Below are 115,343 nucleotides of genomic sequence, written 5' to 3' on the forward strand. Positions count from 1 at the left end.
CGACCCCTCCGCGCTGCTGGCCGACCGCACCTGGGAGCAGTCCCAGTGGCTGACGACCGCGACGGGCAGCTACAACAACTGGTTTCCCGCGGTGGCCGACTATCGCTTCACTCCCGTACTGGACCTTTCGTATCTGGCCCACGCGCTGTACATGGCGAAGCGTGAATTCGAGGCCCGGGAGGTCTTCACGGCCATGGGGCCCTATGCGTCCCGAATGCCCTGGAGCGTATTCGGAGCACCCGAGGAGCAGTTGACGAGAGCGAGACGCTCGTGCGGTCTCCCCATTCCCAGTGCGGCCTGATTTCTCGTTCCATCGCGTCATCCCTCTCAACTCTCTCACCCCCCTATGGGAAAGGTTGCGTGCGACTGTGTCCGAGCGTTCGTCACTCACTCGCTCGAAAACCCGGCACGATACGGATTCCGTCACCCTCGATGATGACGCCACCCTGCATGCCATGGGCTATCCGCGGAAACTCACCCGCAGATTCCGGGCATTTGACAACTTCGCCATCTCGTTCACCATCATCAACATCATCTCCGGGATCTTCTCGGCATTCGGCTTCGGCATGGGCGCGGGCGGACCGCGGATCCTCGTCTTCGGCTGGATCGGTGTGTCCGTGATGGTGCTCTTCGTCGGCGCCGCGATGGGCGAGATCGCCTCCGCCTACCCGACCAGCGGTGCGCTGTACTTCTCCGCGGGCAAGCTCGCCAAGCGGCACCGCGGCGCGTGGTCCTGGTACACCGGGTGGCTGAACTTCGTCGGTCAGGTGGGCGGAACGGCCGCCACCGGGTATGCGGCGGCCACCTTCATCCAGGCGTTCATAGTCATGCAGTGGCCCGACTACGAGGTCACTGCGCAGAGTACCGTCGTCATTACTGCTGTGATCCTGCTCTTCCAGGCGCTCGCCAATACCTACACGGTGCAACTCGTCGCCGCGCTGAACCGGATCTCGGTGTGGTGGCTGCTGATCGGCATGGTCGTGATCGTCGTGGCACTGACCGTGAAACCGACGCACCATCAGCCGGCTTCCTTTGTCACGCATTTCGCGAACAACACCGGTTTCAGCAATGGCATGTACGCCGCGATGCTGGGCCTGCTCGTGACCAGTTGGACCTTCACCGGCTTCGACGGCAGTTTCCACATGTCCGAGGAGACCGTGAAGGCGACGGTCAACACGCCCAAGGGCATTATGCGCGCGATCACCTGCTCCGCGGGCGCCGGCCTGATCCTCATGCTCGCCCTGGTCTACGCGATCCGCGACTACGAAGCCGAAGCGGGATCGGCGGCGCCGCCCGTACAGATCCTCATCGACGCGCTGGGCATGGGCACGGCGAAGCTCTTGCTGCTGATCGTGATCGGCGCCATGCTCTTCTGCGGGCTCGCCAACATGACCAGCAACACCCGTCAGATCTTCGCCTTCTCGCGCGACGGGGCGATGCCCGGCTCGCGGTGGTGGCACTCGGTCTCCCCGCGCACCCGTACGCCTGTCAACGCGGTGTGGCTCGCCGCCGCCTGCTCCCTGCTGCTGATCATTCCGGCCTGGTGGTCCCACACGGCCTTCACCGCGATCGTGAGCGTCAATGTCGTGGGGCTCTACCTCGCCTACGGAGTGCCGATCTTCCTGCGGCTGCGGCTGGACGACTTCGAGCCGGGCCCCTGGAACCTGGGCCGCTACGGCAAGCTGGTCGGGGTGGTCGCGGTGACCTGGATCGTCTTCAGCAGCGTGCTGTTCATGCTCCCCCAGGTCTCGCCGATCACCGCAACGACGTTCAACTACGCGCCGATCGCTCTGGGAGTGGTGCTGCTCATCGCCACGGTGTGGTGGTTCGCCACCGCACGCCGCCGCTTCCAGGGGCCGGTCAGCTACGGCAGCCCCGACGAGGTGGCGGCCATGGACCTGATCTGACCGGCGCAGTGACCACCGGGCGGCCGCTCGCGGCGGTCGCACCCACCACCTGAAGGGACCACAGCAGGTATGAACCCCCTCGGCGAAGCCCCCCGCTCGTCCTCCGCCGGAGAGCACACGGCCGGGAACCGCTCCGACCGCGTGGACGGACTCACCGTCACCGCGGCCTCGTCGGAGCAATGGCACCAGGTGGCGGAGTGGGCCGCCGAGGAGGGGTGGAACCCCGGAAACGGCGACGTTGCCTGTTTCCACCCCACCGACCCCGCGGGCTTCTTCGTCGGCCGCCTCGGCGACCGCACGGTTTCGGCCGTGTCCATCGTCAACTACTCCGAGGAGTACGCGTTTCTCGGGTACTACCTCGTCCATCCCGGCCTCCGCCGCCGGGGACTCGGCCTGGCCACCTGGCGCGCCGCCTTCCCGCACGCCGGGACGCGCACGGTCGGACTGGACGCGGTGCCCGAGCAGCAGCCCACCTACGGCCGCAGCGGGTTCAAGTCCGCCCACGACACACTCCGTTACGGCGGTCGTCCCGAGCGCTCCGGCACCCCGGCGGCGGACGCCGTGGCGGTGACCGCGGACCACGTCGAGGCGATCGCGGCGTACGACCGGCAGTGCTTCCCGGCCGAGCGGCCCGGCTTCGTCGCGCGCTGGCTGACCGCGGCGGGACATGTCGCGTACGCCAGGCTGCGCGAAGGGCGGATCGCCGGGTATGGAGTGATCCGGCCCGCCCTCGACGGCCACCGCATCGGGCCCCTGTTCGCCGACACACCGGAGGACGCCGAGGTGCTCTTCGACGCGCTCACCGCCCACCTCCGGCCGGAGGAGGAGGTGTCCATCGACATCCCCGAACCGCACCGGGCGGCGTCCGCGCTGGTGCTGGCACGGGGACTCGAACCGCGCTCGCACACGGTACGGATGTACATCGGCGCGGTCCCCCGGACCCGCGCCGATCGCGCCTGGGGCATCACCACACTCGAACTGGGCTGACGCCCGAGCCGGTCACGACTCGGGCACCGCGACCGATGACGAGACCGGGGCCGATGCGGCCGAGCTCGACACCGAGCCCGAGTCCGGCACGAGGTTCGGGGATGGCGGCGGGGCCGAGGTGTCGCCGGGGTTCTCCGACGGGGGCTCCGACGGAGGCTTCGAGGACGGGGGCACCGAGGACGGGGGCTTGGACGAGGGGGGCTTGGACGAGGGGGGCTTGGAGGACGGAGGCTTCGAGGTCGGCGGGCAGGACGGCGACTTCGCCCCCGCAGCGGGCGGGCAGGACGACTTGGACGGCTCGCCCGTGGATGTCGAGGGCGACGGCGAGGTCGTGCCCGGTGCCGGGGTCGTCGGCGGGTGGGTCACGGGCGGAGGAACCTTCTTGTCGTGCCGCCCGTGGTCACCCTGCTTGCGCTCGAACCAGCTCTTGGAGTGCGGGTCGTAGACGACGAAGACCTTGACCACTGTGGCGGAGGGCTTCACCTGCGCCAGCTTCGCCGTCGTGAATCCGGACCAGGAAGGTCCCGTCATCTGCACGTTGCCCTTCACCCCGAGCGGGGGTGTCAGCGGATTGCCGCAGGCGCAGCGCACCTGCGGGAGACCGTGCTGGTCGACGAGGACGGCCGTACCGGCCTGCAGGACCGACTGGTAGGTGGTGGCGGCGCCGTTCTCGTACCCGTGATTGGTCACCCGGGTGTCGTAGCGCAGCCGAAGCGGGGTCATCGACCGCAGGTGTCCCGGCACCTGGTCCGGGCCGATGCCCAGCACCGAGGCGAACGCCCTGTTCTTGGCCGGGTCCTCGGAGAGGTAGCCGATCTGCTTCTCGATGTCGCAACTGGCTGTCCGCCGCGTACCGCCGTACACCCCCGGCTCCGCGCCGTTCACCTCGTTCGACGGCGGTGTGGGGCTGTCGGGGGGAGGTTCCTGCTTGTCCGTCGAAGGAGGCGTGAACGGATGGTCGCCCGGAGAGTTGACGGGGTCCCTGACGATTTCGCTGGCCGAGGCTGTGCCACCGCCCCCAGGCCGGGTGAAGACCACGGCCAGCACGACCGCGGCGACCAGCGCGATGGCGATCGTCGCGACGCGGGGTACGGAACGCCACCAGGGGGCGCCGGCGTCCCCGGCGCCTTTCTCCGGACCGCCCGGCCCACCTGGGCCGCTCGGTCCGCCTGGACCGCTGCCTCCGCCGCCGGTCGGCGGTGGCGGGGGAGTGCCCGGCGGAGGGGCGGGGTTCTGCTGCGTCGGGCCCGAGAGCGGGCCCGACGGAGGCCCTGTGGGGCGGTCGGAGGACGGAGGTGGGGCACTCACGGGCGGCCCTTCTTCCCAGCGTAGGAACATACGGCGCAGGAATCTCGGCGCAGGTGTACCGGTGAATCCGGGGCGTAAGGGAGATAGCTCCTTCATCACGCATACCGTGCCTATTGTGTGCTCCACACCCGTGCGGCTCGCAAGCCGACGCGGTCGGCCCACCCAGCGGGCGCACTGCCTCGCCCCTGCTTAGCGTGGCAGCGTGAGCCAGCAGCGAACCAGTGACAGGAGCCGCGCGACGCGTGCCTCCCACGGCTGGCGCGACGCGCTCGTGGCCGTGCTCGCCGGGCTGGTCGCCCTGGGTGCCACGGCCGCCCTCGGCCTGTGGGCCGCGGGGGCGGCCGACCTGCCTGGAAACGCGTTTCCGAATGTCGTCGCGGCCGTTGTCGTGATGGCGGTCGGCGGCACGGTCGAGCTCTCGGGTGACGCCGGATTCGTCGCCGAGACCAGCGCCGACCTCAGTGTGCTGCCCCTCTCGGTCACCCTCGCCGGAGCCCTCGTCATCGCCGCCGGTTTCCTCCGTCCCCTGCGGCACCGGGCCGTCGCGGGCAGCCGTGAACTACTCGGCTGGGCAGCCCGGCTGGCCGTGCTGTGGGCCCTGGCCCTCATCGGTCTCGCGGCCCTGGCCCGCCACACCTTCGACATCCCGCTCGGCGAGGGTACGGTCGGCGACATCGGCGACCTTTTGGACGCCAACCCCGAAGTCGGGTTCGAGGCCAACATCCCGCTCACCCTCGTCCTCGGTCTCGTATGGCTGGCTGGTCTCCTCGTGCTCGCCCTGCTCGTTTCGCGCAAGGCGCCGCTCCCCGCCCATCTGCTGCGCTTCCAGGAGTCGGTGCGCCCCGCCGCGTTCGCCATGGTCGTCCTGCTTCTCGCCTACGTCGTGCTCGGCGTGGCCATCGGGCTCGTCGTCGCGGCGACCCGCGGGCACGCCGCCGAGACCTTCGCCGTGATCCTGCTCGGACTGCCGAACATCGTCTGGCTCGCGCTCACCCTCGGTCTGGGCGCATCCTGGGAAGGGAAGGTGGAGGGTCCCTTCGGGCTGCCCATGCCGCAGGTGCTGGACTCGGTGCTGCGCACCCCCGACACATCCACGCTCAATCTCACGTCGCTCTCCCAGTACGACGGCCGGGTCTGGTGGCTGATGGTCGTCGCCGCGGTGCTGCTGCTGGCCGCCGCGTTCGTGATGGCGGCCCGCTCACCCGCCCGGACGCGGGCCTGGCAGCACGCCGTGCACATGGCTGTCGCCCTGGCCCTCACGGTCCTGACGATCTGTCTCCTCGTATGGACCGCCGCACACTACGGGCTCTCCCTGCTGGGCATCGGTGACATCGGGGGCAGCCTGGCGGGCGAGGTGACGCTGCGGCCCCATCTGTGGTCGGCGCTCGCTCTGGCCGTGGCCTGGGGCCTGGTGACCGGACTCGTCGGCAGCCTGCTCGCCTCGCGGGTGCAGCGCCGCGGCGAGGTCTGAACCGACGGTCGGCAACATGAACCGGGACGGCCGTACGGCGGACCGGGGCCCGAAGCCGGACCGGGGGCCCGATCTCCCCGGCTTACGCTCCTCGCCTTACGCTCCTCGCCTCACGCTCCCGGATCGAGGCCGGGGAACACGGGCCGCGCCCAGCGCGGCGGTTGCGGCGGCGGCCCGGGATCCTGGAGCCGTTTGGCCACCCGCACGTCCACCTGGGTCGGCGCGTGGCCGCCCGAATCCTGCGTGGCGCCCGCCGCGCGGAGCGCGGCCACGAACTCCAGGCAGCTGCTGTACCGGTCGTCGGGCGACTTGGCGAGAGCCTTCGCCAGCACGTCGTCGAGCGCGGCCGGAAGATCGGGGCGCCGCCCGGTCAGCGGCGGCGGCGGATCGTACTGATGGGCCCACAACAGTGCCATGTCGTCGTCCCGTTGAAAGGGCGGGCCGCCGGCCATGGTCTCGTAGACGACACAGGCGAGGCTGTAGACGTCGCACCGGCCGTCCACCGGGCGTCCGGAGATCTGCTCCGGTGCCACGTAGTCGAGGGTTCCCACGAACTGCCCGACCGTCGTGAACCCGGTCAGCGACAGGGACTTCTTCGTCAGACCGAAGTCCGTGAGATAGACGTGCTCGGGGTGGTCGCTGTCCGTGCCGGCCGCGACCAGGATGTTGCCCGGTTTGACGTCCCGGTGCACCAGGTCGTGGTCGTGGGCCGCGTCGAGCGCGGACGCCACCTGCGCGGCGATCCGGCCCGCGGCCCCCACCGAGAGCGGTCCCTTGCGGTCCAGGAGGGCGCGCAGGTCCTGTCCCGCCACGAAGCGCATGGCGATGTAGAGGATGCCCTCGGTCTCGCCGGCCTCGAAGACGGGCACGATGTGCGGATGGTCGATGGCCGCTGCGACCCGTGACTCGTAGGTGAACCGCTTGCGGAACGTGTCGTTGCGGGCGAGTTCGGGGGCGAGCAGTTTGAGGGCGACGGTCCGGTCGAGCCGGAGGTCTTTGGCACGGTAGACGACCGCCATGCCGCCGCGGCCGATCTCGCTCTCGACGAGATATCCCGCGATCTGCTTTCCGAGCAGGTCGGAGGGCCTCCCGGAGGGCAGGCCGGTGTCACGCGGAGCACGGGGCATCAGCCGTCACCGTGCCGGGTCGGGGGATGACCGGGGCCGCTTCCGGCGGGCGGCCCTCGACGCGTCGGCTCCCGATCGCCGGGCTCCGAACCACCTGGCCGGCCCTGTACAGGGGGTGGACCGCCCGGTACAGGCCCGGTGCCCGGCGGCTCCACGAGCCGGGTCACCTCCCCCGCAGCGGGATCGGCCGCGCCCGGTTCGGACGTGTCCCAGTCCGGTCCGGACGCCCGCGCCGGGTCCGTGCCCCGGGGAGCGCCCGGTGTGCCCCCGCCCGCCCAGGCCGGATCGTCCCCCTCCACCGGCGCCGCCCGCCTCGGGTCCGGCCCACCGCTCCGGGAGGCAGCCCCTGACGGCGTCGCGTAGGTGCTCAGCCGCGTCCCGTCGCAGTACACCCAGCGCTCGTGCTCGGCGTCGAACAGCCACACCGACTCGCCGTCCACGACCATGCCCACGCGCAGTCCCCGGGTCCGGCGGTGGAAGGTCTCACCGTCCGCACGCCCGGCCGCGAGATCCTCCGCCGCATGGCGGTACTGGCCGAGCGACTCCTCCACACGCGCCAGCAGCGGCCGGGGATCCGCCGTGCGGGCCAGCGGCTGCCCGGCGGCCGGCGGTTCCTGCGGCACGGAGACCAGCAGTCGGCCGTCCACCCACGCCGACCAGCCGTTCGCGCACAGGATGTGTCCCCAGTCCCCGCGCCGTTCGACCAGCCGTACGGGCAGCAGCGGATCGAGCGGCTCGGTCGGCCGGGTGACGTCCGGGGCCTCCCAGGCGGGCAGCCCCTCCTGCGGGACGACATGTGTCGGGCGGAAGTCCTCGATGGTCATGGGAAACCGCCTACTTCCGCATGATGGCGGGTTCGTGGCGGCGCAGCAGCCGGGCCACCGCGTATCCGAAGACGACCGAGAGCACGACCAGCATGCCCATGTTGAGCAGCCACACCGACGTGGAGTGTTCGAAGAGGGGGTCCGTCGTCAGATCGCCTTTGACGAGGCGCGGGAGTCCGATGGTCCCTGCCATCGCGCCCAGCGCCCACCGGGAGGGCACCAGCCATGCCAGCTGCTCGATCCCCGGCACCCCGTGCAGCTTCAACAGTGCGCCGCAGAAGACGACCTGGATGATGGCGAGAAGGACCAGCAGCGGCATGGTGACCTCCTCCTTGCGCACCATCGCCGACACCACCAGGCCGAGCATCATCGCCGTGAAGCTCAGCAGTGCCACGGCCAGGGTGATCTCCACCAGCGGTGGCAGCAGCACGCCTTCACCGCCGGGCGCCGAGAGATCCACGCCCACGAGAGCGACGAGTGTCAGCACGATCGCCTGGAGCACCGTGATCGTGCCGAGCACCACGACCTTGGACATCAGATACGCCGATCTGGACAGCCCCACGGCGCGTTCGCGCTGATAGATCACGCGTTCCTTGACCAGCTCGCGCACGGCGTTCGCCGCGCCCGTCAGTACGCCACCCACACAGAGCAGGAGCAGCGCGTTCATCGCGGTCTCCTGGGTCAGCCGACTGCCGGCCAGGGCGCGGGTCATCGCGCCCATCACGAACGGCAGCGCGACCATGATGATCAGGAAGGTCCGGTCCGAGCCGAGCGCGGCCGCGTACCGACGCACCAGGGTCGACAGCTGTGCCCCCCAGCTCTGGGTCTTCGGCGGAGGCGCGACGGAGCCGGTGGCTCCGGCCTGCGGCAGCCGCGGCTGCGCCGAGGAGTTCGCGATGTACTGCCGGTGGAAGGGCGACGCGCGGTACGTCCCGGCCCAGTCCCTCTCCCGGTCGTTCTCGAACGCCTCGAACGCCTCCGGCCACTCCTCGAAGCCGAAGAAGGGGAGGGCATCACCGGGCGGGCCGTAGTAGGAGATCCGGCCGCCGGGCGCCAGCACCAGCAGCCGGTCGCAGACATCCAGACTGAGCACGCTGTGCGTGACGACGATGACCGTGCGGCCGTCGTCGGCGAGGCCACGGAGCATATGCATGACGGAGCGGTCCATGCCCGGGTCGAGCCCGGAGGTCGGCTCGTCGAGGAAGAGCAGCGACGGCTTCGTCAGCAGCTCCAGCGCCACACTGACGCGTTTGCGCTGGCCGCCCGAGAGACTGTGGATCGGCTGGGCCGCCCGCTGCTCCAGCCCCAGCTCGCGCACCACCTCGGCCACCCTGGCCTGGCGTTCGTCGTCCGCGGTGTCCTGCGGAAAGCGGAGCTCGGCCGCGTACCCGAGCGCCCTGCGCACGGTGAGCTGCGCATGGAGGATGTCGTCCTGCGGCACCAGCCCGATGCGCTGGCGCAGCTCCGCGTAGTCGCGGTACAGGTCACGGCCGTCGTACAGGACGGCGCCCCCGTCGGCGGGCCGGAGGCCGGTGAGAGCGTTGAGCAGCGTGGACTTGCCGGCGCCGCTGGGTCCCACCACCGCGAGCAGGCACTTCTCGCCCACGGGGAACGAGACATGGTCGAGGAGCGTCTTCTGGCCCCGGTCGACCGACACCGCGAGGTTCTGGACGTCGAGCGAGACCTCGCCGGTGTCGACGAACTCCTGGAGCTGATCGCCAACGAGAGCGAACGCCGAGTGGCCGATGCCGACGATGTCGCCGGGGGAGACCGGCGCGCTGTCGACCGGCTGGCCGTTGAGGTACGTGCCGTTGTGGGAGCCGAGATCGACGATCTCGTAGCTGCCGTCGGGAAGCGCCCGCAGTTCGGCATGCCGGCGCGAGACGATCAGTTCGTCGATGACCAGGTCGTTGTCCGCGCTGCGTCCGATACGGACGGTCCGGGCCGGCAGCGGTCGTACGGTGGTCGGCTGCCGGAACGTGCCGGTGGCGGAGGGCATGGAGACCGAGGACGGGCGGGCGGGAGTTCCGGGCCGCACCGGCTCTCCGGCGGGCGGGGGCGAAGGGGCGAGCGGGGCGGGCGGGGTCACGCCCACAAGGACCGCACGGGGCCCGTCGGCGGGATTGCCGAACCGGATGACGCTGCCGGGGCCCACCCCCCACTCGTGGATCCGGCGTCCGTCGGTGTAGGTGCCGTTCGTGCTGTCCGCGTCCTCCAGCATCCAGTGGTCGGCCTCGGGCCGAAGCACCGCGTGGTGCCAGGAAACCCGGGCATCGTCGAGCACGATGTCGCTCAAGGGGTCGCGCCCGACGCGGTAATCCCGGCTCGGACTCATCACCGTGGAGCCCGCGTCGGTTTCGAGGACGAGTTCGGGCGCAGTCGGCGCGACAGGCCGCTCTCCCATGTTCGAATTCTAGCGATTGGTCCAACTCTGCGCCCGCCCGCGCCACCCGGGCCGGGCCCGGTGCCCGGCCCCGCGCCGCGACCCTGAGCCGGGGCCCTACGGTCAGCCCGTGCGGGGCCGGGACTGGTAGAGCTGCGTGTGATAGTGGCCCGCCGTTTCCAGCCCTGTGGGATCGTGGCCCGCGAGACGGGCCTGCTCGATTGCGTTGCGCTGTTCGGCCGAACCGGTGAAAAGTCGCTGCGGATAGGTCCGCGCCGCGTCCGTCTCGGTGTCAAGACCGAAGGCGGCCAGAGTGGAGATCACCGGCTGGTAATCCACGGTGCGCAGCACGAACGCGCTCACCCATACCGGGGTCGCGGTGCATTCGAGGAGGGCTTCGAAGGTGCGGCGGGTGATGTAGCCGATGCCGCCGGTGACCGTGATCAGTCCGGTGCCGGCGACCGCGCGTCGCAGGGGAGGGCTGGGCGGCCGGTGCTCCAGATTCTCCCCGTACCCCTGGTCGAGCAGGCCGACCGAGAGGGCGTAGCCGACGGCCCGGCCCGCGGCGTCGAGCCCGATGACCGGTGTGGCGTCCGCGCGCCGACGTGAGGCGTAGAAGGCCTTGTCGAGGTCGATGAGTTCGGTGGTCGTGAGGGCCAGTACCTCCGGGCTCGTGTAGTGCGCATACAGATCGGCGAGCGTGAGGTGGTGATTGAGGAGAGCGGCGTTGATGCCGTACGAACAGCACAGGTCGAGGACCGTGACCGGGCCGTCCGTGCCGGTGGCCGCCGCCCGCTCGGCCACAGTGCGGTGGAAGACCTTCTGGGCGTGGTGCGGGATCTCGTACTCCAGTGGAGCGAGCCGGCGGAAGTAGGCCCGCGGGTCCGGCTGGTCGTAGATGTCGTCGAACCGGCTCTTGCCCGGCGTGCTGGTGCTTAGACGGCTCTGCTTCATGCGGCGTACCTCCATGGGTGGGGACAGCGCTGCGTACACACCTGTATCCGCCCTCCCGTGCAGGCCGGAAGGGCGCGGGGGCGGAACCGGCCAACCGCCGGACGCGCGGGTCTCCCGCCCGTCCCGGCCGGTTCGGGCCCCTTCTGAACGCTAAGCCGGTTGGCGGCGTAATACACGGCAGGCCACGCATGCCCACCCAAGGAGGTCTGCCGCGGATGACTGCTCATCGCACTGCCGCTGCCGCCGTGATTGCCGGGGTCGTGCCGTTCGCGCTCACCCTCGCGGCCGCCCCGGCCGCCCAGGCACACGGCGCGCCGACCGATCCCGTCAGCCGGGTCGCCGCCTGCAGTTCCCAGGGCGCCGCACGCGCGTCCTCGGCCTGCAGGGCCGCCATCGCCGCCAACGGCGGATCGGCCTTCGAAGAATGGGACAACCTGCGGGTGGCTGACGTGCGGGGCAGAGACCGTCGCTTCATCCCGGACGGACAGTTGTGCAGCGCCGGTCTGGACGCCTATCGCGGCCTCGACATCGCCCGCAGGGACTGGTCGGCCACGCCCCTGGAACCGGGGCGTGACTTCACCCTCACCTACCGGACGACCATCCCGCACGAGGGAACGTTCAGCCTGTACCTCACCAAGCAGGGCTACGACCCGTCGAAGCCCCTGCGCTGGGACGATCTGGACCCGCGGCCGTTCGCCAAGGCCACCGACCCGGAGCTGCGAGACGGCGCCTACCGGATCCGGGGCCGCATACCGTCCGGGCTGAGCGGCCGTCATGTGCTCTACACGGTGTGGCGGAACTCCAGCACTCCGGACACCTACTACTCCTGCTCCGACGTGGTGATGCCCGGCGGCAAGCAGGCTCAGAACCTGCCGGCCTTTCCGCCGCCGAGTCAGGGGCAGGCGCCCCCGGGCGAGAAGCCGCCGACCGAGGCGACGCCCGGCAAGGAGCCGCCCAGCCGGCCGCCGTCCCAGGCTCCGACGCCGGAGCAGTCGGCGCGGCTGCCTGCCCCGCCCGCGGACCGGCAGGCACCGGCATCGGCGGAGCGCGAGGACGACTCGGCGGTCATCGCGGGCGGGGCCGCGGCCGTGCTGGCACTGTTCGCCGTGGTCCTGTCCGCGGTGCTGCGCCGCCGCGCCGCCCGGTAGGCGTCCCCCTCGCTAACGGCTTGTCGAGCGGCTTCTACCTCAGGTACGCGAGCGCGGGATGGACGCCGGTGTACCCGTCGACGAGTCGGCGGGCGACGGTCACCGAGTCGACCAGGGGGTGCAGGGCGAAGGCCTTCACCGCAGCCGCGCGCGAGCCGCTGTCGGCCGCCGCCATGACCTGGCGTTCGACGGCCTTGACGGCACAGACCAGTCCGGTGGCGTGCAGCGGCAGCGGCGAGACGGGGGCGGGATGGGCGCCGTTCGCGTCGACGAAGCAGGGCACCTCGACGACCGCCTGTTCGTCCAGCACGGAAAGAGCCGCGCGATTGCGGACGTTGAGGATGAGCGTTGTGCGCTGGTTGTGGGCGATGGCCCGCATCAGGGCGAGGGCGACCTTCTCGTAGCCTCCGGACTCCAGATCGCTCGCGTCCCGCTCGCCCGCCCCGGCGGCCTCGCGGTTGTGTGCCATGTAGGTGGCCTCCCGCTCGGCGCGGGTGCGGTCCCAGGTCGCGAGCGCGGGAGCTCCGGGCTGCTCCATCTCGGCGTAGAACCTGGCCTGTTGCTCCTGGAGGAAGGCGCCGCGGGTCTGCTTCGCCTCCTGGTAGGCACGTACGGCGTCGCGGTTGAAGTAGTAGTAGTGCAGATACTCGTTGGGGATCGCGCCGAGCGACTGGAGCCAGTCGGCGCCGAAGAGCCTGCCCTCCTCGAAGGAGTCGAGCAGGGCAGGGTCGGCGAGCAGCCGGGGGAGCTCGTCACGGCCCTCGATGCGCAGACCGCGGAGCCAGCCGAGGTGATTGAGACCGGCGTAGTCGAGCCATGCCGATGCCAGGTCCGCGCCCAGCGCGTGGGCGACCCGGCGGCCGAGCCCCACCGGCGAGTCACAGATGCCGATGACCCGGTCGCCGAGGTGGCGGGCCATCGCCTCGGTGACCAGACCCGCCGGGTTGGTGAAGTTGATGACCCAGGCGTCGGGGGCCAGCCGGGCGACCCGTCGTGCGATGTCGACGGCGACCGGGACGGTGCGCAGTCCGTACGCGATGCCGCCCGCGCCGACGGTCTCCTGGCCGAGGACGCCCTCGGCGAGGGCGATCCGCTCATCGGCCGCGCGCCCCTCGAGCCCGCCGACGCGGATGGCCGAGAACACGAAGTCGGCGCCGCGCAGCGCCTCGTCGAGGTCGGTGGTGACGGTGACCTCGGGGGCGTCCGGCACGCCCGCGGCCTGGTCGGTGAGGACCCGGGCGATCGCCGCCAGGCGCGCGGCATCCACATCGTGAAGGGTCACCCGGGTGATCCGGCCCTCTGCGTGATCGCCGAGCAGCGCGCCGTACACCAGCGGCAGCCGGAAGCCGCCGCCGCCGAGGATCGTCAGCCTCATACCTCAACCACCTTCACTCCTGACTCGTCGAACGCGGCGCCGGTCGCCGGGTCCGCGGTGCGTCGGTCACCCCTGTGCCGAGGGCCGCAGACCCCCTATTGGTCGTCCTGGACCCTCAGGCCCGCCCCCGGCGCATGGCGGTGGGCCAGGCCCGGGTAGTCGATCACGAGCCCTTCCCCGTCGAACTCCAGATCGCTGCGGAAGCCGCCCGACGCGAAGCGGACACGGGCGCCGCTCTCGGTACGTCCGAGGTGGGTGTAGGTCTGCTCCGACGCGTGCACGGTCAGATCCGGCACGGAGACCCAGGCCATGGTGAACGTGCGCTCGCCGGGCAGTGCCTGGAGGCTGTGCCGCAGGACCGGCATGGTGTTGGTGAGCGGGCACAGCCCGAGATCGCAGTCGAGCGCGCCGTCGGCCTCGGGCAGAGGCTTGCCGTTGCTCGTCCATCGGCCCGCGCCGTCGTGCAGCAGGCGCAGTTCGTGCGACCCCATGGAGGTGGCGGCGCGCACATGCAGTTCACGGGTCACATACTCCTCGGCGGTGTCGAGGTCGTACGAGATCCAGTACACCTCGGGCCGGGTCCCCACGGCCCGGCCGTGTGCCGTGAGCCGGGTGCCGCGGAACTCGATCCATGAGGTCTCGTACCCCCGGCTCGCCGTGACTTCCCAGGTGAGGACGTGAGACGTGACCATGTCCCCAGCCTAGTGAGACGTTGCCTTACGCGCCCGCCACCGCGCTGCGGCGACTCCGTGACTCCGCAAGGGGAGGTTCCGGGACCGGACGCTCCCGCACGCGGGCGCCCCGGTGAATCCATCACGAGACCGGCGCGGGATCCGCCGCGAGCAGCGGCAAGGTCGTCAAAATGTGGTGCACACCATGACGCGGAACCGAAGAAATATGCGTTCGAGGGGGGATCGCATGGTGGGATGAGGCGATGCGACCCCCCACACGCATATCAGCGCATCATCGAAATCCCTACGACGAGCTCGCTCGACTGGCAGACCCGGAACCCGACTTCAGCGTTTACGACCCGCGAGACCTCTCCGAACTCGGACTCACATCCGACCCGGACGACGACGACTGGACCGCGCCCGACCACCGTGGCAAGAGCCGGTACGCGGCCCTGCCCGCCGTGGTGAAGATGGCCAGTACGGTTCTGTTGTGCATGCTCTGCCTGCTGCTCGCCGACCGCCTCGCGGAGTACTACGCGCAGAGCACGGCGGCGGACAAACTCCAGCAGTCTCTCGGGCTCGCAACCAGGCCGGACGTCGACATCCACGGCTTTCCCTTCCTGACCCAGGTGCTCGAAGAACGCATCCACCGTGTCGACGTCACCGTCCCCGACGTATCCGCGGACCGTGTCTCGCTGGCCGAAGTACGGGCCACAGCCCACGACGTACGCATCGTCCGCGACGCCCCGACCTCGATCAACGGAGCCGTGATCGAGAAGCTCGACGGCGAGGTGCGGCTCTCCTTCGACGACCTCAACCGGGAACTCGGCGCCTCACAGCTGCGCTTCACCGGCAGCGGCGCCGACGCGGTGCGGGTCAACGGCGAACTCGCGGTCGCCGGCCAGGATCTGCGAGTACGGGCCCGTGTCCACATCCAGCTCGACAACGAACGGGCGCTCACCACCACCCTCGACGGCATGGAGCTCGACGTCCCCGGCGTGGCCACCTACCGTCCGGGCAAGGACCCGAAGCACTCCGGTCTGCGGCTGCACCGCGAGGCCGCCGAACGGATCAGCCGCGAAGGCGCGCGGATCAAGGCGATGCTGTCGGTGCCTGCGGTGGCCGAACGGCTCGGAGTCTCCAAGGACCAGGTCCGCCGGGCCCGGCGGAGCGAGGACGAGCTCCACCGGCTCACCAGCGCGCCGCAGTTCGTCGAGCGGCTGATGCGGGTCAATCTCGTCGATGTGGTCGCCGAGCATCCGCAGCTGCTGCGGAAGGTGGGCATCGACCCCCGCCTGGTCCAGGGGCTGCTCGCCCTGCGGCCCCCGGAACTGTCGGAGCGCCTGTCGGTCTCCTTCGAACTGCCCGAGTCACTGAAGGAGTTGCGGCTCCAGCACATCGCCGTGGGGCGCGACGGGATCACGGCCCGTGTGGCCGGCTCCGGTCTGCGCGTCGGGCAGGCCGCTTCCGGCGGTTCGTGACCCGCCGGAAGCGGCCGGTCGGGGAGAGCCCGGCAAGATCCAAACGAGAGGGCCCCCTAGTGTGATGCGCCTGAAATCCCAGGTTACGACAGGACACGACCCGGCCCGGCGCCGCCCGGAAGTCGGGGGGAACGCGACATGGGGCCTCCGCCCTGCGGAAGCCCCACGTCGTGCTCGTCACCTCACCCGGAACGGATTCAGAAGGGTCCGACGATGCCCGGGATGCCCTGTGGCGTCGGGATCGGCAGGGGGCTGGTGCCGCTGCGCGCACCTGCCTCCGCCGGTGCGGCCTTGCAGGTGACGTCCTTCGCCGGCAGCTTGCCGGTGGTCAGGTAGGCCGTTGCCGTCTTGTCGGCGCACGACTTGTTGCCGTAGACGACGCCGTGGCCGACACCATCGATGACCGTGACCATCTTCGAGCCCTTCAGGGCCCGGTGCAGGCCCTGGCCGCTGGTCAGCGGTGTCTGGGAGTCCCACTCGTTCTGCAAAATGAGCGCACCGACCTTGTTGTCGATCTTGGTGGCGGGCTCGGCGCCGTGCTGCTTCCAGAACGCGCACGGCTTGATGCTGGAGCCGAAGTCGCCGTACAGCGGGTACTTCTTCTTGTCCGCGATCGCGTCGCGGCGGTACTGCTCCGGGTCGGTCGGCCAGGCGCGGGTGTCGCCGCACATGATGGACCAGAAGGTGGCGCCCTGGTTGTCCTCGGGAGTCGTGACCGGGTCCGAGGACGGGCCGAAGGACGGCGGCGCCGGTCGCTCGGGCTTCCGGGACTCGCGCGTGGGCGCCGGGGTGGTCTTCTTGCCCTCGGCGGCGTCGTTCAGGTCCTTCATGTCCTTCAAGGCATAGGCGGCGTTTTCCGCGTCGAAGAACATTCCGCGCATGTACAAGCGGACGCCATCGCCGTTCAACAGCGCACCGAAGCCGTCGTCGATCGGCTTGCGGTCGGCTTGGGCGACCAGGTCCCAGAAGGTCTTGCTCACGGCGGCCGGGGTCTTGCCCAGCTTGAACTTGGCGTGCCGTTTGGCGGTCCACTTGGTCCAGTTGGCGAACGCGGGCTCGGCGCCCTCGGCCCAGACCTGGATCATCCCGCGCCAGACCCGTGCCGGGTCCACGGAGCTGTCCAGCACGAAGCGGTCGACGTTCTTGGGGAACATCTGCGTGTAGACGGACGCGAGGTAGGTGCCGTACGAGTAGCCGAGGGACGAGATCTTCTTCTCGCCGAGCACCGCGCGGATCACGTCCAGGTCCCGTGCGGTGTTACGGGTGGTGATGTGGCGCAGCTTGTCGCCCTGCTTCTTGTCGCACTTCTCGGCGACGGTGCGGGCCGACTTCACGTCCTTGGCGAACGTGGCGGCCTTGTAGGGCTGCTGCCAGTTCATCTCCTCCGTCGTCAGACCGCAGCTGACGGGGGAGCTCTTGCCGACGCCGCGCGGGTCGAAGCCGACGAGGTCGTACTTCGCCGTCACGGCCTTCGGCAGCGTGGTCGCCATTTTGTCCGGCATCTTGAGACCCGAGCGGCCCGGGCCACCGGGAATGAGCAGGAGCACACCGCGGCGCTCCTTCTTGGCCATCGTCTTCATCCTCGATATCGCGAGGTCGAGCTTTTTGCCGCCGGGGCGGTTGTAGTCGAGTGGCACCTTGATCGTGGCGCACTGGTAGGCGGCCGTCAGATCTTTGTCGCATCGGTGCCACGAGGGCTTCTGCCGCAGGTATTCCGCCATGGGGTTCTCGGCGGCGCCGGCCGTGGCCGGGGCGAGCGCGGGAACCAGGGTGGCGACGACACTGGCTGCCAGGAAGGGGGCTATGCGTCTGCTTCGCACGTGGGGAAGGTCCTTAGGGATCAGTGCGGGTGTGACACATCTACCCTTCCGTACACGGCAGTTGGACGAATCCGTCGGCAGGACGGAAAGCATGCCCGTCTGTGGATGTACGGAACTGGGGCGACAAGATGGTCCCTCAGTCGTACACCGACGACCCGCTCTTTCCCGTCCTACGTAGTTGGCTCGCTTGGCTCCGTCGGCCTGCCAGAGCAACTGGGGCCCGCTGCCGGAGGAATCGGCAGCAGGCTCACGTCATCTCATGCCAGCCGTGACGGGTTCAGAAGCGGCTGACCATGCCCGGGATGCCCTGAGGCGTCGGGACCGGCAGGGGGCTGGTGCCGCTGCGCGCACCCGCCTCCGCCGGTGCGGCCTTGCAGGTGACGTCCTTCGCCGGCAGCTTGCCGGTGGTCAGGTAGGCCGTTGCCGTCTTGTCGGCGCACGACCCGTTGCCGTAGATGCCGTGGCCGACACCATCGATGACCGTGACCATCTTCGAGCCCTTCAGGGCCCGGTGCAGGCCCCGGCCGCTGGTCACCGGGGTCTGGGAGTCCCACTCGTTCTGGAGGATGAGCGCGCCGACCTTGTTGTCGATCTTCGTGGCCGGCTCGGCGCCCTGCTGCTTCCAGAACGCGCACGGCTTGATGCTGGAGCCGAAGTCGCCGTACAGCGGGTACTTCTTCTTGTCCGAGATCGCGTCGCGGCGGTACTGCTCCGGGTCGGTCGGCCAGGCGCGGGTGTCGGCGCAGACGACGGACCAGGAGCTGGCGTCCTGGTTGTCCGACGGCACCTTCACCTTGGCGGCGGTGCCGAAGGCGGGCGGGGCCGGGCGCTCGGGCTTCCGGGACTCGCGGGTGGGCGCCGAGGTGGTCTTCTTGCCCTCGGCGGCCGCCTTCAGGTCCTTGACGATGTTGGCGGCGTTTTCCGCGTCGAAGAAGATTCCGCGCATCTGCAAGCGGATGTCATCGCCGTTCATCGGGACACCGCTGCCGTCGTTGATCGGCTTGCGGTCGGCTTGGGCGACCAGGTCCCAGAAGGTCTTGCTCACGGCGGCCGGGGTCTTGCCCAGCTTGAAGGTGGAGTGCCGTTTGGCGGTCCACTTGGTCCAGTTGGCGAACGCGGGCTCGGCGCCCTCGGCCCAGACCTGGATCATCCCGCGCCAGACCCGTGCCGGGTCCACGGAGCTGTCCAGCACGAAGCGGTCGACGTTCTTGGGGAACATCTGCGTGTAGACGGCTCCGAGGTAGGTGCCGTACGAGTAGCCGACGTAGGAGATCTTCTTCTCGCCCAGCACGGCTCGGATGACATCCATGTCCCGGGCGGTGTTGCGAGTGGTGATGTGGCGCAGCTTGTCGCCCTGCTTCTTGTCGCACTTCTCGGCGACGGTGCGGGCCGACTTCACGTCCTTGGCGAACGTGGCGGCCTTGTAGGGGCGCTGCCAGTTCATCTCCTCCGTCGTCAGACCGCAGCTGACGGGGGAGCTCTGGCCGACGCCGCGCGGGTCGAAGCCGACGAGGTCGTACTTCGCCGTCACGGCCTTGGGCAGAATCGTCGACATGATCGGCGGCATGTCGAGACCCGAACCGCCCGGGCCGCCCGGGTTGAACAGGAGCACACCGCGGTGCTCTTTCTTGGTGCTGGTCTTCATCCTCGATATCGCGAGGTCGAGCTTTTTGCCGCCGGGGCGGTTGTAGTCGAGTGGCACCTTGATCGTGGCGCACTGGTAGGCGGCCGTCAGATCTTTGTCGCATCGGTGCCACGAGGGCTTCTGCCGCAGGTATTCCGCCATGGGGTTCTCCGCTGCGGCGGCCGTGGCCGGGGCGAGCGCGGGAACCAGGCCCGCGACGGCACTGGCCGCCAGGAAGGGGGCTATTCGTCTGCTTCGCACGTGGGGAAGGTCCTTTGGGATCAGTGCGGGTGGGACGCACTTACCCTTTCGTACATGGCAGTTGGACGAATCCGTCGGCAGGGCGGAATCTGTTCGACCACAGGCGTACGGGCCGGCGCGACAAGATGGTCCCTCAGTCGTACACGCACGACCGGCTCTTCCCCGCCCCGCTCGGATGACTGCGCCGGCACTGTCGGAGCAACCAGCACCGTCCCAGCACTAGCCGCCTGAGCAACTCCCGTGTCCAGGCGTCTCCTTCGCGCCGGTAGCGCAGGCGCAGGTGCCCGTTCGGTGGCCTGAGGATCCGGCGAGTCGCCCATCCCGTCACGACGTGCTGTGGGGCCCACTGCCGGAGGAATCGGCAGCAGGCCCCACGTCATCTCATGTCAGCCTGAGGGGTTCAGAAGCGGCTGACCATGCCCGGGATGCGCCCAGGCGTCGAGCCGGCGCCGCCGCCATCGCCGCCCCCGACCTCGGGCTCGGGCTCGGGCTCCGGGGCCTGGCAGGTCAGGTCCTTGGCCGGGAGCTTGCCGGTGGACAGGTAGGCCGTGGCCGTCTCGTCGGCGCACGACCCGTTGCCGTAGATGCCGTGGCCGATACCCCAGGCGACCGTGACCATCTTCGAGCCCTTCAGGGCCCGGTGCAGGCCCTGGCCGCTGGCCAGCGGCGTCTGGGAGTCCCACTCGTTCTGGAGGATGAGCGCGCCGACCTTGTTGTCGATCGTGGTGACGGGTTCGCTGCCGTCCTTCTTCCAGAACGCGCACGGCTTGATGCTGGAGCCGAAGTCGCCGTACACCGGGTACTTGGCCTTGTCGCGGATCGCGTCGCGGCGGTACTGCTCCGGGTCGCGCGGCCAGGCGCGCGTGTCGGCGCAGACGACGGACCAGAAGACGGCCTCCTGGTTGTCCTCGGGAGTGGCGGCCGCGTCAGCGAGCCGGCCGAAGGACGGTGGGGCCGGGCGCTGCGGCTTCCTGGACTCGCGGGTGGGCGCTGAGGTCTTCCCGCCGGCGGCGGCCTTCTTCAGGTCCTTGACCGTCGCGGCGGCATAGGGCGGGTTGAAGAAGATCCCACGCATCTGGAGGCGGATGTCATCGCCATTCATCGGCACGCCGCTGCCGTCGTCGATCGGCTTGCGGTCGGCCTGGGCGACCAGGTCCCAGAAGGTCTTGCTGACCGCGGCCGGGGTCTTGCCCAGCCCGTACGTCGAGTCCTGCTTGGCGGTCCACTTGGTCCAGTTCGTGAACGCGGGCTCGGCGCCCTCCGCCCAGATCTGCAGCATGCCCCGCCAGGCCCGGGCCGGGTCGACCGCGCTGTCCAGCACGAAGCGGTCGACGTTCTTGGGGAACATCTGCGTGTAGACGGCTCCGAGGTAGGTGCCGTACGAGTACCCGAGGTAGGAGATCTTCTTCTCGCCCAGCACCGCGCGGATCACGTCCATGTCGCGGGCGGTGTTGCGGGTGGTGATGTGGGGCAGCTCGTCGCCCTGCTTGGCGTCGCACTTCTCGGCGAAGGTCTGCGCCCACTTCACGTCCTTGGCGAACGTCTTCTCGTTGTAGGGACGCTGCCAGTGCAGCTCTTCGGTGGTCAGACCGCAGCTGAGGGGAGAGCTCTCGCCGACACCGCGCGGGTCGAAGCCCACGAGGTCGAACTGGTTTGTCACCGACTTCGGCATGCCGGAAGCCATGGACATCGGCATCTTGACACCCGAACCGCCCGGGCCGCCCGGGTTGAGCAGCAGCACACCGCGGTGCTCGGCCTCGGTGCTGGTCTTCATCCTCGATATCGCGAGGTCGAGCTTCTTGCCGCCGGGGCGGCTGTAGTCGAGCGGCACCTTGATCGTGGCGCACTGGAAGGTGGTGGGAGCCGACTCGTCGCAGCGGTGCCACGACGGCTTCTGGTTGAGGTACTGGGCCATGGGGTTCTCGGCGGCGGCGGCCGTGGCCGGGGCGAGCGCGGGAACCAGGCCCGCGACGGCACTGGCCACCAGGAAGGGGGCTATTCGTCTGCTTCGCACGTGGGGAAGGTCCTTTGGGATCAGTGTGTGTAGTATGAACTGATCTTTGCGCACGCGGCAGTTGGGGCGAATCCCCCGGTGGGTCGAAATGGCTTCCGACCGTGGGTGGACGGCCCGGGGCGCTCTGGTCCCCGGGACGTACAACCATGATCGGCTTTTCGACGTCTTACCCGATCAGGGTCCGCCACTGTGCGGAGCAGCCCCTACGGCCACAGCAACTCCCTTACCCAGGCGTCTCCTTGTCGCCGGTAGCGCAGGCGCAGGTGTCTGCGCCGCGCGTCCCCCTGGAAGAACTCCACCTCGGAAGGCTCCAGCACGTACACCGTCCAGGTCCCGGCCATCGCATCCGGGGAGCGCCGCGAGCTGGCGGCCCTTCGCACTGGTGGAGTGCGAGGCGAAGTGCCAGCCGGGCTCGTCGGCGTCGTGCAGCATCAGCGTCCGCAGATCGGGGTGGCCGTGCTCGTCCACGGTGGCGAGGGTCATCGTGTGCGGCTCGGGCTGTCCGGCCGCCGCGGCCTCGGTGAACCAGCGGCGGAAGAGCGGCAGGGGCTCGCCGGTCGAGATGGGATCCGCAGAGCCAGGTCCTGGGCCCCTGGCATGCGCCACAGGGGACGAACTGCCCGCCGTGCGCGCCGGTGAGGTCTGGGTCCTCCACGGCCCGGCGTACCTCATCCGGCCCGGTCCCCGGGTCGTACGCGGTGGCCCGAAGTCCTCGCCCACGTCCTGCACGGCGTCGTGGCCGGGGAGCCCACGCCGCGCCCGAGGCCCGACACCTCCACGGCAGTTGAGAACGCACGGGCGACACGTCCGAAATATGAGCAGGGGTGTTCCACGGCCGGGACGGAGCCTAGGCTGACCCCGCAGCTGGTTCGCCCTGCCCTCCAGGCAGGGGCGTCGCAAGAGGGAATCCGGTGGAACTCCGGAACTGCCCCGCAGCGGTGAGTGGGAACGACCGCCGTCATACGCACTGGTCCCGGCACGGGACTGGGAAGCGACGGCCAGTAGGTGCCTTCGGACGAGAAGGCGCGCCCATGAGTCCGAAGACCTGCCACTGCCCGTGCGTGACCTACGCGCGCGGAGATCTCGGCGACCTCGTGGGCGGGTCGGCGGTGAGGGCGGGCACGGCCGCACCCGAGGGTGTGCGCAAACCGGGCCCCTGTTGCCGTTCCTTCGCGTCCCACGACCGTTCCGAGGTCGCTGACGAGTACTCGCGAAGGAGAGTTCCGTGACCACATCAGCAGCCGCGGGAGCCCGGGCCACCGTCCACGGCTACCCGCGCCAGGGACCGAACCGGGAACTGAAGAAGGCCGTCGAGGGCTACTGGAGGGGCACGGCGAGCGCCGACTCCCTCAGGGAGTGTGCCGCCGGCATCCGCCGGGCCAACTGGCGCAGCCTCGCCGACGCCGGCATTCACGAGGTCCCCACCGGTGACTTCTCGTACTACGACCACGTCCTGGACACCAGCGTCATGGTCGGCGCGGTCCCCGCACGTCACCGCGCCGCCGTCGAGGCCGACGCCCTCGACGGCTACTTCGCCATGGCCCGCGGCACGCAGGACGTCGCGCCGCTGGAGATGACCAAGTGGTTCGACACGTCTTGCCGTCTGTCCAGAAGGCCCATGGACTGTCTATACAGTCCATGGGCCGCCCAGATGGTGCGGCCCCGTCCTGCGTTTCGTGACAGGTCTGTGAGATGTGTGTGAGACACAGCCCGCTCGACGAATCAGCTGCCCGTCGCGGCGAGCTTCGGCAGGCCTTCAGCCGGAGCCGCGCTCGACAAGCCGTGCCCGACCGCCACCGTATGTTTGATGGCGGCGCTGTGCGGCGGGCCTGGACGCTCCGAGCGTCCAGGCCCGCCGGCTTTTTCGATCAGGACCCGGCCAGCTCCTCGCGGACCGTGCGGGCCGCGGCGACCAGGTTCTCCAGGGACGCCCGGGTCTCGGGCCAGCCGCGGGTCTTCAGACCGCAGTCCGGGTTGACCCACAGCCGCTCCGCCGGGATGGCCTCAAGTCCCTTGCGCAGCAAGGCCGCCGCCTCGTCCGCGCTCGGCACGCGCGGGGAGTGGATGTCGTACACGCCGGGTCCGGCCTCGCGCAGATAGCCGTGCTCGGCCAGCTCGCGCGCGACCTGCATGTGCGAACGGGCGGCCTCCAGGCTGATGACGTCCGCGTCGAGGTCGTCAATGGCCTGGACGATGTCGCCGAACTCGGCGTAGCACATGTGCGTGTGGACCTGCGTCTCCGGCCGCACCCCGCTGGTGGTGAGCCGGAACGCCTCCGTGGCCCAGGCCAGATATGCGGGGTGGTCGGCGGACCGCAGCGGCAGGGTCTCGCGCAGGGCGGGTTCGTCGACCTGGATGACCGAAGTCCCGGCCGCCTCAAGGTTGTTGACCTCGTCGCGCAGGGCGAGGGCGACCTGCCGTGCGGTGTCGCCGAGCGGCTGGTCGTCGCGGACGAAGGACCAGGCGAGCATGGTGACCGGCCCAGTGAGCATGCCCTTGACCGGGCGCGAGGTGAGCGACTGGGCGTACGTCGTCCAGCGCACCGTCATCGGCTCGGGGCGGGAGATGTCGCCGGCCAGGATCGGCGGCCGGACGTACCGAGTGCCGTACGACTGGACCCAGCCGTGCTGGGTGGCGAGGTAGCCGGTGAGCTGCTCGGCGAAGTACTGGACCATGTCGTTGCGTTCGGGCTCACCGTGCACCAGGACGTCCAGACCGGTCTTCTCCTGGAACGCGATCACCTCCTGGATCTCGGCCCTGATCCGCTCCTCGTAGCTCTCGGCGCCGATGCGTCCGGCTCTCAGATCGGCCCGCGCGGTGCGCAGTTCGGCGGTCTGCGGGAACGATCCGATGGTCGTCGTCGGCAACGACGGCAGCCCCAGATGCGCGCGCTGCGCCACGCTCCGCTCGGCGTACGGCTGAGCGCGGCGGGCATCGGCGTCCGTGACGGCGGCGGCCCGGACCCGTACGGCGGGGTCGCGGGTGAGCGTCGAACCGGCGCGGGAGGCCAAGTCGGCGCGGTTGACGGCGAGTTCGGCGGCGATCGCGTCGGTGCCCTGGGACAGGCCCTTGGCGAGGGTGACGATCTCGCCTGTCTTCTGCCGCGCGAACGCGAGCCAGCGCAGGATCTGCGGCTCGATGTCCCGCTCGGCGGCGGCGTCGAGCGGGACGTGGAGGAGCGAGCAGGAGGCGGCCACGTCGACGCGGTCGGCCAGCCCGAGCAACGTGCCCAGTGTGGCGAGGGACTTGGTGAGGTCGTTGACCCAGATGTTGCGGCCGTTGACCACACCGGCGACCAGGCGCTTGCCGGGCAGCCCGCCCACGGTGGCAAGGGCGTCCAGGTTGGCGGCGGCTGCCTCGGTGAAGTCGAGCGCGAGGCCCTCCACGGGCGCCTTCGCGAGGACCGGGAGCGCGTCGCCGAGGCAGTCGAAGTAGGAGGCGATCAGGAGCTTCGGCCGGTCGGTGAGGGCGCCGAGGTCGCGGTAGGCGCGGGCGGCGGCGTTCAGTTCGGCCGGGGTGCGGTCCTGGACGAGGGCGGGCTCGTCGAGTTGCACCCACTCCGCGCCCGCCGCGCGCAGGTCGGCGAGGACCTCGGCGTAGACGGGCAGCAGCCGGTCCAGCAGGGTCAGCGGGTCGAAGTCCGCGGACACGCCGGGGGCGGGCTTGGCGAGCAGGAGGTAGGTGACCGGGCCGACGAGGACCGGGCGCGCGGTCAGGCCCAGGGCGAGGGCCTCCTTCAACTCCGCTACCTGCTTGGTGGAGTCGGTGGTGAAGACGGTGTCCGGGCCCAACTCGGGCACCAGGTAGTGGTAGTTCGAATCAAGCCACTTGGTCATCTCCAGCGGCGCGACGTCCTGCGTGCCGCGGGCCATGGCGAAGTAGCCGTCGAGGGCGTCGGCCTCGACGGCGGCGCGGTGACGTGCGGGGACCGCGCCGACCATGACGCTGGTGTCCAGGACGTGGTCGTAGTACGAGAAGTCACCGGTGGGGACCTCGTGAATGCCGGCGTCGGCGAGGCTGCGCCAGTTGGCCCGGCGGATGCCGGCGGCACACTCCCTGAGGGAGTCGGCGCTCGCCGTGCCCCTCCAGTAGCCCTCGACGGCCTTCTTCAGTTCCCGGTTCGGTCCCTGGCGCGGGTAGCCGTGGACGGTGGCCCGGGCTCCCGCGGCTGCTGATGTGGTCACGGAACTCTCCTTCGCGAGTACTCGTCAGCGACCTCGGAACGGTCGTGGGACGCGAAGGAACGGCAACAGGGGCCCGGTTTGCGCACACCCTCGGGTGCGGCCGTGCCCGCCCTCACCGCCGACCCGCCCACGAGGTCGCCGAGATCTCCGCGCGCGTAGGTCACGCACGGGCAGTGGCAGGTCTTCGGACTCATGGGCGCGCCTTCTCGTCCGAAGGCACCTACTGGCCGTCGCTTCCCAGTCCCGTGCCGGGACCAGTGCGTATGACGGCGGTCGTTCCCACTCACCGCTGCGGGGCAGTTCCGGAGTTCCACCGGATTCCCTCTTGCGACGCCCCTGCCTGGAGGGCAGGGCGAACCAGCTGCGGGGTCAGCCTACGCGGTGGCGCAGCGAAGGGAAGAGCGGAGTCCAGCATCCGGAAGCGGAAAACGACCGTCGCGGCACGTTTGTGCCCTGCCCGGCTGAGGACGAACCCGGCAACCGATTGCGGCAGCGGCCTTGCTGGCAGCGCGGTTCGGAGGGCTTGAAATACTTGCGGACGTTCTCCGGCTTCTCTGCCTCCCGAACCCTAACGCGGCCCGCATCGCCCGGCCCGGCGAGGTCGTACAGGTCGACACCACCCCCGCTGGAAAGCATGAGCAGCGAGGCCCCCTGCTCGCCGAGGTATGTCAGCGAAGAGTGCCAGAACTATCGTGCGGGTCCCACCCCGTTCCGACGCCGGGCCAAGGCGAAGACCCGGCGCCGCGGCGAGACACGAGAACGCGGGACTCCGGGAAGATCAGCGGCAACCTGCGGCGCCCCCAGCGATACAACCGCCGACTCCAACGCGTCTTCTACACCTCTGCGCTGTTCAGCATCCGGCACAGCGAAGAATCTCGTCGGTTCTACGATCGCAAACGAGCTGAGGGCAAGCGCCATACCCAGGCCGTCCTTGCTCTGGCCCGTCGTCGAGTCAACGTCCTCTGGGCTCTCCTCCGTGACGGGCGGCGCTACGAACCTGCCCCACCCGTCGGCCTCGCGGCTTGACAAACAGCATTAGGAATCGATGCCTGGTGTACCGGCGTCGCGGAAGCGGGCGGTGTGTTGGGTGGTGAGAACAGTGGATGGTGGTCGAGTCCGGCTAGGAACTGTTCGGCGAGGGCGACCTCGACGTCGGCCCGGGCGGGTTCGGTGAAGACGAGCTTTAGGGCCTGTTGCGAAAGTGGATCTTGGATTGCGATGATCATGGTGTGGCGCGAGGGGATCTGACGGACCGGCAGTGGGCTCGGCTGGAGCCGTTGCTGCCGGCAGGGAAGAAGCAGGGGAGGCCGCGGACGTGGACGCGTCGGCAGTTGATCGACGGGATACGGTGGCGGACCCGGGCGGGCACGCCGTGGCGGGACATCCCTGAACGGTACGGCCCCTGGGACCGGATCTACGACCTTTTCCGCAGGTGGCAGCGCGACGGCACCTGGAAGCGCATCCTTGAGCAGCTGCAGGTCCAGGCTGACGCGAAGGGCCTGATCACCTGGGACGTGAGCGTGGACTCGACCGTCTGCCGCGCCCACCAGCACGCCGCCGGCGCGCGTAAAAAAGGGATCTGCAGCGCGAGCCCCCCCCGGCGGGATCGACACAGAGCCGGACGATCATGGGCTCGGACGGTCCCGGGGCGGTCTGACTACGAAGATCCACCTTGCGACCGAGCAGGGGCAGAAGCCCCTGTCGCTGCTGATCACAGCCGGGCACCGGCACGACAGCCCGCAGTTCCAGCCCGTCCTCGAACGCATCCGCGTCCCCCGCACCGGCCCCGGACGGCCACGCACCACACCCGACAAGGTCCGTGCCGACAAAGCCTACGGCTCCCGCGCGAACCGCTCCTACCTGCGCAGACGCAGGATCGAGTGCACCATCCCGGAGAAGGCCGATCAGGTCCGCAACCGCAAGAAGCTCGGCTCCCGAGGCGGCCGGCCACCGACCTTCGACAAGGAGGACTACAAGGAGCGCCACGCGGTGGAGTGCGGGATCAACCGGCTGAAACGGCACCGCGCGGTGGCCACGAGATACGACAAGTTGGCCGTGCGCTACGAGGCAACAGTGCTGGTCGCAGCCATCAACGAGTGGCTATGAGCAGCCAGGCTAGACATCCGCGACAACCTAATCGACCGAATCTCCGAGGCAGAGCGAGAGGGTTGGCTCGGGGAGGTAGAGGGACTCCGCGTAAGCCTTTCGGCTGCCGAGGACAAAATTGCTCAGCTCGACCAGGCGATTGGACGTCGCACGGGAGATGTAGATCTTGGAATGCCGACCTTCACTCAGATCGCGGGCCGCAACTCGACAACAGCAGGCCCAGATTCGAGTTACACGAAGAAGACCAAGTGACGTGCAGTCTCCCTTGGTGATTGATTCACTTTTCTGGGCCGGGAGCCTCGCGGCGCGCGAGAATGATTCCCCCGAGCTTACTCTCGGCCGAGGTGAGAGTTCTGTGTTTCTCAACGACGAATCCAGCATCGTCGAGCCACTCAAACATTCGGTCGTGCTGGCGACGATGGACATAGACGTTCATTGGGTGCCCGCCATAGCCCTGGGTCTTCAACTGTGACTCATCACCGACGTGGAAGCCGAGTAGCAGCGGCCCACCGGGCCGCAGCACTCGCTGGAAGTGCGCGAAGACCGAGCTGAGCTCGTCGTCGGGGATGTGGATCAGCGAGTACCAAGCGACCAGGCCAGTCATCGAGGCGTCGGCGAGGGCGAGGTCCGTCATGGAGCCGAGATCGAACCGGAGGCCGGGGTGATCACGCCGAGCCACCTCGATCATTCCGGGCGACAGGTCGATCCCGAACGCGTCCACGCCCAGTTGGCACAGGTGAGCCGTGACCCTCCCCGTCCCGCATCCCACGTCCACAACGGGTCCCCCGCCCTGGGCACGCACCAGGGCGGCGAAGAACGCCAGGACCGCGCGCTCCTCGGGCGTTTCATCCAGAAGGTGACGCGTCAGGTCGGCATAACTAGCAGCGACGGTGTCGTAGGACGTCCGCGTGTCTTCCAGCCAGCCGTCAGTGTTCATTCCCGTTCCCACGACCGCAGGCTACCCAACAGCCCAAGCAGGACGACCCCTTAGTTCAGAGAAGGATGGCGGATGCGAACGAACACATAGCCCCGCGGATCGGCCTGCCGCAGTTGGCAGTTGTGCTTTGGCCGGAGTCGTCCGACCAAGAAGAGCAGGACGAGCGAGACGGACTGCACTGGAAAACCCGCGCCCTCGTCGACTGGGCTGCCGGACGCTCATTCACATGGGTCGACGACGAGATCACCGACACCGATCGCGCCTGGGTATCCACTCACCATCCAGGACATGCTCTGCTCCATCGCGTCGACCCCCGCCTGGGCCTCACCGAATCGGACTTCGCCACCCTCGACGACTGGTTGCGCAGGACTCACCAGGCACCCACGTCGCTCGGCGCGGCTTGAACCTTCCCGAGTCAGCCCGTCCGCGACACGCCGAACCCCCCGAATTTCACACGACTTTTCATCACCTTCTGTGAGCGGACCGGCGCTCGACCTTCCCGAGAACTGCTTCAAGATCAGTTCGGTTAAGCTTGTGTCCGCTGCCCCGTCCTGATCGTTCACGCGTCCGAACGGCCGCGGCTCGTCGAGATCCGCGACAACCTCCTCGCGGGTATCCTGGAAGCCGAACGCGAGGGTTGGCTCGGCGAGATCGAAGGACTGCAGAGCAGCCTGATCCACGCCGAGGAGAAGATTGCCCAACTCGAGGCACAGATCGCCCGGAAGCAGGAGGCTGTCGACCTGGGAATTCCCACCTTCCGGGAGATCGTTGCTCGCACTACTGCGGTCGCCGCACCGCCGGAGCCTTCGTGACCTGGAGCGTTGTCGCCTCCGGCGATGGTCAGAGGACGCCGGCACCGATCGGAACAGCGCGGAAGCGGCCTGACCGGGCCGGTGGCAACGCGTGTACCAGGTTGCGGAGCCCTCTTCGACCGGGACTGTCGCCTGTCACCGTAGTTGGTTGAATGCCTGGTCGGCGTCGGCTACGGCCTCGGGGTGGACGTCGTGGGCGGTTCGACCGTCGGCGATCTTCTGCCAGTTGGTCCGGGCGAGCACCCGTTGGACAGCGAGTACCTGGGCGGCCTGCAGGCGTGCCTGGATGCATTCGCCGAGGGCGTCCGCCAGTGCCTCCTCGTCCTCGAGCTGGTACCGCGTGAGCCGTCCCGCCAGGCTCGGTGTGGTGAACACCAGCCGATGGAACGCCACCACCTCGGGATGATCGTTGAGGCCGGTGACGGGGTCGTACCGATCGAGGCCGGCCCGGAAGTGCCGGTGCAGCGCCGTTACCGGCTTGATGCCGGACCTGCGGTCACGTACGACGCGTGCCGCCTCTCCTTGGTGGTCCGCAAACCGGTGCAGCACCAGGTCTTCCTTGGTGGGGAAGTACCGGAAGAGGGTCGGCTTGGAGATCTCGGCCGCCGCGGCGATGTCGTTGACCGAGACGCGGTCGAAGCCGCGCTCCAGGAACAGCGATACGGCCGCGTCGGCGATGGCGTCGCGCGTCCGCTTCTTCTTGCGGGCCCGCAGTCCCGTCGGCTCAGTCATCTGACCACCCTAACATTCGTGACCGAGTTGCTTTTTTAACCGAGTAACGTTTTTATGAGCGGCATGAATCAGACAGACATTCCTCCCGTGCTCGTCACCGGGGCGACGGGCCGGGTCGGCCGCGTCGTCATCGACCAACTCCTCGAGGCGGGCGTGCCGGTCCGAGCCCTCACCCATCGCTCCGAGGCGGCGAGGACGCTGCCGGCGAAGGTCGAGGTCTTCACCGGCGACCTCACCGCGCCCGAATCACTTGACCCGGCATTGAATGGCGCCGGTGCGGTCTTCCTCGTGTGGAGCGCCCCGCCTCAGACCGCCGCGGCAGTCGTCGAGCGGCTGGCGGTCCACGTGCGGCGGGTCGTCTTCCTCTCCTCCCCGCACCAGACACCGCACCCCTTCTTCCAGCAGCCCAATCCCATGGCGGTGATGCACGCCGACATCGAGCGGCTCATCGCGGCCACCGGACTCGCGTCGACGATCATCCGGCCGGGGATGCTCGCGTCGAACTCGCTGGCCTGGTGGGCGCCCGCGATCCGGGCCCGCGAGGTCATCCGGTGGCCTTACGGTGCTGCCGAGACGGCACCGGTCGACGACCGCGACGTCGCAGCTGTCGCGGCGCGGACGCTCTATCAGGACGGATATGTCGGAGGCGACTACGTCCTTACGGGCCCCGAGTCGCTGACGCAGGCCGCGCAGGTGGGGGCCATCGGTGACGCCCTGGGGCGCCGGATGGCATTCGAGGAGATGACGCCGGACGAGTTCCGGGGCCTGTCAGAGGGCACGGCACCCAGCTCGGTCGTCGACATGCTGCTCGCCGCGTGGAGCACGGCAGTCGGACAGCCTGCGTACGTCACCACTGAGGTGGCCGACATCCTCGGGACGGCGCCGCGAACGTTTCGCCAGTGGGCCGCCGACCACACCACCGCGTTCACGGAGGGTTCGGAGGGGTCGTAACCTCGTCGACCGCGTTCTGCGCCCCTGGCCGCAGCCCTCAGTCCGCCGTCGCCCCGGCCCCCGCCTCCGGGATGTGCCAGGCGCGTGGGTGCGGGAGGCTCAGCGGCCCGGGGAGTGGGCCAGCAGGCCGCCGAGCGCGCCGTCCTCGACCGGCAGGGCCTCCATCAGCGCCTCATCGAACCGCAGCGCCGGATGGGCCCGCCGGGCGTGGTCGACCATGCCCGGGGAGACGTCGAGCCCGAAGGCGTCCAGCCCCAGTTCGTGCAACATGGCCGTCAGATGTCCAGGCCCGCACCCGACGTCGGCTGCCCGCGGGTTCCCCGTGCCGCGCAGCAGCTCGGGGAAAGTGCCGATCATGTTCCGTGAGAACGGGTGCGTCTCCAATCGATTAGCGAACATCGACGCATAGAGCTCGACGACCCCGTCGTAGGCCGCCCTGGTCTCGTCCTGGTATTCCGCCACGGGGAAGAAGCTAACACCCGTGCCGTTCGCGGCCGTTCTCCGGCTCCACACCGCCCCTGGGGCTGATCCCATCACCTGAGTACGGGACGACCCAGGGCTTCGGCGTAGTCACTTGACGTCCGGTTCGTGACGATCCGTCGGCTCGGCGGATCCGGGGAATGCGACAGGCACGGCTTCCAAGATCATGGAGTTCTCGACGCCCCGTGATCCGACTGGAAGACCGTGCCTGCCGACGCATCATCGCCGATCCCGCCTGCCTTTGACCAACTCCGCGAGCATCCCGAGGCCGTACCCGAGGAGATCCCGGACCTGCTGGCGCGACTGGCCCAAGTGCCCGACCCGCGAGATCCGCGCGGCGTACGGCACGCACTGGTCGTCGTACTCGCGCTGACCGCGTGCGCGGTTCTGGCCGGAGCGACCTCTCTGCTGGCGGTCGGTGAGTGGATCGCAGATGCCCCGCCGCCGGTCATGGAACGCCTCGGCATACGGCCCGATCCACTGTGCCCGAAGCGGTTCCTGCCTGAGGAAACGACAGTCCGACGGCTGCTGGCCCGCATCGACGGCGACGCGCTGGACCGGGCGGTCGGACGCTGGCTCGCCGACAGCCGCCCGAAGGCGACCGGGCTGCGCGGCCTCGCCGTGGACGGAAAGAGCCTGCGCGGCGCGGCCAGAGCGAACGGCCGCAAGATCCACCTGCTCGCCGCGCTGGAGCACGCCACCGGCCTGGTCCTGGCCCAGCTGGACGTCGGCGAGAAGACCAACGAGATCACCTGCTTCCAGCCGCTGCTGGACACCGTCGCCGACCTGGCTTCAGCCGTGGTCACCAGCGACGCGATGCACACCCAGCGCGAGCACGCCGACTACCTCCTCGGCCGGGGCGCCCACTACATCGTGATCGTCAAGGGCAACCAGAAGAAGCTGCGCAAGCAGCTCAAGTCCCTTCCCTGGAAGGACATCCCGCTTCAGGGCCGCACCCGGGGCACCGGCCACGGCCGCTCGGAGATCCGCCGGATCAAGGCCGCCACAGTCAACAGCCTCCTCTTCCCCGGAGCCCGCCAGGCCGTCCAGATCAAGCGCCGGCGCACCGACCACAAGACCGGCAAGACCACCGTCAAGACGGTCTACGCCGTCACCAGTCTGACCGCCGAACAGGCCTCTGCGGCCCAGCTCGCCGAACTCGTCCGCGACCACTGGAAGATCGAGACCCTGCACCACGTCCGCGACACCACCTTCGCCGAGGACGCCTCACAGCTGCGGACCGGCAACGCGCCCCGAGCGATGGCCACCTGGCGCAACCTCGCCATCGGAGCCCTCCGCACAGCAGGGTGAAGAACATCGCAGCCGGCCTCCGCCGCAACGCCCGCGACCCTCGCCGACCCCTCACACTCCTCGGCCTCGGATGATCACGAACCGGACGTCATGCGACTACGCCGAAGCCCTGCCTGTCGGTAGGTGAGGGAGCCGTCACGGCAGACGACCTCGACGCCCGGGTGTTCACGGAGCCAGCGGCCGAGCTGTTCCGCGTCGCGTCCCTCCCAGAGCGTGAGCGGGAGCCGAGTGGTGGCATCGACCAGGAGAGTGCCGTAGGTGCCGCCGTAGAGTGCGAAGTCGTCGACCCCCAGCACCCGGGGCGTGACCCGTGGCGGAAGCGGCACCCGCATCAGCTGGGACAGGACGGCGACCCGAGAGAGCCTGATATTCAAGATTCGAAGCATCCGGGATCCGCCTCGGCCGGCCAGCACCACGCCGATGTCCTCCACCAGGCGCTGCAGTCGCGGTGTCCGCCGCTGGTAACGCATGGTCAGGCCTGGTACTTGCTCGGCGAAGGTCGTCTTCGGGCAGGTCGTGTTCTCGCAGTACAGGCGCCGTACGGACAGGTCGATGCGCAGAGGGCGGCCTGCGAGCGTGACGTCGGCGAGGCGCCGTGCGTAGCGGCTGTGGCACCACTCGCTGAGCTGGCCACATCCCGTGCATCCCGCCGGTTCACCGGATCTCGTGCGGGCACGGACCGCCACCACAGCATCGGAAACCTCAACCGAGACCACCTGCACATCAGACAACTGCGGTAACAGGCTGACCAGTTCAACAGAGCACAATCACAGGCTGCCCGTCCTGCGGACTGGTCGACCGTGGCACCGGGATGATCTCCGCCTACGAAAATCTTGCCAGAGCCCCTAAGCTCCCCAGCCGCGTACGGATGAACGTCCCCAGCTATGCCGCAGGAAGCAGCACGGCTGAGATCTTGGTTGAGATCGTCAGGCTGGCCGGAGACACTCGCACGATGAGTCGTAGCGCATCGCCCGGATCGGTTGAACGAGGTTGGGACGGGCTGTGGTACCGGGTTCGCACGGACGCCTTCGAGGCATCGTTCCTGCCCAGCTCGGACGAGAAGTTGGACTCGGTGTGCAACGTCGATGTCTTCGTGGACCTCAAAGACGGCTCCCGGTGGAGCGCGACTGTCTTCACGGTCGCCGAAGTCGAACGCCTGATGGAGACTTGGGCAGGAAGCGACGAGGCTCTCGGCGGCCGCTACTTCTGGTCTCGGACGGTCTGATCGTCCGGGATCCCGGCATCGACAACATGACCGATGTGATCGCCGGACTGATCGAGACCGACGAGTTCTCCGGGATCTTCCAACGACTCGACAGCGAGTGACCACGCCCTCGGCCGCGATCGCGACGTGGCCAGTCAGGCCACGTCTGTATCCCGCTCGATGGCCTTGAGCCGGTTCTTGAGCCGGTAGCTCGGCCCGTTGATGGAGATCACGTCGCAGTGGTGCAGGAGGCGGTCGAGATAAGCCAGGCCATCGCTGACCGGATCACCTTCCGCTGCACGCTTATCCAAACCGGGACCGAGTCCTATCGGTTCCAGGCCACCGCCGCCGGACGCACGAAGACCACCCGCGCGTGAACCGGCGCCACCCCTGGATATCCCCTTGCCCGCCAGGAACCCGATCGTCAAGAGTCGGCACGTGAACACCGAACTGACGGACGGGATCGTCGCCCTGACGCCCCTGACTCTCGAAGACGTCGATGCGCACCTGGCGGGCGAGGACGACCTGCTGGTGCGCTGGCTCAACGGAGGACCAGGAACCCGTGAGGGCACAGAAGCCTACTTTCGCCACTGCATGGAGCAGTGGGCCATCGGCGGACCCCTACGCGCGTTCGGAGTGCGTGCGGGCGCTGACGCAGCACTGGCCGGCACCATCGACCTGCGCTTCGAGATGCCCGGCTTGACCGAAGGGCAGGTCAACATCGCCTACGGGCTCTATCCGGCCTGGCGGGGACAGGGCCTGGCCACCCGCGCGGTCCGTCTGATCTGCCACTACGCGGCTTGCGAGGGAGCGATCCAAGGGGTGATCCAGGTGGATCCGGACAACCCCGGATCGGAAGCGGTGGCGCGGCGCGGGGGCTTCATCTACATCAAACAAGTCCAAAGCACCGACGGCAATCGCTTCAGCTGGTACGTGCGCGACCTGGCCTGACGGCGCAACCATCGGCACGGATCCCGGGTCCTCACCAACCACGTCTGTCAGGGACGCGCTCCGAAGGACCCGGGGCTCCAAGCTATCGACACCACCTCAGCGCCCCTGTTCGAACACTCCGTTACAGCGTCGGACGTCACTCGATGGGTTGCTCCCAAACTCGCCGAAACTCACGGGACCTCTGTCGAGTCCATCCTCACCACGAGCGGCCCAACCCTGGCTCTCGTTCGCGCCGGAACACTGGCTCTCTCATGACCCGGTAAAACAGGACGGGGAGCAGAAATGGCCAACATTTACAAGAAGGCCATGAACGGGACCATCCCCGCGGGTGCGGGGAGCGAGGCCTCGACTTCGTCGACCTCCAGCAGGCCCTGGGACCATCCCCCGCGGGTGCGGGGAGCGGACTGCGTGACTTGCAGCTCTAGTTCGGGACCGTGCGGATTGCGCAGAGTTTCACCGAGTCCGGCATATCGCCCATAGACCCTTCATTCGTCACCTCGTCAAGGAGCACGCAGCGTCCCATCGTAGGACACTCAGCCATCACTTCCAGCCCGCGATCAAGACCGGTCTGTCCTCGTTCCTCAACTGGGACCACCGGGGCCTGGTGTTCACGGTGCACCGCGCTCTCCGCCTGGTCGAGCAGAAGTTGCTGGCCCAAGATTCCCTAACCACATCGCCGCCCCAGCCGCCAGGAAGACCATCCCCGCGAGTGCAGGGAGGAGCCGTATGCGGTCCGGGATGCCGTAGCTGGGGTCATCCCCGCAGACCACGAGCTGGGGTTTTGGTGGTCGGGACCATCCCCGAGCAGAGCGCCTGCGGCAGCAGGTCCGTCTTGGCCTCGGGACCATCGCCGAGTGTCAGGCCAGCGGCAGGTGGGCGTGGGTCTCCCATTCATACATCTGGCGGTCACGGCCGAGGACGATCAGTTCGACGGCTGTGATCCTCGCGGTGGCGGGTTCGGGGCTGACGCTGTGGAGGGCGGCCTGCGCGGGGGCTGCGGGTCCGTCGGCGTTGCTGTAGGCGATGGAGATGTGCGGTGCGAACTTGTCTGCCTGTTCGGGGACTTCGCTCCATACGTCGCCGATCGCCGAGCGGATCGCGGCCCGGAGGTCGGCGGGTGGCCGGCTTGGCTGGGCTTCCCAGCGGATTGCTTCGGGTGTGATCTGCGGGCGGTGGATTTCCAGATCGAAGGCGGGGATGGACGTGAGGTGTGCGGATGCGGCTTCCACGATCGCGTCGGCGTCTTTGGCGGGGACCTCGTCGGTGAATCCGAGGCCTTGCATGGTCAGGTGGAGCCCGGGGTCGGGAATCAGGTCCAGGCCGGTCACCGGGGCCAGAGCCTGGCGGTAGATCGCGGCGAGGCGGTGGACGTCGTCGGCGCCTGCGAAGGTGATGTGCCAGGTGTAGAAGCGGCGCCCGGGCCGCCAGCCGGGCCGCCACCACCAGTGATTCGCCATCGAGTGGGTCATGTGAGGGATCCAATCATCGGGCGGTGGGGCCGGGCGAGAGGGCGAAATGCCGCGGAACGGAGTCCAGGCACCAGTCGTCGATCGCTCCTTGCAGGTCGGCGGCCGTGCGGGTGCCGGCGGCGGGGGACCGGGCGATGGCCTGGGCGACCTCTTTCAGGCGTCCGGTGACGGGTGCGAGCCGCTGGTCGGCGGGGAGGGCGAACACGGGCTGCAGCGCGTCTGCCGCGCCGTCCAGTGCGCCGAGGGCGAGGTGTGCGTTTGCCTGCCCGATGTGCATCTGAGCGGTTGTCCCATAGGAGTGGGAGGGGCTGGCGAGTGCGGTTTCGAGCTCGCGCAGCGCCGTTGCCGGCTCTCCCAGGCGCAGGTGCACGGTGGAGGAGTAGTTGATGTGCCGGATGTCCGGGCAGGACATTAGTCCGGCGATGTCGTCCGGGGACGTCATGGCCTCGCGGGCATCGCGTGCGCGGGCCAGTGCGGCCTGGGCGTGGCGGGCGGCGCCGAGCTGGGACCACACGTCCGCTTCCTGACAGGCCAACAGCACGCCGACGGTGCCTGATCCGCCGTATGAGGCGCCGCGCTGGGCGTGGTTGATGGCATCGCGCATCCGCCCGTCCCACATGGCGACTTTTGAACGGGTGGACAGGACCCAGGCCCGGAGGTCGTTGTGGCCGGCGAGCTCCGCGCACAGCCAGGCGGTCCGGCCCTGGGTGTCGGCGTCGGTCAGCTTGCCGAGGTCGGAGGACATCCAGGCCAGCAGCGTGCACAGGTATCCGGCTGCCGTGTACAGGTCGGCGCACTGGCGCGGGTGCTGGTGGCCTTCGAGGAGGGCGAAGACGCGGTCGCGGTGCCTGCGGGTGGCCTTGAACACGGTGACAGGGTCGTCGGTGAGGTAGTCGCGGGCCGAGGCCTGGATGTCGGCCATCAGCTGTTCCAGCGCGAGGTCGCCGATGTTGGAGGCTTCGGCCCACTAGGCCCAGGCGGCGGATTCCTCCGCGACCGTTCGAACGAGTTCGGGTCCTGCTGCTTGTCCCGCTGCATGTGCCGCGGGCGTGGCGGCCTGGCTTCCCGCATCTGGCGTCGGCTCCGTGGCGGTGTGCAGGAGGCGGAGGTCGCCGGGGGGCATCGTCCGCCGGTCCTCCAGGTCGAGGAGCGCGTCGAGGCCGCAGTCATACAGGTCGGCGAGGAGGCGGAGCACGGCTGGGGATGGCCTTCGTCCCGAACGGGCGGGCCACTTCTCCCACTTGCCCAGTAAGGAGGCGTCGGCTGCGACCGCTTCGCCGGGCCGCTCGATACCGAGATCGTTGATGCGGTTCGCGGTCTGCTGAAGCGACCAGCCGTACACGTGCCGCCACGCCTCGCGGGGGCGTACCCGGAAGCGGGTGCGGATCTCGATGGCGATGGCGGCGGGGGTAGCACCGGTGGCTCCCATTTCCTGGCGGAGCTGGTCCAGTTCTGCTCTAAATCCCGGCTTGGGACCTGTCATGGGCGTACTCCCTGCGCGGCGGACTCTGGCATTCACCGTAGCTGTGCCCCGGCGGTGGGGGGCCCTGGAAAGAGGCCGTCACCGCACCGGCTGGTCCGTAACTGTCCACTCGGCGCTGGCTACTGCAGGCCAGGGCCTGGTGGTGGTGTCCAAGGAAGTTGGGCACCACCACCCATGACGGTCACTGCCTCTCCTTGGAACCTTGGTGACCTGCACAAATCCCCCTCCCGGGGAGCCGCTGCTGTGAGTGGCATCGGCCAGTCGCCACCAGAGAACGAGGAGTAGCCGTGACGGAAACCAGGCGTGTTCAGATCCCGATCGAGTGCGGACCGCTCGACCTGTCCAGCCCGCACTTCGCCGGAATCGGCGGAGCGGGCATGTCTGCCCTGGCCCGCCTGTTAGCCGAGCAGGGCGAGCAGGTCTCCGGCTCCGACATCCGTACCACGCTGGGGATGGAGCAGTTGCGTGCGGTGGGATGCCGGATCCACCTCGGGCACCGGGCCGAGAACCTGAAGGAGCCGAGTGTCGTGGTGTGGTCGAGCAGCATCGAAGGGGACAACCCGGAACTTGTGGCGGCGCGCCGGGCCGGCATCCCGACCGCGCACCGCAGCCAGGTCCTGTCCCAGCTCATGAACGGCGCGGCGCAGTCGGTGGTCGTCGGCGGCACCCATGGCAAGTCGACGACCACGGCCATGCTCGCCGTCGCCCTGGACCGCCGCGATCCGTCGTGGGCCGGCGGGGGAGCGGTGCTGGGCGGGAGGAACGCACGGCACGGCAGCAGGAGTCTCTTCATCGCCGAGGGGGATGAGAGCGACCGCAGTATCACCGCCTATCGGCCGCAGGTCGCCGTCGTCCTGAACGTTGACGATGACCATCCCGAGACGTTCGTCGACGTCAGCGAGATCGTGGAAGTGTTCCGCGACTTCGTCCGGGGCAGCCGGGGCCTGGTTGTCTCCGCAGACGATCCCGGTGCCCAGGCGCTGACTGCACTCGTCCGTGACCAGGAGGGCCTGCGCGTGGTGACCTTCGGGGAATCCGAGGGCGCGGACGTCCGCATCACCAGTATCGAAGCGGAGGGCACCTGCACTTGGGTCACGCTCCGGGACCTGGACGGCGTGATGGTGACCGTGGCCCTGCGGGTGCCCGGCCACCACAATGCGCTCAACGCTGCAGCGGCGTTCACGGCCGGACGGGTGCTGGGCGTGGAATCGGGCGAGCTGGCCGCGGGCCTGGGCCGGTTCGCCGGGATCGAGCGGCGGATGAGTCTGGTCGGCACCGCCGACGGCGTCACCGTCCGGGACTCATTCGCCCACCACCCCACCGCGATCGCCGCCGACCTGAAGGCCGCCCGCTCCCTCACCGCAGGGTCGGTCGTCGCGGTGTTCGAGCCGTGCGGCTGGACCCGGACCGCTGCCCTGGGACCGGCGATGGGCCGCGCCCTGGCCGGGGCGGACAAGGCCGTGCTCCTGCCCGTCACCTCGACCCTGTCCTCACCGATCAGCGAGGTCACCACCGACGAAATCGCGGCCGCCGTCATCGAGCACGGCGGCCGCGTCCACCAGGCCGCTGGCCACGCGGAGGCGGCGGGCCTGCTGGCCGGACTGGTGCGGCCAGGTGACCTGGTGCTCACGATGGGCACCGGAGACGTGAACCTTTTGGGCGCTCAGCTCCTCGCCGACCGAGCCGCTACCGCCGTCTCCTAGACGGACGCACCGGCAGCGTCCGGCTGGAGGAGTAGCGCCGCTGTGTGCTCCAGCCCGACGCTGTGGGAGCCCTTGACCAAGACGACGTCATCCGGCCGCAACTCCCCCGTGATCAGGGGCAGAGCCGCATCCCGGTTCTCGGCGCGCAGTACCAGCAGACCGGGCGCATGGCAGCGGGCGGCGTCGGCCAGCAGGTCGGCGTGAGCGGTGCCGACCGCCACCAGCACGTCCACGCCGCACTCGGCGACCAGACGCCCCACACCTTCATGGCCCAGGCGGGCGTCGTCGCCGAGCTCTTTCATCTCGCCCAGCACGGCCACCGTGCGGCGCCCATCCGCCATGGCGGCCAGGGCTCTGAGGGCCACTCGCATCGAATCGGGGTTCGCGTTGAACGCGTCGTTGACGACTCGCACACCATCACGCCGGTCGGTGACCTGCATCCGGCCCGGAGTCACCTGCACCGCGTCCGACAGTGAGGCGGCTACATCGCCCAGCTGCGCCCCCAGCCCGAGGGCGACCGCGGCGGCGGCAAGAGCGTTCCAGACGTGGTGCTCGCCGTGCAGATGCATGGCCACCGGGGCCGAGGCACCGTCGTACCGGAGCGTGAAGGAGGGCCGTCCGGCCGAGTCGAGCTCAAGGTTCTCGGCCCGTACGTCTGAGGCAGGCGAGAGGCCGAAGGTGAGTACGGGGGCCTTGGTGCGGCTCGCCATGGCGGCGACGAGCGGGTCGTCCGCGTTGAGTACGGCCAGCCCATCGGCCGGGAGGGCCTCGACGAGTTCGCCCTTCGCCCGGGCGATGGCTTCCCGGCCGCCGAACTCCCCGACGTGGGCGGTACCGACGTTGATGACGAGCCCGACCTTGGGCGGCGTGATCCCGGTCAGGTGGGCGATGTGCCCGATGCCACGGGCGCCCATCTCCAGCACAAGGTACCGGGTGGCGGCATCCGCGCCCAGCACCGTCAACGGCAGGCCGATCTCGCTGTTCAGGGACCTCTCGGTGGCCGTCGTCGGGCCAAGCGCAGGGAGGACCTGGGCGAGAAGATCCTTCGTGCTGGTCTTCCCTGAAGAGCCGGTCACCCCGACGATAACCGGCTCGCTGATCTGTCCGAGCACATGGCGGGCAAGGAGGGCGAGCGCGTCGAGAACATCATCGACCACGACGGCCGCCACACCAACCGGACGGGTCGCCAGCACGGCCACCGCACCCGCCTCAACAGCCCGGCCGGCGAAGTCGTGACCGTCCACCCGCTCACCCACGAGAGCAGCGAGCAGGCCGCCCGGCTCGACCTCGCGGGAGTCCACGACCGCAGGCGCCACCATCTGCGCCGCCGGATCCGGCACGTCACACAGGTGCCTCCCACGACGGCGGCGATTCGTTCGAGCGAGAGGGGAATCACTGGCTGCACTCCGTCCACATGAGGGGCCCCCAAGGTGCGGCTGCCCGCGCGCCGCCGCCCCGAGGTCGTGCACCGACCGTAACGCCTCCGGCCCCGGCGGCCAGCCCGCCCGGCCCCACCCACACCAGAGCGGAGTACATCCTGATGTCCCTTCTCAGCCAAGAGCCCCAGCTCGTCGCCGTCGTGACGGGCGGCCGGTCCGCCGAACGGGAACGCTCGCTGCTGTCCGGGCGCGCCGTCCACGAGTCCCTGCAACGCCAGGGCCACCGCACAGTGCTCCTCGACGCGGCCGACCGGTCCTTCGCCGACGAAGTCCGTCACACTGATGTCGCGTTCCTCGCCATCGCCGGGCAGTACGCCGAGGACGGCAAACTGCAAGGCCTCCTGGAAACACTCCGCATCCCCTACACGGGCTCGCCGGTCACGGCCAGCGCACTCGCCATGCACAAGACCCTGGCGAAGACCGTCGTCGCAGCAGCCGGTGTCCCAGTCCTTCCAGACGCAGAGATCCCGCCATCGGGGATGCCGGACGTCGTGGCCAAAGCCCTGGCAGAAAATCTTGCGTTCCCCCTCATCCTCAAGCCTCGCTCGGAAGGCGGATCGATCGGCATCACCCTGTGCCACGAGATCACCGAACTCACCGAAGCGGTCTCCTGCATCGAGCGATCCGGCGCCTGGCTCGTGGAGCCGTTCATCTCCGGCACACCGGTCACCTGCGCAGTCCTGGAGACCAGCGGCACCGTCATCGCGCTCCCCATCCTCGAAACGATCCCCACCACCGCCGAGTTCTACGACTACAAAGCCAAGCGGGACCCAGACCTTCACCAGTACCGGTGCCCCGCACAGCTCCCCCCGGACGTAGCAGGCTTTGTTGCCGAGTCGGCACTCGCCGCCCACCACGCGATTGGCTGCGCCGGCTACTCCCGCTCCGACTTCATCGTCTCCGCGGACGGACGGGTGACCTGGCTGGAGATCAACACCCTGCCCGGCCTGACCCATCACGGGAACTTCGCGACCACGGCCAGTGCCGCAGGCATCGGCTACGACCAGCTGGTGCGGATGATCCTCGCCACCGCCGACGCCACCGGCGGGTACCGGCCGTGATCCTCGAACCCTTCCATGTCGAAGCCGCGGCGAAGGCCCTGGACGGCGTTGCAGTCCGCACCCCGGCAGTAACCTCCCCGGCCCTGGACAAGACCTCCGGATACCCGGTGGTATGCAAGGCCGAAAGCCTGCAGCGCACCGGATCGTTCAAGTTCCGCGGCGCCTACCACCACACCGCATGCCTCCCTCAAACCGCTCGGGCGTCGGGCATCATCGGCGCCTCCTCCGGCAACCATGCCCAGGCCCTCGCTCTCACGGCCACGCTGCTCGGCATCCGGGCCACCGTCGTCATCCCCGACGACGCGCCCAAGGGAAAGATCCAGGGTGCCCGCGCCCTCGGCGCCCGCGTCATCACCTACGACCGCACCCGCCACGATCGCGACGCGATGGTCCGGGCTCTGTCCCAGCAGCACGGCCTGGCCGTCGTCCCCTCCGCGAACTCGCTGGACGTGATGGCCGGCGCAGGCACGGCCGCCCTCGAACTCCTCACTGACCACCCCGACATCACAACCCTCGTCGTACCCATCGGGGGCGGCGGCCTCGCCGCCGGCAGCGCCGTCATCGCCAAACACCTCAACCCGGACCTCCAGGTGATCGGGGTTGAACCGTGGAGCGCCGCCGACACCCTCCAATCCCTGCACGCCGGGCACCGCATCACCCTCCGTGCCGTCCCACGCACCATCGCCGACGGGCTCCGCCACATCACTCCCGCCGAACTCCCCTGGGAGGTAGACGCGCACCTGCTGGACGATGTTGTCACGGTCACCGACTACGACATCACCACCGCGATTGCATTCGCGTTCCGGCACCTCAAACTGGTCGCCGAGCCGAGCGGCGCGTGCGCACTGGCAGCCGTCCTTGCCGGGCAGGTCACACACTCTTCAGGGACCATCGGCGTGGTGATCTCCGGCGGTGGCATCGACCTCCCCATCTTCCATCACCTCACCACCGACGCCCAGTGCAAGGCAGACCCTCCCATGCCTGAAGACGACGCATTCCCTCCTGTGGCAGTGGGGACCATCCCCGCGGGTGCGGGGAGCAGACTGCGTGACCTGCAGCTCTAGTTCGGGACGCGGCGAACTGCGCGACGCCGACCACTGGGCCTACCAAGCCGCAACCCTCACCGACGCCCGCATCAGCTCCGCCTTCCGGCGGCCCACAGACTCCGTACAACGCCCCCACCGACCCAGCGCCGCGCTGCGCGCGGCGGTAAGCCGGCTGAAGGTCGACGAAGTGGAAGGAGTCGGCTTCGGCCGCTTCACGCGCCCCGACCCCCGCCTCGCCGACCAGATCCAAGAACTCGTCGGCGCCCTCTGACACCCACACACCGAAGGGCCCGCACCCTTCGTCGGTGCCCCGGACCCGCGGGGTCCGGGGCACCGTGCGGTGCGGCCCCAGGCCCTTCACCCGCCGTCACGACGAACTACCTCGCGAACGGAGACGTTGCAGCCCGAGGCAGCCTGACAGCGGCGCCCCTGCCGGGTCATGTCGGTAGCTGTCGGAGCAGGAGGTGAAGGGAATGAGTGTTGCCAGCATTGATCACACCGGCCCGTGGACCATGGCCGACGTCCTGGCCCTGCCCGAGGACACAAGGAACCGGATCGAGCTGGTCGGAGGCGCGCTCGTGATGAGTCCCAGCCCCGGCATCGCGCACCAGCGCGCCAGCCCTCGCCTGGCCGCCATGCTGGACGCCGCGATCGAAGCTGCGCAGGCGCCGCTCGAGGTCCTGGAAGCGGTCAACGTCGCCATGCCCGACGGGCTCCTCATCCCCGATATCGCCGTCATGGACGCCACCGCATCAGCGGAAGCCGGGCTGACCATCCATGCTGACGATGTCCTCATCGTGGTCGAGATCGCCTCGCCCTCCACCCGGCGAGCGGCTCCGCGCCGGAAGCCTGGAAGAGGTCCGGTTCACCAACGTCGAGCACCTCGAGTTCGACCTGTAGCCACACGCCCCGAACAGCTCGCGAGCCCCGGACCGCAGATGGCCTGGGGCTCGCTCACGTAGCTGTGAGAGATCCGGTGTTCACGATGCCGTGACGGTCACCTGATCATGTAACAGGTGGCGCATCCTCACAGGACGCGCCACCTGGTGGGCGCCGCGCTGGAACGCGGTGAGCCCGGACCCTGTTTCATGGTGCAGCCATGGCGCCAGGGAACCTCGGCGGCAGGTGCCGGAGGCGGCGTTGCAAGGACCATGGCATCCCGACTCCGTCAGGGCAATGGCACCTGGAAGAAAATGCACCAACAAAGCAGTGTCCGTCAGCTCACCTGCAGTTTTCACATGCCCGGCCTCCCACTCGGCCACTCGTTCGCCACCGCGCGGTGGCGAATTCCTGGACGACTGGGCATCAAATACTTCACCCAAGGGGCCACTCATTGTGATTGTCGGGATGCCGGTGAGAGGATCAGCCCTCGCCGACGGGCCGACCTGGAAGTCGCCGCCGGGCGTACACGGTGCAGCCAACTCCCCACGCCCGCATAGGGCGTGACATCACGACAGGCAGGTAGACATGCGTTCCATCCCCTTATGGCCAGTCCCCGGTCCACACCCTGCGCACCAGGGCCTCAGCGTGGCAGAGGTGCGCCTCGTCATCGTGGTGGTCGTCGTGGCCGCAGCGCTCGCGGCCCTCGGCATGCCAGTAACGGGGGCCCTGGCGTTTGTCGGCGGAGCCCTGGGCATCGCTGCTCACTCGGTCAAGGCCCTGCGCGCGCCACAGGTTCCGCCACCCGACGGCGTCTGAGTCTCCCGTGGGACGGCGTGAGAACGCCGTTGCCGCCGAAACCAAGCAGGCCAAGGCGCTCGCGTTATGGCTCCGCGCCCAACGCGAGCGCTGCGGACTCACCTATGCGGCAATGGCCAAACTGACCGGTCACCAGTTCACTGCGTCAGCGCTTTCCCGGGGTGCCTCTGGCCGCGTCCCCTCCCTCCGCCTGGTAATCGCTTTCGCGACCGCGTGCGACGCAGATGCCGACGAGGCGGTGCGCCTATGGAAGGCCGCGCGCAAAGCCAGGGAGGAACGACGGCGCCAGGCAGGGATCTCTCCGGAGTTCAGAGACCTGGCGAGCTCGGTGCGCTCGGTCCTGCGCCACCCAGCCGTCGTCGACACCTTCGGCAAGCTCCACGACGTCATGGTCGAGATGCGGGCCCGCCAAGGCCAGCCGTCCCTGGGCGAGTTGCAGACGCTGGCCGGGCGCACCCCGGACGGACGCCACAGGCTGCCCAAGAGCAGTCTGAGCGTCGTCCTTCGGGGCGAGGCGGTCCCCTCGCGAGAACACCTCACGGCGTTCATGGAATGCATGGGCCATCCCCCGGACACCGTGCGGCGTTGGCAGCAGGTCTGGGACCGCATCTCCCAAGCCGAGAGGCCGCTACCGGCAGCCACGAGGTCGACGTTCTTGGTGGATGCCCCGGAGCCTGACAGCCCGGTCGGGCGTGCAACCGCTGCGTTCCCATTGGACGCTCTCGAAGAGGTGGGCCACTTGGACGCTCTGCGGGGGTGGATCACTCTGAAGGCCGCCCCCGGCCTGAAGAGCCAGCAGGGCCCCCAAAAGGCACTCCCCTTCGCGGGTACAACGCGTGCTGGGCTGCCCATCAGGACACCCCGTCGCTACAGCGTGCGGATGAGAGCCGTCAGCAGCCCCACCTATGGGTTCATCACGCTGCAGCCCCGGGAACCCTCTTTCCGGCCTCCATCGACTGCCGGGAGCCCTCTTCCCATCGCCCTGCCAGCACAGGCCGCGGTGAGCGCCGTGCAACCGGCTCAGCCCACCGTGTTAGGCAGCCTCGGCCGTGCGATCGAGCGCTGGCTGCCGAAGAGTTCACGATCCGACCGCACCCGCTGGCCGAACTTCTGACGATCTGTTTACAGGCGATCCGTGATCCCTAGGAAGCATGAGCGATCACGAGCAGCAGCGGCCGGCCCCAGTCCGCGGCAAGGTCCTGGAGGCTCTCACTCGAGCGGAGCGGAGGATATTCACCCGACCTGTGCCGACATCCGCCAAGTCTCAAGTGAAATTCCTTCTCACGCGATCGAAACGGATGTCAGTGTTGCTTCCTCTGACCTGCAAGAACCCCTGTACACCCTTGCCGAGGCGTATGACGCGGGCTTCGTCCCCTGGAAACCGACCACGATGCGGCAGTACCTCGTGCGCTCACAGCGCCGCGGAATCCCTCTTCCAAGGAGTGCTTGGGATGGACAGGCCCACCACTACACCGAAGAGCAGTTGAGAACGTGGCTCGCCAATTGGCGGGCTAAGCTCAATGCCGCTGTTTTAAGCCGTGACCTTCGGTTTTCGCTTGGCCGGGGCGGTCTTGGAGGCGGGGGTAATGGTGACGGCTTCGGCGGGCGGGGCAGCAGGCTGGGGCCAGTCGCGGTGCTGAGGCCGTTTGAGGCCCCAGTTGGACATCTTGCGCTTGACGACGCGGGGGAAGGCACGGAGTCTGCGGACCGGCAGGAGGTGGCGGGTGATCTCGGCGAGGGCGCGGTCCCAGGCGGCGGTGAGGCGCTCAGGGGGAAAAAGCCGCCTGGGCGGGGACCTGGCGGCGCACAACGCGCAGGGAGCGGGTGAAGGACAGCCGGTCCGGGTCGGTTCCGGTTTCGACCGCGGCCTGGTGCATGACCTGGCGGAGTGCGTGGTGGACGAGGAGGAAGCCGTAGACCTCCTGCTCGACACCTTCGGGGTATCTGGAGCGCAGAACCACGTCCGCACCGCGCTGGTGGACCTTGATCTCGTCCAGCACCCCTTCCACTTCCCACCGCTCGTGATACAGGGCCGCGAGTTCCTGCGCGGGTGCCTGTTCGGGATCGAGGATCGTGGTGACCAGCCGGATCGGGCCGGCCTCTTCGTGGCCGGCGATGGTGTACTCCACCACCCGCACCAACTGCCCGTGCACGCGGCGCTTGTCCCGTGCCGCGTAGATCTCCGAACGGTAGGAGCCGTCCGCGTACTGCTCGCACACGGGCAGCACCGCGTTGGACTTGACCCGCCACAGCAGGTCCGCCCCCGTCCCGGCGGCGGCCTTCCACCGGTCGAAGGAGAGGAAGTTGCGGTCGGCCAGCAGCAGCATCCCCTGCTGAAGCCGCGGCAGCAGGGTGTCGGCCAGCACCGTCTCGGCCACCGTGCACGCCCCGGTAGCCGCGGCGAAGACCGCATGCGTGCCGCACTCGGCCAGCACCACCAGCCGCACCTGCGGAAACGCGCCCTTCTTCTCACCCCGCCCGGACCCCGGGCGTCCGAAGAACGCGTCGTTGGCCGGGGTGTCCGCCACATCCAGTGTGGTGCCGTCCACCGCCACCACCCGCCGCCCCCGGTACCAGGCACCGACCGTGTCCGGCGTCGCCACCGGCCGGCACACCCGTACAAACAGCGCCCGCAGCGGCTCCGGCCCCAGCCGGGCCCGCGCTCGCGAAATCGCCCCGGTCGAGGGCACATCCCACCTGCCCCGCCACCGGCCGGCCCAGGCCAGCCCCTCCGTCAGCAGCCGCGCGACCTCCTCATACGCCTGCCCGGAGAACAGACACATCGCCAGCACGAAATAGACCACGACCCGCGCTGGCAGCAACCGACTCCGACACTCAACCCTGCCCGTCTCAGCAACAACCTCATCGACCAACTCCGCCGGGAACGCCCGCGTCAACACACCCAACGCGATGCGATCCGACAACCGCTCCTCAACCGGCGGCTTGACCTGCCCAGCCCGTGGCACCAGCACCCCTCCCGCGGCACACGCTACAGACAAGACCAGACAGGGGCAGACCGGTCCGCTCGGTGATCAGGTGGATCTTTGAGCCGTACTTGCCCCGGTCGACAGGATTCGGATCTGTCAGCTCCCCTTTTTCAGGGCCCGCATGTTCACCGAGTCGATCGCGCAGCGAGACCAGTCCAGGTCGCCGCGGGAGCCGAGTTCGTCGAGGACCAGGCGGTGCAGCTTGGCCCACACGCGGGCCTTCGTCCACTCGGTGAACGGCGGTGGGCTGTCGCCCCAGACGGTCCGAACGACGACGTCGGTAGTTGCTGCCACGTGCAGCCCGACGTCGCCACGAACACGATCGCTGCCAGCACCTTACGGTCGCCGTGCCGGCGCCGGCCGCCACCTTGAGGCCGCGATGGTGCCTCCGGCACGACCCGCTGGAACAGTTCCCACAACTCGTCCGGCACCAGCCGCTCAATGATCCCCCCACGACCAACAGCCTACTAAGCCAAATGAGATGGCTTCTAATTGGCCGTACTGGCTGGGGTGGATCTCGGGGTTTCAGGTGCCCTCCGTGCAATCCCGGCATCCGCTGGGCCGTGACATGACACCTTGGCTGCACCAGGCGCAGCAGCTGGCCGAGATGAACTGGTCGCCTGCGTCGTCCCGCAGCCTCGCATTGCATCGCAATGCTGGTAGACAGTCGGTGCTCGTGACCTGACCGGTTGCCCTGCGGTTTGGACGGGTGTCTCCTGGTAGAAGGGGCTGATGATCCGGGAGTGGTCCAGATGACTAGCCCAAGCGCGTGTGCTCACTGTGGAGCTCCAGCGACGCCCGGAGCCGAAAGGTGCATCCGGTGCGGGCATAATTTTGCACCGCGACATCCCGACCAATCTTCTGCGCCATCCGATCCTCCCAGCGCGGCTCCTCCCGGAGCGCGCCCCGGCGGGGGCGGGTGGAACGCGCCGTCCCCAGGAGAGGCCCGTTGGCCACCCGAGGCCTTCACTCCCGCCCAGCCTTCGGCTGCTGCGAGCCCTCAATCGACTCCGTCGCTCAGTATCAGCAACGGAGTGGTAGAGGGGCAGGTGCACGGTGTGCAGTCACGCACCGAGCAACAGGGGGAATCAAACTACGAGACGGTGTGGACGTTCCGCGTTGAACGCTATGACGAGTGTCAATGGTCATTGAGATGCCCAGGTGGGTGGCCGTTGGAGGCTCAGGCTGGTGGCCATCAGAAAGCCAGGCGTGTGGCCAGTGGTGTTCCCGGGGTGGGGGTCAGTTCAAGGGGACCACTCCCTTCCCGGCGAGGGCTTCGGCGAGGCGATGCGAGTCACCGGTGGTGGTAACGAGGTGAGCGTGATGCATGAGGCGATCGGTGCTCGCGCCCGCGAGAGTCTTCGGCATGATCGTGTCGAAGCCCGAAGGGTGAATGTTGCTGGTCACGGCGATGGACCGGCGTTCGTAGGCTGCGTCGATGATCCGGTAGAACGCCTCGGCGGCGTCTTCCCCGACGGGCAGCAGGCCGATGTCGTCGATGACGATAAGGTCCGCGCGGCAGATCCGGGCGACGGTCCGTGCGGTGGACCCGTCGACCTTCGATTTGCCGATCGCGGCGCTCAGCGTCTCCAGGGTGAACCAGGACACCCGCAGGTCCTTCTCGATCGCGGCCTGGGCCAGGCCCTCGGTGAAGTGGCTCTTGCCCGTCCCCGACGGGCCGGCGATCACCAGATTCTCGGCGCGGCCGATCCACTCCAGGGTGATCAGGGAGTTCTGGGTGGGTTCGGGGATGGTGGAGTCCTCGGCTCGCCAGGAGCCCAGGGTCTTGCCGGTGGGGAAGTTCGCCGAGTGGCGGCGAAGACGCCGGGTGGCGGCGTCGCGGCCGGTGACCTCCTCGGATATCAGCAGCCGCAACACCTCGGCGGGGTCCCAGCGTTGGGCTCGGGCGGTGGCCAGGACGTCCGGGGCCGCTTTGCGCATATAGGGCAGGCGCATGCGGCGCATGAGCTTGTCGAGCTCCTCGGGCAGGGCCGGGGCCTGTGGAAACGTCATGGTCGTGAATTCCTTCGTCGGTCAGGGTTAGCGCCGATAGGCTCGACGGGTGATCGATATGCAGGTGCGCGGTGACAGCGGCGACGTCATAGCCCGGGCCGAGGGCGGGTTGCGGTGGACTTCCGCTTTCGGTGATCTGAATCCGGGGCTGTTCCCGATGCTCTGGGGCCTGATTCCCTATGGGGATGCAGTCTTCAACCATCGGCAGGTGTCGCTGCTGCTGGCGGAACTCGACCGGCTCCCGGCAGCTTGCGGCGGTGACTGGGTCGGGCAGGCTCGCGAGTTGTGTCAGGTAGTGGAGCAGGGGTCACACCGTTATCTGTGGTTTGTCGGCGACTGACCGCAGAGTCGTGCGTCAACTTCCTTGAAGTCGTTGCCTACTGGCCCAGGGCTTGCCAGCCGATGGTTCCGTTCTGGACGGAGTGGGCCTCGTCCGCGCGGACGACCTCGCCGACGGGCTTGCTGTCCGCGATGTGTCCCAGGATCGAGAGCAGGTCGTCGTCGGCGAAGCGCCCGGCCGTGGCCGCAAGCCCGAGGGCCTGGTCGACTTTGTCGTTGCCCAGGACGGTGGCGAGCTCGACCGCGCGGGCCATCTTGGCGCGAATGCGGGTGGCGCCGGCGGGTCCGGCTTCCTTGAGCCAGCGCCCAGCCCCGGGGCCGATGCCCATGAACGCGATCTCCGCTTCCGAGCGGGGCTGCAGCCTCGGCTGGTGGATGCTGCGGCCGTCGGGATGGTCGGGGTAGTGCGCGTCGATGATCTGCGGAACACCCGGGGTGGAGAGCTTGTGGCGCCAAATCTCCGACAGGTCACCGGAGTTGGTGCGGGCGGTGATGGATAGTTCCTCGCCGACCACCCGGCACCACACCTTGGCGCCGGTATAGCCCGGCGGGGTCGAGTAGCGCACCGAGTTGAAGCTGATGGTGCGGTCCGAGCCGACCAGTCTCTCCTCGCCCAGTGCGAGCGCGAGCGGCTCGATGGGCAGGACATGTAGCGTGGTGCGTTCGATGTCGAGGCGGTCGGCGGGTATCTGCCCGGTCGCCCGGTGACGGCGGGAGTTCACCGCATCGCACCAGGCCAGGCAGGCATCGGCGAGCTCGGCGAAGGTGTCGTAGGCAGCCAGCAGGTTCGCATCTGTGGGCACCAGGTCGGCCTTCGCGATGCGGACTGTGGCCTCCGCGCCGCCCTTCGATTCGGGATCGTAGGGCACGCAACTGACCACCTGGCAGCCGTAATGCCGACCCGCGGCGACCATCTGCGGATGACGTACCGGGATCCCGGCGATGTGCTCGACGGTGACCGTCTTCGCGTTGTCGGTCAGTACATACGTCGGTGCCCCGCCGATCCGCCTGAGCGTGGTGTCCAGACAGGCCACCAAAGTGCCCAGCGTGCAGTCCCAGACCGGGATCACCACCCGGAACCGCGACCAGGACAGCCACGCGCAGAACAGCCAGGTTCGACGCCCCGCGATGCGCGGACCCTCGCCCCAGTCGAACTGCAGCCACCGGCCCGGCTCGGGAATCCACGGGCGGTACGTTCGTCGCTTGCCGGCCTTCCATGCGGTCTTTGCCGTGTTCACCGCCCGTCTCGTCGAGCGTTCGCTGCCCCGGTAGCCCATCTTCACGAGCTTGTCGTGGACCACATCGGCGCGGATCGTCGCCTTCGACTGCTCGACCCACTCCTCGACCTTCTCCAGGAACGCGTCGATCATCTTCGGCCGCGGCTCTCGCTCATAGGGATTGCGCCCGCCGTTGCGGGCCTCGACATACCGCTTGACCGTCTTCGGGTCGTGCCCCGTCAAGGTCGCCGCGGACCAGACCGTCCCGGTCAGGTCGTACGCCTCAAGGATTTCCATAATCTCCGTGTCAGACTTCGTCACAGGACCTCTCCGGCCGGTAGCTGATGCGTGGAAACACCAGCAAACGGGCGGAGGGGTCTCCTCCAGTTAAGGAAGTGATCAGGAACACCACTGGTCAGACGGCCATCCACCTGGAATACCGGTGGCCATCAGCCTGGACTCGGCTGGCCGCACATCTGGACTTTGCCACGGCCGCCGTCAACGAGGCCGGCAATCGAGTGCTGCTGGTGCCGGTGGAGATGCGGGGCTACGCGTTCGAAGGGGCGATTTCCGAGGGCGATTGGGTACGGGCGCACGGCAAGATGAAGAGAGGCACGCTGCGGGCGAGCAAAGTGGAGAATCTGACGAGCGGGGCTGGCGTCAACGCCAAGACGACGCCCAAGGGTTGCTTGATTGCCTTTGCCGTCGTCTTCGCCGCCGTCCTCGCTTTCCTCATCTGGGGCTTCTTCACTCAGGTCGTCGGGCGATGACGATCGAGCGCCTGACCGCGGAGGACCTGGACCATCTGCAACGTACCGGCTTCGAGCCACCTCGCCTCGGCCCAGAGAGCCACCTGACGCAAGCGCCGCTCGGCCTGCGTACTCTTGTGCGGGTCGCCGGTATCGGACGCCTGGAGAAGACCCAGCACACGCCTTTCGGCGACACGAGCGGGACACGCTGCAACGGGGACCCGCAGCCTTCGCGAGACCTGTTGGTCACTCTTTACAACTACCAGGTGCCGCTGGCCTTCATGGTCAGCTCCGAACCGGGCCAGGCGGCATTCCGTGCCGGCACATGGCTTCCCGAAGGCAGCTACAGTTCTGCGGCGCAGGAGAACGAGCGACTGCTGGAATCGGCTCTGCGGGCGCTGTACCCGACCGTCGACATCCGCCCCGACGACCCGGTAACAGGAACATGGCAGATGGGTGGACTGGTACTTGGGATTCCTACGCCCACTCCTCCGGACTCTGCCGAAGGAGTTCGCCAATTCGACCGGCTGCTGCGCGCGCTCCACCAAGTGCGGTGGGCCGCGCTGATATTGGCGCAGCCTCTCGGCGAGACGCTGGTACGTGACCTCAAACTCAGGCTGATCAACGAAATGCGCTCAGTTCAGACAGCGGTAACGGCGGGCGGCGTCCCAAGCCCGCTCGCTGATCACTACCTTGAGTTGCTCGGCGTGCAGCTCAAGGCCTTCGCCGACGGCCAGGGGACCGGTGCCTGGCGCACCGCCGCTTACCTGCTCGGTGACGCCGACGGATACCCCCAGGTAGCGAGCCTGTGGCGGGGCATCTTCTCTGGTGACGACTCGCTCCCCGAACCTGTACGCGTATCGGACCGCGACGACGTGCCCAAGCTCGCCAACTCCTGGGCCATGCCAGACCCAGTCGCCGACACCAGCGCCCAAGGACACTACATCCAGCCCTTCCAACACCAGACGCTGCTCACTTCGACACAACTCGCCGCATACGTTCACTTCCCCAATGTGGAGACCAACGGGTTCGTCATCACCCAGGTACCTCAATTCGACACCGTGCCGCCGGCCGCCGACAGTGCGGCACTCAATCTGGGCTCAGTCGTCGAACGGCAGCAGATCACCCGAACCTCGTACGGTATCCACCCCGACAAACTCACCCGCCACACCTTTGTCACTGGCGTCACGGGGTCCGGCAAGACCAATACGGTCTTCTACCTTCTGCGCCAGGCCGCCGAGCGCAGCGTTCCCTTTCTCGTCCTCGAGCCCGCCAAGACGGAATACCGGGTCCTGCTGCGCGACCACGTGCTCGGCACTCAGCTTCAGCTCTTCACGCTCGGCGACGAGAACGTCTCCCCCTTCCGGCTCAATCCCTTCGAGGTCCCAGAAGGCATCCCCGTCGCAGTCCACCTCGACCTGCTGCGCTCCGTGTTCAACGCCAGCTTCGGCATGTGGACCCCGCTACCACAGATCCTCGAAGTCAGCCTGCACGCCATCTACGCCGACCGCGGCTGGGACGTCACCACTGATACCAACCGCCGACTCGACGAAGCTACCGACCGCTCCATAGCCTTCCCCACACTGACCGACCTCGTCCGAAAAGTCGAAGAACTCGTCCCCCAGCTCGGCTATGAGGACAAGGTCACTGGAGACCTCCGGGCAGCACTGAGCACTCGCCTGAACAGCCTCCGTACCGGAGGTAAAGGCCGTATGCTCGACGTCCGCCGATCCTCGCCCTTCGAACTGCTCCTCGGCCACCCCGCCGTCTTGGAACTTGAAGGTATGGGCGACGACGACGACAAGGCTTTCATGATGGGCCTGCTGATGATCCGCCTGGCCGAGCACCGCCGCTGCCAGGGCGACACTGATGGACTGCAGCACCTCCTCGTCATCGAGGAGGCACACCGGCTGCTGGCCAACACCGCAGGCCCCCGGAGCAGTGGCGAAGTAGTCGAAGCCAATGTGCGGGGCAAGGCGGTCGACACGTTCACCAGCCTCCTATCCGAGATTCGCGCCTATGGCCAGGGCGTCATCGTCGTCGACCAGATCCCGGCGAAGCTCGCGCCCGACGTCCTGAAGAACACCAACCTCAAGATCGCCCACCGGATCGTTGCCGGGGACGATCGCGAGGTGCTCGGCGCCACCATGGTGATGACACCCGGTCAGGACGTCGCCCTGGCCACCCTGCCGGTCGGACGGGCGGCTGTCTTCACCGACGGCGATGACGCGCCGCTGCTGTTGCAGGTGCCGCCCTCTAAAGGCGGGTCGGGAACCTGGCCCACCCCCGGCGAGGTGCGCGAACACATGGCCTCGCGCCGGCCTGATGCCGGAGGCATGACGTTCTCTACGGACTGTGATCAGCGGTGCTTGGCCGCGCCCGGGGCGTGTGAAGTGGCAGGCGCTCTGGTTGAGAACCGGGCGGTGATGCGTTCATTCGCGCGGGTAGTCCTGTCGGCGGTCCATTCCGCCGGCGGTATGGAGCGTTGCTGGCAGGACGTCACCGCCACGGTGGAACCGCACCGGCCCAGATGGGTGGAGAGCAAGGCACTGCTCGCCTGCCTGGTACGCCACGGTGCCTGTCGGCTCGCCGACGCCCGTGGCGCCCGAGCCGGCTGGACCTATGCACAGACCCTGACGGTCGCTGACCTGATCGACAAGGCGCTCGTCGCCCACATCGAAGGCCACGCCACGACCGACGATGTCACGGCACTGCGACGACAGCTGCTGGCGCTGCAGGGCGATGGCTACGGCCCCTTCCTCGGCTGTGCCCGAATCTGGGAGGGCCGCCCGGGCCCGTGCCTGTGCGCGAGCCCGGTGGCCGAACTGGTGGAGGCAGGGGGGTTCGCCAAGGCGTGGGCCAAGGCGCGGGACACCGACCGGGCCTCGCTTGAGGGCGGTCGCCGGAATCTGTGGAATGTCTGCCAGGACGCTGCCTACCAGCTCGTGGAGTACCCGGCTGAGGGCCAGGCTCCCGATCTCGTCGCGCGGCTGAAGGGCGTCGCCAACTGCACCGCGCTTTGCTTCGCGCAACAGATGCTGGCAGCCGAGGAATGGACCCACCCGGCCACCGAGCGCCGCGCCCTGACCGAACTGCTCGTTGAAGCGGGCCGCCAGGTGGCGGGGATGGGGGCCGAGGAGGTGCCATGACGAAGACTGTGAGGTCCGAGGGTAGTGGGACGGTAGAGACCAACACCACCAGCGCCGATGGCCGCGTCGTGATCGAGGCAGTCCACAAGGACGCCTATGGGTCGGTGACCGGCATCGATTACACGCAAGAGGTAACCAGGGCGGACGGCAAGGAAAGCTTTGGGGACTGCAGAGACGCCAACGGTAATGTGACCTACCGCAGTCACGAGCAGCAGCACACCGACGCTGATGGGAAGAAGACAACCGAGCGCACCGAGCACGAGCGCGATCCGGATACGGGCGAAACCACTGATCGACAGGAACAGGAGGTCAATTACCCGGACGGAACGACAGAGGAGAGCTGGCAGGAGTCGAAGGTCGACGCCAACGGAAACACCGATGACGCCTCGGGCACGAAGGACCGAGACGGCAACACCAGCACTTCGCGAGAGATATTTGATGCGACCACGGGCGAGACGACTGACATCACGGAGACCGAGGGCGCGGACGGCAACGGCACCCGTCACACGACGGTTACCGATAAGAACGGCAACGTCATCTTGGACATCACAGACGACGAACCCAATATCTTCGGCGACGCGGACGAACTCGACGGCGAGGGAGAGGAAGGGGGCGAAGGCGGCCCGAATGGCGGAGATAAGGCGGACACGGGCGGCAGGGACTTCGACGGCGGGGAGCGAACGGGCAGCAGCGAGGGAGAACACGGCGGCGAAGTTGGTGACGCAGGTAGGAGCGACGCCGGAGACTTCGCGGGCAGGGACTTCGGCGGCGGGGCCGAGGGCAGCACCAACAGTGACGGGGGTGAAACCGAGCATGGACGGGCTTGAGCGTGCGGACGTAGAAGAGGTGGAACCGGGCCGTGACCGACGCTTGGCGCCCGGGACGCGTGCAGGTTCGCACGTAGACCGGTCCCGTCGGGGCGGCCGTCTTGGCTGAGGGCAGGTCAGCCTACGTCCATGTGGACGTTGGTGGACTTCACGCGGGCTGTGGCCGAGACGCCGGGTTCGAGGCCGAGTTCTTCGACGGCCTCGCGGGCCTTTGGGGTCTGGGCGGACAGGCCGATGCCCACCTCGGCCATCGCGGCGACGGCGGCCGGGTTCACGGTGTCGGCTGGTGCAGACCCGGCGGAGCGGACCTCGATCCGGTCGCCTGCGAGGTGGTTGAGGAAGGCGGCGGCCATCTGGGAGCGGCCGGCGTTGTGGACACATACGAACAGCATCGACGGCCTCGCGGCAGATGGGTCAGACACGGGCGGGGCCTTCCGGGGAGACGGCGGGGTCGGCCGCCGCTGAGGGTTGGGGGAAGTAGCGGCGGGCGGCGAGGGCGACGTAGACGAGGCCGATGAGGACGGGGACTTCGATGAGGGGGCCGACGACTCCGGCGAGGGTCTGGCCGGAGGTGGCGCCGAAGGTGGCGATGTCGACCGCGATGGCGAGCTCGAAGTTGTTGCCCGCCGCGGTGAACGCGAGCGTGGTGGCCATCGGGTAGTCGAGGCCGACCGTACGGCCGCCGACCCACTCGCACCCCTGTGGCCGACCTCGGGCACACTGCTCGACGTCGTCTACCGGCCCTGGCCCACCCCGCTCGCCCAGGCCGCCCGCCGCGCGGGCAGTACCGTCATCGGCGGACTGCCGATGCTCGTACACCAGGCCGCCCGGCAGGTCGAACTCCAGACCGACCTCACCCCGGCGCCCCTTCCCGCGATGCGGGCCGCCGCCGAGCAGGCCCTGGGCGCTGTCGCCGCGCAGGCGTAGGCGAGAGCGGAGCCGCCCGGGCCGCTGCCTCCGCCGGCCCCCGGGGGGCGGTCTGGCCAGGCCACCGCGCCGTTGCCAGCACTGCCGCGAGCCGCTGAAGGCGACCGCCCGCAGCGACGCGAAGTCTGCTCGAAGGCGTGCGCACCGGCACTTCGCCGAGACAGTCGAGCTCGGGTTCGTCCTCATCAACCAGGGCGGCGACGCGGTGTCGGTGCGCTGCCCCGTGTGTGGGCACCGGTTCATCCCCGGTCACGGCCACCGCCGGGACGCCATCTACGACCGAGCCGCGTGCCGACAGGCCGCCTACCGGGCCCGCAGGGCCCAACGCCTACGGAAAGCCGTCACGGCCCCGCCGGACGTGGAGCCTTGGGAAGCCGCTTGCCCGAGCCCGTCGCCCAGCTGGCCCGCACCGTCGCCGCGAACCGCAAGGGGCACGCGACCATCGGCGCCCTGGCTCCGTCTCCATGGCTCTTCCCCGGCGGCCAGCCCGGACGCCCGATCAGCACCACACAGCTGACCCAGCGCCTGAACCAGCTCGGGATCCGGCCCAACCAGGCCCGCAGCACCGCTCTCTTCCAGCTCGCCACCGAAATCCCCGCCGCGATCCTCGCCTGCACCCTCGGCATCCACACCGACGTTGCCGTCGCCTGGCAACGACTCTCCGCCGGCGACTGGGCAACCTACGCCGCCGAAGTCAGCCGACGCCCCAGCAACCGAACCTCAAGGCCGGCAGAAGCCACCGAATAGGAGATCCAGATGCACGCTCCCTCGCTCGACGCGGACTGGCTCGTCGTCTGGCAGCACCAGATCACCAAGTCGCTTCAGCGTGTGCTCAGCTCTTTCGAGGACACCCACGGCTACCCGCCCGGCGACAACGAGATCATCCTGGCAAATGCCGCCAGCCGATCAGCAGCCTCACGGTTCAAGGGGCACCCCGCAGCCGCACCCACCTTGATCGCGTTCTACGACACGATCTCCGAGGCAGCCCTGCCCGACATCGACAACGGGCACTTCATCCACTCACCCGACCACGTGCTCAACGACCTCGCTGAGTACGACGCCGTGCACGTTGCAGACGACGCGGTCGGCATCGTGTTCGGAAGCGACGGCGGAGGCAACCTCCTTGCCGTCGACCCGAGCGGGACCGTCCATCGGTCCACCACCGCGTCTTGGTTCGACGCCTTCGAACCGATTGCCCCCAGCTTCGTCGGCTTCCTCGAACAGCTTCAGCAGGCCGTCGCCGACTTCGCAGACACAGGGTTGCCACCCGAGCATCGCTGACGTGCCCTGGCCCAGACCATGCCCTCCCACAGCCAGGTATTCGGACAGTTCCGATACCCGACTCCACCATTACAGACCCTCGCCGAGACCCACGAGCGGGAGTTCCTGCGCTACCGGAAGATCACCGCCGACGCCCGGGAGCTGGCCACCGATCCGCGCGACCTCTACGACATGCTGGAGCTCGACAAGCGCACCGACCGCATCCTGCCCAACGGACTGTGTCTGCTGCCGCCCCGTCAGGCATGCGCGAAGGGCAACGCCTGCCTGACCTGCGACAAGTTCGCCACAGACACCACCTTCCTGCCCGAACTCACCGCCCAGTAACAACGCACCGCCCAACTCATCGACGAACGGCAGAACGCGTTCACCGCCGGACCGGACAGCCGATGGGGCGAGGAAAACATCTGGCTCGCCGGACGCCGCCAGGAACAGGACGCCCTCGGACGCATCATCCTCAAGCTGGAACAGACCCTGCTTACCGACGGACCCCCGCAGGCCGTCCGCGGTGCCGGCGTCGACGCCCGCACCGACGCGATCACCCGCAGCCAGGACAGGAGCTGACCGGCATGCGCGGCAACCCCGACAACCTCCGCCAGGCCGCCGCCCGCAAGAGCGCCGCCGCCCAGGCCCGCGCCGAGAAGGGCCTGCGCGAGATGATCCGCCGCGGACAGCCCATCACCTTCCGCGGCCTTGCCCAGGCCGCCGACGTCTCACTCGACTTTCTCTACCGGTGCACCGAGCTCCGCCGACGCGTCGAACAGCTCCGGGACCAGCAGCGAAGCCACCCGCCACAGCCTGCAGAACAACCGCCCAACGACTCGCCCAGCAGCGTCGTCCGCACCCTTACCGCCCAGCTCGCCGAACTCAAGGAACGGCACCGCGACGAAGTCCAAGCCCTGCGGCAGGCCATCGAAGCGGCCCAGAGCGAGAACCTCGAACTTCGGGGCCGCCTCGGCCCCCGGCACACCGCCCGCCCCGAGACCTCCTGACATCGCTCTCGTGCGGAGGCACGGCCTCAGTGGGGCGCCGTGACCGCAGCACCCCGGATCCGCTCGATCTCAGCGGCCGGAAATGGTGTTCGCTTACTCTCGGTGAGTAGGCGGCGACGGAACTCGCCCATGACGACGGCGGTCCGGGCATGCCGGTCGATGATCGCCGCGATCTCAGGCCGGACCCCCTCGGGCTGTTGGCCAGTCACCCACTCGCGCAGAAACTCCTCGTGTTCCATGCCGCCACGCAGGCGCTCGGGCAAGTGGTGGCGGAGGAGATGCCTAGCGGTGTGGCAGTGGTCGTAGGCGAGATGGTTTGAGAGGAACTCGACCTCGACCGCTGACAGTTCGAAGCTGGAGCTCAGGGCGAGTCCGAAGTCCGCGAAGTAGAGCAGTCGGCCGTCAGTCAGGACATTGGCGAAGTGGGCGTCGAAGTGGACCAGCCCGTGCGAGCTCATGAAGGCGGTCCCCCTCGCCAGAGCCTCCTCCACCCACGGATAAGGCGAGCCCTCCTCGCTCTCCAGCACACCTTCCCGGCGGTCGTCCAGCCACGCGGCGAGCGTCTGCGGCACGTGTTCCAGGAAGAGCACCAGGCTGGACGAAGACCGGCCGATGGCCTCCAGCCGCTCGCGCACCGCCGATGAGCCCTCCCAGTGCGCGACCGCCCCCTCGACGCCCCCGAACTCGTCGGCGAACGCCTCGGGAGGGGAGTCGGGCAGGATGCGCCAGTGGTACATCAGCGGAAAGCCCTCGTACTCATTCCCGAGGACCCAGTGAGTCGTCATTGTGTGCACGGCCAGCTCCCGCCAGGCCCCGAACCCCGCCGAGCCCACCCCGTACTGGTAGAACATCGGCAGCCCGAAGAGATTCGCCGTCGACCGCGCGTTCTCCGGTCGCAACTCCAGCTCCGTCAAGGGGACCCGCTTGACGAACACCCGCGTCCCGTCGATGTCCAGCTCCGCCAACCGGCCCCCGATGCCTGACCCGAGTGGGCTGGCAGCAGCCACGACCTCGCCGAGCCGACGGTCGCTCAGCAGGGACAGGCGCGTGGCCGCAGTCCCATAAGTCGCGAGCCGCCCGGCATACCGCGGGTCTGGGTGCTGCATCGTGGACTCCTCGGTGCCCCGAACCGGGGCGTCGGTGATCTCGCGAACAATGATCGACCATATCCGCCGGGGCCTTCCCGGCAAGTCCTCGAAGCCGCCCAAGAGTGAGGGCCCCCGGCGCTGCCTCGGCCCTCGACACATCTCCCGCTCCAGACCCTTTGACGCCCATCTCTTACGGGCGCGACCGCAAGTGCTCTACCTGCGCGAACACCAGCCGTTCACCCCCTTTGCCCCAGATACGCTCTGGACCACGAAGTACATCGACGCCACCGTCGAACAGCTCCGTGCCGAAGGCCACGAGATCCGCGACGAGGACATCGCCCGCCTGTCCCCGCTCAAGCACCGCAACCTGAACCTGCTCGGCCGGTACAGCTTCACCGCCTCCACCCCGGCCGCCGGTGCCCTGCGCCCGCTGCGGGACCCGGACGCGCCCGGGGTGGACGACGATGACGAGGGCCAGGAGGAGTGATCGGGGTCAGCCCTTCTCGGCAGTGTGACGCTCCGTCCGCTCGATTCGGCGGTCGTTCAGACCATGGTCACGCATGAGGTCAGCTGCGGTTTCCACCAGGGCACCGCTCAGCTCGACCTCCATCAGGTCAGGCAGCTCGGGGTAGTCGTCGGGGATGTGACCCCACTCGTCCAGGAGCCCCGCGGCAATCGCGCGCATGCCGGACAGAGGAGAGAAGCAGTGCTGATGAAGGTGCTTCAGTTCGTCGCGGCGGATCGCGGTGCACTCGGGCGGGAGGATGCTCATCAGCTATCCGTTCCTTCGATTTCGGCCCGCAGTTGGGCGGCGAGGGCTCGGGCCTCCTCTGCCTGGACTGCGGCTTCGGGGCGGCCCTCCTCGATGGCGATCCGGTCGAGCAGGGCCGCCTTGCGCTCGGTCAGCCGGAGGCGGAGAGCGGGGTCCGGGCGCTTGTGCATGCTACAAGCGGGTCTCGACCGACCAGCAGTCCACCGCCCGGCAGAACCTCGTCCTGGACGAGGGCCGGTATCGAGGGCCCGGTCGTCTTCGAGGACCCGCCTGGTCACCGAAGCCGGAGGAACCTGGAGCCGATACGCCCCCGGCGACCACACACGCTGACGCGGGCGACATGGTTGCTCTGGCGGGCCAACCTCCCGGGACCGGCATGATGTCAGTACCAGGTGGCATGCTCTGCCGCCATGAACAAAGAGCAGTTCTGGCAGCTCATCGAGGCAGCCCGCAACCAGGCGTCCAACCCGAACGACGGAGAAGTTGTCGCCCGCCGGGCAGCCTCGCAACTGGCCACGCACCCGGCCGAGGAGATCGTCGCCGCTCAGCAGGTGTTGTGGGACCTGATGGCCGACTCTTACACGAATCCTCTGTGGGCCGCTGCCTACGTGATCAACGGCGGATGCTCCGACGACGGCTTCGACTACTTCCGCGGCTGGCTGATCGCGCAGGGACGCGAGGTCTTCGAGCGCATAGTTGCTGACCCCGATGCCCTCACAGAAGTGCCCATCGTGCGAGCTGCAGCGGCCGACGGAATTGATCTCGATTGTGAGGAGGCGCTGAGCATCGTCTGGAACGCACACGTCATGGCGACCGGCAAACAACTCCCGGACGACGCATTCACCATCCGATACCCGGAGCTGGACCCCACCTGGGACTTCGACTTCGACGACCAAGGCGAAATGACTCGCCACCTGCCACGCTTGGCAGCTCTCTACCTGGAGTAAGCGGCGAATCGCGATCATGAGACACCCAGCGGAGGCGAGACTTCCCGGCGATGACTGTCTGTCACGCCCTGAGGACAAAAATCGGACTCCGCTGACGAATACGCGACACCTCAACATGCGAGCCACCAGTCCCGAGGCCGTGCACGGTGTCGTCGGCCGCGCGTACGTGAGCAGTTCGCCGAACTTCGGGCGCTCAAGGGGGTGGATACGGCTGGAGGTGCCGGCCTCCTCCTCGAAGACGACTGTTGGTCAGGCGGTCTTTTCGGGTGGGCTGGCTGCTGCTAGGGGGGCGGGGGTCGCTGTTTTGAGGAACGGCACGATGGTGGCCAGGGCCGCGACGGCGAACAGCGCGAAGGCGGCACGCATTCCCAGCCATTGGGCGAGGACGCCGACGAGGGCGGCTCCCAGGGGCATGGCACCCCAGCTGAACAGGCGTGCGGCGGCGCTGTAGCGGCCGAGCATGCTGGGGTGGACGAGGCGTTGGCTGAGGGTGCGGGAGTTGACGGTCCACAGGATGCCGCCCATGCCGCCGAGGAAGGCGCCGGTGCCTACGATCCACAGGTTGGTGGCGAACACGGGTGCTGCGACCATGGTGGCGGTGCCGATGAGGTCGGTGAGCATCGACCAGCGGCGGCCGAGCAGGCGGTTGATGGTGGTGACGGTGAGCGCTCCGACCAGGCCACCGGCGCCGAGCGCGCTCAGCAGGATGCCGTATTGGCTGGGTTCCAGACCCATCAGTTGGGTGGCGACCAGGGGGATGAGGGCGAGCCAGGCGCCCCAGCAGGCGCATAGGACAGTCAGGGCGAGCGCCATCAGGCGGAGCAGGGGCTGCTGCCACAGGCAGCGGAGTCCTTCGGCGATGCTCTGGTTGACCGAGCCGGGCGGGGCAGTGGTCTCAGTTGTCGGGTTGAAGCGGCCCACGAGGAAGACCAGGATCAGCGTGCCGAGCAGGTAGCCCGCACCGGTCCAGCCCAGCGCGGCGCTGGCACCGGCAGCGATGAGAAGCCCGCCCACGAAGGGGCCGCAGAACTCGTTGCAGACAGTTTCGGCTCCCGCGAGCCAGGAATTGGCTCGCTCATGGCCCGCCGGGTCGACAGCAGACGGGACGAGCGTGGCCGCTGAGGTCAGCGCGATCACCTCGGCGACACCAAGCGCGAGGCCCGCGGCATAGAGGGCGGTGATGGTGACGGCGTTGTCGGCGGCCAGGGCGAGCAACCCCGCAACGACCAGCATGCGGGCGCCGTCGGCCAGCCACAGGAGTTTGCGCCGGTCGAAACGGTCCACCAGAACGCCGACGTGCAGGGCGATCAGGAGCACCCCTCCTAGCCACCCTTAAGCAGCCGCTCGTCCCATCCTTTCCACAGACCCCAGCCCAGACCGCCATGGCAGCAGCTGGCCATCGTCTGGACGACCCTCGTCCTCACGGGCCAGATTCACCGGCTCAAGAGATGCGCCGAGCACACCTGCCGCGGCGCCTTCTGGGACTCATCCAAGAACCACAGTCGCCGCTGGTGCTCCATGCGCCTGTGTGGCAACCGGACCAAAGCCCGCCGCTACGCCGCCCGCCAACGCCAGTAATCGGGTGAGGTAAGAACGCTGTCAGTGCGCCACGAGGCGCTGTTGTTTCGGACGGAGGTGGAAGACCACCGTCGCTTCGCCGTCGTAGCGGCGAGGCGAAGCTGGAGGCAGCCTGAACCGGGGATCGCCGGGGAGGGCGAGAGCAGCCTCGACAAAGTCGGGTCGGCCCAGGACTGCCGGATGGGTCGGGCCCGGTGAGCGAGACGGGAAGGTATACGCGAGGAACCGGCGTCATTACGCCTCTTGAGTTCTTGCCAGCTCCAATCCGGTGGATATGGGCTGCTGCGCCACGAGGCGCTCTGTCATATTCCCGACGTAGTCGGGAGAAACTTGGAAGGTCGTTTCTAGGTCCGATGCCTAACCTGGATCCGAAAGGAAAAGGGAACAACAGCATGGCAGAAAATCAACGGTCGCGTTCAGGCGTATGGAGCGGCGCGTTGAGGGACCTGCGCGATACGGTGAAAGCTGAATTGCCTGAAGCTCAATCTCCAGAAGACGCAAGATCCCGTCCGCCGGAAAAACGTCTGAAACCGGCGCCGCACCCTGTCTTAGTATCCCGGCCCTACCGAGACAACTTCCAGAGTGTGGAGCGATGCCCAGTGAGGGCATTCAAGGAGATGAATGAGCCACCTAAGTCGCGCTATTCCGTATGACAGAGACGAACGTGGGATCACCTAAGGGGTGCGAACCCTAAGCTTGAAATTAAAGGTTTCCCCTCGGTTCTTCGGGTCGAGGGGTGTCCTTTTTGTGCTGGTGTTTGCCGACGGGGTGTCGGGGGGCGGGGCTGGTGGTGGTGCCCCGTGGGCGGCCTGGGCCGGGGTGGGTGGCTTTCGGCGGTTTCGCGGGAGTGCCCAGGATCTTGCGGATGCGGGGATAGCCGCGGCGGATCCGGCCGGGAGTGAGCTGATCCGATGTGAGTGGCTTCTCCCAGGGCCGGCGCAGATCGCCGGTGAGGGTGCGGGCGAGTCGGAGCTGGGTGTAGGCGGCGAGGATCAGCCAGACCCAGCGGTCGGCCTGAGCGGGGTGACGCAGGCGGGGGCGGGTCATGCCCAGGGCCTGCTTCCAGAACCGGAATGTGTGTTCGATGTCGAATCTTCTCAGGAAGATCCGCCACAGGCGGTCGACGTCGTGAGTGTCGGCGTCGGGGGCCGAGTGCCATAGCCATAGCGGCTTGGGATCGCGGTTGCCGGGCAGGCGCTCGACCGCGAGGTGTACCAGCGTTCCCTCCACGTTGGGCAGGTCACCCGGGTGATCGGCCCAACCGCCCTGGCGGCGTTCGAGTTTGGGGTGCAGGCGTCCCCAGCAGCGGGCGGTCACGGCACCGAACCGGTCATGACGGGTGGTGGACTCCTGGACGGGTGCGGGGTGGGTGGCCGGGTCGGCCAGCCGGAAGGGTGCGCCATGACGCGGTTGGCGGCCTTTGGTGGGTCCCCTGCGGCGCCCTGGCGGGTGGTGCATGACGCGGTCGGCGCGGATCCGCCCGAGCAGCCGGACCGGCTCGTTGCGCAGCAACCACGTCAGCCGCACGATGTCGTAGCCGGCGTCCAGCACGAACAGCACCCCGGGGTCGCCCTCGCGACACTGACCAGCCTCGCGCAGGCGCGTGAGCAGGTTCCGGACCTGGGCGGCGGTGACCTCGGTCAGGTCATCGTCCGGGCCGAGGCGGACCGCGTCCAGCGGCCCGGTCCACGAGGTCCGTCCGCCGCCCAGCGCGGCGGCGACCTGGTAGGGCCAGCCCGGAATCGTCTGCCGCACCCCGTCGCAGCGGCACGGGCGGTGGCAGTGCAGCCGGTCCGGCGAGCACTCCGCGTCCGGGCGCGGCCACGGTGTCACGTCCAGCGCGATCGAGATCTGCCGGTCCGTCCCGCGCGGAAGCTCCAGCCCGGCCAGCGCCAACCGCAGCCGCGACACATCCAGGCGGCCTCGGGCGAGCGCGTCGTACATCGCCCCGTGCCCACGCCGGTGAACTGTCTCAAGCGACAACTCCGGCAGCGACACCACCGGGCCGCCCGCGCACAGCACCGCGTCCGTCAACTCGAACAACGCATCGGCACGGCGGGGCATTGCCGCGTACAACTCCATTCGAAAGGAGGACAGTTCGGCAAGTGCCTGCCGATGAGCGGCTCCAGGGACGACACTCGACACTGACGACCTCCCGGCCCGTTGTGCGACTCGACATCACACAGCGTGAAAGGGAGGTCGTCGCCATGTCCGGCAGATCCCCATGTGAGTGAACGATCCGAACCTCAAACGATCACTGAAGGTTAAATTTCAAGCTAAGGTGACAGAGTGCTCGTAGTAGTCGCAGGGGTAACGTCCTGCCAAGGAGGACGGGAAAGCCGTTCCACAGGGCCAAGGAGCACAGGTGATCGGATACCAAGAAACCGGGAGGTCTGCGTAATGCAAAACGCCGAAACGGTGATAGGTGTCCTCCGTGAACGCGGTAGGTCTGGCCTGCCGTGCAACGAACTGTATCGACAGTTGTTCAACCCCGATCTGTATCTAACGGCCTACGGACGTCTTTACTCCAACCATGGAGCGATGACTCCCGGGGTCGATGGGGAGACCGTGGACGGCATGTCACTGGGGAAGATTGAGCGCATTATCGACGCGCTGCGCCACGAGCGCTATCGATTCCAACCCGTGAAGCGGACATACATCCCGAAGAAAAATGGGAAGAAAAGACCGCTAGGCTTGCCGTCGTGGTCAGATAAGCTCGTCGGCGAAGTTATCCGCCTCCTTCTGGAGGCATATTACGAACCACGATTCTCTGACAGTTCACACGGTTTCCGCCCTGGCCGAGGGTGCCACACGGCACTGACAGAAGTTGTCAATACCTGGGCTGGGGCAAACTGGTTCATCGAAGGGGACATCTCCGATTGTTTCGGATCGCTCGATCACGACGTCATGCTCGGGATTCTCGGCGAGAAGATTCACGATAACCGGTTCCTTCGGCTGTTGCGTCACATGCTAAAAGCCGGATACCTAGAGGACTGGATATGGAACGCCACGCTTAGCGGAGCCCCGCAAGGCGGAGTGGCGTCCCCCGTCCTATCCAATATCTATTTAGATAGGTTGGATAAATTTGTCGAGACCGTTCTGATACCGGAATACACCCGAGGGGTAGTTCGGAAGAACAATCCGGCCTACCGTCAGATGATCAACGCAATCGCGCGTGCCCGCTACCGTGGCGACCGAGCTACGGTCCGGGAGCTGCGTAAGCAGCTACGCAGCCTTCCTAGCAAGGATCTTCACGATCCTGGCTACCGACGGCTGCGCTACGTAAGGTACGCGGACGATCACTTGCTCGGGTTCGTCGGCCCGAAGGCCGAAGCAGAGGAAATCAAAGCACGCCTCGCGGCGTTCCTGCGCGACGATCTCAAGCTGGAACTCTCCGAGGACAAGACCCTCATTACTCATGGGCGAACCGGAGCGGCGAAATTCCTCGGCTACGAGATAACCGTCCAGCACAATCAGCAAAGGTTCACCGGTGGCCGCAGAGCGGTCAACGGTGTAATCGGCCTGCGTGTGCCCAGGGCGGCGATCAAGGCCAAGTGCGCCTCGTACATGGAGCGGGGACAGCCCGCGCGTCGGACCCAGATGGTAAACCTCGATGATCACTCAATCATCAGCAGGTTCGGGGCCGAGTACAGAGGTTATGTCCAGTACTACCTGATGGCCGGCGACGTCCACCGACTGAACCGGCTGCTATGGACCGCCCAGACCTCGATGCTCAAAACGCTTGCATGCAAGTACGACTCGACCGTGCCGAAGATGGCGGCTAAATACAAGGCCACCATCGACACTCCGCACGGTCCACGCGTCTGCATACAGGTGAGCACCGATCGAGGCGACGGCAGGAAACCACTGGTCGCACGATTCGGCGGAATTCCTCTGAAGCGGCAGAAGAAAACGGTCCTTGACGACCGTCGGCCAGGCCCGGCTACCACTCACCGCAAGGAGCTGATTTTGCGGCTCCAGGCGCGGCGATGCGAACTATGCGAGCAACAGGCGGATGTCCTCGTGCATCACGTCCGCAAGCTCGCTGACCTCGCAACCCCGGGACAGCCGCAGCCTGCATGGGCGCTAATCATGGCGAAAAAGCGACGCAAGACGCTTGTAGTCTGCGTCGCTTGCCACGACGAAATCCATGTTCGGCAACTGACCGCTGAATTCACGGAATAGTCACTGGAGAGCCGGATACTCGGAAACGGGTCCGTCCGGTTCGGAAGGGGGGCACTGGAAAAGGAACTGCTGAGCAGGCACCTCGCCAGTGTCCTACCTTGTGTCAGCGGTGCGCAACCGTCCGGAAGGCGGGGAACTCCCGGTCCGGTATTGACAGTTTGGGCCGGGAGGTCACGACGAAGGTCTACGGCGTAGTCGTGGCGAGGCCGCAGGGGCAGAGCCGGGTGCCTAACCCGTCAACCGAACAGCAGCGGACGTGGGAACCGCTCGTGTCCGTTCCCCGCGACCCGTCCAGCCAGTCGGACGGAGGGGATAGGCGCGATGCCTGCCGATGGACGCGAGCGGGGCGGAGCCGTCGTAGTACTCGGAGCCGGGGAGAGAACTCCCTGAGCGAGAAGGCCGCAAAGGCCATCCGGTACCTGGAGAAGTCCCTCGACGGGGTCGCGCCCGGCGAGGCCGTGAACGTACGGTCGGACGCCACGCTGGAGGTCCGCCTCGATCCGCCGGGGCACCATAGCGGTGACGCGGACATGGAGATCCTGCTGTGCGCCGCCGAACTTGACCGGCTTGGCGTCCAGACCCGTGTGCTGACAACGACTTCGGCCTGCACTTGCGCGCGCGGAGCATGCGTCTCATCCCGATGAGACTGCCTGCGGCCCAGCAACGGAAGCTGCCCCCGCAGTCTTCCCCAAGTCCGTGACGCCTGGGGCGGGGCGCCGGGAAGATCCCCGGTCGGGCATCAAATTCGGAGAGCCGTCTGGCAGTCCACCAGGAACGTGGCAACTACATCTGACAGCTTCTGCACTTCGCCGCTCACTTGCATGGCCGGTGGAACGTCTGCCAGCGCCACATTGTCCGCGGCCATGACCAGGACTAGGGCGGCATTCATGACCGCCATCCCCGAACGCTCCACTTCCTGGGGCCCTTCAAGCTGAACCAGTGGGTAGGCGGCCAGCAGTCGGCGCCGAATCGTGTTCAGCTCCTGTACCCACTCTTCGGGGTTCGGGGCGACGCTGTTGATCCGAAAGCCACTAGAGGCGTGAGGCTCGGCAGCGATAGCCAGCTCAGTGGCCACCCCGACGAAGGCGGCGTATGCCTCCCTTCGCTTGTCTCGCCTGTGTGTAGCCAGAGGCGCACGACGCGCGGCACGGGACGTCAAGGTGGCCGCGCCGAGTGCTCCAGCAGCACCAACGATGACGCCGGCCAGGGTCCATAACTCAGCGTTCATGCCAGGAGTTTAGGGCCGTCTTGGGGCGGTCGCCGCCGGGGCAACCTGCCCCGGCGGCGCGTCCCCTCCCGAGCCCGTGATGGCGTCGTTGCTGAATCAGTCAGCGCCGTGCTCCAGCCCGCCGGCGATGTCGGCGCCGAGGCCGTAGCCGGGGCTGTCATCGAGAAGCTCCTTACGGCGGTTGTAGCGCTGGGTGGTGCGGGAGTCCTTGTGGTCGGCCCAGCGCTGGACCTTGTCCGGGCGGGCGTCCGGCTTGGCCAGGGCGTGGGTGACGCCGTCGCCCTTGACGCCGTGCGGACTCGTACGGGAAGGTTGGCGCGCCTGGCCAGCGCGGCGCACAGCCGCCACACGGCAGGTCTCGTCGAGCTGGGCGCCGGACGACGTGCAGAACAGCCACCCCTCGGTGCGGCCGTCGAGGTAGTCCTGGAGCGCGTCCCAGGTGACCGGCGGGATCGGCTTCGTCTTCCAGCCGCCGCCCTTGACCTTCACGCGCAGAACATGGTGGCCCTTGTCGTACCCGAGGTGCTCCACGCGGGCGTTGAGCAGGGAGTCGATGCGCAGGCAGAGGGTGTACAGCATCAGCAGCAGGGCGTATGCCCGCTTGCGGTACGCCGCGACCCGGTGGTGGTCCCGGGCGGTGACGACGAGCTTCGCCCATTCCTGTTCGGTGTAGCCGGGGGTGGGCGAGTAGTCCGGGTCGATCACCGGCCGCTGGACCGCGTCGAAGGGGTTCTTCACGCCGTCGTCGCTGACCACGTCCAGGTAGGTGAAGAACGAGGAGGCCGACGACAGGGCGTTCGCACGCGAAGCGTCCGAGTACGGCTTGCCCGTCCGGGCGCCGGGCCGCGTGCAGCAAGAGCATCATCAGCGATCTCGAACACGAGCGCAGATCGCCGACGCTCCCGATCGCGCTCACTCTGGACAGGGCCCTCGGGGCAGGCGGCAGACTGGTCTCCTTAGCCGAAGCTCAACGACAGCGCTTGAGCAAGGAGACGGCCGAAGCAGGTGCGGACAGTGCCGTGGACGGTCTCCTGCGGGAATGGGACGACGTGTGGCGCAGAGACTTCCTCAAAAGCGCGGGCGCCGCCGGTGCCGCCCTGGCCACCGGCCTGGGCGCGGGCCCTACGGCCACCGCGGGCGGCCGTGACCTGATGGACGCCCACATCGCACTCAGAGCCGCCCACGGAAGGCTGGACAACTTACGCGGAGCGTCCGCCGTCTACGCCCACGCCGTCGGCCACCACCAGCAGATCCTCGCCTGGCACGCCACCGCCGCCAGCCCTGCCGAGCGGCAGCAGATCGCCGCGCTCGCCGCCGATACCGGCGGCTTCGTCGGCTTCCTCACCTACGACCTGGGCATGGCCGAGAACGCCGCCACGCACTACCGCGACGCCGCCGCCCACGCCCGCCAGGCCGGCGACCTCTCCTCCTGCATCAACCTCATCGGCCAGATGAGCCGGATCCTCACCGACCAGGGGCACTACCGCCGCGCCCTCACCCTCGCCGACGGCGCCCTTCATCTGGCCGGCACCAAGGCCCACCCCGCCGTCCGGTCCTGGCTGCACGCCGTCCGCGCCCACCACCACGCCTGCCTCGGCGACGCCCGCACCACCCAGACCGATCTCGCCACCGCCTGGAAACTGCTGGAGCGCGCCGACGACGGCGAGAAACCCCTCTACATCGGCTACCTGGACGCCGCCGAGCTCAACAAGTGGACCGGCCACGCCATGGCCCGTCTCGGCCAGAAAACCCCGTCCCTCCTGCGCGCCGGCCAGACCGCTCTCGACGAAGCCCTCGCGGCCTGGCCCGCCACCAGCGTCCGCGGCTCAGCCGAGGTACTCACCGCAAGCGCCCGCATCCACACCGCCCGCGGCGACCGGGACACCGCCGCCGACCTCGCCTCACAAGCCGTGGCCATCGCCACCCAAACCGGATCGGCCAGGAACCTGCGCACCGCCCTGACCGCCGCAAACGGATGAAAACGGTGTTGCACCGCGCTCGGCACTTGCCCGGGGAGCGAGCCCGGCCGTCGGCCCCGGCCGGTGTTCCTGGAGCTGCCCGCACCCGTCGTCGCCGACGCCCCCGGCTACCACCAGGTCACCACCGCCAAGCTGGCCGCCCAAGCCGGAGACACCTGGAGCCGATACGCCGCTGGAGATCACCTACGGTCACCATCCGGCTGGGCACCACAGCGAACTGACGACAGTTAAATCAGTACCGAGGCCGGGCACACCGATCGAGTACCGGACGCCGGCACGTATTGAGGGGCGGGGTCTGAATCGGTGCCGACCATCCTCGGCTACGTCAGCGCCAAGTGGTGGCCGACTGCTGGCCGCCAAGGTCGAGGTGCGGCACGGTCTTCGCGTACGCGGCCTCGACGTCCTCGGGGTTCCCGGCGAACTGGTACTTCTCCCAGGCGGACTGGCGAGTCACGCCGAGCGCGTCGGCGAGCTTCTGCCAGGGCTCCTTCCGGTACCGGGCGCGAGCCACGGCCACCACACGCAGCGGCTCGGTTCGCCCCTCCAGCTCACGCAGTGCGGCCAGCGTGGCGAGCGGTTGCTGCTGGGCCAGCGAGTACAACCGGCCGAACAGGTCGTCCAGGTCGTCGGCGACGTCGACCGGATACATCGCCTCGGTCTTGGCCGCGAGGTGCTTTTCCCAGTCGGCCTTCACCGCGACCGCTGCTTTCGCCGGGCTGTCGCTGACCGGATGGGAGGGGCCGTGCCAGGCGCACTGGCACTCGGCACGCAGTGCGGCCGGTGCCCCGGAGCGCAGGTCGAAGGTGACGAGCCCGGTGTTCTGCCAGGAGTCCTCTTCCTGCCAGGCGTGCCCATTCCAGATCCGGCGGTCCGGCGCCCCGGAAGCATTGAGGGCACGGGCCAGCCCCTCGTGCTCGCGGCGCCCATCACGCTCGTCGTTCCACATGTCAGTTCCCCTCTCCAGATCAACGCAGGATGTCAGGGTAGCCTGACATCCCGTCTTCTGTCAGGCTCTCCTGACAGTTCGGCTGGAAGTTGTCGACCGGCGCGGCGGCGGACCCCCTCTCCCGGACCGTGCGGCCGCCTTCAGGGGAATGTCCGTGTGGCCGATTACTCTCGCTCACATGAACGAACCCACCGCCGCCCCTTTCGATCCGTACGGCTTCCCTCCTGACCTGATCGCTGCCCAGAAGCGGGCTGCTGATCTGTATGCGGAGCTGCACCGTTTCCAGGCGACGCTGGGCTGGTCGCGGGAGCCGCACGAGGGGTGGAGCGACGTCGGGTCGGGGCAGTGGCGCGAATCGGCGCGGCCCCGGACGGCCGGGTGGGAGGAGCAGGAAGCCGCGGAGTACGACCGGCTGTGGCGGGAGCTGCGTGATGCTGCCGCCCTGGTCTACACCCACCCGCACTGGGCGAAGTGCCCAGACGCGTACAAGGCGCGGCAGGCACTCAAGCAGGTCCCCGAAGCTCTGCCCACCGCTGTACCCGGGCCGGGGCAGGCCGACGTCGTCGCGGCCGCGTGAGCACCCGGGCAAAGGCCGCGGAGTAGCTCCCCCGTGCCTCCCCACACTGATGCTCTTACGCTGGTCACAGGGGGTGCTAGGAGGATCTGCATGCCTGTCCTGCTGTCGACCGCGATCAGCTTCGGGCTGGTGACCATCCCTGTGGCGGTGGTGCCGGCGACCGAGTCCCACAGCGTCAGCTTCCGGCAGATCCATTTGGAGGATCTGGGCCGGGTGCGGAACCGGCGCGTGTGCGAGGAGTGCGGGAAGCAGCTTGTGCAGGACGAGATCGGTCGCGGCTGGGAGCTGCCCGACGGGTCGCTGATGGAGGTCACAGACGAGGACCTGGACAGTCTGCCGCTGGAGCACGTCCGGGCGATCGAGGTCATCGGTTTTAACCAGGCCGAGTCCGTGAACCCGATCTCGCTCGGCCACTCGTATTATTTGGCGGCCAAGGGCGCCATAGCCGCGAAGCCGTACACGCTGATCACCAAGGCTTTGCAGCGGACCGACAAGATCGCTGTAGTCCGCTACTCGTTGCGCGACCGGACTCGGCTCGGCCTGCTGCGGGTCAAGGACGACGTGCTCCTGCTGCAGCAGCTGCTCGCGCCGGACGAAGTCCGCTCGCCCACGCTGGTCGGAGCTCCCGAAGCGGACGTCGACAACGACGAGGTGCAGGGCGCGCTCCAGCTCGCGGAGGCCTTCGACGCGGAAGACCTGTCCGACTTCCGCGACACGTACACCGACGCCCTCACCGAGATCATCAACGCCAAGATCGAAGGCCGCGAGGCGCCGGCAGTCCCGGAACAGGAAGCGCCGGGCGCCCCGGTCGTGGACCTGATGGCCGCGCTGAACGAGTCCGTCGCCAAGGCCCGCGCCACACGCGGCGACACCGGCCAGGACGCCACCGTCCACAAGATGACCACCCCGAAAAAGCGGGCCGCCAAGAAGTCCACCACGGCGACCGTCAAGAAGGCCGCGGCGAAGAAGACAGCCGCCAAGAAGGCGAGCGGACGCAAACCGCGAAGCGCCTGAGAGCAGCAGACGCCGGAGTACCTGCTCCTCCTGCCCTGCCGGCGATCTGATCGGCTCTGTCGAGGGCCCGCTTCGCATGTCAAAGTTGTCCTGTCAGGGGGATCACGACGAGGGGGTTGGGTGCGTGGTGGGACCCGCGCCTCGACTGTGGGTCCCACCCCGGTGTGAAGGGATCAGCGCAGCAGAAGAGCGCCGGGCACCTGCTCGTCGAAGATTTCGATCAACCGGTCGAAGATCGTCTGCCCCTCGCTGGCACGCGCCGCGGCAAGCTCCTTGCGGGACTGGCCGTCGGATGGTCGGCGACCGGGTCGACATGGTCTTTCCAGTGCTGGGTATCACCTGCTGAGGTCGAACACGCCCCACGCGGTGAACGGCTCGGCCTGGACGTAGATCCTGCTTCCTCGGCTGACGACATGCCGGCGGCCGGGGGCAGGGCCATCGGGCAGGGTGAGCAGGCCGACTTCCTTTGGCTCGACGGATGTTTCGGTGAGCTCGCCGTGGGCGAGTCGGTCCCGCTCCTCGCCGTAGCCGCCGTAGAAGGCGACCCGCTCGCCGTGGACGGCCGCCGCCTTGGCGCCCCGTATACGGTTCGCCCACACCCTCACGGGCCGGTCGGGGCGGTTGGGGCGTATCTCGACGAGCGGGAAGTCCGTGTATGGGCACGCCCAGGCGGCGGTGCCCGACACGTTCAGGGCGTAGCAGTCGAAGAGACCGGGGATGCGGGCGCCGTCTGACGTCCAGGCGAGCCGGCCCGTGGCGCTCCAGCGGCGGATTCCGGCCGGGTTCTCGTCGAAGTGCCCGACCCAGATATGGCCAGCCTCGTCCACGAGCAGGTGCTCGATGGCGTCCCCGACGGAGAAGGACGAGGTCTCGCGGCCGAGCGCGTCGAAGACCTGGACCTGGTTCGCGTCCTCGTACCGGCGGGCGCGAGACGCGGCGACGACGAACCTGCCGTCGGGCAGGCGGTCCAGGTGCGGCCAGCGGGCCCGCACGGCGCTCAGCTCGGTGAGTTCGACGTCGCCGCCCGGATGGACGGAGACGACCAGGGCGTCGAAGGGCAGACCTTCGCCGCCGGGCTGCGGAGCGCGTTCGGTAAGCAGCCAGTGGGCGGCGCCGAAGACGTCGACGGTACTGGTCAGGACGTGGCGGTCGTGGTGCGATCGGGGAGGTGGGCGTAGGGAATGAGGGCGGTCTTCTGCACGGGCGGGCTCTCCTGGGTGGGTGGTCACGGCCATTGGGCGCTGCGGTGAGCGGCGGTCGGCGGCGCGCGAGCGGCGGAGAGGGGAGCGGGGCGCCTAGACGGCATGGCCCTTTCTGGTCGTCATGAGGTGATCATCGTCGACGTCCGACCGCGTGACAAACCTTTTCGGCGGGCCGCCCCCGTTGATCGAATGCTGCGAGAGCCGGGACCTGACGGCACTCGCCGTAGTTGGCCCATGCTGCCAACTACATGCTCAGCTTCGGTCTCCCCCGGCGTCACGCAGGCAGTTTCAGGTCAGCAGAGGATTGCCCCTGAGGTTGGCTTCCCCGCACGGCCAGGGACCCTCGGCCAGGGGACCCAGCGGTGTACGGAAGACCAGGACCTCGTTGTCCAAGGAGACTGCGACACTGCCTTCGTTCAGCAGCATCGCACGACCGATGACCGCTCGGTTGTCGTCCATGGCGAACAGTTCGTGTCCGGCGAGGTCCGCGTCAACGGCGATCAGCTTGCCGTCTCGCCAGAACACCGCGGTCCCCTCGTGGTCCATCGCAGGGTAGGAGGTGTAGTAGCCCGTCAACGCCGGCCCGGCCACGAGGATGCCGTCCGGTGCGAGCCGCCGAAACCGCGACTTCGAAGGCAGGTGGTTTTCGAGCTCGGGGCCGCTGGCGCTGCCGTCCTTGCCCACGAGTATCGCCCCGTGGCTGGCCCAGCGGGCGGTTTCGGCGCCGTCCCGGCCGAAGCGGCCGGTCGTGAACGCGCCGTAGCCCTGGGATCCGATCAGGAACTGGCCGGGGCCAGCTATTGCCTTCCGGCCTGTGGGGGCGGGCGAGGTGGCCGAGACGGTCGCGCCATTGTCCAGGTCGAGGAAGAACGTCCTCCCGATGCCGCCCCGTGTGTCGGTGAAGCTGGCTGCGATGCGGTCGGCCGATACAAGCAGTGGCTCCCAGTGGTCTACGCCGATCTCCTGCGGGTCCCAATGTCTACGCGGCCGGCTCTCCCATCCGGTCCGGTCCCCCATCTCCACCACACCCGGGAACGACACGGCACCGAGCGTGATCGGTGTGGACCAGAGGCATTCGCCCTCTCGCGTGTACCGGGACACTCGGGGCTCCGGTACAGAGGTGGGACGGCTTCGTTCCCCACGGACCAGGCGGGAGGCACTGACCCAGGAAATGACGAACCCGTCGTCGAGGAGGACGAACGTGCCGATCTCCTCATCGGGGCGGCACTCCGGGCGGGCGGTGGGCCCAGGGGAACCGTCCGGCAGAACACCTTCCAGCAGCCAGCCGTCGCGATCCGGATAGGCGACCCACAGTGTGCCGTCCGTGGCCAGACGGGATTGCGGCCTGCCTGTCCCGGGGTAGGTCCGCTGCCACGCCACCGTGCCCGAAAGGTCGACCCTCGTGATCACGGTCTCCAGGGGGTTTTTGCCGTAACTGGTCACGGTCAGCGGCCCGGAGGGATCGGACGTGGCCACGGCCCGGACCTGGCCCGGCAGGGTGAAGCGCGATGAGAGGGGCATACGTCCGCATCTTGCCGCATGCCTCCGTCCGCAGCGGTGGGGCCCTCTGCAGCACTCATCTGGACCAACTGGAACGCTCAGTTGTGACTGAGCACGGGGGCCCGATGGACAACTCCGATACTCAGGGCTTCGGGACACCGCCCCTATCACCTTGGGCTTCGGCGATGGCGATCTCGGCGACGCGGTGAAGAGCGCTTTGGTACGCGCCTCGGCGTTGCCGGGGCTGCATATGCCAGGCGCGGAGAGGGTCGGCGGCCGGGTGGAGCGACCCTAGGGGGAATCCGAGGTAGCGCGCGGCGGAGCGGCGGGAGTATCCGGTGGCCATCTGGACAAGGCGAATCGGCGCGTCCCGCAGCAGTTGCCGTCTTGGTGCGTCGAGTTCGTCCAGCGGGGCGGCCCAGTTCTCAGCCCAGACAACGGGGATGGTGCGGGGGTCGAGTCGGCCCCGGTGGGTTGCGGGCTGGGGGAAGCGGGCGAGCGGGCCGGCGGCCGTCTGAGGGCTCCGGATGCTCCTGCCGATGACTGCGGTCATTGTGGGTGAGCAGTATGGGGCGTGCTGGCGGAGCCGGATGTGGGCGGTGCTGGTCGGGGACAGGGCTGACAGGCGCCGTGCGAGGGTGTGGTGTCCGCTCGGGTCGTCAAGGATCGCCACGGTGAGGGCCATCAGGGCCGCCGCCGGTAGAGGGTCGGCGGGCGGGTGTCCAAAGGCCCGCGCCACCCGTCCGTCCCCCAGGGCTGCCGTGCGTTCAGGGTGGGGACGGCGAAGAGCGTCGACATGGGCCGCGACCGCGTCCATCGCCCCGGGATCCGCTTACGGCCTCGGGGGAAATTGAGATCTGGGTGTGCTGGCCTGGCGGTTCGGCTGGGGGGTGATCAGCAGGCAGCGTCGCGGACGAGGACGAGCTCGGTGCTCGCCTGTCGGCGGGTGGCCCGCTGGGCGGATCGGTCGGAGACGAGGCCGGCGATCGCGAGGTGGGTCTCGGCGTAGGTGTCGCGCCGTCCGGTGAACCGGCGCAGGGGCGCCCACTGGCGGAGCTCGGCGTTGGTGTGCTCGACGCAGATCCGGGCCGAGGACTGGCGGCGCCTGGCCTCCTGCCAGGCGTACTTGTCGCCGTCGCACGCCTCGTCCGCGGGCTTCTTCGGCGGTGCGCTGACCTGGTCGGGGAACTCCTTGGCCAGCCCCTGGTACCCGGAGTCGACCCGGGCCTTGACCATGGGACGGGTCCGGAACTGCTCGGCGATGCCCTCGGTGCGTAGGGCGGTCTGATCGTGCATGCGGCCCGGCCGGACCGCGCCGGACAGCAGCATGCGGCCCTGGCCGTCGCTGAACGTGGTGGTCTTGATGGTGTTCTGCCTGCGCTTGCCGGAGACGAACGCCCGGCGGCCCGGGCGTCCCGCCTGAGGGCGGCGGACCTGGGTCTCGGCCCCGTCCATCCGCAGCTCGACGCCCTCGGCCTCGGCATAGGCGAAGACGTCCTCCAGGGTCTTCAGCCGCAGTCCCGCCCGGTCGGGTACGGCGAACCCGCGGGCCGCGAGGAGCGGACGGACCTCACGGATGGCCTCGGAGACGGTGGAGCGGTCCACGGCGAAGAGTTCGGCGAGGACCGCGTGCGGCAACTGGTGGCGCAGATGGACCAGGGTGACCAGCAACCGTTCGAAGAAGACCAGCTTCGGCTTGCGCCCAGCCCCTTCCGCCCGCCGGCGCGGGCCACCCCGTGCCGCACGCAACGCGGACTGGCGGGCCGCTTCCCACGGCCTGGCGAGTTCGGCGAACAACTCGCCGAAATGTGCGCGGGAGACACCGGACAGGGCAGGATGGGAACAGACCGCACGGGCCCAGGTCAGCTTCACAACTCACCCAACCCGTGCGGTCCTTCTCATGTCACGGCCCGACCGGGGCGATCACTATTTCCCCCAAGGCCGTAAGACCTCGCAGGCCACGGGCCAACTGCCACGGATGGCCGAGACGGTCGTGCGGACGTCGTTGAAGAAGCACTGGGCTGACACCTGTTGCACGGTCAGCGCCCGGCGCTCGGCGAGACTCTCGAAGCCGCGTCCGCGACCACTGGCCTCCACGAACGCCAGACCAGGGCGATGCCGCTGCCCCGGGCGCCACGAGAACGATCGGACAGGCCGGGCACGGCGGGCCTCGCGGACCTGCGCCAGCTCGCCCGCGACAGCAACCGCAGAGAGGAGAGGGCATCGTGATGGACCACCTGAGCTCCCGGCAGGAGCGCATCCTCGCCTGCATCAGGGAGTGGATCGCCGAGACAGGCGAGGCCCCGAGCATCCGCCAGATCGGTGAGGCCGTCGGCCTCTCGTCCACCTCGTCCGTGGTCTACCAGCTCGGCCGTCTCGAAGACCGCGGGCTGATCAAACGCGGCCGCCGCTGGCGGGACTGCCGCATCAGCTGAGGAAGGGACGGCCGTCATGAGGCACATCGACGAGCCGGAGCAGGCGCCGCCCTGGCGGCCGGAGCTCGGTCCCCCGCCGGTCGTACGGATATTTAAGGGGCTCTCTGATTCACTGAGGCACATGGGAATCGGGGCACTCATCACACAGACACGACTGCTGGCAGCACACGAGGCGCGGTGGATGGCGAGCCTCGGGCTGTGGGTGGCTCGGCGCTCGCACGGGGTCGGGGAAACGGAAATTGCTGTCGGGTACGCGCGTGCTCAGGCGCCGACGGCGTACGGGCTGGTGTTCGTGTTCGTGGTCGAGACGGTCGGGGTGTCCTTCATGCTCGCCGCGTATCCGGTCGCCCACCTGGTCATGCTACTTCTCGACATCTACACGGTGCTTCTGGTCTTGGGGCTGCACGCCGCCGCCGTCACACGCCCACACGTCGTGGGGCCGGGCGAGCTGCGGGTGCGGCGCGGAGCCCGGCTCGATCTGCGGATACCCCTGGAACGGATCGCGTCCGCCCGTTACGACCTCCGCTTCCCGGACGCGAACACGTCCGAGGACGGTGTGCTGGACGTGGCCATCGCGTCGCAGACCTCGATCACTATCGAGCTGACCCAACCAGTCACCACCGTAAGTCTGTTGGGGCAGCGTAGGGAGGTTCATACAGTCCGCTGCCACGCCGACGAACCGCAGGCCGCCGTCGCGGCGATCAAGAAGCTGCTGCCGGTAGACAGCTGACAGGGCCGACCCTGTCACCGCGGGTCGGTCATTCGGGACTGCGGACCGTGACATGAGACGGGCCGTACGAGTTGGGTGAGCTGTGAAGCTGACCTGGGCCCGTGCTGCCTCCTCCCATCCAGCCCTGTCCGGTGTCTCCCGCGTGCACTTCGGCGAGCTGCTCGAAGTACTCGCGGCTCCGTGGGAGGCAGCGCGCGAGTCCGCGCTACGTGATCAGCGTGGCGGTTCCCGGCACCGCTCGGTGGGGGCCGGGCGCAAGTCGAAACTGGTCTTCGTCGATCGGTTGCTGGCCACCCATGACCAGAGTGGCGATCACCCGATCGGTGAAAACCAGCTGATGATCCGGACCTCCGCCTTCGGCGCGCAGACGCTCGTGACCTCGACGTTCACGCAGCCGGGCGTCCTCCCGTGCCACCCAGAGCTCGGCCAACCCGGCGATGATCCTGCCGAGTTGATTCCGTGAGACGCCAGTGCAGATACGATGCGAAAGAGCCGTACGGGCCAGGTATTGCGTCACAACAACACCAACCCGTACGACTCACTTCACGTCACGGCCTGAATCATCACTCGCTGTCGTACACCACGTCGTAAACGCCAAGCTAAGATATTGCTCAACCGGAATGAGAACTGCTCACTCATTCTGAGACGCTACAGCGACGACGCGACGTGTAGGTTCTCAGTTCTGATGGCCATTGCTGACGGCTCAACCTGCGGCTTCTTGGTTGGCTCACTTGGCGGCCATGCTTGGTTCGTCTCACGATCTTGGCCAATGTCCGGCGGCGTGCAGTCTTTCGCCTGGGTCACGACGCTGGCGCCCCGCACCGGCAGTCCAGTGATGAGGCAATCACCGCCTCCACGGACGGGCCACCGCTCGTGGGAAGTGCCGCGCGCCTCTGGGTGCACTCGGGCCCGCGCGCTGCGGTCAGGGCATGAGTGACCAACTCCGTCCGTAGGGTCAGTCGGCCGGGCGCATGGCTTCGGCGATGGCTGTAGTGACCTGCGGCATTTCCCAGTACTCCGAGTGGGTCCACAGTCCGGCGCTGGCGATATGGCGCACGGGGACGTCGAGGGGTGATGTTCCGTCGGCGAGGCGGAAGACACGTGAGGCGGCGAAGGCCAGGACGTCGAGCGGTTGCCACAAATTCGTCCAGCGGGCCAGGGATGGTGGTAGGGCGACCGGCTCCTCGTGACGATACGGGAGGAGTTGGCCGCCGCGCGGATCACACAGGTGGAAGTAGGCGGACTGGGAGCCGAAGGTGACCAGCGAGGAGATCCACAGTGGGTGCTGGGCGGTGGCCATGTCGACGGCGATCACGCCACCCAGGCTGTGTGCGGCCACCCGTACCCGGTGGTCAGGGCTGGTGCCCAGGAGTGGGTCGACGGCGGCGATCTGTTCCCGCACCCGTGCCTGGATGGCAGCGCGGTGGCGCTGGTAGACCAGCACGTCGCCCAGGAAGCGTGTGCTTGCAGGACCGTAGCGGGTGCGCAGGCTGTGGTTGACCCGTCCGGCGACCGCCTGCATGGCGGCGCCGGCGACCCGGTCGAGGTTGGCCAGGCGGCGACGGATCAGGCCGCGCTGCTTCTCCCGGTCTGCTCCCGGTCCACGCAGTCCTGCGTACGAGTCGTCCGCCTCGGATGTCACTGCCTCGGCGATGGCTCTCCCCGTCTCACGGAGCAGGGCCTCGTCGTCGGTGCTCGACAGCCAGCGCGTGGAGGACCACTGTTCGGCCAGAGTCTGCAAGACGAACTGCTCCGTCTCGGGATTCCAGTCGCTGGTGCGCAGCCCACTGTCCCCGTCGCTGCCCAAGGCGTCGCGGACACCCACGTGGACCGGGGGCGGAGGGTCCATGCCCAGACCCGCGGCCGCGGTGCCGCCCAGCAGCGCGGTGAGGACCTCAACAGCATCAGCGTCTTCGGGAGCCTCGTCGCGTAGCCCGGAGCTGTGTCGCAGCGCCAGCGCCAGGTCGACGAACGTGTCGTCGGCGCCAAGGTCGCCCCAGTAGATCGGCGACACAGCGAGCCCCGCAGACGCCCCGAGTGCGCCGACGGTCATCATGAAGCCGTCACGGTCGCGGTTACCTACGCCATGGATCACGAAGACCGGCTCATCCATGCTTCTCCATTCATCAAGTAAGTTGCGGGAGCGGGTCAAGCGGTGGTAGCACGGGCGGCCGGGCTCCCGTATACGGCATAGGCCAGCCAGGTGGGGTCACCCTGGCGGTCTCGGATGGCCTGGCGGGCCTTCATCGAAGCCTCCCCTAACGGCAGCCCGTCGGTGACCAGGTGGGTGTAAAAGGCGTCCGCAAAGGTCAGCGCGGAATCGGAGCGGACGGGCCACAACGTGCCCACGAATGCCCCTGCGCCGGCCTCGAGGAACTTCGGGGCCCAACCCAGGGACGAGGAGTACCAGTCGACCTGCCCGGCGCTGCGGCAGGCATTGAAGAACACCAGTGGACGCGTCGCACGCAGTGCACCAGCCCCCTCGGCATACGACAGATCTCTGGGGCTGAAGGCACCGTCAGCCATGACGACCCGGGAGCCGGCGTCGGTGAATGCGTTGTGGCAGGCAAAGTGCAGCAGACCGGCCATGCCGCCGCGGACCAAGCTCCGGACTTCGGCGCGGCGGGTCAGCGTGCCGCCGTACGCCACCTCGGAGCCGAACCTGGCTCGCAAAGCTGTGACCTCCAGCTCCGCTTCCGGCGGTGAGCCAGGCGGGACCACGAATGTTGCCTGCGGCAGGACAAGTTGTCGCACCCGGTTCTGGCCGAAGACCCGGCGGACGATGGGCAGCCATTCGGCAAGGAAGCCATCGCCTTCCTGCGTCCCGTCTAGCGGATACAACAACTCCCACGGTACGAAGTCGTGCTCACCCAGCACGGTAAAGGCGCGGATGCGGCCGGCCTCCTGCCAGAAGTGATTCCGTACTCCGGCGGGCACCGCAGCCCTCCACAGCGCCACCCCAAGATCGCGTAGCTGCTCGCGCACCTCCTTAGCGTCGGTGCCGTCACTAGCTGCCGCCGCGACCGCCCGCAGCTCGCGGTAGATGTCCTCCACGGCCTGCCTCGGGTCCCCTGCCCTCACTTTGAACGCCTCAGGGGCGTAGCTGGTCTCGCTGAGGAGCTGAAACGTGTAGGTGCCGTCCGCCGCCTTGAGGACCTGCAACGTCACCTCGCCCGGGTCGAAGGCGAGCGACTCCAGGGGCGCGCTGCGCGGCGGCCCGTCTCGAGCGGGCACCCCCGCCTCGACGGACATTTGCATCCGCAGCTCGCCCAGGAACGATCCCCCGCGGAACGCACGCACCGTCACCGAGTGCAGGCCCGGTCGCATCGTGCGCAGACCGAACCGCAGCACGTCGGAGTCCCGGCCGGCCTCGACCAGCACCTCCTGCTGCAGATCACCCAACGCCAGCATCCCCGGTGCGTGCACCGTAATCAGCACCCTGGCGCCCTCGGCGGGTATAGCGAACGCCCGCAGCGCCACACCCGCCTCACCGCCACAGGTGATCTGTACCTGCAGCGGCACTTCACGAGCTGGCGAAGCCTGCTCAGCAAGCTCCGCCACCAAACGGCGAGGCTCTATTTCAAAAAGGAGTCTTGCCACATCTAGGGGTGCTGATGGTGGACCACCTGAGAAGGCCAGAGCGGCAGGCCCTCGCATGAGCCGCCCATGGCGCCGCACCTCCTGCTCTAGCTGCTCCAGTTCGTATGTGAGCGCCTGCCGTTGGCGCTTCAGGTCCTCCGCGCGTGCGTGCCCTTCGGGCACCTCCTGCTTTAACTGCTCCAGTTCGTGTGTGAGCCTCTGCCGTTGGCGCTTCAGCTCCTCCAGTCTGTGTTGGCCCGCCAGCCGTTGGTGCTCCACAAGCTGTCGTTGGCGCTCCGCCAGCTGTCGTTGGCGTGACTCCTCCTGCCATAGGCGCACCGTCTCCAGAGATTCCCCATGCAGCGCCTCTAACAAGAATGCGCGGGACGAGGTCTCGCGAGCGTGGCGTTCGCCTTCCCCCATGGATGCACTCGGTGTGATGGTCAGCTGACCCCGCACAGTCAGTCCGACTGCCGCCAGGAGTTCCGTCTGCTCAATGCGGCGCTCCAGCTCCCCGGCCAGATGCTCCGATTCCTCGCGTCCGAAGCTGGGGCTGACCCTCCGGGCAAGCTCATGTATCTCAGCGTCTAACAGCGCCGCTGCATCGCGCTGGCCGCTCGCCACCCAAGCAACAGGATCCGAGACCCGCCAGATCAGGTAAAGGACTGCCCGGAAGGAGAACGTCTCCTGTTCACTGGGCAACAGCAGTTCCAGGCGCAGGTGATGATCACGCATGTTGACGACGTATACCGAGGTGTAGCGCCGTCCGGCCACGTCCCTGAATCCGGGCCGATCCGGCGGAACGTACATGTCATACGTGTCCTGAGCAGTGGCGAAGACCAGCACGTTGCCGCCCGTCGCCGGGGGTAAGTGTTGGCTGGACCAGAAACGTGGGAGTGGGCGGACGGCGACCACCGGGTCGATCGGATCAGCGGGTTGGCCAGCCTGGTTCTGGTGCTCCGGCTGATCATCAGGAGAATTCTTCATAACCTCGTTCCTCCGCCAGCTTCACCAGACGCGGCACGTGCCGGGCATCCATCTGCCCTGCTCGCTCAGCAGTGATGCAGTAGGGATCGGGCGCACCGGCGGGATGCCCCCTCGGCCATGCGGAATCCAGTACGGGGGAGGCGGGCCGGGGGACAACCCAGTGGTGTCGCAGACAAGGCACCTCCCCAGCTTGGCAGGACCGCGCCGTGGGCGTGTCCGGATTGCCACCAACAGTCGTCGAAGGTATGGCCGGCTCGACAAGATCGCCCAGACATTGGTGGGGATCTCCCACCGATCCCCCATCCGAACCCGTCACCGACGCCCACCAAGAGGATCACTCCGCCGACCGGGAACAGTCTCCACGCGAGTCGACGACTGCGCTTCGGCGCAGCTTGTCCAATTGGTCAGACACTGGCCGAACGCTATGAGAATTGGTCACTCATTCTGAGTACCTACAAGGCATGTAGGATCTCGCGGCTCGTGTCCTAGGCCGAGGCTGTGACCTGCGGCTTCTCGTGAAGCCTCACGCCGTGTCCAGCCGTTCAGTCTCATCACCGTGTCCAAATCCTCGGCATGGTCGCCTGGCGCGAGCCCCTGTCCTGTCCCTTCCGAGTTGGCAGCTGGTAGGTCTCCAACCTGTGGGGTTGACAGGTGGTTTGGGAACGGAGTCGGATGTCATTCTCAAACGAGTTGGCTTTTGCGGAACCGGATCTCGTGGTGAGGCCCCATCCGGGACTGGTTCACCGCTCGCCAGCAGCCTCCAGGATCGCTCGGAGACGCGACAGGCATTCGTTGACGAAGGCGGGATAGGTGGCCCAGTAGTACGACACTCCGCTGACTCCGACGGCGATGGCCCAAGCCCGGGCACGCAGCCAGGTCACGTCGTCGAGGCTTATGGCGTCCCAATATGCCTGTCGGGCCCCAGGTGGAAGGTCCCACAGAGGCGAGTGCTCGGCTGGCACATCCTCGCCCTCGCCGCTCCAGCTCCAGCAGTAGATGGGCGAGGCAGTCCGCACCGGTCAGACCCGGCTGGCGAACATCGGCGGCGAGCGGACCGCCAGCGGGCTCTGGCGGTGGGTAGGTCGTTGAGCACGGCATCACCATCGGTCGGAGGATGCCGCCTGACCACCTGTTGTTCGCCACTCACGCAAGCGAAAGCGGCGGACGCTGATGCCGGGGATTCCGTGGAGGGCATGTTGACGACATGCAAACTCGCCGTACCGTTCAGATTCCGGAGCACCAGGTTCCGTTGCCAACCCCCGGAGAGGGGGCCAGGGGCGGGGCACTGGCACCGGTCCGCGCCGCCCTTGTTCGGATCGCTGTCTCTGTCTCGCCGGGCGTGGTGAGGCGTTCCGAGGGACAATGGTTACCTTGAGGGTCACAGTGGGCGACCGAGCGTCCGTCGCGCATTGTGACGAGCCTCCCTGACGGTGAGCAGAAGCCACAAGACCGTGATCGTCGCCTCCACGAAGGGGATCCGGTAGTGGGCCAGAAGGTTAACCCGCATGGGTTCCGGCTCGGCATCACCTCGGACTTCAAGTCCCGTTGGTACGCCGACAAGCAGTACAAGGAATACGTCGGAGAAGACGTCGCCATCCGTCGGAGGATGACGTCCGGCTTGGAGCGCGCCGGCATCTCGAAGGTGGAGATCGAGCGCACCCGTGACCGCGTCCGCGTCGACATCCACACCGCGCGTCCGGGCATCGTCATCGGTCGCCGCGGCGCCGAGGCCGACCGCATCCGCGACGACCTCGAGAAGCTCACCAAGAAGCAGGTCCAGCTGAACATCCTCGAGGTCAAGAACCCCGAGGTGGACGCTCAGCTGGTGGCCCAGGCCGTCGCCGAGCAGCTGTCCTCCCGCGTCTCCTTCCGCCGTGCCATGCGCAAGAGCATGCAGTCGGCGATGAAGGCGGGCGCCAAGGGCATCAAGATCCAGTGCGGTGGCCGTCTCGGCGGCGCCGAGATGTCCCGCTCGGAGTTCTACCGCGAGGGCCGTGTGCCCCTGCACACGCTCCGCGCGAACGTCGACTACGGCTTCTTCGAGGCCAAGACGACCTTCGGCCGTATCGGTGTGAAGGTCTGGATCTACAAGGGCGACGTCAAGAACATCGCCGAGGTCCGCGCCGAGAACGCTGCGGCCGGTGCGGGTAACCGCCCGGCCCGTGGTGGCGGCGCCGACCGCCCGGCCCGTGGTGGCGAACGTGGCGGCCGCGGCCGCAAGCCGGTACAACGTGAGACCCGTTTGCCAGCCCATGCGGGCGCCCGAACGCAAAGTAGCGGCGCAACTGAGGGCCCCTCAACCAGTCGCGGGTCCGACGGCCATGGCCGTCCGGCGCTCACCGAGCCGTCCGCAGCGCACACGGAAGCGCTGCAAGAGACTCAAAGTGTGCACGCGCCTGATCCCACAGAGATTCCCCGGTGTGTGGCGAAAGTGATCTCCTTGGACGATGAGTCGCTGCTGGGAGAATCTGTGCGGTTCCGCTTCCACCTTGATGTACCGGAAGGGCACCCCTGGGCTGGCGATAACGGCCCAGGCAGGTTGCTACTGGTCGCATCCTCTCGGAATATCGGCAACATTGTCCCCACGGCGCTCTTTTATGATGCCGCTCCCTCCGGAGCCGCCGCCGAATTCACGTTCATCACCCAGCAAGCAGGCAGACACTGTTTGCGATTCACGGTGTACGAGCGCGAATTTGGTGTTGTACTTCAAGAGGTTGAGGCGGCATTCGAGGTGAGAGCAGCGGATTGAAATGATGGAGAATAGCTGTCATGTCACGTGAGATTCCGCCGGAGGTTCCCCAGGATCCGAGCAACAGCTTTACCCGTCTGCCCGGCCCCTCATACGCCCACCCGGACATAGTAGTCAACATTACCGCCGGGGCTGGCCCAATGAACATTATGATGTTTGGCCCGAAGGTCCCTTCCTTGAAATCTGGCATACACCAGGCTCCATTGAAAAATTCCGGCCCAGTAATTCACTGCAAAGCAAATCGCTTGCGCAAAATATGGAAAGACCGGTTCTTGAATCATGAGCAATACGAGGACGGCATGCCGGTGGAGGTCACCCCGTTCCAGAAATCAGTGGACCTCACAGACTACCCCGAAGGCGAGTTGATTCCCGTAATCAAAGAACTCGCCGATGAAGGTAGCTATCTGCTGCAGCAGCTCCTTGACGGGGACGATCCACGGTTGACTATCCTCCGCCGGGATCTAATAGAAGCATTGCAGGATGAAAATCTGCGCGTCAGATTCAACTCCGATGTCTACCTACCGTGGCCGATGATGGCACTGGATGCCCTTCCAGAGAAAACCGACGACCATTTTGCGCGTTTTTTCGGATACCGACATCAGATCGACCAGGCGGCCGACTGCTATCCAAGCGTATCACCAGTGCTTATTGCCCACGCCCGAGCAGCCACAAGTCTAAACGTAGACATGCAGCTTAATACGGTCGAGAGGGCTGCCGAAGTTCGGGCACTACTCGACACTACGGATCTGACGGAGCGCACTCAAAGCAATGAACTGATCAGAGCTTTGCAATCGCCCAATGTTGACGAAGACCTAATGTATTTTTGGTGCCACGGGAGTTTTGAAGGCGCACCGGAGCCTCACCTTGTAATCCGACTCACCGATTCTGCGGGAATCGATGGGGAATTGGTTAAAAGGTTGCGGACCGAGGCCCGTACCCATGGGCAACAAGAGACCTTTCGTCCTTTCGTGATGCTTAACGCTTGCTTTGCCGGCCTGGTTGCGGATTCAGCGGAATTTGAGCATATTGGCGGAGTGCTCATACGGAGCGGCGCGGAAGGTGTCCTCGGTCCTCAAATTGAAATTCCGAAACTCTTCGGTGCTCACTATGCCCTTGAGTTCATTGACAGATATTTGGCAGGTTCGTCCACAGCAGGGGGATCGCCCGGGAGCTCGCCCGACACTTCGCTAAAACTTACCGAAATCCCTTGGCGTTGACCTACTCTCTACACTGTGGGCTGGATAGTCGATTGGCGCTGGGCGCTGGGAAGTAAGGATCTAGCTTTGGAGAAAGGCACTCCGGCAGCGATAGTCGACTTGAATGAGCGTGGCAAGCTGCTAAGCGATGAGGGCAGTCAACCGGTTCCCGGAAATCGCGTTCCGGAATACCTTGCCCGCAGCCTCCCGATCCCTCATTGGGCGACGGACATCTATGTGCATGTCCATGGATGGCAAACTCTCCCTGATGCGGCAACGCGGCAGGCGCAGTTGCTACTGGGCCGGGCACTGCAGCAGCGAGCGGTACGCCCGGACTATTACCTGAATTTGTCGCGGGACGGCTTCCGGCCGTGGCTCGTGTCGGTCCGCTGGCCTTCCTCTAGCCGTTCCTCGCTGTCTGGATACCGGCGCATACGAGATCGAGCTCATGAGATGGGGGCAGAGGGACAAGGACAGGCCGCGTACGTTATCAGCCATCTACTCGGCTACCTGGATCAGAACCGTACTCCACCCGGTTCGCACATGCTTAAGAACCGCTTCGGACAGTTCCTGCACTTGTGCGGTCATTCTTTCGGTGGCCGGTTTCTATGCGAGGCTGTTCAGTGGGCCGCCAGCCAGAAACCGGCTGATTTGCTCAGTTGGAGCGCGGGAACCGACCCACAACGGCCGTTTACCGTGGATAGCCTGCTTGTTTTCCTGATGGCTGCGCCGCGGGACGCGCTCGAAAACTCGTTTCCCGCTCTCCTCCCGGGACGTGGGCGTGACCACTGGGCCCCGCTATGCGGACCCATCGTGCTCACGTACTCACGACATGACCGCGCGACCGGTATCTGGCATCGGCAGGCTGAGGGCAGCGCAGGAATCGGGTACGCAGGCGCCAGGCGTGCTCCAACCCACGTACATAACATCGAATTGCTGCCGCTGGATCGCGCCTATGCAATGGACGATCTCGACCATCGGGTAGTAAACGTAGACGCCAGTTGGCTATTTCGACGGGGCCGTTTGAGCTTCGCCGGAGCTCACTCGGACATTAATTACCCAGAGTCGGCACATTTGCTCCTTAGCTTGGCGGAGTTGTCGCGCTGAGCGCATACTAGCAACAGCTGGCTCCGCGCCGGAGCAGGCAGAAGCACCTAGCCGAGTCGGTCGCCGGACTACAATTTGACACCAGCAAGAGAGACATAAGAAGTGTTCTGTCCACGGAGGTTCCTGTGTCGATAGCCTTTCATTCGATGCAGCTGCTTGCCGGTAGTTAAGTCCCATATGCGCACCCATCTGTTGTCGTCGCTGCTGACGGCGTGTCCGTGCTATTGCCACCTCGGTGACCCGGCTGGTATGAGCAGCGATATAGGTGTTCTGCCGACCGATGGCCAGGTCGCACACCCGCACGGACCGGCTATCGGCGCTGAGGGCGTGCGGGCGGCCGTCCACCTCCGCCACCGCCACCGCGGTGACCCAGTCACTGTGACCCGGCCAGCTGGTACACGTGCTTCCTGCGCCTGCTGCGCCATTGGGAGCAGGAGGGCAGTGACAACGTCCCCGGGCCGGTCAGCCTCGTCGAGTGCGTCGACGACGCTGACTGGCCGCCCGTCGTCGGGGAACAGCCCCAGCAGATGTTCTGCTGGATTGGTGGCGAGCCCACCATGACCGATGGGGTGGACGTTCCGTGCGACACGTCCACCCCAGCGATCTCATGTCGGTCAGTCGCTCAGCAACCAACAACTGTGCAGCACCGGCTCCACCCGCAGCCGTACGCCCTCCTGCGCGAGGGCCTGGAAGGCTTCCAAGCACGCGTATGCCCACCGGGCGTCTGCCTCAGACAACCCCGCGAGCTCAATGGCGGCCAGGACATCCCCCTCGTCGGCCCAGTCGGTGCCGAACTCCTTGACGATGGCTCGGTATCCAGCTGCGACGAGTGGATCAACAGTGAGACCGACGGCTGCTACCAGTCCGGCTGCAAACCGCTTCTGCTGAAGCTCCTCGCTGAGCCTTCGGAGAGCCTGATCCTGGTTCTGGCACTCATCGCGCAGTTCGACGGCCCGATCCAGCAGCATGGGCCAACCTCCGGTGACATCGAGCAGGCGCGTCAAACGCTCATCGGTGTCAAAGAGATCGCCGCGCTGCGCCCACGACTTGATGCCGCCCCGGTCATAGCGACGGAGGACAACTGCTGTAGACGCGACGATGTCAGGATCGGATAGCAACTCGCGCCAGAGGGCAAGCTGACCGGTGCCCGCCACAAGAACTACCGCCCTTGTGACACCGGACCGGACGGGGACGAGAGTCTGGGCGAGTTCAAGCGACTCCCGGCAAGTCTCTTCGCTGACCTCTCGGCCCGAGAGATCACTGACGATGACTCGCCGTTCACCGGGCCGCCCAGAGATCAGCTCTTGGCGGAAGACGTTGATCCGCCCGATGGGAGGCATGCTCCAGCCAGCCACCCGTCCGGTGACCGTCCGCAGAGTGTCGGCGACATCGCTGACGCCAGTCGCAGCCGTGCCGAGAACGATTCGGGTCTGATTAGTGTGGTCGCCCAGCAAGTCATCGACCTGGGTCACGGTAAGCGGGGCAGACCGACCGTCCGGGAGTTCAGGCCGGCCCTCCAGTACAACGGTCTCCTCCAAACGGCACTCGGTCTCGGCGCTCAGCAGATGAGTCTCTACTTCCTGGGCAGTGCCGATCATGCGGAGGGCATTAGGGCCGCGCAGATGCCAGCCCCGGCCATCACGATTGGGGGCCAGCACGCCGAGCCCGACCATTTCCTGGAGATAGGCGCGGAAGCCTTCGCTGTCGAGCTGCTCGAAGCCGTCACGCCACCAACTGGCGCATTCATCCCGCAGTTCTACGTCGCTCAGCCTGGTCTCCAGTCCGTTGTCGCGTGCGTGCCGGGCGAGCACATTGGCGATGACGTTGTAACGGTCGTCGAGCGTGAGGGTGTCCTTGAACGCCGCGGTGATGTCTGCCCTCAGTGAGGGGTCGGACTCCACAGCCTCGACATCGGCTGCCTCGATCGTGTACGGAGGCTGGCCCGCGTCCGCACGCGTACGCCTGCGTTGCATGACCTCTACCAGTCGACTGCCGAACATTTGGAGCAAGAAGGGCTGGTACGAACAGTAGCCCAGCACCCGGTTCACGAGATCAACGTCGGCGAACTCGAAGCCCAGTGCTCTCATGGGGAGGACCAGTAGATCGGCAGCGAATTGCGGGGCAAGCGGTCCAACCACGGTCGGAGTTTGCGCGAGATGACTGAACGGCCCATTTCGGGCAAGTCGGGTGTAGCGCTGCACCGAATGCAGTCCTGCGAAGACGACCTTCATCCGGTTTCGAGTTTCCACGCAAAGGCCCTTAAGACGCCGCGTCTGGGTGCAATGCGGGGCGTCCGCCTCGAAGAAGCGGTCACACTCGTCCATCAGTATGAGCAGTCGGCGCCGTGGATCGACGGCCAGCCATTCTTTGATACCCGAGCGCACTCGGTCGTACGGATCGGCCGACTGCGCCTTACGTCGCTGTGGCGGAGAGAGCACTCCAAGGCTGGTCAGTTCTTGATCCAGCACGCTCCAGATCGTCTCGGCCCCCAGCGCCGTGCCTTTGCCGATGTTGTGGTGGTCCAGGTTGAGATAGACCGGGTGGTGGTAGCCGGGCTGCTGCTCAGCGAAGCGGTCGCCCGCGTCGTTGAGAAGAGCCGACTTTCCCAGGCCCCGGCCGCCGAAGATGATCTGTGTGCCATCGGGGTCGAGGATGCTCTTGCGCTCGGCATCGCGACCGTAGAACATCTCTCGGCCAATCCGCCCGCGCTTCTCCTTGATGTAGGGATTCACCCCCGAAAACGGCAGCAGTGTCTCGGTGGCCACGCTTACCTGACGGTTTCCGCAGGCTGCCAGGTAGGCGAGGGACGCGTCGTCCACGACCATCAGTGGTACCCGGCTGGCGGAGGCAGCGGCGAGTTCCGCCCGCATCTCACTTCCGAGTGTGCCGAAGTAGGCGACGAGCAGACTCTCGCCGCTGGGCTCCTTAGCGGCTCTGCTCAGCAGCAGCTGTGCCGAAGGGCGGCCCCAGACCATCAGGACGCGCACCCTGCCGCCCTGTTCCAGGATCTTCGAGCCGAACGCTGGCGCCCAGGCCCTGCCGTTGATCCCGATGTCAGAGACGTCCGCGAATCGGTACTCGTTACTGCGCGGCAGGTCGTGCAGGGGTCGCGCCCGCCGGGCCTCATATCCGAGCAGTGACAGGGCGGGAAGCAGCATGTCCCGCACATTGACGTTCTGCCGCTCCTTGGAATCGGTGGCCGAGAGCTCCCGCCATCGGTCCAGTGCGCTCGCGGCCCTCGCGGCCTCGTCCGCCGACAGATGCGAGTAGTCGAGGGCGGGAAGGACGGGGTGCCGCTCACGCCCGCGAACCGCTTCGACCAGCCCGGCGGTGATGCCGTCGGGCAGCCTCGCCGGGATCGCCGGGAAGAAGTCCGTGAGGTGCGACTCACCCGCCAGAATTTCAGGTACGGGCTCGCCGAGTTCAAGGAAGTAGACGAGGTCCGCCGCTGTTGCGAGTCCATCGGTGTCAAGGTGACGTAGTACCTGCACCCTCTCGTCTGCCGTGACGTCAGGAAGTGCATCCAGCCGAGCCCGAAGTCGGTCGGCGGCTTCTTGTCGGTACTTCGGCAGGAGCTCCGCCACTCGGTCAAGGGTGCGTCGTACCGCGCTCAATTCGTGCGACGCTCCGTCCTCGGCTGTCGGCTGGACGTCTGCCAACAGCTCCTGGAGCTTGACGTCCTGGTCGTCGGAGAGCGCTCCGTCGGCCTGGGCTCGCCGGAGTTCCGCGACGAGTTCGCTATGCCGTTCGCCCAGCTCGGTGCGGCGGCGCGTTGCCGCCTCTTCCAAGCTCGCGCGCCGGGCGGCATCGAGTTGCAGCTCGGCGGCAGGCAACACGCCACGCTCTGCGAGGTCAAGGATGCGGTATGCGGCATGGAACCCATCCTGTGAGGCCTGCAGTTCCAGTGCTTCGTCCCACGACCTTTCCACAGCTTTGAGTAGTTCCGACACTGAAGGCAGCTCGCCGGGTACAAGCGGAATCTTGAGCAGCTCCGCATCGATGATCTGACGAGCGTCGGGCTCCGGGTCGGTCGGCTGAGCAGGAGCGCCGTGCTCAAGCTCATGAAAGAGCCGAGTCAGGGATTCACGTGCCGCCCAGGCCGTCGCGGCGGGCAGCAGTTCGGGCCGTCTCATCGTCGGCTCGAGGTCGGCCAGGGCGCGCTCATGGCGCCCGAGGACAGCCTGCCGCATTGCGGAGATTTCCTGCACGGCCCAGTCGTTGTCGGCGGGGGTGCCACGTCTCAAAGCTTCGGTGACGTCGAGCCACGCCTTTGCGCAGTCCAGGGCGCGTTCGACAACGTGTACTAGGTCCTGGCGGCCGGAGCCCTGAAGGGGCCGGCCGCCCGGTCCGCACAGATCACGGTCCTGCCGGTCGATCTCGGTCCGGATCTCGGAGAGGCGGGTCAGCCGCTCGATTGTCGCGCGGGCCGTCGTGTCAGCATCCGGCTTGCCGTTCATGATGCCGAGAAGCATCTCCCCAAGCATGCCGTCCGGAGCCAGCCACCGCTTGGCGATGTGCGTGGCACGGTTGTACCGCAGGCGCTGTGGCTTGAGTAGTGCCCGGCAGCTCTCGGTAATCTCTCGCAGCCTGGTCTCGGCCTCGGACACATCAGCGATGACGGCCATAGGGGGCGCGATGAGCAGTGCGCCTCCCAAGGCCCGGTCCGCCACTGCGATGGCAATGGCGGCGAGACCATCGGGCAACCGCGGTGCCAGCGCCTTCAGTTGGGCACCGATCACGTGTTCGCCGGTGACGAGCGCGGCGCGGACCAGCGCGGGCAGCAGCAGCAGTTCGGTCCCCTCAGTGTCCCGCACGTCAAGGGCGTCCCAGGCCTGGAGCGCCTCACTGACCGCCCGTGCACCACTGCCGGATCCGGAGCGCAGGACTGCTGCGGCCGCCGCCAGGCGCAGCGCTGCCGTCTCAGCCTCGGAGCGGTCCGCAGCTTGCGAGAGCAGGGCGGCGAGTCCGAACCGCCTCTCAGTGACAAGCTGGGCGAGTGCGGTCTCGACCACACTCGCCGGCGGGCATGCCTCCGTGGACCCGGGGTTGCGACCCGGCGCCTCGAAGACATCCGCCTTGCTGGGCTTGGGGGACTGACTACTGGAGGGGGCGGCCGGCTTGGGTATGACTATCGGGGTCTCGCCGGAGGGTGTCGCCTTAACTGCCGCATCGGCCGGGCTAGGAACCGTGTCGGCCCTATCTGCTCTTTCCACAACGGTGATTGTGGACACCGGGCTCGTCTCGGACTTGTCAACCTGCTCTGGGGCGCCCACGAGGCCCGCGACACTCGCCAGCTCGGTCCCGGCCTGGGGGTATGCCCTCTTCTCTGGAGAGGCGAGCGTGGGCACGGATGCATCAGTCGAGTAGGTCCCCTCGGCGCCGAGTGAAGCTGGAGCGGCGGACGCCGCTTCGACTGCGGGCTCCTGCAGTACGTTGTTGCCGCTCGCCAACTCAGTACGCACGGGGAGGGACAGTTCCGTGTACATGAGAGCGGCCATGACACAGTCGGGCAGAAGCTGTCCCACCCGCTGCTGCCGGGCCATGATCTTCGGCAGTGCGTCAGGCTGTCCAGCGAGCTCGACGATTTCGACAAGCCCTGCAAGCACCTCAGCCTGAACGTGGGCAGGCTCGTCCCATCCAGGCACGCCCAACAACCGTCGGGCCCGGTCCTGTGCTGCTCCGAGTGCCGCGGCTGCCGAACTGCCCGCCTCGCAAGTCAAGGTGCGCAGGGCGCGGAGTTTCGCCCGCAGTGCTGACTCCCGGCCGAGCTTCGCGCGATGTGCTTCGACGGCCCGCGCCAAGTCGTCCAGCCGAACTGGGACCGATGCCATTCCGGCGTCGGCCAGAGCCTCCTGGGTTCGAGTGAACGCCGGAACGAGCGAGGACAGTTTCTGCAAATCATCCTCGACGGGTGGACGGCCGTCGTCGAGGGCCTCGCCGATGCGCCGTACCGCGTGCCGGGCGGCCTGTACGGCCGCTTGCAGCGCCGCATAGGCGGCGTCCGCATCGACAGGGTCCTTCCCCGGCCGAGTTGCGGCAGCCGCCGGGGGCGCCACAGCGACCTCGTCGAGGGGAGCATCCGCTGCCGCAAGGACGTTGGAGGACTCACCATCCGTCGCGCGCACCAGCGCTTCGCCGAAACCTGAGGCTTCTTCCACATCGTTCCGGAGGACCTCCGGGGTGTCCTCCACGACACGGGACGCTGCCTCACGCACCGCTTCGAGCTCCTTCACCTCGGCGCCCAGGCCGAGCCAGTCGTGATCGGCCGACCACAGGAACACCCTGGCGTCGGCGGCGCACGCTTCACACCACGCAAAGACCGCAAGCCGGACGAGGACTTCGCCCCATCGCGCGATTGGGTCAGCAGCAGCGTCCCCGTTGTCACACGTCCGAGCGGCGTCGACAACGTCGTCCATCACTCGCGGCGTAAGCCACTGGGCGGCGCACCTGCGCGCCTGCTGCCGCGACTCGCGCTGCATACGACCGAGTACGTCACGGCACAGGGATTTGCTTGCCCGCCGGGGCGCCGCCAGCTTGATTCCGAGCTTGCGAAGAAGGCGCTGGCGATCCTGCGAAGTGATGGAGTTGAAGGCGAGCTCCACCATATCGGGGGTGAGTTCATGCAGCGCGTCCGCGACCAGTGTGCCCGCAGAATTGAGGGCAGCGGCCAGCGACTCGAGATGCTGTGTGCTTACTCCCGGCGGGGACAGCGGCGGCTCCGCCCTGATGTGGTACCGGTCGTGCATGCATTACTCCACTTCTGGTGGAACGAACCGTGCGCGAGGCTCATCGGCCTCGGGTGTGCTGAGTGACGAAGGTGTAGCCGTCCGGCAGGTCCCAACCGTCGGCTTTGCCCAGTCGGCGGCAGTGCTCGCGAAAGGCAGCACGCTGCGCTGCGCTGGGTGAGTGGTCCGGCAGCAGTCGCCGCAGATGACCAGGTACGGAATGTAGGACGACTGGCACCGTCTGCCCGGTCTGCTCGAAGTCGCTCTGCCCAGACGGTGAGCGCGGCACGGGCACGGGGTCGGGGGTGTAACCGATGAGCGAGATCTCCGGCTCATCGGGGCGCCCGGGATAGTGGGGACGGCCGTCGACACATCGGCTGCCCGTAGCCATGTAGAGCCGTCCGACGGCCACGAGTGCCTCGACCGCTTCTTCCAGTGCGGCAACCTGTTCGATGACGGGGGCCTCCCCATAGGTGGCGGTGGGCAAGGCTGACCGGTCGAGCAGTGCATGCCCGTCTGGGGTGAGCAGCCCGCATCGACGGACAGTTCGCATGACCAGCTGACTGGGATTGAGGCCAGCTGCCGAGTCACTGGTACGCGTACTGCCGGGTGCGTCCTCGCGGGTAAGGATGCCCACGTCATACTGGTGCTCGATAGTTCGTTCGCCGACCGCGACCGGCGTTTCCAGCAGGGTGGTGGTGGCGCGGATGACGCGCCCCCCGCGCGGCCATTGCAAGTGAAGTTCCAGACCCGGGAAGAAATCCAGCGGCCATTCGACCTCCAGCAGACGGCTGTTTCCGTCGCAGAGCTCTGCCACGGTGTCCTGAACAGCCTCAGAGTCCTCCAACTCCCCTCCGGGGTGCGCTAGCTCAAGGCGCACGACGGTCTGCTTCTGACCAAGGCCCGCCAGCTCATCGGCGATGAGCGGACGGAGGGGGAGGTAGCCGTCCATCAGATGGGCGAGCCTTAGGGGCATCCGCCAGGCGATCTCACTGTCGCCGATTCGCAATAGCTGCCCAGCCCCAAGGCCGGCTTCGTCGACGAGCGGAGCGTCCACGGGCTCGCTGGGCGCTTCAATGTTTGGCTCCTCGGCTTGATTAGCTACTGCTCCGTCGAATCGCTCAGCGCACGCTTTCCCCTCCAACTGGCCAGGCGCTTCACCTGACGTGGGGCGTGGTGAGGGCAGCTGCACGGTCGCACCCCAGCCGGCTGCGGCCGCCACAAGAGGATCGCCGTCCGCTTCATCCGCGCCCGGGTTACGAGTCCGCCATACACCACCGCCCTCGAAAACGTCGTCCAGGCTCACCCGGGTGCCGTCCTGGAAAAGGCCGTTCTCGCTTTCCCCCTGGATGACACCCGCGATCGCCAAGTTCGCGCTGCATACGGCCGTCGCATATTCAACGCCGGAGAGCCGCGACTCCGCACCCGGAAAGTCACTCAGCCGTGGTCCGACGGCGGTGTACACAGTGGTGGCGGAGGGCAAGCCGTAACGGCGTCGGGCCGCTGGCTCGGCTTTGATTCGCAGTGCGGAGGCAAGGACGTTCATGTCGTTTCCTCCCAAAGGGCCCGGGTCCGCCCAGCGTGCAGCGAGCGCCTTGCGGGTCATGGCGTAAGGGCCCCACATTCGCAATGCGTCACTAGAGACGAGCACGCGCCGGATCACATCAAGCAGACGCGTCAGCGCACCCCTCAGCACCTCTTCCTGCTGCGTGCCTGCGAGCTCGACGAGCGACACGGGCACGAAGGGGCTGAGGAGCTGCGCCCGCGCGGTGGTCAGCAGAAAGGCGGCATACGCAGCGATATCGTCCCGCTCCGCCACCTCACGCGACGGGTGAACGGCGTCGACTAGTACATGGCCTTGCTTGTCGATCCACCGTGAGTGATCGCGGAGCCGATTGAGCTGAGCAGGGCTCAAGCTCAATGCGGCGCCGAAGGCATGTGGGTCAGGTACAAGGAGTTCGCGGCGTACGGGAGCGTCGTGCGGGCACGGCCGCCCCGGGCCTTCAGCGCCGGCCGGCGCCCCTGACACCCAGCCTGGTACGTCCCCGAGTGCGCTGATCCTAGGGTGACGGCCCTCCTTATAGACGATCTCCGCAAACAGCGGCTGTGAGCCTGTGGCGATGTGAGCCATGGCCCCGACGGGGAGTGCGGGAGTCCGCCCTCCGAAGGTGACGACCGGAAAGGCATCGGGGTCTAGCGGACTGGTGCCATATCCCTGCCCCTTGAGGTCGTACCCGAAGTAGGCGGCGTTGAAGGCGACCGCAACGTGGACGGGTGCGCGACGGGCTGCAACGAGAGCGTCCAGATATTGGCTCAGCCGGTCCAGTTCCGGGGCGGGTGTGGTGTCGTACCCGTCGACCATGGCGGGAGTGAGCAGGGGCTCGTCCACGTACGGCAGCCAGACCCTGTCGCGTGCCCCGGTGGCCATGGTCATACGCTGTCCCCCTCCTTCTGCTCCTGTGATGCCGCTGCGACGGCTGCGATGTGGCGTCTGGCCTGCCATTTGCCGTCGCTGGTAGCGGCAACCGCGCCCGCTTCAGCCAATCGGAGCAGGCTCTTCTCGACATCGGTGTACGGCAGGTCGGCGCGGCCTCCGAAGTGGCGACTGTCCCGCAGCGTTCGCGGCAGAGGTATCTGCTTTTTGCGTATGGGGTGATAGGCCGTTTCGTCACCGCGAAGCGCGTGCCACAGGGTCCTCGGGTGGACGCCACGCGGCATGAGTCGGGTGAGGCGGTAGGTCTGACTGTCGAGGCGTTGGGCGCGCAGAGTGCTGTCGGCACCACCGCCCATGCGCGGGGCAGCGCTCTCGAAGGCCTGGGTGACGCCGGACCTGCGTTCGTGAGCTGGCCAGTTGGGGCTGGTCCAGCAGGCTGAGCAGCGGCATCGTGCGCTGGTGCAGCAGCCGTCAGGGAGCTCCAGGACACCGAAGTAGTCCGCGAACTTGCGCTGCGCGCATGTCGCCGTGTCCTCGAAGAAGTCCTTCAGGAGGGCGAGTTCGCCCGCAGCGCGGGCGCTTCTGCGGACGAGCAGCGGCAGGAAGCCTTCGGGGAGGAACCACTGATGGACGGCGAGACCGGTGACGAGCTGGCGACTGGGAGCCGCCGACACGTCGAGGAGCCCCCGGTCGTGAAGGTCGGCGAGGATCTCCCAGGTGCTGGCGGGGCCGTCCGCGACGTCTCGGTAGCCATCGATACGTTCGGCAAGGTGGGTGTCGAGCACATCGACTCGCAGGCGGGTGCGTTCCGGCATGGCGAGGATGGCCGCGACAATGCGCCGCTCCAGAGCGTCGCTCTTGGCTAGCGGATCTGGTTCTGGGGACACTTGTGGCTGGAGTGGCAGATGCGTGTCCCCGGCCTTCACCGCGCAAAGGGGCGGGTAGTCGCCGAGGTCCGTAATGGCACCGAGGTCGGCGAGAGCGCTGAAGGCGCGCATGATCCCGGTCCGGTAGCGGTCCGCCGTGTGTGCGCTGCGCATTTCACTCTCGTCGAGGGTGCCTACAGCGGCGTCCCCCGCCATGAGCGACTCGGCCAGCACTGCGGCGTTCAGGCTGCCGCCGCGCCGCCCGAGCACCGTCTGTCCCATTCGACGCAGCAGTGGCACGGGGAGGTCCTGTCCGGTCATGAACCGTACGGTGCGCAGGCCGCGGCTCGTCGCAAGGGCAAGGGCAGCGTTGACGGGGCCTTCACCTTCCGTGTCCCGCCCGGCCCCGTCGCGGCCCGCGCGACCGATCTGCTGGTAGAGCGCGGCGAGGTCGGTGGGGGGAGATACACAGAACACCGTACGGATGTCCGGCCGATTGACGCCGAGCCCGAATGCGGATGTGGCCACCGTAACGACCGGCGCGAACCCGTCCTCGCCCTGCCGGGGTGCCTCCCGGAACTCTGTCATAACGGCGGCCTTCTCGGCCTCGGTGAGCCGTCCATGGAAGCGCAGCACCCGTACTCCGTTGTCACCCACGTACTCGCGCAGGTGAGCGTAGAGCGCGTTGACCTCCTTGACGGTGAGGCAGTACAGGATCGCGTGTCCGTCGAGTGCGTCAACCACCCGCTCGGCTAGACCGGCGGCACCACCCGGTCCGGGTTGGTTCAGCGAGCGCCTGAATACGGCTAGTTCGGGGCGAATCGGATTCTCCCGCACGGTAACGAGACCTCCCCGCGCATCCGGCCACGCGGCCTCAGAGCGCTCTTGATCCGATGCGGCTGCCGGAGGCTCGGGTGTCATACCGAAGAGGCTCTCGCGTAGGGCAGCGTGCACGGAGCGGTTGGCCGTGGCGGTGACCGCGGTGACGGGCAGCCCGTACTCCTTGCGCAGTTCGGCGAGGAACCGCCCGACCCGTCGCATACTGGGCCTGAAATCCTCCCACTGAGCCATGGTGTGCGCCTCATCGACGGCGATCCGGGGCACCCGTCCGGCCGCGACCGCCTGCCGTACAAGCTCCCTGAAGCGGCGCTGACACAGCCGCTCCGGGCTGACGTACACCAACCGGATGCCATGGTCCTGACGGCCCTGGAGCTGGTCGGCGACTTCGGTCTTCCCTGCGCGGCTGCTGGACTCCCGCAGCGGAGAGATCAGCGCGCGTACAGCGCCTCCGAGGGAGCGGTTGAGCTCGAGTGCCTGATCGTGCATGAGCGCGACAAGCGGGCTGACGACGATGGTCGTCCCAGGCAGGACGAGCGCGGGCAGCTGGAAGGTGTAGCTCTTGCCGAAGCCGGTAGGGAGAAGACCAAGCGTGTTTCGACCCTCAGCGACGGCGCTGATCACTATTCGCTGGGCCAGCTTAAGAACCACGGGCTCGTCGGAAAGGCCGAGCAGCCCGCCAATAATGGAGGCACGCTCCAAGACCGTGTCCGTGAGGCGTCCTTCGTCCCGCAGTCGCTTGGTCTCGCCGGGGGTTAGAGCGAGGTCGCGAATGCGGCGGGTGTGGGGCAGCAGGGTATGGCCTTCGAGCGCCTCGTCGGCGCAAAGTTCGGCGGCCCGGTCACCGTGCAGAAGCCCCTCGCGCGCCAAGAACCCCCAGATGCGCCGCCATCCGTCGGTCATGGTCGCCACATTGCCACCGCCGATCTCTCCGGTGGCTGGATCGGGCTGCAGCAGCCCCTCGTCTAGGCTGCCGAGGAAGGCGCGGCGGTAAACGCGCCGCAAGGTGGTGTGCCCACCGAGCTTGCGGTCGCTGAGGACGACGACGCCGCGGTGCCGGTCGGAGCGGATTAGTCGGCCCACTGCCTGGCGCAGCTGGAGTGCGGCCAGCGGCAGGTAGTACTCCTCGGTGGCTGCCCCGTCGGGGTCTGGGTGTCCGGTCTCCTCGGCACGTTCCCGTACGGCGGCCCGGCGAGCCTCGATGATGGGGTCGGCGAACGGCGCGAAGGGCAGTTTGTTGATCCATACCAGCCGTAGCCGGTGTTCGTCGGAGACGTCGACACCCTGCCACAGCCCTTTCGTACCTACCAGGAACCCCCCGCCCTGCTGCCGGTCGGTGAACTCTGCGACAGCACGGCCGTTTCCGAGAGCGATCGCTCCCACGACGGGAGTGGTCAGCTCGCGCGCACGAAGCTCACGCTGCAGCAGATCACCGATGCCCGCAGCGGTGGATCGGGCAGTGGTGAGCACCATGGCCCCGCCGTCGTATCCGTTTCCGTCCAGCCGCGCATAGGTGATCTCCTGTGCATATCCGGCGAGTTGGTGGGCAATGGTCCGCATGGCGCCCTCCTCCTGCTCCGCCCAGGACGGAAAGTCCGTGAAACAGATCAGCTCGGCTTGGCGCGCCAGGTCGAACGGCGAGGGCAGGGCGAGTGCGGGGAGGTCCTGCCGAAGTCCAAGACGGTCTCTTACGAAGGTCCACTCGCCAGCGACCCGCAGGGTCGCGGAGACGTAGTGGACGGAGGTGAAGGACTCCAGGTAGCTCCGCCACACGGGGTCGGCCGGCAGGTCGATGGGGCTTGAGGCGACGCGGAACCGGTAGGCGCGCAGTCCCGGTTCGGGCTCGGCCAGCTCCTGCAGGTAAAGCACGCGGGAGAGCGCCGTATCGGAGTTTGTCCCGTCGAGGGTGGTGGCCGGGTTGAGCAAGGCGTCGATGTCAGCGGTGATGCGGTCGAGGGCTGCCGCTGTGTCCTCAGCGCGGCGGGCGAGGCGAAGGATCCGCTCCCGTACGTGCACGTCGAGTGCCGCGTGTTCGGCGGTGTACCGATCGAGGGCGGCGGCGACAGCACCGACAGCTCGGGAGACCTGGACCAGGAGGCGCTGAATGTGGCGCGTTTCCTGGCTACCGGAGGTGCCCGCGAATGGACTGGCCAGCACAGCGGTGCGGCTACCCACTCGTGCTCCAACGCCCTTGGAACAGGCGTCGAATGAACGAGCGGCGAGTCGAGGCAGCCGCTCGTCGTCAAATAGGTGCTCCAGTTCACCGACGGCGGCCGCCGCCCGGTCCCGAGCAGCTCCGTCTCGCGCGTCGGCGAGCCAGATCAGGCACTCTGCGAGCAGATCCTCCATATCCCGATAGTCGGCGGTGACCGTGAGTGCGGAGGTAGCGGCGTTCTCCAGTTCATGCGCCTCGTCGACGATGAGCAAGGTTTCGGCGCCGAGCGCGCGCAGGTCGTCGAGATGCGAGAGTGCGAGCGCGTGATTAGCAAGGACGAGTCGGTGTCCCGCGATCGCCTCGCGCACGGTGTCGGTGTGCGGGGTCAGTGGGGTGTCGTCTCCCTGCTGATAGTCGCCATCGCGCTGGGACAGAGCCTCCAGCCAGAGCGGCAGTGCCCGCCCCGCGTAGTCGGCGAAGAAGGCGGGAAGGTCCACGGAGTCGACAGACCTGGCGGCCCACGACTCAGGTGCTTCGGTGCAGGCTCTCAGACGTAGCAACAGGTAGATGGCAAGCTCGCGGAAGCGCGGCTGTTCCACGATTCGCGCCCGACCGCGGGCGGCCGTTCGGGCCCGGGTCGCCTCGGCGAGGAGGGCTGTCAGGGCGGCGAGTGAGAGCCGGTTGGTCTGTCCCTTGACCAGGTCGGCGACGTCAAGGATACCGGGAAGGGCACGTTCCAGGTCCTTCAGATCCCGGGCCATCTGACTCTGAAGCTGTTTGGTGAAAGTGGCGATGATGGCGGTGCGGCCTGGAGCGACCGCAAGCCAGTCGAGGGCGGCCGCGAGTACCGCGTAACTCTTGCCCGTACCCGTCGGTGCCTCCAGCAGCCCGCCGCTGCCTTGATCGATCCAAGCGTGCAGGGAGGTTGCCATCCGCTGCTGAGCGGGACGGGGCTCGGCTTTGGGGCCGTGCACGGCGGCGGCGAGCGCAGCGGGGTCCACTCTGCCGTCGACACCACGCAGTTCGCCGGGTATCCCTACAACTGCCAGGCCAGGCGCCGTTCCCCCTGACCCACGCCGGGGCTGGTGCTGTCCCAATTCACTGCCCAGGACCCGTGCCACAAACGCCTGGTCCCACGCCTCCGCCCCATGAGCAGATCCCTCCGTCCCCCGTGCGAGCTCCAGCAACAACCGCCAGCCGGAAGAGTCCGCGCATACGTCTGCCACCAGCCGGGTCAATTCTGCTTCCCAGCCCGCTACTACATCGGATGCCGCACCCAACAGCCGGACCAGCAGCTCAGCGTCGTCCGCAGCGTTGTGCGCCCGCAGATCGAACCGGGGCACCCCACCTAACTCGGCGAGCGTGTGAAGCCGGTGGGAGCTAGCGGCTGGCCACACCGCATGGGCGAGATACAGCGCATCGACCAGCTTGCAGCCAGCCAGCGGATCGTCACGTCCGGCCAGCGTGGCAGCCTCGAGCACCAGTGGGAAGTCCAGCCCGGTTCCGTTGTACGCCACCACCACATCCGCCCCCGCGACGTAGGCGGCGAACTCCCCCCAGACCTCCTCCGGCTTCATTCCCGCGTCACGCACCCGCTGGCGTATGGCCGCGTCACGGATCTCCTCTTCACTACACCCAAGGCGCAGATACCGCTGCCAACGCGGCGCCTCCGCGGTCCATGCCTGGTCCATCCCAAACCGCACGGCTGCGGCCTCGTACACATGCCGCTCCAGGTAGGGCTCCGTCGGCACGGTACGTACGACACTCTCCACGTCGATCGCGACAGCCCGCAGTCCACGCCGCTGGGAGCCCTCGTCCCTCGGCCCGGCTTCCGCCGAGACCGACCTGACGGGTACGGCGTACCGCCCACCCGTCTCCTCGATCAGTCCGGCGGCGACAGCCTGCCCGACCAGCTTCGCCAGTCGGGCGTCGGGCAGCCCGGCGTACCGGTCGCGCGCCGCAGCGGCCAACTTCGCATGACCAACTCCCTCTGAGAACTCCCCAACCAGCTCCACGATCTTCCGGACCGCGGCCGGAACCCGCGCTTCCGTACCCATGATCACCTCCTCCGTCATGCGGGTATACCCGCTCACAGACGGTGATCTTCGCAGGTTACGCTCGCCGCCTCACAGGCGGACATGCTTTGAACATATTCTTTATGCAAGCCGCCAACACAGTGGCAACGAAGGCCCCACATCTCTCATACGCAACAGCTGGCGCATTGCCCCCGGCAATGATCGGCGGTGCTCCCTCGCAGATACGCCGCGCACTCCACCATCGGAGCCATCAACGTCCCGGGACTGGGTGGCCACTCGCCCGCCCCCATGGGCTGTCTCCGGCATGAGGAGACGGTCGGGCCCGGTAGGCACTGGTTTCCCCGGCCTTGCTGGGAAAGGCTCTTTGCCCGACGACGGAGAGGTAGGGCTGGCACCGCTTCCCGTTGAGTCAGCGACGACTGCGCGTCGGCCGAGCGAGTACCCGTCAACGACGCAGCGGATGTGGAGCTGCGCAACTCTTAGGGGCCGGCGGCGCGTCCTCTTCGTTGCCTTACGCCGACTCCCAGCCGGTCCACAGTGCAGTGAGCTCGGCCACCACGGCGCCGTGCTCCCACCAGCAGGCGTGCGGAAGCTGCTCGGTGGTCAGCTCGTAGGTGTCGGCCATGCGGATCACCCACGCGGCGAACTCGCCCCGCAGCTGCTCCCGTTCGCCCTCCTTGACCCTGTGCCACGCGATAGGGGCACCCGGGACGCGCGTGCTGTCGCCGCCGCCCTCCTCACCGGACGCTCCCTGCTTCGCCGCGCCGCGCGCCGCCCCGGAGTCCTCAAGCCGGGCCAGTCGCGCGGCGAAGCCGGTGAGTTCGCCGTTGATGGACTCCAACGCGTCGAAGAGCGGACCGAGCGGATCAGGCACGGGACGCCCCCTTTCGTACCCGACGGCTTCGGGCCGCACGGAGGGTTGCACTGGAGTGCCTGAAAGAGATCCCTGGCCGGTGGAGGACGTACGGGACGCAGCTCTCGAGCTCGGCCAGACGCCGTGCGGACTCATTCAGCTCACCGTTGAGGGCCTCCAGGGCGTCAATGAGCGGGCCGAACACGTCGGCCCCGTGCGGCCGGCGCAGCGGCAGGGGAGAGGGCGTCCTCCAGCTGCTCCAGTCGCGTGTGGAACCCCTTCTGCTCGCTGTTGAGGGCTTCGAGCACGTTGAAGAGCGGGCCGAACGGATCTGCGTCACGGCGATGGGATGGCTGCGAAGCGGGGGAGTGGGATTCGCTCCGGAGGGCGATGCACCGCGCGAGGTCGTTCAGCCGTCTGTGCACGGAGCGCAGGACGTCTTTGCGCAGGTCAGTCGCTGCTGGCACGGCTGTTCACCTTCTTCAGGGCTTCCTTGGTGGCCTCGCTGATTTCCCTGGCGCGGGGGCCCTCGTGGATCCGCTCGAACTTGACCCGCGTGACGGGGGTGCGCCGGTGCACGACCAGGCCTTCGCGTTCCTTGATCTGCCGGATGTCACCGGGCTCCAGCACGGCCCGGCGCCGGGTGGAGATGCTGATCGAGGCCCGGTCGCCGTCGTCGGACACGCTCTCGGTGTCCTCCTCGAACTCGCCGGCCAGCTGCGAGTAGCTCTTCAGCTCCTGCTCGTCCGAGACACCACCCAAAATGACCTTGATGGTGGCGGCCGCGAACATCTTGCGGACACCGAGCTCTCCCCAGCGCTCGTGTGCCTGGGCGAGGTTCTGCAGCACGGCGACCATGAAGATGTTCTGCGAGCCGGAGACGGACATGAGGCTGGGGATCTGCGGCAGTGGTGCCACGTTGGCGAGCTCGTCGCCGAGCAGCGCGAGCGGCGGGTCGAGGCGGCCGTTGGGCATCCGGGCCGCGATGACCTTGGCGGTGTCGAGGATGGCCCGCGAGAAGGCAGCCAGAATGGGCGCCAGCGAGGAGCCCTCGTCTTCCTCTCCGATGAGGAAGACGGTGCCGCCCTCGGTGAGCCACTTCGTGATGGAGAAGTTCTGCTCATCACGGGCGGACTTGCCGAAGATCGCGGCGACCTTCTGGTCGTACAGGGCCAGGATGCTCTGCTCGGCGGTGCGCCAGCTCGCCGAACGCTCCTCGGGGGCCGGCCGTCTTCCCCACCTGTGCGCCTGCCAGCATTGCCAGAAACTCGGCGGCACCCCCGTGATGTGGTGGGTGGGCTTCGAGACTGTCACCTGGACCGGCGAGAGCGAGCCGACCTGGTACGAGACCCTCGAAGGCGAGGCGAAGCGTGGCTTCTGCCCCCACTGCGGCAGCCGCCACGCGGCGATCGATAGCGACGTCCCGGAACTCGGCATTGTCGTAACGGCTCTAGACGACGCCAGCGGAGCCGACCTCGATCCAGTCAATCTGAGCTTCTGCGACAACGCCGTACGGTGGCTGCCCCAGGCGCCGGACACCCAAAACAGCCCCGTCGGCTGAAGCGCACGAGACCCGGGGCGGCTTGGGGAAGAGGGCAGTTCTTCGTCCTGACTCGCAGAGCTCGGGCGGAACAAGCAGCATCGGCTAGTGGCCGCCGATAGACTCACAGTGACCTTTGCCGTTCTATGTGACGGCGGCCAGCTACTTCAACCGGGGCGCCTTCGGCGGCCCTTAGATTGAGGCGTTCATGCAGGACGACCGACCCGTGGTCGGCGTGATCGACTACCGCACCGGAAACAGCCAGAGCGTGGTCCACGCGCTGAACTTCCTCGGTGTGCCGAACCGTCTGCTCACCTCGCCCACGGAACTGGATGGCATCGACCGGATCATCCTTCCGGGTGTCGGATCAGCCGGGACCACGATGACCTACCTGTCCGAAGCCGGATGGCCCGAGGCGCTTCACGCCCGGGTTATCGAAGGCCGCACCCCGTTCCTGGGCATCTGCGTGGGCCTGCAGGTCCTCTTCGAGACCAGCGAGGAACAGGACGCGACGTGCCTGGGCTGGCTGCCCGGGACCGTGCGGGCCTTCAACGGCGCCGACGTGCGGGTGCCGCAGATGGGCTGGAACCAGGTGCACCGCACCTCGGCCCATCCGTTCCTGGCCGGCCTGCCGGAAGCGGGCCACTTCTACTTCGTGAACAGCTACTACGCCGACCCCGCGGACGCCGGGGACATCGCGGCGACCACGGAGTACGGCCTGCCGTTCACCTCTGCCGTCGCGCGCGGCAACATCATGGCCACGCAGTTCCACACCGAGAAGTCCGGCCCGCTGGGGCTGGATCTCCTCGAGCGGTTCGCCAAGACCCCGCAGGAGGAGCTGTGCCCGGCCTGACCATCACGACGGGGCTGACCACCCGGCTGATCGCCTGCTTCGACATCATCGACGGCAGGGTCACCAAGGCCCGCCGCTTCGAGGACAACATCGACGTCGGCGACGCCGCCGAGGTCGCCGCGTCGGTGTACGCGGACGGCATCGACGAGATCATCTTCTACGACATCCTCGCCAGCGCGCAGCGCCGCCAGGCGGACCTGGCCACGATCCGCAAGGTCGCCGCGACGGTGTTCGTGCCGCTGACGGTGGGCGGCGGGATCCGGTCGCTGGAGGACATGCACGCGGTGCTGGCCGCCGGTGCGGAGAAGATCAGTCTGGACTCGATGGCGGTGCGCAATCCCTCGATCATCACCGAGGGTTCGGCCGAGTTCGGCCGCCAGTGCATCGTGCAGTCCATGCAGGTCAAGCGCGTCCCGGTCACGGCCGAGATCCCCAGTGGGTACGAGGTGTTCATCGACGGTGCCCGGCAGGCCACCGGCATGGACGCCATCGCGTGGGCGCGCCGGGGCGAGGAGCTCGGCGCGGGGGAGATCTGCGTCAATTCCATCGACCAGGACGGCACGCACGAGGGCTACGACCTGGAGATCACCCGCAAGATCGCCGAGGCGGTCAACCTGCCGGTGATCGCCTCCGGCGGCGCCGGTTCCGCCGAGCACGCGGCGGCGGCGTTCACCGAGGCGGGCGCGTCGGCGGCGATCGTCAGCTCGCTGCTGTACTCGCCGCGTATGGAGCGCACCGTCCCGGTCGGGGAGATCAAGGCTGAGCTCGCCAAGCGGTACGGGCTCCCGGTCCGCCTGATCTGAGCACGCTCCCGCCGGAAGCGAAGCCGGGCCCGCCTTCGCTTCCGGCGCCGCACGGCCGTCCCGGGCGGGCGGCGGCCGCGGTAGTTGCTGATCCACCACGGGTCACGGTCGGGCGTCGGGGCGGGCGCGGGCTGGGTCATGTCGGGTTCTCCGTGGGCGGGGTGCGGTGGAGGCGGCCTTCGGCGTCGGGTAGGCCGCGGGGAGCGGTGAGGTAGGCGCGGCCGACGACGGCGCCCCAGCCGGCGTGCCACAGGCGCGTCAGGTCGGCCCACCCGGACAGGCCGCCGGCGTACCACAAGCGGGCGCGCGGGTGCCGGTCCGCGATGCGGTCGAGGATGTGCCAGGGGGCCCCTATGTGTTTGGTCAAGGTCGAAGGCCAGTAGGTTCGAGTGGTCGAGGGCGGGCTGAGCCGTAGGGGTGTGCATGAGTGATAGCCAGGTCACGATCAAGCTCACGAGTGACGAGGCACTGGTGCTGTCGCACTGGCTGGAGAAGCTCCAGATGACGGACCTCAGCCAGGTTGTCGACGATCCGGCGGTCTGGGCGCCGATCCATAGGATCGCCGGAACGCTCGACAAGACGCTTCCTGAGCTGTTCGCATCCGACTTTGACGAGCGGCTTGAGGCGGCTCGTCAGAGGCTTCGGCCGGAGGACTGATCGAGCTGTCTGAACTCCTCACCTGGCTGCGGCGGGTGGGGGTTCGTAGAAGGTTCCGTCGCGGAGCATCGCGAAGAGGACGTCGGCCCGGCGTCTGGCGAGGCAGAGCAGGGCCTGGGTGTGGTGCTTGCCCTGGGCGATCTTCTTGTCGTAGTAGGCCCGCGATGCCGGGTCGCCCAGAGCGGCGAACGCGGAGAGGAAGAAGGCCCGTTTGAGCTGCTTGTTTCCTCTCCTGGACGGCTGTTCGCCGCGGATCGAGGAGCCCGAGCTCCGGGTCGCCGGGGCGAGACCGGCGTAGGCGGCGAGGTGGCCGGCGGTCGGGAAGGTGCTGCCGTCGCCGACCTCGATCAGGATCCTGGCTCCGGTCCTGACGCCGACTCCCGGCATCGACGTCAGGACTTTGGAAAGAGGGTGGGCCTGCAGCAGTTCCTCGATCCGCCCGGCCAGGAGTCTCCGCTGGTCAAGGACGGCCGTGAGGGAACCGGCCAGGCTCGGGACGATCAGCGCGGCCGCCTCGGTGCCCGGGACCGTCACGGTCTGCTCGTCCAACGCTGCGAATATCTCCTCGACCAGCCGCTCGGCCATCCTCGGCGCCTTCGGCAGCAGCAGCGTGACCAGCCGCCGACGGCCGGCCTTGCGGATCTGAGCCGGTGACCCGAACCGTTCCAGCAGCGTGAGGACGGCCGGGTGCTGCAACCGCGGCCCCAGCACCCGTTCCAGCGACGGATGGATCTGCGTCAACAGGCCGTGCAGCCGGTTCGCGACCCGGGTCGCCTCGCCGGCCAGGTCGTCGTCGAAGCCCACGATCATCTCCAGCTCGGCGATCGTCTCGTCCTCGCCGTCGATCGACCGCAGCGTGTGCGGCATCGCGCGGGCCGCGTCGGCGATGATGAACGCGTCGTTCGCGTCCGTCTTCGCCTCGCCTGGGTAGAGGTCGGCGATCCGCCGCATCGTCAGGCCAGGCAGGTAGGCGACGGGGCAGCCCATGTCCCTCGCGACCGCCAGTGGCAGGGCGCCGATCGAGGCCGGCTGGTCGACCACGACGAGCACGGTTCCGTGCTTGGCCTTCAGCTTCGCGAACAGCTCGCGGAGCTTGGGCTCGGTGTTGGGCAGGCGCTTGTCGAACGCTTTCTTCCCGGCCGGTGTGACGGCGGTGGCGTGGTGTTCGCCCTTGCCGACGTCCAGGCCGAGGAAGACGTCGATGTCGCCGGTGTCGATCACGTGCAGGCCCCTCCATCACGCTTTCGTCCGGCCATGCCTCGGCACCGAGCTGCCACATCCACGTTACGGAGAGCTCTTCCGGCCTGGGTGAAGCCGGTGCTCAAGCCCCTCATCAGCGGTCTGTCGATGCCTCCGGGCCCGGTGACACCACCCCCCGGATCATCACCAACAGGAGGGGGAAGTCATGCCGGACCCGAAGGCCGGAGGCCCCATTGCGGAGCCACGAAAAAGGTAACGGGGGGGCCGCTGTGGTGGAGCACTGGTAGGCGCCGGACGGGGGGTATGTGGTCATCGGACGGGCTCCGGTGTGTGGGACAGCAGATGGTCCAGGGGGCGATCAGGGCGTCGCGGGCGCTGCTGCGGACCCGGGTGTCGCAGCGCACCAGCGGGACGTGAGCGAGACTGGAGTGACGGCGGCTGCACAACGACTGGGGCTCGAAGCGAACTTGACGACGATCGATCAGTCGCCGGTGAGCGTCAGTCCTGCAACGAGTGCGGCCACATGGAGGAACTGGAGGACTGACCATGCCCGAAGTAAAGAAACTCCCGCCGGACTTGAAGGGGCGTACCCGCTACCGCGCGGTGGTGGACATCGGCACCCACCCCGCCACCGGCAAGCGGAAGCAGGTCACGATCACGCGGCCGACGTCCAAGGAAGTCAAGGCGGAGATCAACCGTCTCGGGCACCAGCGCGACACCGGCGCGCTGATCATGCCGAACAAGGTCACCGTCTCGGAGTGGGTGACCGAGTGGTTCGCCAAGAAGTCCGAGGACATCGAAGAGACGACCGCCTACAACTACGCGTCTCTGCTCGGGCACATCCACAACAACCTTGGCGCCCTGCCCCTGCAAGACCTCACCGAGGACCACGTGACGGCCTTCCGGGACACCCTGCTCACCACGGCCCGGCGGCGCGGTGGCGTAGCCGGTACGGGCCTCCACCCGAAGACCGTCACCGAGGTACTGAACCGCCTGCGGGAGATCCTGCAACGGGCCCTGATCCGCAAGCTGGTGCACGCGAACGTGGCTCAGTACGTGGTGGTGACCAAGAAGGCCAGGACTGCGGGCCGCAAGCAGTACCCGCGCGCTGTGCCGTGGAGCACGGCGGAGGTCCACCAGTTCGTTGCGGGCCTGGAAGGGGATCGCCTGTACGCCCCTCTGCTGCTCTCGCTGATGGGCTTGCGCCCGGCGGAAGTCTGCGGCCTGCGGTGGGCGGAGGACGTGGACCTGAAGGTCGGGACGCTGACCATCGCCAACACCCGCACCATGATTGCCAACAGCACGTCACGGGTGATTGAGAAGGACACGAAGACCGAGGCAGGTTCACGGGTTCTGCCCCTGCCCAAGCGAGCGGCCGACGCGCTGAAGAAGTTCCGCGCCACGCAGGCGAAGGAGCGCCTGGCGGCGGGCGAGGCGTACACGGAGAGCGGCTATGTATTCGTGGACGAGCTGGGGCTGGCGCTCACTCCGAAGGATCTGCGGGAGTCCGCCTACAAGGTCATGAAGCAGCTCGGGCTACGCCGGGTGCGCCTGTACGACGCCCGCCACTCATGCATGACGTTCCTGAACTCCCAGGGGGTCGCGGATCACGTCCTTGCCGCGTGGGCCGGGCACACGTCGGCGGACTTCACGCGGCGCCGGTACGTGCACATCAGCCCCGAGGATCTTCAGCCCGCAGCGGATGCGTGGGACGGCCTTCACGGGGCCGGTCACGGCGGCGCGTGAGAATCTGTGAGATCTGAGCAGCCGCAGAGCAGCCTACACGGCCCCTGACCTGGTGCTCTCTCCTGAAACTTAGTTGGTCGTGTCCCGGTTCGGTCCCTGGCGCGGGTAGCCGTGGACGGTGGCCCGGGCTCCCGCGGCTGCTGATGTGGTCACGGAACTCTCCTTCGCGAGTACTCGTCAGCGACCTCGGAACGGTCGTGGGACGCGAAGGAACGGCAACAGGGGCCCGGTTTGCGCACACCCTCGGGTGCGGCCGTGCCCGCCCTCACCGCCGACCCGCCCACGAGGTCGCCGAGATCTCCGCGCGCGTAGGTCGCGCACGGGCAGTGGCAGGTCTTCGGACTCATGGGCGCGCCTTCTCGTCCGAAGGCACCTACTGGCCGTCGCTTCCCAGTCCCGTGCCGGGACCAGTGCGTATGACGGCGGTCGTTCCCACTCACCGCTGCGGGGCAGTTCCGGAGTTCCACCGGATTCCCTCTTGCGACGCCCCTGCCTGGAGGGCAGGGCGAACCAGCTGCGGGGTCAGCCTACGCGGTGGCGCAGCGAAGGGAAGAGCGGAGTCCAGCATCCGGAAGCGGAAAACGACCGTCGCGGCACGTTTGTGCCCTGCCCGGCTGAGGACGAACCCGGCAACCGATTGCGGCAGCGGCCTTGCTGGCAGCGCGGTTCGGAGGGCTTGAAATACTTGCGGACGTTCTCCGGCTTCTCTCCCTCCCGAACCCTAACCTCGGGCTTTCGCGCGCCCAGCAGACTGGAGGTCTTGATGTTGTAAGTGATCTTTGGTCGTAAGCTCGTTGTCGCCTGCCGGTGTGAGTCCGGTCCGGGTAGCTGCCAGGAGGCCCGGTAGCAGACTGGCGGCGTCGGGGGGAAACGCCCGGCGTCGAAGCCCAGTGTCGAAAGCCCTGTGAAGGGGGAGCAAAGCAGCGGTCCGTAGCATGAAGCGAAGCCTGCGGCGTCGTCATTTAAGCCCGCCAGAAGGCGGGGCCAAGGAGGAGCCGAGCCTGTGCTTGTTTGGCGAAGGCCACGGAAGGCGATCTTGGACCTGGAGCGGTCGCCGAAGAACCTCCCGGCGTAAGGGGAGTGGTCCCCCGCCACACCGACGCCTGCCGGCTCCAGGAAAGGGAGACCTACGGCCTGGGGAAGTAAGCAGACGACGGGCCGAGGACCGGCCGGCTCCTGCGAAAACGCCCACCCGGATCGGCGAACACGAGACCGTGGTGGAGTGCCCCATCATCCCGTCCTCCTGCGGACAGCTCCCCTGCAGGGGGAGACGACCTCGTCGCTGATCTGCCGCATCGCGAGCCGCTACGGGATGGAAGCGAAGGTGTTGCGGTCGTGCTGGCAGTGGCGCAACTACCCGCCGGGGCACGACGGCGGGGGCGCGCGGGCCGACGCCGAGGTGCTGCTGAACGCAGCCTGACGGCAGCTCCTGGCAGTCCTGTGCGGCGTCGAGGAAGACGTCCTGGCGCGGGCGTTGCCGTCCTGGGGACAGGAGGACGCCAAGCTGTCGGCCGGAAAGAACGGGGTGCCGGCGGCGGCGTGGCGGACCGGGGGCGCGGTCGCCGGGCCGGTGGCGTTCGGCTGCCGCCTGTGCGCGGCCCGGCGCACGGGGACGGCCGTGCGGGTCGTGCGGTACGCGCCGCGATGGGAGCGGGTGTGCGCCCGGCACCGGCAGTGGCTGCTGGACTCGGACGCCGACCAGGTCCTGGAGCACCTCGATCTGCGCGGCGTGCCCGAGGTGGTCGCGGCGCAGCGACGGTGGGCTAAGGTGGCGCGGCGTGCAGTGCGGGCTGGGGTGGAGCCGGAGAAGGTGTTCATGCTGGCGCATGCGGTGGTGCGCGGTGGTGGGAGCAGGCCCTGTACTGGGAGCGGGAGGTGATCTGGCCGTACCGTCTGCACCAACTGGCGGGCGGCAGCGTGGGCGGCGAGTTGGCGTGGTGGCGGATCGTTGGCCGGGACGCGGCCGTCTTCCCGGAAGTCGTGGCTGTGGCGGGAGCGCTGCTGGAGCCGGCGCCGACCGAACTGGCCTGGCGGGCAAGCGGGGGGACGCGGCCTCGGGTGCGGGGCGGGGACGACCCGCTCTGCCACCGGCTGGGCGAGCGGGTGGACCGGAACTGGCTGGGGCCGCTGGCCGCGGCCGACTACGGCGGCCCGCTGAGCGGCTGGAGGGGCGCGATCGTGCGCGCCCGCCGCGGCGGCGGGCCGCCGGGGTGGCGGGACGATCCGTGGCATCTGAAGCTGGAGCAGCAACCCGAAACGATGGCCGGCCAGCTGCGTGTCATGGCGGCGGAGGCACAGGCAGGCGGCTCGGGCACCCGGTGGCTCGCCAGCCTCGTCCAGGCAGTCCTCACACTTCATCTGGCCAGCCCAAAGCGAAGACTGCGTTCCCCACCCCATCGACGGTTTCAGCAGGCTGCGCCCGGTCCCCGGCGGCGCCGTCGGCACCCTCTTCAGACCCGTCAAAGACGGCCGACCGATTCGTTCCCATAGGAGACCATGCTTGCTGAAGGATCCACACCTGCGGGCAGTGCCACGTCACACCCGGTCATACGGCGACTGACCGGCGGCCACGTTGTACTGGACCCGGTCGCCGGTGCGCCCGCCGTGCGGTGTCGCTCAACGACGCCGCACGGTCGGTGGGGCGTCGTTCCCGGCACCCGCAGGGAGCAGAAATTCCCCGACCAACTCGTGAACCTTGCGTTCGCGTCCTATCTGATGGCGATGGCACCGCCGTTCCTGGTCGCTTCACCCAACAACAGCACAGGCCCGAAGTACGGCCTCGAAGGGTCTGAATATGACATCACTGGCGAACCCGATACCTTTTGACCGCACCGGCATCCCCGAGCCGGTCCTCGACTCCGCCCCCCACCTGATCGAGCTCTACTGGACAGCATGGGCGATGGCCTGGGACCACGTGGTCGAGCGCGACGGCGTCGCACGGTCACCGTACATGGACGAGGGATTCGATCCGGAGACCATCTGGATCTGGGACACCTGCTTCATGGCGCACTTCTGCAAGTACGCGCCACAGAGGTTCCCCGGCATCGAGAGCCTGGAAAATTTCTACCAGGTGATGTATGACGGAGCCGCGTCGCCGCTGTCCATCCAGCATCCCGACAATCCGCCACTGTTCGCCTGGTCAGAAGAGGAATACGCACGCCACACAGGCGACGTGGCGCGCGTTGCACGCATCCTCGAAGGAGGCTATCTGCAAAAACACTTCGCCTTCTTCGACGCAGTCCAGCCGGGATCGGTCTTTCCTTACAGCATCGTCCCTACCGCTGTCGAGCGTACCGACCGGGGGTACCTCTGGAACGGTATCTGCAGCGGTATGGACAACACGCCTCGTGCCAGTGAGCTGACGGAGCACGGCACTTACGGCGACATCCTCTGGTCGGACGCCGCAGCGCAGCAGGCGCTCTCCGCACGCAGCATCGCC

Annotated in this window: 88 protein-coding genes, 16 pseudogenes and 3 riboswitches (2 of these 107 cut by a window edge); of the genes and pseudogenes, 54 read left to right on the forward strand and 50 right to left on the reverse strand. The window is 67.9% G+C overall.

Annotated elements, in window-relative coordinates; genetic code table 11:
* From OG293_RS32675 to OG293_RS32685, 3 genes are all read left to right on the forward strand, one after another.
* Positions 1 to 301 carry the final stretch of a hypothetical protein gene (locus OG293_RS32675; protein WP_406002351.1) on the forward strand. It extends 656 nt beyond the left edge of the window, so 301 of the gene's 957 nt are visible here — the last part of the coding sequence; its start codon lies off the left edge, out of view; it ends in the stop codon at positions 299 to 301.
* Positions 302 to 368: 67 nt separating this feature from the next.
* Complete coding sequence (locus OG293_RS32680; protein WP_406002352.1) at positions 369 to 1,907, forward strand: amino acid permease; 1,539 nt, start codon at positions 369 to 371, stop codon at positions 1,905 to 1,907.
* Between the two features lie 69 nt (positions 1,908 to 1,976).
* Positions 1,977 to 2,894 (forward strand): GNAT family N-acetyltransferase, encoded by a 918-nt coding sequence (locus tag OG293_RS32685; RefSeq protein ID WP_406002353.1) that lies wholly within the window; start codon positions 1,977 to 1,979, stop codon positions 2,892 to 2,894.
* Positions 2,895 to 2,906: 12 nt separating this feature from the next.
* On the opposite strand, the gene OG293_RS32690 is transcribed toward OG293_RS32685, so the two are convergent.
* On the reverse strand, positions 2,907 to 4,202 hold the full coding sequence (locus OG293_RS32690; protein ID WP_406002354.1) for a DUF6777 domain-containing protein: 1,296 nt from the start codon (positions 4,200 to 4,202) through the stop codon (positions 2,907 to 2,909).
* Between the two features lie 202 nt (positions 4,203 to 4,404).
* Between OG293_RS32690 and OG293_RS32695 the strand changes: the two genes are divergently transcribed.
* Positions 4,405 to 5,673: a streptophobe family protein gene (locus OG293_RS32695; protein ID WP_406002355.1), complete on the forward strand. Its 1,269-nt coding sequence runs from the start codon at positions 4,405 to 4,407 to the stop codon at positions 5,671 to 5,673.
* Between the two features lie 110 nt (positions 5,674 to 5,783).
* On the opposite strand, the gene OG293_RS32700 is transcribed toward OG293_RS32695, so the two are convergent.
* The 4 genes from OG293_RS32700 to OG293_RS32715 all read right to left on the reverse strand — a co-directional run bounded on the left by OG293_RS32700 (position 5,784) and on the right by OG293_RS32715 (position 10,961).
* A complete protein-coding gene (locus OG293_RS32700; protein ID WP_406002356.1) occupies positions 5,784 to 6,800 on the reverse strand; it encodes a serine/threonine-protein kinase in 1,017 nt (338 codons plus the stop codon).
* Entirely contained in the window at positions 6,800 to 7,624 is an 825-nt protein-coding gene (locus OG293_RS32705) for a hypothetical protein (protein ID WP_406002357.1), read from the reverse strand. Before OG293_RS32705 ends, OG293_RS32700 begins: the two co-directional genes overlap by 1 nt.
* 10 nt (positions 7,625 to 7,634) lie before the next feature.
* Entirely contained in the window at positions 7,635 to 10,028 is a 2,394-nt protein-coding gene (locus OG293_RS32710; protein ID WP_406002358.1) for an FHA domain-containing protein, read from the reverse strand.
* A gap of 102 nt (positions 10,029 to 10,130) precedes the next feature.
* Entirely contained in the window at positions 10,131 to 10,961 is an 831-nt protein-coding gene (locus OG293_RS32715) for a hypothetical protein (protein WP_406002359.1), read from the reverse strand.
* 215 nt (positions 10,962 to 11,176) lie between these two features.
* Between OG293_RS32715 and OG293_RS32720 the strand changes: the two genes are divergently transcribed.
* Positions 11,177 to 12,109, forward strand: coding sequence for a lytic polysaccharide monooxygenase (locus OG293_RS32720; RefSeq protein ID WP_406002360.1), 933 nt, complete (start codon positions 11,177 to 11,179; stop codon positions 12,107 to 12,109).
* Positions 12,110 to 12,143: 34 nt separating this feature from the next.
* Here OG293_RS32720 and OG293_RS32725 read toward each other — a convergent pair whose 3' ends face one another.
* Together OG293_RS32725 and OG293_RS32730 are read right to left on the reverse strand one after the other, a co-directional pair.
* Positions 12,144 to 13,484, reverse strand: a complete 1,341-nt coding sequence (locus OG293_RS32725; RefSeq protein ID WP_406002361.1) for a 6-phospho-beta-glucosidase — start codon at positions 13,482 to 13,484, stop codon at positions 12,144 to 12,146.
* Between the two features lie 95 nt (positions 13,485 to 13,579).
* Positions 13,580 to 14,176: a putative glycolipid-binding domain-containing protein gene (locus OG293_RS32730; RefSeq protein ID WP_406002362.1), complete on the reverse strand. Its 597-nt coding sequence runs from the start codon at positions 14,174 to 14,176 to the stop codon at positions 13,580 to 13,582.
* 242 nt (positions 14,177 to 14,418) lie between these two features.
* Between OG293_RS32730 and OG293_RS32735 the strand changes: the two genes are divergently transcribed.
* The gene (locus OG293_RS32735) at positions 14,419 to 15,636 is read left to right on the forward strand and encodes a DUF2993 domain-containing protein (protein ID WP_406002363.1); all 1,218 of its coding nucleotides are present in this window, start codon (positions 14,419 to 14,421) and stop codon (positions 15,634 to 15,636) included.
* A 197-nt stretch (positions 15,637 to 15,833) separates the two neighbouring features.
* Here OG293_RS32735 and OG293_RS32740 read toward each other — a convergent pair whose 3' ends face one another.
* The 4 genes and pseudogenes from OG293_RS32740 to OG293_RS32755 form a co-directional block, all read right to left on the reverse strand.
* Positions 15,834 to 17,456, reverse strand: coding sequence for an alpha/beta hydrolase (locus OG293_RS32740; RefSeq protein WP_406002364.1), 1,623 nt, complete (start codon positions 17,454 to 17,456; stop codon positions 15,834 to 15,836).
* Positions 17,457 to 17,733: 277 nt separating this feature from the next.
* Positions 17,734 to 19,341: an alpha/beta hydrolase gene (locus tag OG293_RS32745; RefSeq protein WP_406002365.1), complete on the reverse strand. Its 1,608-nt coding sequence runs from the start codon at positions 19,339 to 19,341 to the stop codon at positions 17,734 to 17,736.
* Between the two features lie 400 nt (positions 19,342 to 19,741).
* Positions 19,742 to 21,355: an alpha/beta hydrolase gene (locus tag OG293_RS32750; RefSeq protein ID WP_406002366.1), complete on the reverse strand. Its 1,614-nt coding sequence runs from the start codon at positions 21,353 to 21,355 to the stop codon at positions 19,742 to 19,744.
* Positions 21,356 to 21,558: 203 nt separating this feature from the next.
* Positions 21,559 to 22,027, reverse strand: a pseudogene (locus OG293_RS32755) (pyridoxine 5'-phosphate oxidase C-terminal domain-containing protein).
* A 176-nt stretch (positions 22,028 to 22,203) separates the two neighbouring features.
* A riboswitch (cobalamin riboswitch) is annotated at positions 22,204 to 22,423 on the forward strand.
* 157 nt (positions 22,424 to 22,580) lie between these two features.
* On the opposite strand from OG293_RS32755, the pseudogene OG293_RS32760 reads away from it, so the two are divergent.
* Positions 22,581 to 22,952 (forward strand): annotated as a pseudogene (locus OG293_RS32760) (5-methyltetrahydropteroyltriglutamate--homocysteine S-methyltransferase); the annotation flags it as partial.
* A 271-nt stretch (positions 22,953 to 23,223) separates the two neighbouring features.
* On the opposite strand, the gene metE reads toward OG293_RS32760, so the two are convergent.
* Positions 23,224 to 25,539: a 5-methyltetrahydropteroyltriglutamate--homocysteine S-methyltransferase gene (gene metE / locus OG293_RS32765; RefSeq protein WP_406002367.1), complete on the reverse strand. Its 2,316-nt coding sequence runs from the start codon at positions 25,537 to 25,539 to the stop codon at positions 23,224 to 23,226.
* A gap of 157 nt (positions 25,540 to 25,696) precedes the next feature.
* Positions 25,697 to 25,916: riboswitch (cobalamin riboswitch) on the reverse strand.
* A gap of 385 nt (positions 25,917 to 26,301) precedes the next feature.
* On the opposite strand from metE, the pseudogene OG293_RS32770 reads away from it, so the two are divergent.
* Positions 26,302 to 26,565, forward strand: a pseudogene (locus OG293_RS32770) (transposase); the annotation flags it as partial.
* Between the two features lie 203 nt (positions 26,566 to 26,768).
* Positions 26,769 to 27,645, forward strand: a protein-coding gene (locus OG293_RS32775) for an IS5 family transposase (protein WP_406002368.1) whose coding sequence is annotated in 2 segments (ribosomal slippage) — positions 26,769 to 27,158 and positions 27,160 to 27,645 — 876 coding nt in all. Because the reading frame shifts where the segments join, the coding sequence is not laid out codon by codon here.
* Between the two features lie 277 nt (positions 27,646 to 27,922).
* On the opposite strand, the gene OG293_RS32780 is transcribed toward OG293_RS32775, so the two are convergent.
* On the reverse strand, positions 27,923 to 28,582 hold the full coding sequence (locus OG293_RS32780) for a class I SAM-dependent DNA methyltransferase (RefSeq protein WP_406002369.1): 660 nt from the start codon (positions 28,580 to 28,582) through the stop codon (positions 27,923 to 27,925).
* Positions 28,583 to 28,647: 65 nt separating this feature from the next.
* On the opposite strand from OG293_RS32780, the pseudogene OG293_RS32785 reads away from it, so the two are divergent.
* Positions 28,648 to 28,986, forward strand: a pseudogene (locus tag OG293_RS32785) (hypothetical protein); the annotation flags it as partial.
* Between the two features lie 543 nt (positions 28,987 to 29,529).
* On the opposite strand, the gene OG293_RS32790 reads toward OG293_RS32785, so the two are convergent.
* Positions 29,530 to 30,126, reverse strand: a complete 597-nt coding sequence (locus OG293_RS32790; protein ID WP_406002370.1) for a TetR/AcrR family transcriptional regulator — start codon at positions 30,124 to 30,126, stop codon at positions 29,530 to 29,532.
* Positions 30,127 to 30,189: 63 nt separating this feature from the next.
* Here OG293_RS32790 and OG293_RS32795 point away from each other — a divergent pair, with 63 nt between their 5' ends.
* A complete protein-coding gene (locus OG293_RS32795; protein ID WP_406002371.1) occupies positions 30,190 to 31,077 on the forward strand; it encodes an NAD(P)H-binding protein in 888 nt (295 codons plus the stop codon).
* Positions 31,078 to 31,191: 114 nt separating this feature from the next.
* Here OG293_RS32795 and OG293_RS32800 read toward each other — a convergent pair.
* Positions 31,192 to 31,539: pseudogene (locus tag OG293_RS32800) on the reverse strand (class I SAM-dependent methyltransferase); the annotation flags it as partial.
* A gap of 330 nt (positions 31,540 to 31,869) precedes the next feature.
* On the opposite strand from OG293_RS32800, the pseudogene OG293_RS32805 reads away from it, so the two are divergent.
* Positions 31,870 to 32,784, forward strand: a pseudogene (locus OG293_RS32805) (ISAs1 family transposase); the annotation flags it as partial.
* 158 nt (positions 32,785 to 32,942) lie between these two features.
* Here OG293_RS32805 and OG293_RS32810 read toward each other — a convergent pair.
* Positions 32,943 to 33,554 carry a hypothetical protein gene (locus OG293_RS32810; RefSeq protein ID WP_406002372.1) on the reverse strand — a complete coding sequence of 204 codons (612 nt, stop codon included), beginning with the start codon at positions 33,552 to 33,554 and terminating at the stop codon, positions 32,943 to 32,945.
* Between the two features lie 266 nt (positions 33,555 to 33,820).
* Here OG293_RS32810 and OG293_RS32815 point away from each other — a divergent pair.
* Positions 33,821 to 34,194, forward strand: a pseudogene (locus OG293_RS32815) (hypothetical protein).
* Between the two features lie 33 nt (positions 34,195 to 34,227).
* Here the strand turns inward: OG293_RS32815 and OG293_RS32820 are convergent.
* A pseudogene (locus OG293_RS32820) lies at positions 34,228 to 34,338 on the reverse strand (ATP-binding protein); the annotation flags it as partial.
* A 172-nt stretch (positions 34,339 to 34,510) separates the two neighbouring features.
* Here OG293_RS32820 and OG293_RS32825 point away from each other — a divergent pair.
* A complete protein-coding gene (locus OG293_RS32825; protein WP_406002373.1) occupies positions 34,511 to 35,023 on the forward strand; it encodes a GNAT family N-acetyltransferase in 513 nt (170 codons plus the stop codon).
* Positions 35,024 to 35,880: 857 nt separating this feature from the next.
* On the opposite strand, the gene OG293_RS32830 is transcribed toward OG293_RS32825, so the two are convergent.
* The 3 genes from OG293_RS32830 to OG293_RS32840 are packed head-to-tail and all read right to left on the reverse strand — an operon-like array spanning position 35,881 to position 37,975.
* Positions 35,881 to 36,492 carry a 2'-5' RNA ligase family protein gene (locus OG293_RS32830; protein ID WP_406002374.1) on the reverse strand — a complete coding sequence of 204 codons (612 nt, stop codon included), beginning with the start codon at positions 36,490 to 36,492 and terminating at the stop codon, positions 35,881 to 35,883.
* 13 nt (positions 36,493 to 36,505) lie between these two features.
* A complete protein-coding gene (locus OG293_RS32835; protein WP_406002375.1) occupies positions 36,506 to 37,414 on the reverse strand; it encodes an XRE family transcriptional regulator in 909 nt (302 codons plus the stop codon).
* A gap of 45 nt (positions 37,415 to 37,459) precedes the next feature.
* Positions 37,460 to 37,975 (reverse strand): hypothetical protein, encoded by a 516-nt coding sequence (locus OG293_RS32840; protein WP_406002376.1) that lies wholly within the window; start codon positions 37,973 to 37,975, stop codon positions 37,460 to 37,462.
* A 287-nt stretch (positions 37,976 to 38,262) separates the two neighbouring features.
* On the opposite strand from OG293_RS32840, the gene murC reads away from it, so the two are divergent.
* Positions 38,263 to 39,678: a UDP-N-acetylmuramate--L-alanine ligase gene (murC, locus tag OG293_RS32845; protein WP_406002377.1), complete on the forward strand. Its 1,416-nt coding sequence runs from the start codon at positions 38,263 to 38,265 to the stop codon at positions 39,676 to 39,678.
* On the opposite strand, the pseudogene murF reads toward murC, so the two are convergent.
* Positions 39,675 to 41,074, reverse strand: a pseudogene (gene murF, locus OG293_RS32850) (UDP-N-acetylmuramoyl-tripeptide--D-alanyl-D-alanine ligase). The gene murC and the pseudogene murF sit on opposite strands and share 4 nt — an antisense overlap.
* A gap of 144 nt (positions 41,075 to 41,218) precedes the next feature.
* Here murF and OG293_RS32855 point away from each other — a divergent pair.
* The 7 genes and pseudogenes from OG293_RS32855 to OG293_RS32885 all read left to right on the forward strand — a co-directional run bounded on the left by OG293_RS32855 (position 41,219) and on the right by OG293_RS32885 (position 46,036).
* Positions 41,219 to 42,178: a D-alanine--D-alanine ligase gene (locus OG293_RS32855; RefSeq protein ID WP_406002378.1), complete on the forward strand. Its 960-nt coding sequence runs from the start codon at positions 41,219 to 41,221 to the stop codon at positions 42,176 to 42,178.
* Positions 42,175 to 43,242 carry a threonine/serine dehydratase gene (locus OG293_RS32860; protein ID WP_406002379.1) on the forward strand — a complete coding sequence of 356 codons (1,068 nt, stop codon included), beginning with the start codon at positions 42,175 to 42,177 and terminating at the stop codon, positions 43,240 to 43,242. Before OG293_RS32855 ends, OG293_RS32860 begins: the two co-directional genes overlap by 4 nt.
* Positions 43,226 to 43,495 (forward strand): hypothetical protein, encoded by a 270-nt coding sequence (locus OG293_RS32865; protein WP_406002380.1) that lies wholly within the window; start codon positions 43,226 to 43,228, stop codon positions 43,493 to 43,495. The genes OG293_RS32860 and OG293_RS32865 overlap by 17 nt, the downstream gene beginning before the upstream one ends.
* A 202-nt stretch (positions 43,496 to 43,697) precedes the next feature.
* Positions 43,698 to 44,186 carry a Uma2 family endonuclease gene (locus tag OG293_RS32870; protein ID WP_406002381.1) on the forward strand — a complete coding sequence of 163 codons (489 nt, stop codon included), beginning with the start codon at positions 43,698 to 43,700 and terminating at the stop codon, positions 44,184 to 44,186.
* 565 nt (positions 44,187 to 44,751) lie between these two features.
* Positions 44,752 to 44,922: a hypothetical protein gene (locus OG293_RS32875; RefSeq protein ID WP_406002382.1), complete on the forward strand. Its 171-nt coding sequence runs from the start codon at positions 44,752 to 44,754 to the stop codon at positions 44,920 to 44,922.
* Positions 44,923 to 44,929: 7 nt separating this feature from the next.
* A pseudogene (locus tag OG293_RS32880) lies at positions 44,930 to 45,154 on the forward strand (helix-turn-helix domain-containing protein); the annotation flags it as partial.
* Positions 45,155 to 45,160: 6 nt separating this feature from the next.
* Complete coding sequence (locus OG293_RS32885; protein ID WP_406003867.1) at positions 45,161 to 46,036, forward strand: XRE family transcriptional regulator; 876 nt, start codon at positions 45,161 to 45,163, stop codon at positions 46,034 to 46,036.
* A gap of 652 nt (positions 46,037 to 46,688) precedes the next feature.
* Here OG293_RS32885 and OG293_RS32890 read toward each other — a convergent pair.
* The 3 genes and pseudogenes from OG293_RS32890 to istB form a co-directional block, all read right to left on the reverse strand.
* Positions 46,689 to 47,888 carry an IS4 family transposase gene (locus OG293_RS32890; protein ID WP_331752073.1) on the reverse strand — a complete coding sequence of 400 codons (1,200 nt, stop codon included), beginning with the start codon at positions 47,886 to 47,888 and terminating at the stop codon, positions 46,689 to 46,691.
* A 37-nt stretch (positions 47,889 to 47,925) separates the two neighbouring features.
* A pseudogene (locus tag OG293_RS32895) lies at positions 47,926 to 48,355 on the reverse strand (transposase); the annotation flags it as partial.
* A gap of 793 nt (positions 48,356 to 49,148) precedes the next feature.
* Positions 49,149 to 49,922 (reverse strand): IS21-like element helper ATPase IstB, encoded by a 774-nt coding sequence (istB, locus tag OG293_RS32900; RefSeq protein ID WP_334662233.1) that lies wholly within the window; start codon positions 49,920 to 49,922, stop codon positions 49,149 to 49,151.
* A 58-nt stretch (positions 49,923 to 49,980) separates the two neighbouring features.
* Here istB and OG293_RS32905 point away from each other — a divergent pair, with 58 nt between their 5' ends.
* A complete protein-coding gene (locus OG293_RS32905; protein WP_334458136.1) occupies positions 49,981 to 50,262 on the forward strand; it encodes a hypothetical protein in 282 nt (93 codons plus the stop codon).
* A 37-nt stretch (positions 50,263 to 50,299) separates the two neighbouring features.
* Here the strand turns inward: OG293_RS32905 and istA are convergent, their stop codons facing one another.
* Positions 50,300 to 51,775 (reverse strand): IS21 family transposase, encoded by a 1,476-nt coding sequence (gene istA, locus OG293_RS32910; RefSeq protein WP_406003791.1) that lies wholly within the window; start codon positions 51,773 to 51,775, stop codon positions 50,300 to 50,302.
* A 98-nt stretch (positions 51,776 to 51,873) separates the two neighbouring features.
* Between istA and OG293_RS32915 the strand changes: the two genes are divergently transcribed.
* The 3 genes from OG293_RS32915 to OG293_RS32925 all read left to right on the forward strand — a co-directional run bounded on the left by OG293_RS32915 (position 51,874) and on the right by OG293_RS32925 (position 56,203).
* Entirely contained in the window at positions 51,874 to 52,248 is a 375-nt protein-coding gene (locus OG293_RS32915) for a hypothetical protein (protein ID WP_406002383.1), read from the forward strand.
* Positions 52,249 to 53,129: 881 nt separating this feature from the next.
* Positions 53,130 to 55,376 (forward strand): ATP-binding protein, encoded by a 2,247-nt coding sequence (locus OG293_RS32920; protein ID WP_406003792.1) that lies wholly within the window; start codon positions 53,130 to 53,132, stop codon positions 55,374 to 55,376.
* A complete protein-coding gene (locus OG293_RS32925; protein WP_406002384.1) occupies positions 55,373 to 56,203 on the forward strand; it encodes a hypothetical protein in 831 nt (276 codons plus the stop codon). Before OG293_RS32920 ends, OG293_RS32925 begins: the two co-directional genes overlap by 4 nt.
* 209 nt (positions 56,204 to 56,412) lie before the next feature.
* On the opposite strand, the pseudogene OG293_RS32930 reads toward OG293_RS32925, so the two are convergent.
* Together OG293_RS32930 and OG293_RS32935 are read right to left on the reverse strand one after the other, a co-directional pair.
* Positions 56,413 to 56,595: pseudogene (locus OG293_RS32930) on the reverse strand (phosphotyrosine protein phosphatase); the annotation flags it as partial.
* A 22-nt stretch (positions 56,596 to 56,617) separates the two neighbouring features.
* Positions 56,618 to 56,884 (reverse strand): annotated as a pseudogene (locus OG293_RS32935) (arsenic resistance protein); the annotation flags it as partial.
* A 126-nt stretch (positions 56,885 to 57,010) separates the two neighbouring features.
* Between OG293_RS32935 and OG293_RS32940 the strand changes: the two are divergent.
* From OG293_RS32940 to OG293_RS32960, 5 genes are all read left to right on the forward strand, one after another.
* Positions 57,011 to 57,130, forward strand: coding sequence for a hypothetical protein (locus OG293_RS32940; protein ID WP_406002385.1), 120 nt, complete (start codon positions 57,011 to 57,013; stop codon positions 57,128 to 57,130).
* A gap of 378 nt (positions 57,131 to 57,508) precedes the next feature.
* Positions 57,509 to 57,877, forward strand: coding sequence for a hypothetical protein (locus OG293_RS32945; RefSeq protein WP_406002386.1), 369 nt, complete (start codon positions 57,509 to 57,511; stop codon positions 57,875 to 57,877).
* A 9-nt stretch (positions 57,878 to 57,886) separates the two neighbouring features.
* Positions 57,887 to 58,411, forward strand: coding sequence for a hypothetical protein (locus OG293_RS32950; RefSeq protein WP_406002387.1), 525 nt, complete (start codon positions 57,887 to 57,889; stop codon positions 58,409 to 58,411).
* 18 nt (positions 58,412 to 58,429) lie between these two features.
* A complete protein-coding gene (locus OG293_RS32955; RefSeq protein WP_406002388.1) occupies positions 58,430 to 58,735 on the forward strand; it encodes a hypothetical protein in 306 nt (101 codons plus the stop codon).
* A gap of 242 nt (positions 58,736 to 58,977) precedes the next feature.
* Complete coding sequence (locus OG293_RS32960) at positions 58,978 to 59,400, forward strand: DUF6262 family protein (RefSeq protein WP_406002389.1); 423 nt, start codon at positions 58,978 to 58,980, stop codon at positions 59,398 to 59,400.
* 26 nt (positions 59,401 to 59,426) lie between these two features.
* Here OG293_RS32960 and OG293_RS32965 read toward each other — a convergent pair whose 3' ends face one another.
* Positions 59,427 to 60,506 (reverse strand): protein kinase family protein, encoded by a 1,080-nt coding sequence (locus OG293_RS32965; RefSeq protein WP_406002390.1) that lies wholly within the window; start codon positions 60,504 to 60,506, stop codon positions 59,427 to 59,429.
* A gap of 241 nt (positions 60,507 to 60,747) precedes the next feature.
* On the opposite strand from OG293_RS32965, the pseudogene OG293_RS32970 reads away from it, so the two are divergent.
* A pseudogene (locus OG293_RS32970) lies at positions 60,748 to 60,975 on the forward strand (Tn3 family transposase); the annotation flags it as partial.
* A gap of 6 nt (positions 60,976 to 60,981) precedes the next feature.
* Here OG293_RS32970 and OG293_RS32975 read toward each other — a convergent pair.
* Positions 60,982 to 61,260 carry a hypothetical protein gene (locus OG293_RS32975; RefSeq protein ID WP_406002391.1) on the reverse strand — a complete coding sequence of 93 codons (279 nt, stop codon included), beginning with the start codon at positions 61,258 to 61,260 and terminating at the stop codon, positions 60,982 to 60,984.
* Positions 61,260 to 61,430 carry a hypothetical protein gene (locus OG293_RS32980; protein WP_406002392.1) on the reverse strand — a complete coding sequence of 57 codons (171 nt, stop codon included), beginning with the start codon at positions 61,428 to 61,430 and terminating at the stop codon, positions 61,260 to 61,262. Before OG293_RS32980 ends, OG293_RS32975 begins: the two co-directional genes overlap by 1 nt.
* A gap of 240 nt (positions 61,431 to 61,670) precedes the next feature.
* On the opposite strand from OG293_RS32980, the gene OG293_RS32985 reads away from it, so the two are divergent.
* The gene (locus tag OG293_RS32985) at positions 61,671 to 62,207 is read left to right on the forward strand and encodes a DUF4240 domain-containing protein (RefSeq protein WP_406002393.1); all 537 of its coding nucleotides are present in this window, start codon (positions 61,671 to 61,673) and stop codon (positions 62,205 to 62,207) included.
* 249 nt (positions 62,208 to 62,456) lie between these two features.
* Here the strand turns inward: OG293_RS32985 and OG293_RS32990 are convergent, their stop codons facing one another.
* A complete protein-coding gene (locus OG293_RS32990) occupies positions 62,457 to 63,524 on the reverse strand; it encodes an MFS transporter (RefSeq protein WP_406002394.1) in 1,068 nt (355 codons plus the stop codon).
* A 48-nt stretch (positions 63,525 to 63,572) separates the two neighbouring features.
* Here OG293_RS32990 and OG293_RS32995 point away from each other — a divergent pair.
* Positions 63,573 to 63,785, forward strand: a pseudogene (locus tag OG293_RS32995) (CGNR zinc finger domain-containing protein); the annotation flags it as partial.
* A 702-nt stretch (positions 63,786 to 64,487) separates the two neighbouring features.
* Here OG293_RS32995 and OG293_RS33000 read toward each other — a convergent pair.
* Positions 64,488 to 65,930, reverse strand: a complete 1,443-nt coding sequence (locus OG293_RS33000) for an NF041680 family putative transposase (RefSeq protein ID WP_406002395.1) — start codon at positions 65,928 to 65,930, stop codon at positions 64,488 to 64,490.
* 255 nt (positions 65,931 to 66,185) lie between these two features.
* Here OG293_RS33000 and OG293_RS33005 point away from each other — a divergent pair, with 255 nt between their 5' ends.
* Complete coding sequence (locus OG293_RS33005) at positions 66,186 to 67,970, forward strand: reverse transcriptase domain-containing protein (protein ID WP_406002396.1); 1,785 nt, start codon at positions 66,186 to 66,188, stop codon at positions 67,968 to 67,970.
* A 739-nt stretch (positions 67,971 to 68,709) separates the two neighbouring features.
* On the opposite strand, the gene OG293_RS33010 is transcribed toward OG293_RS33005, so the two are convergent.
* Both OG293_RS33010 and OG293_RS33015 read right to left on the reverse strand, forming a co-directional pair.
* Positions 68,710 to 69,198, reverse strand: a complete 489-nt coding sequence (locus tag OG293_RS33010; RefSeq protein WP_406002397.1) for a hypothetical protein — start codon at positions 69,196 to 69,198, stop codon at positions 68,710 to 68,712.
* A gap of 96 nt (positions 69,199 to 69,294) precedes the next feature.
* Positions 69,295 to 69,954 carry a tyrosine-type recombinase/integrase gene (locus OG293_RS33015; protein WP_406002398.1) on the reverse strand — a complete coding sequence of 220 codons (660 nt, stop codon included), beginning with the start codon at positions 69,952 to 69,954 and terminating at the stop codon, positions 69,295 to 69,297.
* 224 nt (positions 69,955 to 70,178) lie between these two features.
* Between OG293_RS33015 and OG293_RS33020 the strand changes: the two genes are divergently transcribed.
* The gene (locus OG293_RS33020) at positions 70,179 to 71,177 is read left to right on the forward strand and encodes a twin-arginine translocation signal domain-containing protein (RefSeq protein ID WP_406002399.1); all 999 of its coding nucleotides are present in this window, start codon (positions 70,179 to 70,181) and stop codon (positions 71,175 to 71,177) included.
* A gap of 325 nt (positions 71,178 to 71,502) precedes the next feature.
* Here the strand turns inward: OG293_RS33020 and OG293_RS33025 are convergent, their stop codons facing one another.
* Positions 71,503 to 72,123, reverse strand: a complete 621-nt coding sequence (locus tag OG293_RS33025) for a hypothetical protein (RefSeq protein WP_406002400.1) — start codon at positions 72,121 to 72,123, stop codon at positions 71,503 to 71,505.
* Between the two features lie 178 nt (positions 72,124 to 72,301).
* Here OG293_RS33025 and OG293_RS33030 point away from each other — a divergent pair, with 178 nt between their 5' ends.
* Together OG293_RS33030 and OG293_RS33035 are read left to right on the forward strand one after the other, a co-directional pair.
* Positions 72,302 to 72,700 carry a hypothetical protein gene (locus OG293_RS33030; RefSeq protein ID WP_406002401.1) on the forward strand — a complete coding sequence of 133 codons (399 nt, stop codon included), beginning with the start codon at positions 72,302 to 72,304 and terminating at the stop codon, positions 72,698 to 72,700.
* Between the two features lie 90 nt (positions 72,701 to 72,790).
* A complete protein-coding gene (locus OG293_RS33035; RefSeq protein WP_406002402.1) occupies positions 72,791 to 73,714 on the forward strand; it encodes a Ku protein in 924 nt (307 codons plus the stop codon).
* 335 nt (positions 73,715 to 74,049) lie between these two features.
* Here the strand turns inward: OG293_RS33035 and OG293_RS33040 are convergent, their stop codons facing one another.
* From OG293_RS33040 to OG293_RS33055, 4 genes are all read right to left on the reverse strand, one after another.
* Positions 74,050 to 74,949, reverse strand: coding sequence for a hypothetical protein (locus OG293_RS33040; RefSeq protein WP_406002403.1), 900 nt, complete (start codon positions 74,947 to 74,949; stop codon positions 74,050 to 74,052).
* Positions 74,950 to 75,204: 255 nt separating this feature from the next.
* The gene (locus OG293_RS33045) at positions 75,205 to 76,437 is read right to left on the reverse strand and encodes a hypothetical protein (protein ID WP_406002404.1); all 1,233 of its coding nucleotides are present in this window, start codon (positions 76,435 to 76,437) and stop codon (positions 75,205 to 75,207) included.
* A gap of 121 nt (positions 76,438 to 76,558) precedes the next feature.
* On the reverse strand, positions 76,559 to 77,233 hold the full coding sequence (locus tag OG293_RS33050) for a hypothetical protein (RefSeq protein WP_406002405.1): 675 nt from the start codon (positions 77,231 to 77,233) through the stop codon (positions 76,559 to 76,561).
* Positions 77,234 to 77,310: 77 nt separating this feature from the next.
* The gene (locus OG293_RS33055; RefSeq protein WP_331752170.1) at positions 77,311 to 78,288 is read right to left on the reverse strand and encodes a transposase family protein; all 978 of its coding nucleotides are present in this window, start codon (positions 78,286 to 78,288) and stop codon (positions 77,311 to 77,313) included.
* Positions 78,289 to 78,644: 356 nt separating this feature from the next.
* Here OG293_RS33055 and OG293_RS33060 point away from each other — a divergent pair, with 356 nt between their 5' ends.
* The 3 genes from OG293_RS33060 (at position 78,645) to OG293_RS33070 (ending at position 80,044) form a co-directional block, all read left to right on the forward strand.
* Positions 78,645 to 78,851, forward strand: coding sequence for a LexA family protein (locus OG293_RS33060; RefSeq protein WP_406002406.1), 207 nt, complete (start codon positions 78,645 to 78,647; stop codon positions 78,849 to 78,851).
* 16 nt (positions 78,852 to 78,867) lie between these two features.
* On the forward strand, positions 78,868 to 79,581 hold the full coding sequence (locus OG293_RS33065; protein ID WP_406002407.1) for a hypothetical protein: 714 nt from the start codon (positions 78,868 to 78,870) through the stop codon (positions 79,579 to 79,581).
* 82 nt (positions 79,582 to 79,663) lie between these two features.
* Complete coding sequence (locus OG293_RS33070; RefSeq protein WP_406002408.1) at positions 79,664 to 80,044, forward strand: hypothetical protein; 381 nt, start codon at positions 79,664 to 79,666, stop codon at positions 80,042 to 80,044.
* A 492-nt stretch (positions 80,045 to 80,536) separates the two neighbouring features.
* Here the strand turns inward: OG293_RS33070 and OG293_RS33075 are convergent, their stop codons facing one another.
* From OG293_RS33075 to OG293_RS33085, 3 genes are all read right to left on the reverse strand, one after another.
* Positions 80,537 to 81,694 carry a hypothetical protein gene (locus OG293_RS33075; RefSeq protein ID WP_406002409.1) on the reverse strand — a complete coding sequence of 386 codons (1,158 nt, stop codon included), beginning with the start codon at positions 81,692 to 81,694 and terminating at the stop codon, positions 80,537 to 80,539.
* A gap of 35 nt (positions 81,695 to 81,729) precedes the next feature.
* Positions 81,730 to 84,147 (reverse strand): CHAT domain-containing protein, encoded by a 2,418-nt coding sequence (locus OG293_RS33080; protein WP_406002410.1) that lies wholly within the window; start codon positions 84,145 to 84,147, stop codon positions 81,730 to 81,732.
* Between the two features lie 740 nt (positions 84,148 to 84,887).
* A complete protein-coding gene (locus tag OG293_RS33085; RefSeq protein WP_406002411.1) occupies positions 84,888 to 85,028 on the reverse strand; it encodes a hypothetical protein in 141 nt (46 codons plus the stop codon).
* 602 nt (positions 85,029 to 85,630) lie between these two features.
* Here OG293_RS33085 and rpsC point away from each other — a divergent pair.
* Together rpsC and OG293_RS33095 are read left to right on the forward strand one after the other, a co-directional pair.
* A pseudogene (gene rpsC, locus OG293_RS33090) lies at positions 85,631 to 86,377 on the forward strand (30S ribosomal protein S3); the annotation flags it as partial.
* A 539-nt stretch (positions 86,378 to 86,916) separates the two neighbouring features.
* On the forward strand, positions 86,917 to 88,113 hold the full coding sequence (locus tag OG293_RS33095) for a hypothetical protein (RefSeq protein WP_406002412.1): 1,197 nt from the start codon (positions 86,917 to 86,919) through the stop codon (positions 88,111 to 88,113).
* A gap of 1,700 nt (positions 88,114 to 89,813) precedes the next feature.
* Here OG293_RS33095 and OG293_RS33100 read toward each other — a convergent pair.
* A complete protein-coding gene (locus OG293_RS33100; RefSeq protein ID WP_406002413.1) occupies positions 89,814 to 93,938 on the reverse strand; it encodes a hypothetical protein in 4,125 nt (1,374 codons plus the stop codon).
* Between the two features lie 1,038 nt (positions 93,939 to 94,976).
* Here OG293_RS33100 and OG293_RS33105 point away from each other — a divergent pair.
* Entirely contained in the window at positions 94,977 to 95,345 is a 369-nt protein-coding gene (locus tag OG293_RS33105) for a hypothetical protein (RefSeq protein ID WP_406002414.1), read from the forward strand.
* A gap of 640 nt (positions 95,346 to 95,985) precedes the next feature.
* Here OG293_RS33105 and OG293_RS33110 read toward each other — a convergent pair.
* From OG293_RS33110 to OG293_RS33130, 5 genes are all read right to left on the reverse strand, one after another.
* On the reverse strand, positions 95,986 to 98,358 hold the full coding sequence (locus OG293_RS33110) for a hypothetical protein (protein ID WP_406002415.1): 2,373 nt from the start codon (positions 98,356 to 98,358) through the stop codon (positions 95,986 to 95,988).
* Positions 98,355 to 104,273: a DEAD/DEAH box helicase gene (locus OG293_RS33115; RefSeq protein WP_406002416.1), complete on the reverse strand. Its 5,919-nt coding sequence runs from the start codon at positions 104,271 to 104,273 to the stop codon at positions 98,355 to 98,357. The genes OG293_RS33110 and OG293_RS33115 overlap by 4 nt, the downstream gene beginning before the upstream one ends.
* A 490-nt stretch (positions 104,274 to 104,763) precedes the next feature.
* Entirely contained in the window at positions 104,764 to 105,126 is a 363-nt protein-coding gene (locus tag OG293_RS33120; RefSeq protein ID WP_406002417.1) for a hypothetical protein, read from the reverse strand.
* Between the two features lie 164 nt (positions 105,127 to 105,290).
* Positions 105,291 to 105,572: a hypothetical protein gene (locus tag OG293_RS33125; protein ID WP_406002418.1), complete on the reverse strand. Its 282-nt coding sequence runs from the start codon at positions 105,570 to 105,572 to the stop codon at positions 105,291 to 105,293.
* Positions 105,556 to 106,419, reverse strand: a complete 864-nt coding sequence (locus tag OG293_RS33130; RefSeq protein WP_406002419.1) for a type IV secretory system conjugative DNA transfer family protein — start codon at positions 106,417 to 106,419, stop codon at positions 105,556 to 105,558. Before OG293_RS33130 ends, OG293_RS33125 begins: the two co-directional genes overlap by 17 nt.
* Between OG293_RS33130 and OG293_RS33135 the strand changes: the two genes are divergently transcribed.
* The 3 genes from OG293_RS33135 (at position 106,391) to hisF (ending at position 108,301) form a co-directional block, all read left to right on the forward strand.
* Complete coding sequence (locus tag OG293_RS33135) at positions 106,391 to 106,666, forward strand: aldehyde-activating protein (RefSeq protein WP_406003793.1); 276 nt, start codon at positions 106,391 to 106,393, stop codon at positions 106,664 to 106,666. The two genes, OG293_RS33130 and OG293_RS33135, sit on opposite strands and share 29 nt — an antisense overlap.
* A 187-nt stretch (positions 106,667 to 106,853) precedes the next feature.
* The gene (hisH, locus tag OG293_RS33140; RefSeq protein ID WP_406002420.1) at positions 106,854 to 107,498 is read left to right on the forward strand and encodes an imidazole glycerol phosphate synthase subunit HisH; all 645 of its coding nucleotides are present in this window, start codon (positions 106,854 to 106,856) and stop codon (positions 107,496 to 107,498) included.
* On the forward strand, positions 107,486 to 108,301 hold the full coding sequence (hisF, locus tag OG293_RS33145) for an imidazole glycerol phosphate synthase subunit HisF (protein ID WP_406002421.1): 816 nt from the start codon (positions 107,486 to 107,488) through the stop codon (positions 108,299 to 108,301). The genes hisH and hisF overlap by 13 nt, the downstream gene beginning before the upstream one ends.
* A 136-nt stretch (positions 108,302 to 108,437) precedes the next feature.
* Here hisF and OG293_RS33150 read toward each other — a convergent pair whose 3' ends face one another.
* The gene (locus OG293_RS33150; RefSeq protein ID WP_406002422.1) at positions 108,438 to 108,668 is read right to left on the reverse strand and encodes a hypothetical protein; all 231 of its coding nucleotides are present in this window, start codon (positions 108,666 to 108,668) and stop codon (positions 108,438 to 108,440) included.
* Positions 108,669 to 108,724: 56 nt separating this feature from the next.
* Here OG293_RS33150 and OG293_RS33155 point away from each other — a divergent pair, with 56 nt between their 5' ends.
* The gene (locus tag OG293_RS33155) at positions 108,725 to 108,958 is read left to right on the forward strand and encodes a hypothetical protein (protein ID WP_406002423.1); all 234 of its coding nucleotides are present in this window, start codon (positions 108,725 to 108,727) and stop codon (positions 108,956 to 108,958) included.
* 18 nt (positions 108,959 to 108,976) lie between these two features.
* Here OG293_RS33155 and OG293_RS33160 read toward each other — a convergent pair whose 3' ends face one another.
* Positions 108,977 to 110,179 carry an IS110 family transposase gene (locus OG293_RS33160; protein WP_406002424.1) on the reverse strand — a complete coding sequence of 401 codons (1,203 nt, stop codon included), beginning with the start codon at positions 110,177 to 110,179 and terminating at the stop codon, positions 108,977 to 108,979.
* Between the two features lie 525 nt (positions 110,180 to 110,704).
* Here OG293_RS33160 and xerC point away from each other — a divergent pair.
* The 6 genes from xerC to OG293_RS33190 all read left to right on the forward strand — a co-directional run.
* Positions 110,705 to 111,904: a tyrosine recombinase XerC gene (gene xerC, locus OG293_RS33165; RefSeq protein WP_406002425.1), complete on the forward strand. Its 1,200-nt coding sequence runs from the start codon at positions 110,705 to 110,707 to the stop codon at positions 111,902 to 111,904.
* A 310-nt stretch (positions 111,905 to 112,214) separates the two neighbouring features.
* Positions 112,215 to 112,434: riboswitch (cobalamin riboswitch) on the reverse strand.
* A gap of 692 nt (positions 112,435 to 113,126) precedes the next feature.
* Positions 113,127 to 113,324: a hypothetical protein gene (locus tag OG293_RS33170; RefSeq protein ID WP_406002426.1), complete on the forward strand. Its 198-nt coding sequence runs from the start codon at positions 113,127 to 113,129 to the stop codon at positions 113,322 to 113,324.
* 54 nt (positions 113,325 to 113,378) lie between these two features.
* A complete protein-coding gene (locus OG293_RS33175) occupies positions 113,379 to 113,783 on the forward strand; it encodes a hypothetical protein (protein WP_406002427.1) in 405 nt (134 codons plus the stop codon).
* Entirely contained in the window at positions 113,780 to 114,394 is a 615-nt protein-coding gene (locus OG293_RS33180; protein WP_406002428.1) for a hypothetical protein, read from the forward strand. The genes OG293_RS33175 and OG293_RS33180 overlap by 4 nt, the downstream gene beginning before the upstream one ends.
* A 6-nt stretch (positions 114,395 to 114,400) precedes the next feature.
* Positions 114,401 to 114,730 carry a hypothetical protein gene (locus tag OG293_RS33185; RefSeq protein ID WP_406002429.1) on the forward strand — a complete coding sequence of 110 codons (330 nt, stop codon included), beginning with the start codon at positions 114,401 to 114,403 and terminating at the stop codon, positions 114,728 to 114,730.
* A protein-coding gene (locus OG293_RS33190; protein WP_406002430.1) for an MGH1-like glycoside hydrolase domain-containing protein crosses the window boundary here: on the forward strand, positions 114,699 to 115,343 show its beginning. 807 nt of this gene lie beyond the right edge of the window; only the first 645 of its 1,452 coding nucleotides appear in the window; it begins with the start codon at positions 114,699 to 114,701; its stop codon lies off the right edge, out of view. The genes OG293_RS33185 and OG293_RS33190 overlap by 32 nt, the downstream gene beginning before the upstream one ends.

This window comes from Streptomyces sp. NBC_00829, assembly GCF_045161795.1.
GTDB lineage: Bacteria > Actinomycetota > Actinomycetes > Streptomycetales > Streptomycetaceae > Streptomyces.

Coding starts and splice junctions, on each gene's coding strand:
- OG293_RS32705 (WP_406002357.1), bottom strand. CDS start 7,624: ATGACCATCGAGGACTTCCGCCCGACACATGTCGTCCCGCAGGAGGGG.
- OG293_RS32950 (WP_406002387.1), top strand. CDS start 57,887: ATGCACGCTCCCTCGCTCGACGCGGACTGGCTCGTCGTCTGGCAGCAC.
- OG293_RS32955 (WP_406002388.1), top strand. CDS start 58,430: ATGCCCTCCCACAGCCAGGTATTCGGACAGTTCCGATACCCGACTCCA.
- OG293_RS32985 (WP_406002393.1), top strand. CDS start 61,671: ATGAACAAAGAGCAGTTCTGGCAGCTCATCGAGGCAGCCCGCAACCAG.
- OG293_RS33135 (WP_406003793.1), top strand. CDS start 106,391: ATGTGGTGGGTGGGCTTCGAGACTGTCACCTGGACCGGCGAGAGCGAG.
- OG293_RS33050 (WP_406002405.1), bottom strand. CDS start 77,233: ATGGACGCGGTCGCGGCCCATGTCGACGCTCTTCGCCGTCCCCACCCT.
- xerC (WP_406002425.1), top strand. CDS start 110,705: ATGCCCGAAGTAAAGAAACTCCCGCCGGACTTGAAGGGGCGTACCCGC.
- OG293_RS33075 (WP_406002409.1), bottom strand. CDS start 81,694: ATGGATGAGCCGGTCTTCGTGATCCATGGCGTAGGTAACCGCGACCGT.
- OG293_RS32735 (WP_406002363.1), top strand. CDS start 14,419: ATGCGACCCCCCACACGCATATCAGCGCATCATCGAAATCCCTACGAC.
- OG293_RS33045 (WP_406002404.1), bottom strand. CDS start 76,437: ATGCCCCTCTCATCGCGCTTCACCCTGCCGGGCCAGGTCCGGGCCGTG.
- OG293_RS33185 (WP_406002429.1), top strand. CDS start 114,401: ATGCTTGCTGAAGGATCCACACCTGCGGGCAGTGCCACGTCACACCCG.
- OG293_RS32710 (WP_406002358.1), bottom strand. CDS start 10,028: ATGGGAGAGCGGCCTGTCGCGCCGACTGCGCCCGAACTCGTCCTCGAA.
- istB (WP_334662233.1), bottom strand. CDS start 49,922: ATGACGTTTCCACAGGCCCCGGCCCTGCCCGAGGAGCTCGACAAGCTC.
- OG293_RS33110 (WP_406002415.1), bottom strand. CDS start 98,358: ATGACCATGGCCACCGGGGCACGCGACAGGGTCTGGCTGCCGTACGTG.
- OG293_RS33095 (WP_406002412.1), top strand. CDS start 86,917: ATGTCACGTGAGATTCCGCCGGAGGTTCCCCAGGATCCGAGCAACAGC.
- OG293_RS33060 (WP_406002406.1), top strand. CDS start 78,645: ATGGACCACCTGAGCTCCCGGCAGGAGCGCATCCTCGCCTGCATCAGG.
- OG293_RS33030 (WP_406002401.1), top strand. CDS start 72,302: ATGAACGAACCCACCGCCGCCCCTTTCGATCCGTACGGCTTCCCTCCT.
- OG293_RS32940 (WP_406002385.1), top strand. CDS start 57,011: ATGCTCGTACACCAGGCCGCCCGGCAGGTCGAACTCCAGACCGACCTC.
- hisH (WP_406002420.1), top strand. CDS start 106,854: ATGCAGGACGACCGACCCGTGGTCGGCGTGATCGACTACCGCACCGGA.
- OG293_RS32790 (WP_406002370.1), bottom strand. CDS start 30,126: ATGACTGAGCCGACGGGACTGCGGGCCCGCAAGAAGAAGCGGACGCGC.
- OG293_RS32795 (WP_406002371.1), top strand. CDS start 30,190: ATGAATCAGACAGACATTCCTCCCGTGCTCGTCACCGGGGCGACGGGC.
- OG293_RS33005 (WP_406002396.1), top strand. CDS start 66,186: ATGCAAAACGCCGAAACGGTGATAGGTGTCCTCCGTGAACGCGGTAGG.
- OG293_RS33105 (WP_406002414.1), top strand. CDS start 94,977: ATGTGCTTCGACGGCCCGCGCCAAGTCGTCCAGCCGAACTGGGACCGA.
- OG293_RS33115 (WP_406002416.1), bottom strand. CDS start 104,273: ATGGGTACGGAAGCGCGGGTTCCGGCCGCGGTCCGGAAGATCGTGGAG.
- OG293_RS33080 (WP_406002410.1), bottom strand. CDS start 84,147: ATGAAGAATTCTCCTGATGATCAGCCGGAGCACCAGAACCAGGCTGGC.
- OG293_RS32905 (WP_334458136.1), top strand. CDS start 49,981: ATGCAGGTGCGCGGTGACAGCGGCGACGTCATAGCCCGGGCCGAGGGC.
- OG293_RS32855 (WP_406002378.1), top strand. CDS start 41,219: ATGTCCCTTCTCAGCCAAGAGCCCCAGCTCGTCGCCGTCGTGACGGGC.
- OG293_RS32720 (WP_406002360.1), top strand. CDS start 11,177: ATGACTGCTCATCGCACTGCCGCTGCCGCCGTGATTGCCGGGGTCGTG.
- OG293_RS32960 (WP_406002389.1), top strand. CDS start 58,978: ATGCGCGGCAACCCCGACAACCTCCGCCAGGCCGCCGCCCGCAAGAGC.
- OG293_RS32840 (WP_406002376.1), bottom strand. CDS start 37,975: ATGACAGGTCCCAAGCCGGGATTTAGAGCAGAACTGGACCAGCTCCGC.
- OG293_RS32725 (WP_406002361.1), bottom strand. CDS start 13,484: ATGAGGCTGACGATCCTCGGCGGCGGCGGCTTCCGGCTGCCGCTGGTG.
- OG293_RS32980 (WP_406002392.1), bottom strand. CDS start 61,430: ATGCACAAGCGCCCGGACCCCGCTCTCCGCCTCCGGCTGACCGAGCGC.
- OG293_RS33025 (WP_406002400.1), bottom strand. CDS start 72,123: ATGTGGAACGACGAGCGTGATGGGCGCCGCGAGCACGAGGGGCTGGCC.
- istA (WP_406003791.1), bottom strand. CDS start 51,775: ATGGAAATCCTTGAGGCGTACGACCTGACCGGGACGGTCTGGTCCGCG.
- OG293_RS32920 (WP_406003792.1), top strand. CDS start 53,130: ATGCCAGACCCAGTCGCCGACACCAGCGCCCAAGGACACTACATCCAG.
- OG293_RS32780 (WP_406002369.1), bottom strand. CDS start 28,582: ATGAACACTGACGGCTGGCTGGAAGACACGCGGACGTCCTACGACACC.
- OG293_RS32925 (WP_406002384.1), top strand. CDS start 55,373: ATGACGAAGACTGTGAGGTCCGAGGGTAGTGGGACGGTAGAGACCAAC.
- OG293_RS33035 (WP_406002402.1), top strand. CDS start 72,791: ATGCCTGTCCTGCTGTCGACCGCGATCAGCTTCGGGCTGGTGACCATC.
- OG293_RS32965 (WP_406002390.1), bottom strand. CDS start 60,506: ATGCAGCACCCAGACCCGCGGTATGCCGGGCGGCTCGCGACTTATGGG.
- OG293_RS33010 (WP_406002397.1), bottom strand. CDS start 69,198: ATGAACGCTGAGTTATGGACCCTGGCCGGCGTCATCGTTGGTGCTGCT.
- OG293_RS33040 (WP_406002403.1), bottom strand. CDS start 74,949: ATGGCCGTGACCACCCACCCAGGAGAGCCCGCCCGTGCAGAAGACCGC.
- OG293_RS32685 (WP_406002353.1), top strand. CDS start 1,977: ATGAACCCCCTCGGCGAAGCCCCCCGCTCGTCCTCCGCCGGAGAGCAC.
- OG293_RS32700 (WP_406002356.1), bottom strand. CDS start 6,800: ATGCCCCGTGCTCCGCGTGACACCGGCCTGCCCTCCGGGAGGCCCTCC.
- OG293_RS32870 (WP_406002381.1), top strand. CDS start 43,698: ATGAGTGTTGCCAGCATTGATCACACCGGCCCGTGGACCATGGCCGAC.
- OG293_RS32730 (WP_406002362.1), bottom strand. CDS start 14,176: ATGGTCACGTCTCACGTCCTCACCTGGGAAGTCACGGCGAGCCGGGGG.
- OG293_RS32715 (WP_406002359.1), bottom strand. CDS start 10,961: ATGAAGCAGAGCCGTCTAAGCACCAGCACGCCGGGCAAGAGCCGGTTC.
- OG293_RS32830 (WP_406002374.1), bottom strand. CDS start 36,492: ATGACCCACTCGATGGCGAATCACTGGTGGTGGCGGCCCGGCTGGCGG.
- OG293_RS33065 (WP_406002407.1), top strand. CDS start 78,868: ATGAGGCACATCGACGAGCCGGAGCAGGCGCCGCCCTGGCGGCCGGAG.
- OG293_RS33155 (WP_406002423.1), top strand. CDS start 108,725: ATGAGTGATAGCCAGGTCACGATCAAGCTCACGAGTGACGAGGCACTG.
- OG293_RS32835 (WP_406002375.1), bottom strand. CDS start 37,414: ATGGCCGACATCCAGGCCTCGGCCCGCGACTACCTCACCGACGACCCT.
- OG293_RS32975 (WP_406002391.1), bottom strand. CDS start 61,260: ATGAGCATCCTCCCGCCCGAGTGCACCGCGATCCGCCGCGACGAACTG.